The following is a 102,497-nucleotide window of genomic DNA, read 5'->3' on the forward strand; positions in this document are numbered from 1 at the left end:
GAAAGATCGATGATATCTTCAATACTATCGAATTGAAATAGCAGGTTTTCACACCCTTCAACCCTAACCTGCATTTCTACATAGCCATCAAACAATACTTCCTCTTCTTCAATATTTTCGTCAACCGTAATGATCATTATCATTCCTTGTGCCTGTAGGGAAAAAATTTCAACAGCTACAGACCCTTGAATATCAACATCAAATTCCTCGCTTGCCTCTTCTAGCATATCGTGGAAAAGTTGATGCCATTTTATTGAATCTTTCCAAATATCGTCTTTGGAAAGTCCCCTTTCCATTAAATCATCAGAGGTTAAAAAAATTTTTATCTTATTGACTGTTAAGCGTTCTAAGCGCATGCTCTTTTGCCCCCTGCCCTGACATAACTCTTATCCCTAGTGTATGTCAATGGCTTTGGTTGGTGCTTTGTCTAAAATACCATCCGTTCCATTAGCCACATTTCCCATTCATTTATGGATTGTCCAAGAACAAAGGGTGAAAACTGTTCCTTATCAGAGGGCTTCATTGATGTAATTGCTTCACCACAAATACCAACAGAAAAGTCTAGATGATTTTTTGAAAGCAGGTCAACAAGCGAAAGTGCGCCATCTAAGTCTTGCTGTTCCTCACATGAGACGATAAATAAATCAGGATGAATCATTTCTAATGTTTCCAAAATATCCCCTTCAGAATGAAATGCACCTATGTTTATTATTTTAACCCCGTGTTTTCTTAGAAAAAAGCTGAACGTTAGCTGTCCTAGTCCTATATCATCCCCTCTTTGGGAAAATGTAAGACATACAGCTTTGGTAAGATGAACATTACTTGGAAAGCTATGAATAATGGTTGTAATTCGTGCCTGTAAAAATGATACAGAATAATTCCTTTGAGCTTTGGTTATTTTTCCTCCATTAAAAGATTCTTCAATTTTCATAAAGATTTGACTAAAAATCTCTATGACTACTTTTTCCATCGTAAAAATACTAAACAATGAATTGATTATTTCGTTTATCTTTTCCTGTTCAAAGTGGATTAAGGCGTCATATAAACCATCTGTTAAACTGTTTAATGGATTACCAAGAGTAAGGTTTAATGCTTCTGAATCGATTTGCATCTGATTTTGTCCCATTAAAGAAATCGCCTGGCTGATGGTAAATCCCTGATTCACCTTCTTTATTAACCACTTTAAAATTTTTATATGTTCTTCTGTATATAATCGATGTCCTGCTTCATTTCTAACGGGGGCTATCATTTGATAACGCCTTTCCCATGCTCTTAGCGTTCCAGGTTGAATTCCCAGCATTAATGCAGCAGCTTTAATATTATATTTACCTTCTTGTTCACCCATCTAAATTCCCCCGATATTACCTAACCATCCATAAAATGAATATTATTACTCATTCTTAAGAGTAATCAAATGACATTGTGCAGGTGCACCTAATCTTAGTGGTACACCTGTCGTGCCATACCCATTACTAATTAACAACGTAGTGTTTACTAATTTTTCAACTTTACCTTTTTCATATGGGCTGTAACCTAGAATATGTATTTGTCCACCATGGGTGTGACCACTTAACACGAGTCTGATTTTATATTCTGGCATGATTTTGTCTGTAATGTCAGGGTAATGACTTGCCAATATCTTAAAGCTATTATCCTCAGCATCTAATAATGCCAAGTCTATTCTGTCTCTCTCTTGATTTAAGGCATCTACGCCAAGTAAAGATAATTTATCACCTTTTGCGGATTCGAAAATAGCTGCAGTATTATCCAATACTTTTACTCCATAATCCAATAGAATGGCATCTAATTTACGAAAATCCGCTTCATAGTCATTATTCCCCCAAACAAAATACACAGGACCTAATTGTTTTAATTTCTCAAGGTTCTTTTTTACTTTTTCAAAGGGTACCTTTTTCTCCATTAAATCTCCGCCTATTACCACAATATCTGTTTTCCCGGTTACAGCTGTGATAATATCATCGGAAATAAGACGCTTGTGAATATCTGAGATAAAGAAAATCGATACAGATCCAAAAGAACTAGGAAAATCTTCGAAAGTCATCTCATGATGTACGACACGATTTAGGAATGCTTCTTTTACCATAAACAAGATAAGACCTGCTCCCATAATCAGAAGCAAAATGATAATATAACCCATATCTTCCCCTTTTCCCATCTTAATGTACTAATAAAAATCATACCATAAAGGACGCTAAAACCAAACAGGACTAACGGTTGCTCCGTTTCTGCTTCACTTTTTTTAAAGTAAGTTGAAAAAACCATCGAAATAGTTGCAGGCTGATGACTAATCCAAAGAAAAAAGCTAATGAGGCAGCAAAAAACTCCAATGGATAAATAATCGGTCCAACCAAAATATCAGCAAAATGAAATGGGTAAGTAATTGGAAACCATTCAATAAACAAATATCCACACACAAGAATGAAAAATAACCGCCAAATGATTCTAAACAAAGAAATCCCTCCCATACATTGTATGAGACGGATTTCATTTCTTTCCGCAAGAGATTAATTAGTCTTCCTGAATACTTAAGATACGGAAACCTTGCTCTTCCAGCTTCTTAGTAAACCGATCAATATTATCTTTCTTTTCTACCTTCATAACAATTCTCCGAACTAATTTATCAGTCTCATCAAACGTTACGAGCGAAATAATATGTTCATGGAAGTGATGGGCAATTTCAGAAAGTCGAGCAATACGCCCTTCTGTTTCGACTGAAGTAAAAGCAATCCTTACCCCTGGGCGATTTACTCCAAAAGCACTCTGAAAAGTGGAAAGGACATCAGATCGTGTAACAACCCCTAGAAATTTACCATTCGAGTCAACAACAGCTAACAGCGGGAAGTCTTTTAAATCAAGAAGTGTTTTTTCAAAGACTTCTTCACCCTGTAAGTATTTCTCATGATGTGTAGCAATATCTTTAACTTTGACGCTGCTTAAATATTCATCCTTTTGTCTTCCGGACAAAAAGTAGTTTTCATAAATTTTGTATCGTGTAACAACCCCTTGATACTTTTCACCTTGTAAAACTGGCACTCCATCAATTTGATGGGTTTCCAATTGTTCTAAAGCTTCCGCCAACGATGTGTTTTCCTGCACGGTCACACAGGCATGATTGGGAATCATCATATTTTTTACAAACACTTCAATCACCTCTACATAATAATCCTACCTTCCTATTATACTTCAACAAAACATGGATTTATCCTTTTTTTCCAGAATCATGTCATGAACTTTAAAAATTTTCATATTTATTAATGATGTTAATTAAGGGAGGGCTACTATGTTTACTCTATATAAAACCTGGCACCCTATTGCTAGTCCATTTGACCCCTGCAAACCGATTCTTGAAAAAACTTATTCAACTCCCCCAAATATTTATATGGGATTTCAACCACCTAATCTTCCACAATTCTCACCACAGGAAGCACTAAGAGCAGGAACACTTTGGAAACCATTTTATGACCCCTATTTTAACCCATTTGAGAAGGCTAAGGGGGGAATTCCTAGATGAAACAAATCCCGCCTGAATATTATCAAATGATGGAACAGCTTCAAGCTGTTGATTTTGTCTTAGTGGAATTAACACTATACCTAGACACACACCCTGATGACCTTGAAGCGATTAAACAATTCAATCATTATGTAAAAGAAAGAAAAACGATAAAAAAGGCATTTGAAAGTCAATTTGGTCCTCTTCAACAGTTTGGCAACAGCTATTCTGGACACCCATGGAACTGGAACGAGGCGCCTTGGCCTTGGCAAGTGTAAATCAAATTTAAAAATCCGAGGGAGGGCTTTGTTTATATGTGGATATATGAGAAAAAGCTTCAATATCCGGTTCGTGTAAGTACTTGTAACCCCACATTAGCTAAATATTTAGTGGAGCAATATGGCGGTGCTGATGGCGAGCTTTCAGCTGCTTTGAGATATTTAAACCAAAGATATTCTATACCTGATAAAGTAATTGGATTATTAACTGATATTGGGACGGAGGAATTCGCACATCTAGAAATGATTGCCACTATGATTTATAAACTCACCAAAGATGCTACACCTGAAATGATGAAGGCAGCCGGATTAGGTGATCACTATGCCATACATGATAATGCTCTCTATTACGAAAATTCATCTGGGGTACCTTGGACTGCTTCGTATATACAAGCTAAAGGTGACCCCATTGCTGACCTTTACGAAGATATTGCAGCAGAAGAAAAGGCAAGAGCCACTTACCAATGGATCATTAATCTAAGCGATGACCCTGATTTAAATGATGGTTTAAGGTTCCTTCGCGAAAGAGAAATCATTCATTCACAGCGCTTTCGTGAAGCAGTAGAAATATTAAAGGATGAACAAGGAAAGAAAATATTCTTTTAATGTTCGTAAGAAGCAGACCGAGGCTGCTTCTTACTTTTTTTCGTGATACAGATTAATATCATAGGTTTTCTTCATTACATCAAAATCAACATGGCGATTTTTCCAATGTTCTTCCTTTTTCCATAAATCCTTACTGCGATTAACAATTTCACATCTTAATTCCTGATATTCTTTCTCCTTTTTATCTTTCTGCTGCCTCAATACATTCATCGCACCATACAATATGGCTGTAATAGCCATCAAGCTGATATTAATGGCATCACTAACAGAAGCAGAAAACATAGCAAAAAAAGAATAAGAGTATTGTTTAGCAATCATAAAATAGAAATAACTAAAAAATAGGAAAGCAAACAGCAGCATTGAATAAATAGATAAATAGTGCCATCTTTTAGCAGTATCAAACTTAATCTTTCTTTTTCGGACATTCTCTAACATTTGTTTCGTTGCTTCATCCGTATACTCAAGTGAACGAATTGGTTTATCCATACTATCAACACCTCATTACCATAAATATGAACTTGTCCGATAAATTATGAAAAATTCATATTAAAAAAACCGATCAAAAATTGATCGGCTACTTTTTCACTGGGATTTTCAAGACTTGTCCAACCATGATTTCATTACTTTTTAAATTATTTGCTTTTCGGATGATTTCCTCTCCAGCTTTTGAATGGTAATACTTCAAAGAAATCCGATAGAGATTTTCACCTGTTTTTACCGTATGGGTTAAAGTTGTTTCTGTAGAAGCGGCGCTAGTTTTATCCGTGTTTGGTACATTATTATTGCCTTGTTCTGAAACAGGTTCTTCGACTGGAGTTTCTTGAATAACCGGCTGTTGGACTTCTATTACAGCCTCCTCATTCTCAGTCGAATTATCCTCTTTTTTCTCACCATCTTTGGTTTCACTGCTGCTTTCTGTCTCCGACTTTTCAAAGTTAATAACCTCATATCCAGAAGATTCACCAGTGACTTTTTCTGTATTTTTGCCTTTCCCCTCCTCAAGATAGGAGTAAGCACTAAAAATAACGATTGGAAGTAGGATAAAAAATAATACCAATATTCGAATAACTGGATACTTTACTTTCAATTTCGTTTTCTTTCTCTTTTCTCTATGAATCTGTTCTCTTGGGGGTAACTTTTCACGACCTTCGGTTGTTGTTTCTTCATTTATTTTTTCAATACGCCGTTTAAGCCTTTCTGCCTGGGTTCTATACGGTTCTTCATTATTCATGAATCAGTCCCTCCTGTTCATCAATGTCTGTGGAGCATCTATATTTAATATAAATCCCCAATAAAAAATCAATTGTAAAATGCATGACTATCGTAAGAGCTAAATTGTTACTCCATTCATACATGTAACCTATGAAAAAACTAAGAATCACAATATTAGTAAACAAAAACCAATTAAAAAGGTATCGATAATGGATGATAGCAAATATGAGACTTGCTAGAATGAGTCCAACCTTAGTTTGGATAACTCCTCGAAAAAGTAATTCTTCACTGATAGCTACAACTGCAGCAATCCATGCTATGTGGAGGATACTTCTATTTTTAAAAATTCTATTGTTCAAACCACCATCATCATAATAGGATGACGGCAGCCATTTCATTAAAAGAATATCTAAAATGACTACTGCAACCCCTGCGGGAACGCCAATCAAGAATATTTTTTTGTCAGAAAAATCAATAGCCTTCATAAATGAGAATTGATCAAACAATAGAATACCTAAACCTATAGTAATAACAAGGAGTATGATTTGGGTCATATATAAATGAAAGAGTAACTCTCTGTCGGTTAATCCTTTGATTAATTCGTTATATTTATTTTTCATTAACTCAACTCTCTATTTAGTAGAATATTGGCTAGATAATCTTTCCACATGCCTTCATTCATCTGATTCGTCTGTTCTACCTCATGTGCTTGATAGTGTTCTAACTGGAATCCACAAATATCGCAGCAATTCCTAATACTTTCCTTACCAGCACCTTCTTCAAAGTAATCGAGAATTAAATCTCTTCTACATGAATTTGACTTAACCCATTTTTTCAGAAAATAAATACTATCCTTCTTTACTTTTAATCTTTCATTAGCGAATTCGGTAATATTTTGCTTTAACTGATCCAAGGTAGAAGCGCCTTGAGCATTTTTGATTAAGTCAAGAATAATACGCCATTGGACCTCAGAAAAGCCTCCCTGTTCCCTTAAATACTGGTTACCTTCTAAGAAAAGACCATGTGGTATTTCACTTTGTTCTAAACGTGAGAACAGCCAATCAATTTGCAGCTGCGTGGGAAGTTCTCCTTCTGCGAGCTGTATGGGGAGCTGTTCATCACCAGGCGAATATAATAGTATCGCAATGCTCGTTTCACCATCACGTCCAGCTCGACCAATCTCTTGTAGATATGATTCAATTTGCATTGGCATATGGTAATGGATGATAAATCGAATATTTTCCTTATTAACACCCATACCAAAAGCACTTGTTGCACAAATCACATCGAGTTGTCCGTGAATAAATTGTTGTTGTATTAAAATTCTTTGTTCCTGTTCTAAGCCTCCATGATAAGCCATAGTCCTCTTCATACCCTTCTCTATTAATAGAGAAGCCATTTGTTCCGCAACCTTTTTACTGGAAAAATAAATAATTCCAGGCTTTTGTAACTGAAGAACTAATTCTATCAAACGGGACTGCTTATCCTGATAATTAGGTATTTCCTCAACATAAAAAGCAATATTTGGCCGGTCAATCGTCGATTCAATCTTGTTATATTCCTCCAAATCAAGGGATTGGATAATATCCTCTCTAACCTTTTTAGTTGCGGTTGCTGTTAAAGCAAGGGTTAGTGGATTCCCCAGTTTCTTTCGAAAATCTCCAAGCTTTGAATAATCTGGACGAAAATCATAGCCCCATTGTGAAATACAATGTGCCTCATCCACTACAAATAAAGAGATGGTAAGGTCTTGGAGCTTTTTCATAATAGCTGGCAGCCCTAACATTTCAGGCGAAACAAAAATATATTTATATTTTGTTAAGTTGCGTAATACGTATCCTCGCTTATCAGAATCAAGAAAAGAGTTTAAAGCAATTACCCGTTTTTCTCCAAATTTCATTAATTGCTCTACCTGATCCTGCATAAGGGATAATAAAGGGGAAATGATTAATATCTGCCCATCAAGACAGTACCCTGGAAGTTGGTAACATAAAGATTTACCTGTCCCTGTAGGAAGCATCGCAATCGTGTGGTTTCCTTCGAGTAAGGATGAAATCACTTCTTTTTGCCCTGTTTTAAATGTCTGATATCCAAAATACTTATATAAAAGTTTTTCTAACTCCATTGTCTATCACCATTCTTTGCGAGAACGAGTCTTATTTGAAAGTAGGAAGTTTCTTTTAAGATGTTCCTAATTACTTTAAGCTGCCTTGTTGCTTCTTGCTGTGAAATTTCTAAGATCTTCTGTTGGGTTTCTACATCAACATAGGAATTGATAGAAAAATCCTTTATATTTAAAGCGAATTCTACAATATGATCTTCAATTGTGCTTATTTTCAAATGACGAATACCTGAGATCCCCTCCAGAGAAAAACCTTGGTTTAAAAGTTCCCAGGTTTTACGAGAAGAAAGAGTTAAGGAATTTTTTTGTTCAACATTTGTAAGCAGGGATGATAGCATCTGATAACGAGCTGGATTATCTTCAATGAATTGGATTAGGCAATGCAGGCTATCGGTAAATGCAAGATGATATTGCAGGGAATCCATATTCAGCATTTTCGCTGTTTGCATAGAGGTCAATCCAATCTGATGATATCCTGTTAATCTAAAAACCAATAATGAAGGATTCATATCCTGTGCCTGTTCAAAAATATCCACTAATTCCGAATAGACAATCTCCCCTAGCTTTTGCTTCGGTATCGAGGTAGATTTTAAAAAGTCCTTGAGCCAGTTATGAACCTCGGTATTTTTTTGAATGGGGATGTATTTCGTTTCTTGAAATGTAATATTGGAAGCTACTTGAACGAGCAGGGACAGTCTTTCCCAAACTAACAATGTATTGTGTTGATATTTCCACCCATTTATATAGGATGGCTGTGGATGTTGTAATAAGTATTCTTGTCCTCTTAAGGTAAGTATAAATCTTTGATTTCCAACAGCTTCCACCAATTTTCTTTCAAGTAAGTTGGTGAAAATTTCATCAAAGGATTGGCGCGTTAAAGGTTCAAGAATTCGAAAGTACCTCTTAAGTGAAAATAAATGTGCATCCTGAAGTGTTTGTGATGATTTTTTTCCATTTAAAAGGTGGAAGATGGAGTAGATCGTTCTTTCACCGTTCAATTGTTTCAAACAATATAATAAAATGTTTTCTATTTCACACATTCCATTCCACCACTTTTTACTCATAATCGACAAAATCACCTATTTTTCTATCCCTATTCTATCATGAAAGTGATATTCGTGTTGCTATAAAATGTGGAAGATTAGGGAATCCAAATCCTATAGAGTATTTTTCTATTGAAAAGTTAGTCATTCAGTTTTACAATAGGAATGAGTAATGCGTTTCCATTTCATTTGGAATGAGTAAGTTATTTTATTGGGAGGTTTTTTTTTCATGGCAAAGTACACGATTGTTGACAAAGAAACTTGCATTGCATGCGGAGCATGTGGAGCAGCAGCACCAGACATTTATGATTATGATGACGAGGGTATTGCATTTGTAACTCTTGACGATAATGAGGGTATTGTTGAAATCCCTGATGTATTAATTGATGACATGATGGATGCTTTTGAAGGCTGTCCAACTGATTCAATTAAAGTTGCTGACGAAGCATTTGACGGCAATCCAACTAAATTCGAATAATATTTTGTCATTAAAATATTGTTAAGCTGCTACCCTCGTCAACTTATGGCGGGGGTTTATTTTTTTACAGGAAAATAAAGAAATCCAGGCAAGAAGCCTGGATTCTTTGCTTTTAAGCACTTTTTACAATTGTAAATTTATTAATCCATGCCTGCATTCTGATGAATAGCAGCATAAATATAGAAGACATGATAATGCCTTTTATGATATTAAATGGTAAAATCGCTGGTACTACTAAATTTCGCATGTCAGGAAACTTTAACAGCGATGTATAGGCCGGTAAAATAAATAAGTAATTTAAAATGCTCATCATTACCGCCATTATTAGAGTCCCTGCAATCAGTGCGATTGTCATTCCTTTTCGGGTTCTCATTTTGTTGTATACATAGTAGGTTGGTAAAACGAATAGAATTCCCGCAAGGAAATTAGCAATATGGCCAACTGGAATTCCAGTTGCACTGCCAGTAGCAATATAATTGAGTGCGTTTTTGAAAAACTCAACTAAAATTCCTGCAACAGGTCCGAAAATTAAAGCTGCGATTAATGCTGGGATATCGCTAAAATCAATAAACAAGAAATTTGGAAATGGCGGAAGCGGGAAGTTAATCAGCATTAAAAGATATGCGATACTGCTCAGCATTCCAATTGAAACAATTGCCTTGACACTCATTTTTTTCTTCATTCTTTTCCTCTCTCCTTTTTGATCCATCAAGTTAGGAAGAGAGGTTCAGCAGCTTTTAAGGTGACCTAGGAAAAATAAAAAACCTCAAGAAAATAGTCTTGAGGGAGTTTACAAAGGCACTCTTAATAAACGTTCAGTATATCAACATTTTTTTGAACGTCGCAGAACCTCCATCTTCTCCCATCCAGACTATACTGTCGGCTTTGGAATCACACCAAATCCTGCCATAAAGGCTCGCGGGCTCAAGAGTTTAACTCTAATACCGCCGATCGGGAATTTCACCCTGCCCCGAAGATAGATCGATATTTAATTACTCTTTTATTATACTGGTAAGTATTCGTTTTGAAAAGAAAAAAACACTAACCTAATGTGACGGTTAGTGGAATATTCATTTATTTTTGGATTACTAAAACTTGTTCAGGCAGGATAAGGTCCGACTTTAGCTGATTGACTTCTTTTAGCTCTACAACTGATAAATTGCTTTTCTGTGCAATGGAGCTTAGTGTATCACCGGCTTGTACAATATAATGTGCCTTATCGCCCTTTACATACGTACTTGCTGCAAGACTATCCGTATTACTTGCCATACCACCTTTTACTGCCACACCCACCTCAGTATGACCCAGCAGTGTTTCTGGATCAATGGCGTTTTTCTTATCAAATGTCCACTCTACCTGATGACTCTCAAAGTGGAGATGAACACCCGTCGATTCGCCTGTTCTTCCCATCATCCCAATTCTATCACCTTGTTTAATCTCTTGCCCTGTATTTACAAGCCGCTTATTTAAGTGGGCATAAACAGTAACATAATTATTGGGGTGTGTAAGAAATATTACATTCCCGTATGTATTTGAGTAATAGGATTTGCCCACAACCCCGTCCTCCACAGCGATAACAGGAGAATTTAACCTGCCAGCTATATCGATTCCCTTATGTGTTCCATGCCTTGTCCCATATGTATCAGATATGACACCATCTGCGGGCCATATCCATCCAGCTTTTATTTCCTTTGATTCCTGCATACTCGCTTCGGTCTGCTTCCCGCCTAAGAATAATAAGCTGACACAAAGCGCCATAATTGCGGCAATTAAAAGCCGCCTTATGTAGTCTCGCATTTGATTGTTTTCCTCCTTAATCATATCCTCTCCTCCACACACCATATGTTTACCTACTGTTTTTTAGAACATATAGTTGGGAGAGAGCGGTTAAGCATACTTGTTATAATTTGGAGAGAAATGGTTTTTTATTCATAAAAAAAAGATTAACCTTTTAACGGTCAATCTTTTTTATCTTCTATTATTCGATTGGGCGGTGGTTAGGTGCCAATGGAACCTTTGTTTCCTTTGATAAATCGAATGGCCCTAAAAGCTTGATAGGAGCGTTTACAACCATTATCGTTTCAACCCCAAATTCTTTGGCGGTTAATAAAATAGCTTCAAAGGAACGAAGTGTTTCAAGGTTATTCTCCATTGGTGTGTTTTCATCGATATGAATGATTAATTTGTTATCTTGAATGGAAACTTCTTTGATTTGAAAGAATGGACCTATTGAGGCCACTAAACCACCTTCTGCTTGGTTTGTTTTCATCGCTTCAAAAGCGGCATTTATATCTTGAAATGTATCAGTCGAAGGAACGTGATAGGTTGTATCCATACCATCCGGTGTATAAAGGAAATATCCATGTTTACCTTCTGGATTAACTTCTAATTCATCCATGACACCATAATTACCAAATTCTATTCCAGGCTGTCCATTTGTTTTGAGTATTATTTTATTTACTTGACTATTTGAGGCTATTGTTTTCTGCAATATATCTAAAAAAATCTTTTCACCTGTAGAACCTTGCCCATATTTATGGTCACTTGGAACATCGACAATCACGGTATTATTTGTTTCATCTAATTCAAACGAAGCGTCAAGAGGATAATAATCCGTCAATCCCCATTCCTCTTCCTTTAATAGTCCCATTGATTCAGTAAAAAGTGTCAGCCAATTCTTGTTACCCACCTGAGGGACAATAAGTGAAATAGGGACTATTATTTGTGCCTGGGAATCAGGGACCCAATAAGTGATTACTTTTCCGTTCTCTACTTCATCATCATATATTGCAGTTTTATTCATTTCGGTCATTCGCATTTTAGGTTCTGCACCTGATAAACCATCTTCTTCATTTTTATTCAAAATTGATGATTTATCGTCCGCAAGGCTTATCTTTTCCTCACTTCGGACATCTTCCTGTTTTGCGCTATTAAAAGATTGTGTTCCTTCTAATAACCTTGGTGCTAATATGAAAAATAGGAGTAAAGCTGCTGCAGCTGCAAAACTAGGAATTAGCCAAGCTGTTCTTTTTCTCTTTTTTATAGAAAGATTTTGGTATATGTCACGAGGATTGCGATGGTCTTCTATTTTGGGCATTTGCCTAAGTAATTCTTCGAGCTGCTTATCGCTCCACTCTGACTTCTTCACTCTCTAATCCCTCCTTATCACGAAACATTTCCATATGCTTTTTTAATACTTTCAATGCACGATGTTGTGTAGTTTTCACTTTACTTTCCGTCCAATCAAGAGCTTGTGCCGTTTCAGTAATAGACAAATCATTTAAAAAACGCAATATAACAACCGAACGTTGATCCACAGTACAATGGTCCAAGCATTGATAAATCCATTTAATTTCTTCCTTTTGAATCGTAATTTCTTCTGGAATCGGATAATCATCCTTTATCTGACTTTGAGACCAATCAAATTTTTCAAGCAGTCGACCCTTCCAACCCTTTTGTTTACGAAACGAATCAATGGCAACATTTCTTGCGATAGAAAATAGCCATGTTTTTTCACTGCTTTTACCTTCAAAGCGATGATAAGATTTAAACACCCTTATATATACTTCTTGTACTAAATCCTCTGCCTGTTCCTTGTTTCTTACCATATAAAATAAAAATTGAAAAACGTCATGATGATATTTTTGATATAGCTCTTCGAAAACGGAGTCCATCCATTCCCCTCCCCGTTCATAGAATTAGTCGATACATATGTACAAAAAGTTTCACATTTTAAATATAGACTTTTTATTATTAAAAGTGAAGACAAAACAAAAAACCCACCCTTTGGATGAGTTTTAGTATCAATATAATTGTTTCCCGTGAATCAAGAGAAATCGCCATTTTCTTCTCATTTTCGTGGAAGTGAAAAGGCAAATGTCGTTCCTTGTCCTATTTTACTTTGTACAGATATATGACCATGATGTGCGTCAATAATATTTTTTGCGATAGCTAGTCCTAATCCTGTACCAGCTCTTCCTCTAGTTCTTGCTTTATCGGCTTTATAGAAACGTTCAAATACGAATGGCAGATCTTCTTCTGGAATACCTGAACCTGAATCAGAGACTTCCACCTTTATACCGAAATCATCATTTCTTACATGTAACTTAACTGAACCACCTTGTGGTGTATGTCTAATGGCATTATCAATCAGGTTCGTTAATACTTGTTCAATCCGATCTGGATCAAATAAGATGTTTGGAATATCATTCTCCAGGTCAGCACTTAAATGTATCTCATTGTCTCTTGCCAGCCCTTGGAACTTATGAACGATTCTATTCATAAATGCAGGTAGATTCACTTCATCCATCGTTAATTGAATATGCCCGGCTTCCATTCTCGCTAAATCCAGCAACTCATTAACAAGTCGCCCCATTCTCAATGATTCATCGTAGATTACTTTTGCCATTTCCTTTTTCTCTTCCTGCGATTCAGCAATATCATCTACAATGGCTTCACTGTAGCCTTGTAACATGGAAATAGGTGTTCTTAGCTCATGAGAAACGTTTGCAATAAAATCTTTCCTCATTTTTTCTAATACCCGTTCTTCTGTCATATCTCTTAGTACCGCAACGGCTCCACGAATAAATCGGTTACTGTATAGCGGACTAACCAGAATAACCCAATGACGGCCTTGAAGAGAAATTTCCCCCGCCTGCTCTGTCTCTGTATCAACAGACTGTTGAAACAGCTCCATTACTTGTGTGGGAATTTCTTCAGAAGGAGATCCTGCTCCTCCCTTTTCATAATACCAATATTGTAAAAACCGGTCAGCAGGCGGATTGGAAATTAGGATTGTTCCATCCCGGTTAAAAGTTATAACTCCATCCGCCATACTGCTCAAGATGCTCGCAAGCTGTTCTTTTTCCTGACTTAAGGCATTCATATTAAACTTTAACTGCCTGCCCATCTGGTTAAAGGCTGTGGCAAGTTCACCAATTTCATCATGAGTCAGGATTGGAACTTTTGTATCAAATTTCCCTCTTGCCACTTCGAAAGCAGCTTCCCTCATTTTTATTAAAGGAGCCGTAATCCTGCTAGATAAAAAGAAGGCAAAAATGGTAGTCAGAATAATAGCAACACCCGCAACAAGTAAGATAAAATTCGTGGTTGAATGTGTAGTTTCTTGAATGATTTCTAAGGACTGATAGATAAACACTGCACCATTTTGCTCATCATCCATGTGCAGCGGTACACCAATAATCGAATATTTAGCAGTATCTCTTCCAGAATCTTTCGATGAAAGCTTTGCCACTTTCTCTACAGTTATGTCCTCTTCAAAGACTTTTGATATCTCGACATCATTGCGTATGTCTTGTAACGATAATTTCACTGACTTTTCAGAGTTAGGAGAGTAGTAGACCTCTTGGTTATTTTTTATAATAACTACCTTTGTGAATTCATCAATAATTTCCCATGAGATTTCTAAACCTAAGGGAAATTGCTCATTCGGATGATTTTCCAGCACGTTGGCTATTTTCTCTGCCTGATGGGTTAAATTATTTTTTGTTGCTGTAATATTGTTATTCTCAAAAAACTCTAGGAGCATTACAGTTAAGATGAAAAGGATGAAGGCAACCAAAAATATGATGGTTAGCCACAGCTTTCCAACTACACTTCGTAAAAAGGTCATTCATTAACAACCTCAAATTTGTAGCCTACTCCCCAAACGGTTACAATCATTCTTGCTGCCTGTTCAGAGACTTTATTTAACTTTTCACGAAGGCGCTTAACATGTGTGTCTACCGTACGCAAATCTCCAAAAAATTCATAATGCCATACTTCTTTTAGTAATTGCTCACGATCAAAAACCTTGTCTGGTGCTTTTGCAAGGAAATACAGTAATTCATATTCTTTTGGAGTTAAACTTACTTCCTTACCATCAGCCAAAACTCGATGTGCGTCATTGTCGATTGTTAAATGTGGGAACACAATAACATCCTTGGTTGTTGTATCTGTTTGGAGATAAGTAGTTTGAGATGACCGTCTTAATAAAGCCTTTACCCTTAATACTACTTCTCTTGGACTGAATGGTTTTACAATATAGTCGTCTGTACCCACTTCAAATCCTTGTACACGGTTAACCTCTTCACCTTTAGCAGTTAACATAATTACAGGTGTAGCCTTCTTTTCTCTTAATTCACGGCAAACCTCTAACCCGTCCTTACCAGGCATCATTAAGTCTAAAAGAATGACATCATAATCATTTGCAAATGCCTTTGTTAACGCTTCATTACCATCTTCTGCTTCATCAATTGTATATTCCTCACGCTCTAAATACATCTTTAATAAACGGCGAATTCTTTCCTCATCGTCCACCACTAAAATCTTTACTTCTTTATCCATTAATAATCCCCCCATGCTGTTATTTTACAAAATGTGATAGTGATAATCTATAATTTAAGGTAATTGTCTTTACAAAAAGTGTCAGATTTTTGACAAACATCCTTTTTTCTAACTAAACATTTGAAAAATAGCCTTTACTTGGAAAAAGTAAAGGCTATAGACCAACAAATTATCATCCAGCGTAGGAATGAAGTCCTGCAATAACTAGGTTTACAGCGACCAAATTAAACATAATTATGACAAAACCAATAACTGCTAGCCAAGCCGATTTCTCACCATGCCATCCCTTGGAAAGACGAAGGTGTAAAAAGGCTGCATAGAATAACCACGTTACCAGTGCCCAAACCTCTTTAGGATCCCAACCCCAAAATCTTGTCCAGGCAATTTGCGCCCATATCATCGCAAAAATCAAAGCACCTAAGGTAAACACAGGGAATCCGATTAATACAGATCGGTAGCTTATTTCATCCACAAAATCCAATTTGATGTTTTTAACTAAGGGCTGCAATGCGGCCGAGATACGTTTTCTCAAGATTAATCTTAAAAGTCCATAAAGGATAATTCCACCAATAAACGACCAAATAACAGAATTCATTTTCTTCGCATTTATCATTGCAGGCATTTCTACAAGTGGTTCAAATTTTCCACTGGTAAGCAGTTCTCCTTCATGGGGACCAGTAATCGCTGGCATCGTATATTCCATATTTGCCTCAATGTCATTCTTATCAATCCAATTAAATTCTGCTTTATAATCCATAGCAGAGAATAAACTGGATACAAGAACAAATCCTAATGTTGTTACCAACCCAAACATTACAGTTTCAAGCCAAAAGGTTCTCTTTGATGCTTTAGATTGATCAATTACCTTTACAAGATAAATCAATCCCGCAGCAAAGCTGATTGCTAAAATGGCTTCACCTAATGCTGCAGTCGTGACATGAATATGAAGCCAGTCACTTTGCAATGCTGGTATTAACGGTGATATATCCCTAGGAAACATGCTCGCATAGGCAATAACTAGAATTGCAACAGGCATGGTAAACAATCCGAGAAGAGGTGTCCGATAAATAAAATAAATAACGATGAATGCACCTACAAGACACATTCCAAAAAAGGTTGTAAACTCAAATAAATTACTAACAGGGGCATGCCCTGCTGCAATCCACCTTGTAATAAAGTAGCCAACCTGAGAGACAAATCCAACTATTGTCACTACTACGGCAATTTTCCCCCAGCGATTCGTACTTTTCTTTTCTCCGGTATTATTCTTGGCCTTAATGGCCCCGCCAAAGAAGAGAGTCGCTACTAAATATAGAATAAATGCAATATAAAGTAAATTACTACTTAATGCTGCCAACTAGACACCCTCCTTATCATTTCTTTCCTTTTGCATTTGATCATCAGGAATAATTAATTTCGTTTCTAAAATAGTCGATTCAATTTCTTTTTTTAATCCATACCAGTTCTTATTGGTATGTGCTGCGATCCAAACTTCGCCATTTTTGTTTTGCACCCATATTCTGCGATGATTCCAATATGCGCCTTGGATTACACCAATCATAAACAAGATACCACCTATAATAATAATCCATATCGTTAAATCTTTACGAACGGTTAAGGCAGTTACATTTTTTGTTTCAATTCCTTTGAAGGCCATTTTATATTGGTTATCCCCTAATGGCTCAATGGTTTGCTGTATCGCAACAAAACTCGTTTCCCCTTTTGGGACTTCTGGTGAAATCATCTTGAAAACAAAAGCAGGATTATTCGGTATCCTGGATTTTGTTGTCGGTTCCCCATTTTCAGAAAATTCAAAATCAGGGAAGAAACTCAAAACTTCAACAGCATAACCGTTTCCAAGGTCATATTTTGGCTTTGGGTCATATAGATTTACTTTTATATCACCAAACGCTTTACCAGATTCTTTGTTTGTTAAAGAGAAGGACATTGTATTTAATTCATCTAGCTTGTAGTCTACTTGATATAATGCAAAACTTTCAAACTTCAAAGGCTGATTGACTCGAATTTTGTGTTCTTTCACTTTTTCTAATTCAGGCTGTTCCCCTGGAATAGCAGGACCGACTCTTTTATACAGTACAGCATTTGTCTGATAATTTTTAACAACCATCCCAGCACGGTCAATTGCTGCTTCAAAGGTTTTATCCTTATCTTTATCGTAATTTTCGAGAATAAACTTCTCGTTTGCAACATAATATTGTCCATCCGTTTCAGGCACAACCTTTGTTTCACCTTCACGCAGCCATAGGACTTTATCAATATACATCCCAGGAACAAACCGGAGCATGCCGCCAATTAAGAAGATAATTAATCCAACATGGTTCACATATGGACCCCAGCGTGAAAATCGATTTTTTTCCGCGAGCAAATCACCATTTTCTTCCCGTACATGATACCGTTTAGCCTGTAATCGTTGCTTAACCACGGCTAAGTCATCATGATCCCCATTCTCACTTATCCCAAATAGACGCTGACGTTTTAAAAATCCTTCATGTCTTGTTACTCTTTGAGCCTTTAACGCCTTATACAACGGGACAACCCTGTCGAGACTACAAATAACAAGGGAAATTCCTATCATTGCAATTAATATTAAATACCACCATGAACTATACAAATTATTAAAGTCTAGCTCATAGTATAACTTCCCAAACCAGCCATACTGGTCCTCGTAATATTCTTCTGCTGGCATTGTAGGGGGTATGTACATTTCCTGTGGAAGAATCGTCCCAGCTGCAGAAGCAACTAGTGTAATGACGATTAGCCATACACCAACCTTGACGGAAGAAAAAAAGTTCCATATTTTATCAACGATGGTCTTATTATATGTTTGTGAGCGGCGGGCACTGCCTTCATACCGCATATCCAGCAGTGATTTATCTGGTGATTCTTCAACTAGAACCTTTCCGCATGCCTCACACAATACGGTCCCATGTGGATTAACATGTCCGCATTCACATTTAACATCTTTCATTGCAAAAAACTCCCTACAACCCCTTAAGGTTTAATTTTCTCCATAAACTCCCTAACCATTGCTTCCGTTAGCGTTCCTGTATGATATTTAACTACTTTCCCATCCTTATCAATTAAGAATGTTGCCGGAAGCGGATTAATACCATATGCAGCTTGTACCTGTCCGTCTGTATCAATAACAGTAGGAAAATCAAGCTTCTTCCGTTCTATAAAATGATTAACGGCTAATTCTGATTCGCTAACATTAACGGCAAGCACTTGTACACCTTTATCTTTATAATGATTATATTGATTATTAATATATGGCATTTCTGCTTCACAAGGCTTACACCAAGTCCCCCAAAAGTTTAAAAATACTCCCTGTCCTTTATAGTCAGAAAGCTTATGCTTTTCCCCTTCCATATCAACCAACACAAAATCAGGAGCTTGTTTTCCAACTTCAACCTTCATTCTATTGTCTTTTGTCAGGTTGGCATAAAGCGTGTAGGCAACGGCAGCAGCTAAAATGAATAAAATTAACGTTCTCATTATTAATCGCCGTTTTTTCATAATTCTCCCTCCCTGAAAATCACAAGTACGAGACACAGTTTGTCTAGATTATATCATTTTCCACTGTGTCTATAGTAAATTCTCCCTACTGCATTTGTGACATCTTTATGAATTTTTCTTAGTAGACTCTAAAGATAGTCCTCTTAATAACTTCACTTCATGGTGTGTCAACTCTCTAGCATCCCCTGCAGATAATCCATGTAAAGTTAAGAAGCCATAGCGTTCACGTTTTAATTTTAAAACGTCATGTCCAATTGCTTCAAACATTCTTCGAACCTGACGATTACGCCCTTCATGAATGATTATTTCAATGATAGAAGTTTGCTTCTGCTTATCGACTGAAAGCATTTTGACTTTTGCCGGTGCTGTTTTTCCATCTTCAAGATGAATTCCTTTTTCTAACTTTCGAAGATTCTCTTTAGAAGGAATACCTTTCGTTTTAACGACATATGCTTTTTCAATCTCATTCCGAGGATGCATAAGTAAATTGGCAAACTCCCCATCATTTGTTAGCAGTAATAATCCGGATGTATCATAATCAAGACGTCCAACCGGAAAAATTCTCTCATGTTGGTATGGAAAAAAGTCCGTTACCACCTTTCTTCCTTTATCATCACTCACACTCGAAATAACGCCACGTGGTTTATATAATAGAAAATAAACCGGTTCTTCTTTCTCAATCTGAATTCCATTGACTTCAACCTTGTCTGATGGCGTAACTTTCACACCTAGCTCTGTCACTACTTTTCCATTGACCTTTACTCTTCCTTCTTTAATTAATTCTTCGGATTTTCTTCTTGAAGCTATCCCTGCTCGAGCTATTACCTTTTGCAATCTTTCCAATATGATCCACCTCAGCTGTTTACCTTTATTTTGAATACTGGGCGCTTTGCACCACAGTTTAGTAGGAAACAAATTTGTTATTCTTCCCTAATGAATTATGACACAAAATTGCCCTTTTTCAAAGTAACGGCTTTTTTAATGTATGAAATACAAAAAAGCAGGCTCCTATTAATGTTTAACACGCTTAGGAACCTGCTTCTTTTTTTATGACATTGCTCTTTTTCCAACATTTCACTGTGCACCGAATACAAGTACTACAACAACAATTGCTGCAATAATTCCGACTACATCTGCCAGAAGGCCAACCTTAAGGGCATCACCCATTTTTTTGATTCCAACAGCTCCGAAATATACGGTTAACACGTAAAAAGTAGTATCAGTACTTCCCTGCAGAACAGAAGCTAGTCTTCCAATAAAAGAATCTGGACCGTAAACAGCAATCAGGTCACTCGTCATTCCAAGCGCGGCTGTTCCAGAAATCGGCCGTATTATGATAAGAGGAATAATTTCTGCAGGGACACCGATAGCTTCCATTACTGGTCTAATCCAATTCATTAATGCTTCTAGAGCACCTGAGGCTCGGAAGACAGTAATCGCTACGAGCATGCCTACAAGGAACGGAATAATGGAGACGGCAATTTTGATTCCTTCTTTTCCTCCTTCAACAAAACTTTCATAGGTTGGAATTTGTTTTATGGTTCCATAAAGGAGGATAAAACCTATTAAGACAGGAATAAAACCTAGGGAAATAAGTGAAAGAAATTCCATGCGGCATTCATCCTTTACGACTTCGTCGATTATAAAAATAACGATCTATCATAACTGCTCCGAGCATTGAGATGATGGTGGCAATTAAGGTTGGCACCACAATTTCAGTCGGGGAGGCAGAATTGTAATTCATCCTTATTGCAATCACTGTTGTTGGAATGATGGTAATGCTTGCTGTATTTATTGCTAAAAAGGTGACCATCGACCTGCTGGCTGAATTTTTTCCGCCATTTAATTGTTTTAATTCCTCCATCGCTTTGATTCCAAGCGGGGTCGCAGCATTACCTAAGCCAAACATATTCGCAATCATATTAGACAATATATATCCCATGGCAGGATGATTGGTTGGAACTTCAGGAAATATTCTTTTAACAAATGGACGAAATAACTTAGACAATAAATCTAGTAACCCCGATTCTTGTGCAATCCGCATCATTCCTAACCAAAACACAAGAATGCTGATTAACCCAATACAAAGTGTCACCGCTTCCTTTGCCCCATCAAAGATTGCCTTATTTACTTCTTCCATTGTTCCGTTTATCATGGCAAATACGAAGCCAACAATTGTCATAAATACCCAAATATAATTAACCATTTAATCTCACGCCAATGGCTGATAAAAATAAGTCTTTTAGAGAATCAAACAGCCCCTTTTTCTTCTCAGGGCCACCCTGATAATAAATCGGTGTTTCTTTCACTACTTTACCATCAAGAAAAACTTGTGCTTTACCAACTACTTCTCCATTATGATTTGATTCGTCCCAATCTTCACCCGGCTTATTTAATTTGTACCTTATCGAGAACATGTCCATTTCCTCATTTGTCGCAGGATAAACAATTGTCTTGTTTACATATAAATGTTTTTGATAATATTTATTCGTTTTAACATCGACTTTTCCTTTTGCTAACACTTCCGCCATATCATAGGTTTTAAAGCTATTTTCATACATGGCTATGTGATCATTCCAATCATCTGAAGCGTTCAAGGTAACTGCAATTAAGCTCATATCCCCTTTAGTTGCCGTTGAAACCAAAGTTCTTTTTGCACGTTTTGTATAACCCGTTTTTCCACCTGTCGTGTATTTATACTTTGTTAGTAAGCGGTTTTTATTTTTCCACTCACGATCCCACTTTTCTGTAGGATTTGGTGCTTTGTAATTCTTTGTCCCAGCTATTTTTTGGTATGTTTTGTTATGTATTGCATACCGCGTTAGTAGCGCCATGTCATAAGCAGTTGAAAAGTGGTCTTCATGATCATCTAAACCATGTGGATTGGAAAAGTGAGTATTCAACATACCAATTTCTTTGGCTTTTTGATTCATCAAATAAACAAACCCATCTAAGCTTCCTCCGACATGCTCAGCAATAGCGACCGCAGTGTCATTGCCAGACCTAAGCATTAGACCATATACTAAATGCTCAAGCTTAATCTTTTCTCCGGGCTTTAAGTACACAGACGACCCCTCGGCTCGGGTAGCTTGTTCACTTACTTTCACTAATTCATTCATTTTTCCCGATTCGATAGCAAGAATCGCCGTCATAATTTTCGTAATACTAGCGATTCTCCTTTTTGTGTGGGCATCTTTCTCAAATAGGACACGCCCAGATTCTTGCTCCATTAGTACTGCACCTTGTGCACTTACGGAAACGGAAGCATCCACCTTTTGAGGAATGTTTGTAATGAATAGTGAGACCATGAGGGAAAAAATGACTAGCTTCCAAATCATTCTCATAAGTTTACCTCGTCCCCTTCGTTAACATTTCTAGCATTAATACTAGCTTTCTAAAATTTTATGCAGGACAAGGTCTGATATGACAATTTGTCCTGAAAAATGAAAAAGGCAATCGACTATTCGCCGATTGCCTTCCAATTAAAAAGCTGGCCATTTTATTTCAGAGGCTTTATCAAACCTCATTTCAACATCATTCCAGTTTACTAGATTCCACCAATTGTCAACGTATTCAGCGCGATTGTTCTTATACTGCAAGTAATAAGCATGCTCCCAAACATCTAGAGCGAGCAGTGGAATGGTGTCCCATTGCGTTAGCAGCATATGTCGTTCTGATTGTAAAATCTCAAGATGCCTTGCCCGTGGTGACCATACAAGTATAGCCCATCCCACACCTTCCACCTGTTTTGCTGCTTCAGAGAACTGTTTTTTAAATTTATCAAAACTGCCAAAATAATTTTCTATTTCTCTCTTGAGTAGACCTTGAGGACTCCCCCCTCCTTTAGGTATCATGTTCTTCCAGAAAATCGTATGCAGATAATGCCCAGAGCCATGAAAAGCTAATTCCCTAGACCAATGTTTGATTAAGGAAAAATCATTGTTATCTCTAGCTTTCTTTAAATTTATCTCCGCTTTGTTTAAGCCCTCTACATAAGATCGATGGTGCTTATCATGGTGCAATCTCATGATTTCTTCCGAGATAAAGGGTTCGAGGGCATTGTAGGCGTAAGGGAGATCTGGAAGTGTGTGTCCTCCAGGCGGGACAGTTTTTTTCTCAACCCAGATACTCCCTACTCCCTGTTTACGAGAAAAATAATCTTCCATTTGTTCATGAATTTCCTCTGCTTTAGCCTGTAGACTGAGCATTTCATTATCTGATAATGATTGACCAGTGTTTTCAATTAACTCTGTGAAATGCTCCAGCTGCTCCCATAACTCTAAATTATCTTCCACATCTTCTGTTTCTAAGAAACTCTTCATTTCTTCGTTCCATTCAAATATTTCACGAACATATTGACTAAATCGATTCATTTTATCCCACCCTTATATTTCGAATCTACCTAAAAGGTATGAAATTTATTTGTGATTATGAACAATTATGCAAATGAGACGAACCTATAACACAGAAAAAAAACTGCCCTAACTAAAAGGGCAGTTTCAGAAACCATTTATTTTGATTGAATCATTTTCGTACGGTAATCTGTTTCATAATATTCAAGTTCTTCTCTGACTCTTTGAAATTCTCCTTCGAGTCCTTTCACCAACTCTTGTACACTTTCAGGTACACTTTTATAAAATTTGATTGAATTTCGTCCTGTATATGCGGAACGACTATCCTCAAACCAAGCATCATTTTTAGGAGAGAAAAACTCTTCAATGCACTGATGAAAAATTCGATAAAGGGTTTTTTCTGCCGTTGCTTTCTGGAACGGTTCACTTAGCAAAATAACTGAGCACGCATCCAAACCTTCTTCACAATAAACAAGCAATTTTCTCAAGTTTGACAGGACTATTTTATAATAATCCAAATCTCCGGATAATTGTTGATTCATCCGCGAAAGGGTCGTTTCATTTAAATAATTTTCTAGAGTACTGATTGTAGTAGTTAAAAACCCTCCTACATCTTTAAGCTGCGATTTTACCAATGAATTCCCCATTCAAACACCCCTTTGAATTCTTTATTAACCAATTAACTGTGCTGCTTAATGTAATCAAGCGGAGAACGCAGCTCGAACTTATTCGTTTGCTTTACAGCAAGTACTATTTCAGGTAACTTTTCAAAGTCAATATCTTTAAAATAAGAAGCAAATTCCTGTTTAGAATTAATGTATAAGCGTTTCCGATTGCGCAATCCTGGATTTTTGATTAAACACACTAAGGCAACAATGTCCTTGAAGGTTACTTCAATATTGTCTTTTGTAAAAATTGGGTTTTGCTGATAAGGAGTGAACTCTGGGAGAAATTCATCAAAGTATCTGACGTACAATACATGCAGGGTCTTTTCCTCAGAATTTTCAACAAATGTAACTTCACTTCTATTAAAAAAGTCTTCTGAAGTATTTGATTTTTCCTTTTCCAATTCGTGCCCGATGCAGTTTTTAATTAACAATTAAATCAATCCCCTTTGGCAATTAACAATAAGTTGAATCTTCGGAATTTCTTTGAAATCGTATTTCTATTTTAACACATCTAAAATGAATTGTTTTGTTTTTAAGTATTAATACTCTCTTGAAATCTTTCGAAGAATAGGTCGGCTTCTTCTTGGACAAATTCTTCTTCGACTCGGTCGGGCAGTTTGGGGAGTTCCTGAATGTTTTTTAAACCGAAATAATCGAGAAATTCTTTAGTGGTCCCGTATAAGTAGGCTCTCCCTGTTCCCTCGGCTCTTCCAACTTCCTTGATGAGTGCTTTTGTCATCAGGGTATGAAGTGGCCGCTCCGTTTTCACTCCGCGTATTTCTTCAATTTCAACACGAGTGATTGGCTGTTTATACGCAATAATCGCTAATGTTTCCAAAGCTGCCTGTGATAGGGCAGCTGTATTAGGTGAGTCTACAAGCCTTTTTAAGTAGCTTGCGTTTTCTTTTTTTGTGGCAAGCTGATACGTACCTGCAAGCTGAACAATCATTATGCCACGGTTTGAGTCTTTTTCGTAAACCTGAATTAATTCTTCTATAATTTCACCAGCCTTCAGTTCCTCTACATCTAGAACCTCAGCTACATGCTTTAAAGTAAGTCCCTCATCCCCTGCAGCAAATAAAAGACTCTCTAAAATACTTTGCCAGTTAATTATCTCCAAACGCTTTACTCTCCTTCTTGAATTGCATGAACAAAAATATCCCCGAAGTTTTCATTTTGTTCTACGTCAATTTCTTTTCTTTTGATTAACTCCAAAACTGCCAAAAATGTCACAACAATATGTTCCTTTGCTGGAATTGGGAATAAATCGTTGAAGTTTTTCCGTCCCTTTAATTTTTTTAACTCACTCATTATTTCAGTCATTCTGGTTTCAATGGATATTTCTTGCCTAGCAATCTTTGTTGCTAATGGGCGTTGCAGCTTTTTTCTTCTTAAAAGTTTCTGAAAAGCAGCCAACATATCATATAGGGTGACATTTTTTTCTGTCTTTTCTGGTTGCTTTTCCTTTGCAAGATCAGAAAGGTCACTTGGAGGTTTCGTATACATAAGTCCGCGTTCTTCCTCCAATGACTTTAAATCATGTGCAGCTTCTTTATATTTTCGATATTCAATTAACCTTTCAACAAGTTCATCTCTAGGGTCTTCTTCATATGCCATTTCTGAATTGAACTCATCCAATTCCTCTTCGTGCTTCGGTAAAAGCATTTTACTTTTTATTGCTAATAAAGTTGCTGCCATCACTAAAAACTCGCTTGCAATATCCAATTTAAGTTCGTTCATTGTTTTAATATAGATTAAATATTGCTCTGTTATTTGGGCAACAGGAATATCGTATATATCAATTTCTAAAGTATTAATTAAATGGAGAAGTAAATCCAATGGTCCTTCAAATGCGTCAATTTTGACATTATAGTGTATCATCTTTCACCAGAATCCTTGATGTAATGTTCATAAAAATCATGACTATTCTTAGTATAGAGGATTCAAATACGTTATCCAATAGAAAAATCATTACGATTGTAAAATTCGAAAATAGGATGTTGACCTATAACACTGGACAAACACCCTACATATGATGAGAATGAAAAGAATAACAAAACAATATAGGAGGTATTTGAAAATGTCTGAAGGTTACGGTTTTGGAGGCGGCTTCGCTTTAATCGTGGTTCTATTCATTCTATTAATAATTGTTGGTGCTTCCTGGTTTTAATTAGAACACCAAAGTAAGCTAGCAAGAAAGCCCGCCTTTTGGGTGGGCTTTTTCTTTTGGAGATACTTCTGAAGAAACAATGATTATATGCTACACTGTACATAACTTAACTTTTTAGGGGTGATTTTTTGTACCCAGAGCAGTATGTTCAATTTTTAGTTCATTTTAATGGAAATCGTGATTATTTTGAATGCCACGAAATCCTAGAAGAGTATTGGAAGGAATCTAACGATAAACAAAAGGATTCAGTCTGGGTAGGCTTCATCCTATTAGCGGTGTCAAGGTACCATCATCGAAGAGGAAATTTTAAAGGGGCTGAAAGAACGCTGAAAAAAGCTATTACTATCTTGTCCTTAAAGGTAAATTCTTTATCCATAAAGGGTTTAGATGGTAATGTTTTTTTTCCTTCACTTACAAAACTTCTTGATGAAATCCAAAACGAGGAATGCTATCAAAGCATTAATCTTCCAGTAATCGATCCTATTCTTATAGAAGCATGTACGAAGGTGTGTGAAGAAAAAGGTTTTAAATGGGGAGAGAAGAGTAACTTAGAGAATGTATCCATCGTTCATAGGCATAAATTACGTGATAGAACAATGGTCATTGAAGAACGTTTAGAAGCACTTCGGAATAGAAAAGGCAACGAATAAAAGCCTCGTTGCCTTTCAATGTTTTAGTTAGCAAAAATCACACTTCTCAACAAATGGTGCTGTGTTGTCATTTGCGGTTATTTGCTTGTCAGGATACATATCCTTCAGAGCTTTAACCATTCTTTTTCCAACCCCTTGATAACGATGTGAGGGATTGACAGAAATATGTTGAATCATTAACACAGAATCATCATTGTTCATTTGAACCCCAATCAGACCAATAATGTCTTCTTCCTTCCATAGAAAGAGCTGTAAGTTCTCTTCTGTTTCATACTCCTTAATGGTGAATTGGAGTTTCTTCAAGTCCTTTTCCGTAGGCATAAAGGACAACAAGCCCATGGCTATCTTTTCAAATGTTTTCTTATAACGAATTAACATAATAGCTCCCTCATTATATTAAATAAACCCAGTTAGGGATAATATATTTTTTCCAACAAACTTATAAATAAACAGTTTTCTTTATAATATGTAGTCAATTTCGTAAAGTGTTTCATTATTGTCAATCATACATAATAAAGGTTTGCCTATCAATCCCAAGTATCATTATTTCGGTACAATAAAAACCCAATAGATAATCCCCCAAATAAGTGCTAGTCCTAATAGAATACCAAAGACTTTCCAATTACTACTCTTCACAAGTTAACCTCCAAATATGATTTGAAGATAGCGTACATGTTGTCATTCTACACTATATACAAAAAATAATCCATTCTATAAATAAAAAGCGGAAGCGCCTTGCACAGGGGCGACAGGCATATGCCAATCCGACAAGAAGGTTGGTCTTTACCTTCTTGTCGGATTGGCATATGACCCCGAGCCCCTAGGCGCTGCAGCTGGATTAGAAAACAAATAAACTGCCGCTATGGACGGCAGCTTGTTTATTTTAATGGCAAATCTAATCGAAGTAAATCTTCGTAAGTTTCTCTTTTCACAACAAGCGTTGCCTTTCCATTTTCAACAAAGACCACTGCTGGACGTGGAATACGATTATAATTATTTGCCATTGAATAACCATAGGCACCTGTACAAAAAACAGCTAGCAGATCATCTTCTTTTGTTTCCGGAAGTGGTAAATCCCAAATCAGCATATCACCAGATTCACAGCATTTACCAGCAATGGAAACCTTATTCGTGCTTTTTGCTAAAGGCCTATTAGCAAGAACCGCTTCATACTTCGCCTGATAGAGAGCAGGTCTTATATTATCACTCATCCCGCCATCAACTGCTAAATATTTTCTCACACCAGGAACTTCTTTAGATGAACCAATTTGATAGAGTGTTGTACCTGCATCACCAACAAGAGACCTTCCAGGTTCTATCCATATTTCCGGCATTGTCATTGAGTTTTCCTGAATTAATCGCTTTACCTCTTTAATAATTTCACTAACATATTGTGAAGGTTGCAGTGGTTCATCTTCGCTAGTATAGCGAATCCCAAAGCCTCCGCCTAGATTAAGGACTTTTGCTTCAAAGTTAAGTGTATTTTTCCATTGATTCATTTTGCCAACAATTTTTTCGGCAGCGAGCAAGAAGCCGGTTGTCTCAAATATTTGGGATCCAATATGACAATGCAATCCTAAAACTTCAAAGTGATTACAACGAAGAGCCGTCACTAAAGCTTCCTCCGCTTGTCCATTTTGTAAGTCAAAACCAAATTTCGAATCTTCCTGACCTGTTAAGATATAATCATGTGTATGTGCTTCAATTCCAGGAGTAACCCGAAGTAATATACTTACGGATGAATCTCTTTCGATGCAGATTGTCTTTAAAAGTTCTAATTCATAAAAATTATCAACAACGATACAGCCAATTTGGTTGTCTAATGCCATAACTAATTCTTCTCTGCTTTTATTGTTTCCATGAAAGTGGATTCTTTCAACCGGAAATCCCGCAGCAATAGCAGTATATAATTCTCCTCCTGAAACTACATCAAGAGATAGTCCTTCTTCCTCTGCAAGCTGTAGCATCGCAATCGTTGAAAAGGCCTTACTGGCATATGCTACCTGTGCTGTTACATTTTGCTCTTCAAAGGTCTTCTTAAATCCTCTTGCTCTTTCCCTCATTAATGATACGTCATATACATAGAGAGGAGTTCCAAATTGCTCGGCCAACTCTACTGCATCTACTCCGCCTATTTCCAAATTACCCTTGCCGTTTACGCCTGTTGTCCCGTAAAAATACATACCCTTCCCTCTCTTTCGTAAAGACTTTACTCTTTATTAGTGTACGGTACGTGCTTAAAAAAGTAATAAATAAATAGACAGAATCCACAAAGGATACTGCCTATTTTTAGCTTTTTATCCTTTTATATAATTAAAAATACTTTAGCATAACACAATCTTTTCCGCAATAATTTATTCTCCATCCGGCGGCTGGCGATAGCGATTCCTCGGATGAACAATGCTTGGACGAAGGATTGATCCAGGTATTGCCCGTCGGAAAATAATTTGCAAGAATCCCTTTGGTTCAAAAGGGAGAAATGGCCAAAAATACGGAGTATTAAGAGTCCTTGTTGTGACTAAATGGATAAATAGTAAAGTAGATCCAATTACGAAACCAGGCGTATGGAAAATAGCAACAAGGATTAATAGGGCTATTCTTCCTATTTTATTTGCAACACTTAACTCGTAACTCGGTGTAGTGAACGTACCAATACCTGCAACCGCAACGTATAGGATAACTTCTGGGACAAACAAACCAACTTCGATAGCAATTTGACCTATTAACACTGCCGCAATTAATCCCATGGCTGTCGATAGCGGAGTTGGTGTATGTATGGCTGCTATTTTTAAAAACTCTAGCCCAAAGTCAGCTAATAAAATCTGCATGACGATTGGAATATTCGTTTGTTCATTTGGACCAATGAAAGAAAGCCTTTCAGGCAGCAAAGACGGTTCTAACACAAACAATAGCCATAATGGCAGTAGGAATATAGATGTCAATATACCTAAAAACCGAGACCAACGGACAAAGGTACCCATTATGGGGGCTTCCCGAAACTCCTCGGCATGCTGGACATGATGGAAATACGTGGTTGGGGCAATAATGACACTTGGTGACGTATCCACATAAATAACTACATGACCTTCTAATAGATGAGCAGCCGCTACATCGGCACGTTCTGTATATCTTACCAATGGATAAGGATTAAAACCTTGTTTTAGAATAAATTCTTCTATTGTTTTATCGGCCATCGGAATCCCATCGATTTTAATGGACTTAAGTTCTTTACGAAGAATATTCACTAAGTCTGGGTCTGCAATATCATTGATGTAGCCAATGGCTATGTCTGTTTTTGAACGTTCACCCACTTTAAGAATCTCAAAGCGGAGACGTTCATCACGTATTCTTCTTCTGGTTAATGCAGTATTGATAACAATATTTTCAACAAACCCGTCACGTGAACCTCTAACTACTTTTTCTGTATCCGGCTCCTGAGGTGAACGACCGGGATAGCTTCTGACGTCAACTGCAAGAGCAGTATTTGCTCCTTCTACTACCACAACAATTAATCCTGATAAAACCTGTGTAACCATTTCATCAAGTGTTTTAATGGGACTAACTGATTGATTAACGAGTCTGTTTTCAACTATTTTAAATAAATCAGCCGACAATTTCTCATGATCATTTATGCGTACTAATTCTTCTACGGTTTCAATAATAAATTGAGTATCACATAAACCAGTTATCCAGTAAAAATGGACATCTTTTTTTAATATTTTTAACTTCCGGACACCAAAGTCAAAACTTACACCCAGCCCAACCCGCTGTTTCATGTAATGTTCAATTTCTTGCAGTGATTCAGGTATCGGCCATGCTTGTTCGTTTTCTCTCGTCACGAAATCCACTCCTTTCGAGGATTAGTTCTACCGCTTTTTTCGTAATGGGGGCACCGCGTTCATAATGGTCCCGCCTTGCCATTTTTCCTACATCTCCGATTCCAACAATGATTGGAACATCTAATTCATCAAGGCAGTATACGGTGTCTCCATTTAATCTTCCAATCTCTAGCTCTGGTATACCGTGTTTGTCAACACCATAAGGAGTTAGTTCACCTTCCCGATCAATACTTACATCGATTCTAGTCCACTCCGCCTGATGTGTCTTTGCAGCAACAGCTATAATACCCAAGACTTCAATGTCCTTATGCGTGGCGACATATCTTAACGCTCTTTCTCCTGCACCTTCACCAACAAGTCCACTGTCATCAAACATTACTAATACTGGGTCATTTGCAGCCTTTTTAATTAATTTCACAAGTTCCGATCCTGTTAGCAGGGAAGGATTCCCTTGAGACATAGAGATACAACGACCGCCTACTTCTTTGGCGACACTCTCTACTGCTCTCTTTGCGTACTCATCACCATCAGTAATTAATATAACCCGCCTGCGAATACTCATTCTAGGATGTCCTTTCATTCCTTACTTTAATGATGAACAAAATAGACCCATTGAAAAATTGACCCAACAATTTTCCCTAAAACAATCGCCATGATTAAGATAATTATTTTCCCATCAATCCCAAGTCTTTTTGCAAGAACAGGAAATACGTTCAATACTTCTGTAAGTCCTGCTGCTAACATCCCTACAAAGACCCCTCCAGCAAGTCCAAGAGGCAGCATAAAATATGGGGATAGGCCCAATATAGGATCTCTTAAGCTCCCTGCACAACCTGATAGCGCTCCTATTACAACAGCCCATTCATAGTGCCGAATCATCTTCATTGTCTTCGATAATTGTGTCAGCCTAGGGATAATTCCTAGTACTGTAAGAAAGGCAACAAAACCTGAACCAACTGCTAATCCACCTGCAAGCCCGATAAACATTACTATTATGACTTTAATCGTCATTTGTACGTTTAATACTTTCCTTATTTTCATGAATGATTACATAGTTATCTAAATCCATTTGATAGTTAAACATCTCGACTTCCAGGGGACTTGGTTCTTCGTTGATTCTTTTTTGGAATACATGGTTGAAGAATAATATCATGCCAAGACCTAAACCGATTGAATAAGGGATTTGAAAAATCCATGGCTTAGAATCTTCGACACCTGTTATTATCTTGTATAACTTTTCTTGAACACTCCGCATACTGACATCGTCATGAAAATTCATAATGGCCATTGCTGAACCGAAAAATAATAAAAACCATATCAAGATAAAAAGAGGAGTCGACATTTGTTTTTTCTTTAGCATTACTTCTATAATTGTTTGTGAGGGTCCAATCGTTTGGACCTCGACATCCTCCATCAGATTCGAAATCATTTGAATTACTTTCATGACATCGATGATGATAATATTTTTATCTTTTATGGATACTTGGTAAACCATCAGATTTTTCAATTCTGGTATTACAGTTTCTGGAGCAATAATCTGGGCAATATCCAATAAATAAACTTTTTCATCCGGTTTTACGAGAACTCGATTCCGCATGCGGATGTAGACTGTTTTTTCCAAAACATTCACTCCCCACACATTGATTTCCTTGTATAACTAGTATGGGCAAAATTTCTTACTTTACTAAAAAAAAAGACCGTATGGATTAGAGATCCATACGGTCTTTCATTTGCTGCAATATCTTTTTCTCAAGTCTTGACACTTGCACCTGAGAAATTCCCAGTCTCACTGCTACTTCCGATTGGGTTTGATCCTTATAATAGCGTAAATAAACAATCAGCCGCTCACGTTCGTCCAATTCTCGAATCGCTTCTTTTAAGGCAATTTTATCAAACCATTTCCCTTCATTTCCATCATCAATCTGATCTAATAATGTAATAGGGTCTCCATCATTTTCATAAACTGTTTCGTGAATCGAAGAGGGAGTCCGACTAGCCTCTTGGGCCAGAATAACATCCTCTGGTGACAGCTGAAGATGTTCTGAAATTTCATTAACCGTTGGAATTCTTCCATACGTTTTCGATAATTCATCCTTCGCTTTTCTAATTCGGTTGCCCATTTCCTTTAATGAACGGCTAACCTTTACCGTCCCATCATCGCGAATAAACCTTTGTATTTCACCAATAATCATTGGAACCGCATAGGTAGAAAATTTCACATCATAGGAAAGATCAAACTTATCTACAGATTTCAGCAGTCCGATACATCCAATTTGAAAAAGATCATCTGGATCATATCCCCTATTTAGAAACCGCTGGACAACGGACCAAACAAGACGCATATTTTTTTCAGCAATAAGGTCTCTTGCTGCTTGGTCGCCGTCTTGGCTTTTCTTAATAAGTTCCTTAACTTCATGGTCCTTTAAATACGTTTGCGCTTTATCTTTTTTGACCTCCACATCCATTGGCAAGTCTCCTTAATTGCATAGCATTTTGCTTGTGTGTAAATGCTTTTTTAGTCTTACTTCGGTTCCTTTACCTGGCTGTGTGAGAACCTCAACCTCATCCATGAAATTTTCCATGATAGTGAATCCCATACCAGATCTTTCTAGATCTGGTTTCGTTGTAAATAATGGCTGTCGAGCTTCCTCCACATCTACAATACCTAGTCCGACATCTTTAATCGAGATATCCACTAAATTATCTTCAATGGTTACCTGGATATAAACAATCCCATCCGGGTCATTTTCATAACCATGTATAATGGAGTTGGTTACCGCTTCAGAAACAACAGTTTTAATTTCAGTCAGTTCGTCCATTGTAGGGTCAAGCTGTGCAATAAAAGCAGCAACCGTGACACGGGCAAATGATTCATTTTGACTTAAAGCACTGAATTGAAGATTCATTGAATTCTTCACTCAGGCCACCCCCAATCTTTGCAATGCAAACTCTTCTGTCGGCTCTAGCTTAATAATTTTAAAAATCCCCGACATATCGAATAATCGTTGTATTGCAGGGGAAATCGCACAAACGACCATTTCACCATGCACCTGCTTGATTTGCTTATATCGCCCTAAAATGACACCTAACCCAGAGCTATCCATAAAAGAAAGCTGTTCTAGATTTAAAACTATATGACGAATATCATTTTTTTCAATTGCATTGGCAGCTTTTTCTCGTAATTCGTCCGCTGTATGATGATCGAGTTCGCCACTTAAACGCAAGCATAAAACATCATGTTTTATTTCCATTTCAATGTTAAGACTCACTATCCCTAGCCTCCTTCATCTGGTATAGTGAGTCAATTCGTTACCGTTAGAACAATCTCCTTCTATCAAGACAAAACTAGTTGTAATTTGCTAAAAAAAGTTGATATTCGACAAAATGATGTTGCTACTTACCTGCTTTTGTGAACATTCCGAATGAACGTTTATACAGCGTCCACCAAGTTGCTTCTTTTACTTCGTTCTTCGCAACTAACTCACTTTCAAGGACTACTTTTCCTTCTTTCACAAATTGAATGGTTCCAACCTTATCTCCTTTTTTAATTGGAGCGTTTAGGTTTTTATCAAGTGTGACTTTTCGTTTAACATCTTCTGTCTTTTCACCTTTTTTGGTAAGTAATGAAAGAGGTTCGCTTGTTACTGCCTCTACTTTCTTGTCTTTCCCTTTGTTAACATGAGCATTGCCAATCACTTCATTACGCTTGAACATTGGGTGTGTTTGGTATTGAGCGAACGCATAATTAAGCATCTTTGTCACTTGGGCATTTCTTTCTTTTGAAGTCGGTGCACCAAATACAACTGCAATGACACGCATGCCATCCTTTTGTGCGGTTGCTGTTAAACAATACTTTGCTTCAGCAGTGAATCCTGTTTTTAATCCATCTACCCCTGGGTAAAAGCGGACTAATTTATTGGTGTTAACAAGCCAGAATTTTTTATCTGTATCCTCACGTAGGTATGCTTCATACATTCCAGTAAACTTTGTTATGTCTTCATATTTTAATAGCTCTTTAGCCATAACCGCCATATCGTGTGCGGAACTATAATGACCGCTACCAGGAAGACCTGTAGTATTTTTAAAAGTAGTATTCTTTAAACCAAGTTCCTTTACTTTGTTATTCATCATGTCAACAAATGCTTCTTCCGATCCTGCAATTTTCTCAGCCATGGCTACGGATGCGTCATTTCCAGAGCCAATCGCAATACCTTGGAGCATTTGCTTCACCGTCATTTCTTCCCCAGGCTCAAGGAAGATTTGAGACCCCCCCATTGAAGCAGCATATTCACTGGTACGGACACTTTCATCCCATTTGAGTTTTCCTTGATCAATTGCTTCCATAATAAGAAGCATGGTCATAATTTTTGTCATGCTTGCAGGCGGGAGCTCCTCATTACTATTTTTCTCATATAGAATTTGACCAGTATCACGCTCAATTAAAATCGCGGATCTTACATTATCTGTTATATCCGTATTCGGTTTTTCTTCTGCTGATGCAGATGGAATCCATAGACTTGTAAGTAACAAGGCTATTACCAGTAAAGAAATATATCGTTTCATTCGCATAACCCTCCATTCTTTATATAGATTCCATTTTTTCCAAATCCAACAACTTTATACAATATTTTCCTGACAATAAAATAAAAAAAGTCCAGGATCTTTTCCTGGACTTTCACTTATAGATTCTATTCTGTTATTTCTTCATGAATTAGAATTGGTGCTTCTACTTTTTCAGAAGAAACGATGATATTTTCATAAAGCATTGCTTTTACTTCACTTACATCTTCAAAATTACTATAAATCGTTACTAAAGAATCACCTTTTTTCACTTGATCGCCGATTTTCTTTCTTAAAACAAGTCCTACAGCTAAATCAATGACAGACTCTTTGGTCGCTCTTCCTGCTCCTAATTTCATCGCAGCCGTTCCTACTTCATCCGCAACAATTTCAGAAACATAACCATCTTCTTTCGCTTCTAGCTCGAATGTAAATTGAGCTTGAGGCATCTTTGAAGGATCATCAACAATCGATGCGTCTCCACCTTGTGAGCTTAGGAAGACCTTAAACTTTTCAAGTGCCGAGCCATCTTTAATGACACCTTCTAGCATTGTGCGTGCTTCGGCTAAGGAACCTGCCTTTTCTGCTAAGTAAACCATGTGACTGCCAAGTGTTAAACAAAGCTCAGTTAAGTCCTCTGGCCCTTCACCCTTTAGGGTATCAATCGCTTCCTTCACTTCAAGTGCATTTCCGATTGCAAACCCAAGCGGTTGACTCATGTCAGAAATAACTGCCATCGTTCGTCTACCAACATTGTTTCCGATACCTACCATTGCTTTCGCCAGTTCTCTTGAGTCTTCAATTGTTTTCATGAAAGCACCAGCGCCCGTTTTTACATCTAGAACAATGGCATCAGCACCCGCTGCGATTTTTTTGCTCATGATGGAGCCTGCAATTAATGGGATACTATTTACGGTTGCTGTTACATCTCTTAACGCATACAACTTTTTATCAGCAGGTGTTAAGTTCCCACTTTGCCCAATGACTGCTATCTTGTTTTTATTAACTAACTCAATGAATTCCTCGTTCTCGATTTCAACATGGAAACCTTTTACTGCTTCTAATTTGTCAATCGTACCGCCGGTGTGTCCTAAACCGCGACCTGACATTTTTGCAACCGGAACATCTAGTGCTGCTACGAGAGGGCCAAGTACTAGTGTTGTTGTATCCCCTACCCCACCAGTTGAATGCTTATCTACTTTAATTCCTTCGATTTGTGATAAATCAATTTGATCGCCAGATTCAACCATTGCCATCGTTAAATCCGCTCTTTCTTTTTCTGTCATCCCTTGAAAAAAGATTGCCATGGTTAGGGCACTAACCTGATAATCTGGTATGGAACCATCTGTGTAACCATTGATAATATACTTTATTTCTTGTGTAGTTAGTTCCTGGCCATCTCTTTTTTTCTCAATTAAATCAACCATTCTCATTATTAATCACCACTTCTTTTAAGATAATTTCAATTTCACTTTGCTATGCTTTTAACAATCTCTTTTATATATAATAGAAAGTTTGCCTTCACTCTTTCCGTTGTTTCCATTACTTCATCATGTGTTAATGGCTGATCTAGTATGCCAGCTGCCATATTAGAAATGCAGGAAATACCTAGTACCTTCATGCCGCTATGACGGGCAACAATAACCTCGGGTACCGTAGACATACCAACAGCATCCCCGCCAAGTGTTCTTACCATTCTAACTTCTGCAGGAGTTTCATAAACTGGTCCTGGATTTCCGAAGTATACGCCTTCTTTTACATTTAAGTTAATCTGTGAAGCAATCTCTTTCGCTATAGCCCTTAATTCTTTTGAGTAAGCCTCTGACATATCAGGGAAACGAGCACCTAGCTTTGAATCATTCGGTCCGATTAATGGATTGGTACCCATAAAATTAATATGATCGGTAATAATCATTAAATCTCCTGCTTCAAAGCTTTCATTTACCCCGCCTGCGGCATTTGTCACAATTAGCATCCCTACACCAAGTTCCTTCATAACACGAACTGGGAAGGTTACTTTATCCATTCCATAGCCCTCATAGAAATGGAAACGTCCTTGCATCGCTACTACTTCCACTCCATTTAATATGCCAAAAACTAGCTGTCCCGCATGACCTTCCACCGTTGAAACAGGAAAATCTGGGATTTCATTATATGGTATTTTGACAGGGTTCTCAATTTCATCCGCTAAAACCCCAAGTCCGGATCCTAAGATAAGACCAACCTTTGGTGTGTTTGAATACTTTTCTTTTAAAAATCCTACGGCATTTTGAATTTTCTCTACGTTCATGTTCATTCCCCTTTAATTTAGTTCTTGTAAGAAGCTTTTTCCGAAATTAGGCATTTTCACTTTAAAGTTTTCTGCAACTGTTGCCCCAATATCAGCAAATGTTTCGCGAATAGGAAGCTCTTTGCCTTCTGCCATCTTTCTTGAATAAACAATTAATGGTACATATTCACGTGTATGATCCGTTCCTGGTGCTACTGGATCATTTCCGTGATCTGCTGTAATGATTAATAAATCATCCTCTTTTAATTTGGCAAACACTTCTGATAAGCGAGCATCATATTCTTCAAGAGCTTTTCCATAGCCTTCTGGATCGCGGCGATGTCCAAATAGTGCATCAAAATCAACTAAGTTTAAGAAGCTCATACCAGTAAAATCCATATCCAGTGTTTGCACTAGCTTATCCATACCATCCATATTAGAAATCGTTCTCAGAGACTGTGTAACCCCTTCACCATCATAGATATCAGAGATTTTTCCAATCGCAATGACATCTAATCCAGCGTCTTTCATCTCACTCATAACGGTTCTATCAAATGGTTTTAATGCATAGTCATGACGATTAGCAGTTCTCTTAAAGTTACCTGGTTCACCCAAGAATGGACGAGCAATCACACGGCCGACCATGTATTTTTCATCGAGGGTTAATTCGCGGGCGATTTTACATATTTTATATAGTTCTTCAATAGGAACAATTTCTTCATGTGCTGCAATTTGAAGGACAGAATCTGCAGAAGTATAGACGATCAATGCTCCTGTATTCATATGTTCTTCGCCAAGTTCATCGAGGATCTCTGTTCCGCTGGCAGGTTTATTGCCAATAATTTTTCTACCCGTACGTTCTTCTAGCTCCGAAAGAAGCTCATCTGGGAATCCATCTGGGAATACTCGGAAAGGTGTTTGGATATTCAACCCCATAATCTCCCAGTGACCAGTCATGGTGTCCTTTCCGTTCGATGCTTCCATCATTTTAGTATAGTACGCCAATGGTCTTTCAGCTTTTTCAATCCCCTTAATTTCACGAATATTACTTAAGCCTAATTTCCCCATATTTGGCATAGTTAGACCGTTCATTCTTTCAGCAATATGTCCAAGGGTATCTGCCCCTTTATCACCAAACTTTTCTGCATCTGGTGATTCACCGATTCCAACAGAGTCCATCACAATTAGAAATATTCGCTTATATGTATTTAATGCCATTCTAGTCTTCCTCCTTTTTCTAAAAAACTTTGACTATTAATAAAAATAGATTACCCTCATTAAAATAGGATTATTAACACTTTTTAAAATCAATTGTCAGAAGTCTGACCTCTATATTTTACTAAACTCTAGTAAAATTACAAGAAAAAGCTATCCATAAATATGGCAGCTTTTCGAATTTTTTTTATTTGTTATTAAATTAGTATCCTATTAAGCTCTAGGATGGAATTTACTATAGACATCCATTAACCTTGTTTTCGATAACTGCGTATAAATTTGCGTAGTAGATATATCAGCATGTCCAAGCATTTCTTGGACTGCCCTTAAATCTGCCCCATTTTGTAATAGATGTGTTGCAAATGAATGTCGAAGTGTGTGCGGCGTTAACTCATCCTTAATACCAGCTTCATTTGCTAGTTTTTTCAAAATCTTCCAAAACCCCTGACGCGATAGCCGCTTTCCATGATGGTTTAGGAATAATGAATCCTCCGTTCGATTCTCCAATAAAAAATTTGGTCTTCCATGCTCCAGATAACGTTTTAAGCTTTCCGCTGCCGGTCCTCCAACTGGAATAATTCGCTCTTTATTACTTTTTCCGATAACAGTAACGAAGCCCATTGTTAAATTAACATGTTCTACATCAATTTGAATAAGTTCACTGACACGGATACCAGTAGCATAAAGGATTTCTAGCATTGCCTTGTCCCTTAATGCAAAATGCCCTTGTCCGTATGCTATATCTAAAAGTCTTTCTACTTCCTCTAAACTTAAAATTTTAGGTATTGACCTTTCTGACTTAGGAATCTCGATAAGAATTGATGGGTCCTGATTGGCAGTATGATTTCGTAATAAAAATTGATGGAAAGCACGGATGGAAGCAACATGCCTAGCCAATGTCTTCGGAGATTTCCCTTGCTCCTTTAAAAAGTTTAGGAAATGGACTATATGAGCCTTCTGTACATGATTTAAAGTTTCAACTGCCTCTACGTTTTTTAAGTAGCGAAGATAGTTTTTCAAATCCCGTTCGTATGATAGCAGCGTATTCTTTGCCACCCTTTTTTCTACCAATAAAAACTGCATAAAATTTTTCAAATCTTCATCCATTGAATACTACTCCCCATTTAAGTAAAACAAAATCAGCCGATCCAGCCAGACAGGATTTTCATCCTTATTTATTGTGGAAACCTTTAAAGCAGAGCCTTCTGGTGAATCATAGCGGTGGTAATTTTGATACTCCTCATTTACCCACATAATACCATAATAAAAGAGTATCGTGCACCCGGTGAATATGATAAAAACCTTGATGGTTTGTAATACTACTTTAATAAAAGAGAACATTTACCTTCCCCCAAATAATCATCCTAGTAAAAGATATGCCAATTTGTCCACCTTTTATACCTATAGGCAGTATTCTGGCCAATAAATTTTATGAGGAATGGGAAAAAGAAATGAAAAAAAGCCCCTTTTAACTAAAAAGGACTTTTGTTTATTATTCGGCTTGTTCTTCTACTTTTCCTTTATCTAGGCACCGATAGCAAATGCCATGAAATGTGAGACGATGGTCTTTTATCTTAAAGTTCCATCTGCGTTCCACCACAGCCTCCACATCTTCAAGAAGATCTTCTTGAATTTCATCAACTGCTCCACATTCAATACAAACAAGATGATGATGAAAATGTGCTGCCCCTTCTTGGCGAAGGTCATAACGGGAAACTCCATCACCGAAGTTAATTTTATCTACAATTTTCAATTCAGTTAATAGCTCAAGTGTACGATAAACAGTAGCCAATCCAATTTCAGGCGACTTTTCTTTAACGAGGAGGTATACATCTTCTGCACTTAAATGATCCTCTTCATGTTCTAACAATACCCGAACGGTTGCTTCACGTTGAGGTGTTAGCTTATAACTTGACGAATGCAAATGCTTTTTTATTCTTTCAATTCTAGTTTCCATCCCGAAGTCCCTCCCTCGCCGCTGCTATTCTCATTATAACAGATGAGAAAGAGGTGTCAAAATAAAATTATTATAAACAACAAATTATATTTAGTATTAAATAGTAATAATTATAAATCAAGTGTTCCCATCATTGTTTTCATTAGCCATGGCGATACATAAGACTCTATCCCTGAAGCAGCAGAAATAAGAACTATCGCAACTATGAAGGTGAGAATATAGTTTTTAAAGAACGGTAAAATCGGTTGTCCATAAGTTTTAAAGAATTGTTTTTTAATCATTCTCAATGAGAATACCACCGATAAAGCAGCCATCAGAATGAAAACGGGAATGATAATCAGATTTTGTGGGAGAATGGATACAAATGCAAGTAAAAATCCCTTCAATCCCAATTGACTAACAAGAAATCCTACCGTAAAACCTACCACCAATCCTTTTATAAATAAAAGAATGAGAATGACCGGCAGCCCAATAATTGAAATTCCTAGTATCCAAATGAGCCCAATAAACTTGATGTTATGGAGAAAACTTTGAGCAAATAGTTCACTATTTTCTGCAACTTTCCCATTCAGAATTTGACCAAAAAATTGTGATAAATAATAAAATAAGTCTTCCTTTTGGGTGATGCTCATGCTATTCACAACAATTGCCCCAAAGATTACACCCATTAAAAATAATATGACAATAAATAAAAAAATTGAGGAATGCTCACGGAAATAACTAGCGGCATCGTTCTGGTACAATCGTTTCTTCATCTGCAGTCCCTCCTATTTCTCCTAATCAGTTATTACATTTTATGCCTTTCTAGTAGTTCTATGACGATAAATTAATAGATTTTCATTTTAAAAGAGAGAATAGCATGTCATCTCAGATATACTTCAATATAAAATCAAAAACCTGGCAGATAAGTGACTCTGCCAGGCTTTTAATAGAAATATCTATTTAGTCTGCAATTTTCCGTATTTTCCTCCGCCGCCTGCCGCTAAAGTAACTTTTCCTTCTCTCGCTTTCATGATTAGATCAGCAATCTTTGCTGGAACCACTTCGGTTAATGCCTGATAGGGAACTTCATGCAATATGGCCATTTCAGAACCAAAATGATTGACAAGTTTTTCGAGTAATTTTGGTCCTAATCCCGGAATAAAATCTAGCGGGACTTGATGGATATAGGGTGGACGCCCTTCTGGACTCTTATCAGCAGTTTTTAACTCAAGAATTCGGTCGGCTACACCTTTAATGATTTTTTTATTCCCACATTGAGTACAAATTTGGTCTTCCTCACTAGCCGGATGTAAACATTCTGCACAGACAGTTTTGTGATATTTACCAAGGAGTGGATCCAATCCGTAATTCGCAAGGATATGTCGTCCTTTCTCCTTCTTCAATGCCATTTCTAATTCTTTAAATGATGGTTCCTTCATCGATATCACCTGATATTCACGGGCAATTTTCGCTAAAGAGTGAGCATCTGAATTGGTCACAAAGGTATAGTTGTGTAATTCATTAATCTGATCGGCCATCATCGTATTTGAACTCAAACCAAGCTCAATTCCATCGATCATGTCTGGATCGAATACTTCTGTTAAAGATGATTTGACACCTTTCCCATATAGACTTTTAAAAGGTGTAAACACATGTGCTGGAATAAAGATTCCGCCTAATTCTTTAACTTTTTTTTGCAAATCTAGACCTGACGCGTAAATTCGCTGCGAACTCAATTGAACATTTTTCAAATGACCCGATAGCCAATTAGAAAACTCTCTCATTATCACGATAGTAGGAAAATAACAAAGTACATGAATCGGTCCATTGCATTGTTCATCATAGATTTCTAACTCGGAACCAAGGATTACCGTTAAGTCACCGAATGCTAAACCTCCATCTGGGTGTTCAACGACGTCTCCGCTCGAAACAAGGCTTTCCATTTCAAGGATTACTTCTGGTGAGTGGCTATCGATAATTCCAATCATATTTAGACCTTTTTCATGCCTTGCATGCTCAATGATATTCGTAAATGTTAACGATTTTGCGCCTGTTATTTTTACTGGCTTACCTGTCCAGGTTCTTCCGATGTGAATATGTAAGTCTACATAATAGCGATTCATCTTTTTACTAATGCCTCTTGCAGCTGTAAGTATTGAACGGCATAGGCCGTTTTAGCATCATAAATTTTTTGTTCTTTTATATATTGGATGGCTTCATCCAGTGTTAATTCCACAATGTTCACAAATTCATCTTCATCAAGTGCTGCACTATTTTCTTTCTTTGTTAATCCTTTGGCCACAAATAAATGAACAATCTCATCTGCAAATCCAGGTGATGTATAGAATGAGACAAGCAGCTCCAGACTTTCACATTCATACCCTGTTTCTTCTTCTAATTCCCGACGGGCACATAGAGCAGGTTCTTCATCTTTTTCTAACTTTCCTGCTGGTATTTCAACAATCGTCCGCTCAAGTGCTTTACGAAATTGTTCAACCATTACAATTTTTTTATCTTCGGTGATGGCCAATATAGCAACTGCACCTGGGTGTTTAATTATCTCCCTTTTTGACTGCTTTCCATTTGGAAGCTCAACATCTTGAAGGTGAAGGCTGATGACTTTACCTGAAAAAATTTCTTCGCTATGTATTGTCTTTTCAATAAGATTATTCAACTAGGTCAGCTCCTGTTCTATTTCAGTACTTGCTGCTCATACATTTTACCATACATTATTTGGAGGGGTATGGGATGAAGGTATACGTGCATGAGAAAGGAATAATTCTTGTAGGTAAGGGATGGGAAATTATCCAAAAGCTTAAAGAATACAATAAGGAATATTCCACCGTTGCCGAATGGGTTGATAAAGTCGCTCCAAAATGATTTCTTAATTTGTAGTCTTCCCCTGAATTTCGTAAAATTATAGAAAAGGACGGGGTGAAAATTTTTGAAAAAGAGAAAACTGGGAAACTCAGATTTATGGGTAACAGAGTTAAGTTTAGGCTGCATGTCAATTGGCACAGAGGAGAAAGCTGCAAGAGAGATTATCGAGACTGCATTAGATGAGGGAATCAATTATTTTGATACCGCAGATTTATATGATTTTGGTGAAAATGAAAAAATCGTTGGTACAGCTTTAAAGGAAGTCCGAGATAAGGTAGTTATTGCAACAAAAGTCGGAAACCGTTGGAAGTCCGATAAATCCGGCTGGTCTTGGGACCCATCCAAATCGTACATAAAAGAAGCAGTCAAACAAAGTTTAAAACGACTTGGCACCGATTATATTGACCTTTACCAGCTCCACGGTGGTACTATTGAGGACCCTGTTGATGATGTGATAGAGGCTTTTGAAGAATTAAAGGCGGAGGGCTTTATACACTATTATGGAATTTCATCGATTCGCCCAAATGTTATTCGAGAGTTTGTAAAGAAGTCTCATCTTGTTTCTGTTATGATGCAATATAGCATTTTAGACAGACGTCCAGAAGAAGAGGCATTACCTTTGCTGCATGAGCATGGAATTAGTGTAGTGACCCGAGGTCCGCTCGCAAAGGGCTTATTAAGTGATAAAATGTTGGAAAAAGTGTCTCACAAAGGATATCAAGACTATAGTGAACAAGAGTTGCTTGAGGTATTACCAACGCTAGCGGACAGGCTGGCATCGGATCGCTCCTTTACCGAAATAGCCCTACAATATAATTTGGCACATCCTGCTGTTGCTTCTGTCATTGCAGGAGCTAGCAGTCCGGAACAAGTTAGAATCAATGCTAAGTCAATTAGAAGCCAGCCCTTAACACAACAAGAAGTTACCATTATTAAAGAGATTTCAAAGGCTGGGAGGTATAAAGAACATCGGTAAAATAGGAGAGCCATTTGGCCTCCTATTTAAATTCCTTCCAGTTCATGCCGCTCTCGTTGAGTAAATCCTCGAAAGATTTATTTTTCTCTTTTAAACGGCGTTCTTCACGTTTCCGTTGCTCTTCTGCTTCTTTTTTCAGTTCCTCTGCTGCCTTGAGCTGGTCCTGCTGTTCCTTTAGCTGCTTGATTAATTCAGGATTAATCATATCTTTAAGCGTTACCGCTGCTTCTTCTTTTTTTGGTTTAGATTGATTTTTTTGTTTTGTTTTCTTTTTCATCCTAAACTCCCCCATAATCATCATTTCATACTTTATAATTATAGCATTTTTAATAGAAAAAGCAGGCTGTTAGGATAACAGCCTGCTGGATATTCTTAATAGGCTTCGAGGACCACGTTTTCGTCTACTGTTAATGAAGCTTCTGTTGAGTTTATAACATCCTCGACTGTATACCCTGAGGCTACCTCAACCAGTCTTAATCCTGATTGTGTTACATCCATTACTGCCCGCTCGGTGATAATTCGATGAACGACACCTTTTCCGGTTAACGGAAGTGTACATTCTTTTAATATTTTTGATTCACCGCGCTTGTTGACATGCTCCATAATGACAATAATTTTCTGAGCCCCATGGACAAGGTCCATGGCTCCACCCATCCCCTTAATCATTTTACCCGGAATCATCCAGTTAGCAAGGTCTCCTGTTTCAGAAACCTCCATACCTCCAAGAATGGCTATATTAATGTGTCCGCCACGAATCATTGCAAACGATTCAGCACTATCAAAATAGGAAGCACCACTAATGGCAGTTACCGTCTCTTTTCCAGCGTTTATTAAATCAGGGTCTACCTCTTCCTCAGTTGGATAAGGACCAATTCCAAGTAATCCATTCTCTGATTGCAGAACAACCTGCTTATTTCCGGATATAAAATTAGCTACCAGTGTCGGCATTCCAATTCCTAAGTTCACATAAAAACCGTCTTCGATTTCTTTTTCTGCCCTTATTGCTATTCTCTCTCTAACTGAGACCATTGGTACTTTCTCCTTCCGGCAATCTATTTTGTAACTGTCAATCTCTCGATTCTTTTTTCCTGCTTGCCTTCTATAATCATCTGAACGTAAACACTCGGCGTATGAATAAAGTTCGGATCGAGTTCTCCGATTTCACAGAGTGTTTCCACTTCAGCAATCGTTACTTTTCCGGCAGCGGCAATCATCGGATTAAAGTTTCTGGCTGTTTTGTGATAGACAAGATTCCCCATCTTGTCGCCCTTCCAAGCCCTAACAAGGCTAAAATCAGCAGTCAAAGCCTCTTCTAGCAGGTACTCTCTACCATTAAAAATCTTGGTTTCCTTGCCATCGGCAATTGGTGTTCCTACCCCAGCAGGAGTATAAAACGCTGGAATTCCCGCACCGCCAGCTCTTATTTTTTCCGCTAACGTGCCTTGTGGTGTCAGTTCTACTTCAAGCTCACCTGCTAAAACCTGTCTTTCAAACTCTTTATTTTCTCCCACATAGGAGCCTACCATTTTCTTAATCTGTTTATTTTTCAAAAGCGGCCCAAGACCCCAATCATCGATTCCACAGTTATTGGAAATGACCGTTAAATCCTTTACCCCTTTTTCTACCAACGCTAAGATTAGATTTTCAGGAATGCCGCACAAACCGAAACCGCCGACCATCAACGTAGCTCCATCTTGAATATCTGCGACTGCTTCCTGGAAGGATGTACTAATTTTCTTCATTGTGCTATTTTCTCCCCTCTTTTAAGGCTTACGCCAACTCAACGATCGTTGCTACCCCTTGACCGCCGCCAATACAAAGTGTTGCCAATCCCTTTTTGGCACTTCTTCTTTTCATTTCATGAATCAAAGTGACCAGTATTCTTGCTCCGCTTGCGCCGATTGGGTGACCAAGTGCAATAGCACCGCCATTAACATTTAAAATTTCTTTATTAAAATGAAGTTCACGGTCAACTGCCAGTGATTGGGCAGCAAATGCCTCATTTGCTTCGATTAACTCGAGCTCTTCCATAGAGATTGACGTTTTTTCCAGAACCTTTTTCACCGCTGGAACCGGGCCGATTCCCATAATGCTTGGATCAACACCAGCACTTGCATTTCCTTTAATTACTACTAATGGCTTAATCCCTAGTTCGTCAGCTTTCTTCCTGCTCATAACCACCAAAACGGCTGCGCCATCATTGATTCCGGATGCATTTCCAGCGGTTACACTGCCTTCTTTTTTGAAGGCTGGACGTAATCCTGCAAGTTTTTCAGCTGTGGTCCCCTTTTTCGGATACTCATCCGTATCAAAAACAATTGGATCCCCTTTGCGCTGTGGAATTACAACAGGAATAATTTCATCCTTAAATTTACCTGCTTCAATCGCATTGACAGCCTTCTCCTGACTTAGTGCTGAAAACTGGTCCTGCTCTTCCCTTGTAATTGAATATTTATCAGCTAAGTTTTCAGCTGTTAGTCCCATATGATATTTGTTAAAAACACATGTCAGTCCATCACTCGTCAAAGTATCAATTATTTTTTGATCACCCATTTTAAAACCTTCACGGGCATTTTTTATTAGGTAAGGAGCTTGGCTCATATTCTCCATTCCACCAGCGACAACAATCTCAGCATCTCCTGCTAGAATTGCCTGTGTTGCTAGGTGAACAGCTTTTAAACCCGAGCCGCAAACTTTATTTATTGTCATTGAGGAAACACTTTCAGGGATTCCTGCACCAATTGCAGCCTGTCTAGCTGGATTTTGACCAAGACCTGCTTGCAGTACGTTTCCTAAGATGACCTCGTCAACTTGGTCAGGTTTCAGACCAGCTTGTTCGAGTGCACCTTTAATAACTGTTGCTCCTAATTCTGGAGCTGATACATTTTTTAAACTTCCGTTAAAATTACCTAGTGCAGTACGAACAGCACTTACAATTACTACTTCTGTTTGGCTCATTTTTTACATCTCCTTTTATGTACTATTACCTTATACTAATTCGAGTCTGAGCACAGAAAATCCTCTTATTTTGTCAAAATTTCATTTATTCTTGTTTTTTTGAATCAACACCTCGATTGATGAAATCATTCATTTTCATCTAGTCGCTAAGATGAATAATCAAGCTGCCATATAAGCACCTTATTAAATGAAACCACTTCGAAGGGAGTCTTACGATTATGAGCCAAAAACGGGATAAGGGTAACAGCCAAAGAGGTAAGGATTACGCAGAATCAGCAGGTGGTGGAAAGCGAATGATTTCTGCCGAGGAAATAGAAAAAGCCATTCATCCTACAAAGAGACAAAATGCTGAACAATAATTGATATTTACGAGGCCGCTAAATGGAGTTAGCGGCTTTTCCTATGTTAAAATAAAAGCCAACGTTACCAAATTATTACTTTTAGAGACCTTTTGGAGGTGTACTTGTGAGAAAAGCTTTGCGAGTTCTTTTACTTTCATTCTTATTTACATTTTCTTTAGGTTTTTATTTCACAAATCGGCTAATGTATATGAAGAAAAAGGATGAGCAATTTATTGTACAGCGTGAAAAAGAGGCGGGAAGATTTAATCCAGAACATTTTGATTCACTTCCTAAACGTGAGGTTATCATTGATTCACCCTTCGGCTATCCGATTAAAGCTCTGCTGGTTGAGCCGCACGAGTCCAATCAGTACGTGATTATTTCCCATGGTGTGACAGAAACAAAGATTAACTCAATAAAATATATGAATCTTTTTTTAGAGCGAGGGTTTAATGCCGTCATTTACGACCATCGGCGTCACGGAGAGTCCGGTGGAAAAACAACCAGCTTTGGTCACTATGAAAAGTTCGATTTAAAGGCTGTTATTGATTGGATAAAGAAAGAGAGGGGACCGACTCTTACTCTCGGTATTCATGGTGAATCAATGGGAGCAGCTACGATGCTGTTGTATGCTGGAATGCTTGAGGATGGGGCTGATTTCTATATTGCCGACTGTCCATTCTCTGACTTAAAAGAGCAGCTTTCCTATCAGCTTAAAAAAGAATACAAGATGATTCCATCGCTGTTAATTCCGATTTCTGATTTTATTTTACGCTTTCGTGAAAAATATTCCATCCAGCACGTTTCACCTGTTTCCGTTATTGATCATATCAAAAATCCCATTTTATTCATTCACAGTGAAAACGATGATTTTATTCTTCCAGCCATGACGAGGGAATTATATGAAAAAAAACAGGGTCCAAAAATGCTATATCTCGCTACAAATGGTCGCCATGCTCAATCTTTTAACGAAAATCCAGATGATTATCGCAGAGTCATAGATAAATTTCTGTCAAAATACGTTGAGAATGCATAAACAACATATGACGTTCTTTAAAAAACAGACTGCCCAAGTTGGGCCAAGGGTTCCGTATTGAGGTGCTTTTCTTAGAATACGTACCGAAATGAAAGTGGTATTGGAATCGTTATTGGTATATAAAATAGTAAAATAGGCGGAGATTTTCCGGTTAGATGCAGAATGGAGCTCGTTTCGGGGTATATAAGGGGAGGTTTTCCGGTTATTCAAAGCAATAGCCCCCATTATCATATATTTCGAGTCCATAGGCGGAATCTCTCCGCCTATGGAAGCTAATTTCGAAGCTATTTACGATATAAGCGGAATTTTTCCGTCTATTTACCAGATCCTTTACCAAGTGTGTCAGTTTGCTTTTTCCGTCACAACAAAACTCATATAGCCGTTTAAGATTTGCTGCGGACTTTTTAGTTGAAAGGTGTTACTTGCATTTGAAAAATCAATCGTCATCTTTTCATCAAAGAAAACCGTTTTTGACTTTTCTATATAAACGTTTTGTTCGTTTGTCTCAATCGTGATATCGTCTGTATCTAGTTCCGGTACAAACCACAAGGCAATCACACCGTTTACCGCACATCCGCAATCTTCTGTATCGTATTTTAGCTTTATATAGCCTTCCCGGCCATTTATTCGCCCATTAAGTTTCTCAGCTGCTGCCGCTGTTATCATAATCTCCATGTTTAAATCTCCCCCTAGTTGACATACGCTGATTGTAACATAATTTTGTTACAGCTATTGTTTTTGCTCGCTTGTAATTTCCTACTATTCAATATATTCTAAAAAAGAGTACTTTTAAAAGGAGTGTCAGAAGATGTCGAAGGTTCAAATTAAAGTAAATGATAATGGTTCATTGCGGATTACTGGAGAGGTGGAATTGCTGGATGGAGCTGGAAATGTAATGGAAACAAAGCCTGCCTTTTCTCTTTGCCGTTGTGGGCTTTCCAACAATAAACCTTTTTGCGATGGTTCTCATAAAGGAAAATTTGACTCTCACGTGCGAGTTGTAAAAGAGGATTAATGCCAACAGAAAAGGACTTCCTTTGCAGGAGTCCTTTTTCGAAGTACTATATTTTTTCTACTTACTGAACTTTTTCTAAATGACGTACGAGTTGCCCATAATGACCCGATACATGCTTAACGATTAAATGGTCGACTAAAAAGGATAATGGTTTTCCGTCAAAGTTTGGATTATAACTTGGAGCTGTTCTTACTAAATCCTCTTCTTCCACTTTTTCAAGTGCTGCCTCTACTTTCGGGACTAAGCTTTGTAGAGCAGTTATCGCATCCTCTTTCTTAATGCGAGCTACAACGTTTTCATCTACTGCCGCTAATCGGCGTACATGTTCATGATTACGTCCCCATTTTGCTCCTGGAACCACTAGCAGCGCCCCCAGATCTTCAACCCAGAAATGTACAGCTTCTAAAATATGAGAAACAATTTGCATGGCGGACCATTCTGTTTCAGAAGGTTTCACATAAAGTGCACCCTCATCTGTATTTTCCAAAACCGCTGTAATATCATCTATACTCTTTTTAAATCCTTCTATTTTTTCATTCAGTACTGCTTGTGTCATCCGTTAACTTCCCCCTTCAATTTCATTTTAAATTAGCAATCTACACGTTGGTAATTTTTCTTGAAATAGCCATATAGGAAATCAACAACATTGTAATCACTTGGTTTGTGGTTTTCGAAAATAAAGTTGCGTAGTGCAAGGGCAGTTGGATCCTCTGCATGAATAATTTCACCCCACCTGCGTGCTGACCCTTGAACCATTGCAGAACGTGGAATTCGAATTTCTTGGTATGCTTTAAATGCTTCCTCGTAGGATTTATGTTCTCTTAATTTCTCACCTAATACAAACGCATCTTCGAGTGCTTGAACGCCACCTTGAGCTAAATATTGAAGCATGGCATGACCTGAATCTCCTAATAGCGTAATGTTGCCATTTGTCCAATTATCGATTGGTTCACGGTCATACATCTGCCAACGGAATTGACGGTTAATGTAAGTTAAGGCGTTTTCAACTTTTGGATGACAATTTTCAAAACGACGTGCCATTTCTTCTGGAGTTCCCCAGTCTTCTACAGTAGCATCGTATGATTTAAATACTACTACTTGGTTGTAAAGCTCACCGCGGCGAACTGGGTATTGCACCATGTGCAGGTTTGGTCCAATCCACATGATAACATCATCTAAGTCTAAGTTTGCAGTAGTAGCCACTTCTTCGATTGGAATCGTTCCACGGTAAGCTACATATGCAGAGTTTACTGGGTTATCATCAACTAGCTGCTTACGCATGTTTGATTTTACCCCATCCGCACCAATAACTGCTTCTGCACTAAACGTTTCACCATTTTGGTTAACAATTGTTACAGTATCACCATTTTGTTCGGCCGTTTGAATCATTTGGTTTGTAAAGAATTTGATATTACTGCTTTTTTGACATGCTTCATAAAGAACTCTGTGCAAGTCAGAGCGATGCAATACAATATAGGGCTGGCCGAATTCTTTTTGGAAACCTTCCCCTAAATCAAGAGTTGCTAATTCTTTTGCTGTATATACATCTTTTAATACCAGACGTTTTGGTACTACCGCATGCTTTAAGATTTCTTCCTTTACACCTAAACGGTCTAAAACTTCTAACGCATTTGGTGCTAACTGGATCCCTGCACCTACTTCACCAAATTCAGGTGCTTGCTCAAAAACTGCTACTGATTTACCTGTTTCTTGAATTGATAATGCTGCTGCTAAACCGCCAATTCCTCCGCCTACTATAATGATGTCGCTTACATTAGTCATTTGACATTTCCCCCTCAATCGAGTTATCATCTTCCACAAATAGAGAACATTGTTATCTGATAAGAAAACTTTATATCATTTTTCACTATTTCGTCAACAACAAAATTTGTTTTTTTCAGAAAACAAATAATATTGACAATTGTTTTGAATTCTTCTAATATTTTTTATAAATAGTGAACTAATTTCATAATTAGTGAAAAAACAAGGAGGATAATCATGAAACTTATTAATTATACTGTCGCTGGGCATACACGTGCAGGGGCAATCGTTGATAACAAAGTAATCGACGTAAACTATGCTTACCAAGCACAGTTAAAAGCAGATGGAAAATACCGATACGAGGCAATCGCAAAAGCATATGTACCAGAAAATACAGATGAGTTATACCAAGGTGGGAAAGAATCGCTGCACCTCGCACAAAATGCAATCGATTTCATACTCGCTAATCCTGAAAGCTTTGATAAAAAAGTGATTTACACTATCGAGGAAGTTAAGGTGGAAGCACCTGTCGTGCGTCCTGGCAAAATTATTTGTGTTGGACACAACTACCGTGAGCACATCTTAGAAATGGGCCGCGCGCTCCCAACTCACCCAGTTATTTTCGCAAAATTTGCTAACACCATTTTAGGGCCAGAGGATGATATTCCACACTATCCTATTTCTGATCAGCTTGACTATGAAGCAGAGTTTACCTTTGTTGTAGGCAAGCAAGCTCGCAATGTTTCTGAAGAAGATGCATTAGATTATGTAGCAGGCTACACCATTACAAATGACGTTACCTATCGTGACATTCAACGACGCACTCTTCAGTGGTTACAAGGAAAAACAGTAGACGGCAGTGCACCAATGGGACCCTATTTAGTAACTTCAGATGAATTACAAAATCCATCCGGCTTAGACGTTGTACTAAAAGTAAATGGTGAAGTGCGTCAAAAAACGAATACTGCTAATCTAGTATTCTCTGTTCAAAAATTAGTATCTTTCTTATCAAATCTAATGACGCTTGAGCCAGGAGATGTTGTATTAACAGGAACTCCTGGGGGTGTTGGGGTTGCGATGAATCCTCAGCAATTTTTAAAAGATGGGGACGTCGTTCGAATTGAGATTGACAAAATTGGTGCGCTTGAAAACAAAGTAAAGGCAACAGAGGTCTTAGCGACTGTTTAATTAGGATTTGCAAGGGGTCAAGCAGTATACGCTTTTCCCCTTTTCTCTATAAAATTAGAATTATAAAGGAGAATGTGAAATGGCTGAAGTAAATCCAGAAGTTCAAGAGTTTATGAAAAGCTCACTTGTAACCGATTACACAAAAGATATTCAACAATACAACTTAGGACCTCTTTGGGAAGCAATTCCTACCATTATGCATAAAACCCCGAAGCCTCAAGCTCAAGCTTATCTTTGGAGCGATGAATTAATTAAAAAGAAAATGGCTGAAGCAGCTCAAATCTTCACACCAGAACGTGGCGGTGAACGTCGTGCTATCTATTTCCAAAATCCTGGCTTAACTTATCGTGAACCTTGGGGATGGGGATCTACTACTCAAACGATCTATGCAGCTGTTCAAATGTTATTGCCCGGTGAAAAAGCGCCATCTCACCGACACTCACAAAGTGCATTACGCTTCATTTCTGAAGGTTCGGGTGCATACACAATCGTACAGGGTGAGCGTATTTTCATGGAGGAAGGTGACTTTTTAATTACTCCAAAGAATTTATGGCATGGGCACGCACATCTAGGTACAGAGCCTATGTATTGGATGGATGCCTTAGATATACCTACTATTTACGCAATCGGCGGTACGTTCTTTGAACCTTATGAAGATGGTTTACAACAGCCAGATATTCCAGATGATTTTTCAGAGAGACGTTATCGCGGCGGTATGGTTCGTCCTGTTGGTGATGATAAATTCACCGTTGCACCACTTGCTAATTATAAATGGGACCGTACGATAGAAGGAATTCAAGGGTTGATGGAATTCGATCCAGATCCACATCATGGATATGCTGTAGAGTATATTAACCCATCTACAGGTAAATCCGCTAACCCAACGCTCGGCACAAGAATGCAGCATTTACCACATGGTTTCAAAACAAAAGCATTACGCCATACACACTCAACTGTTTACCAGGTACACAAAGGTTCAGGTCATACAGTCATTAATGGAATGCGCTTCGATTGGAAAATAGGCGATTACTTCGTCGTTCCGAACTGGGCTTGGTATGAACACTCTGCATCAGAAGACTCTTACCTATTCTCAGTCAACGATTTACCAATTATGAACCGATTCGACCTAGAACAAGAGCAATCATTTGAAGAAAATAGCGGCCATCAAAAAATTACGGGTGAATTTAAAGCAGACTTCCGTTAATACACTATCCAAACAAGAGCGGATCCGATATGGAGCCGCTCTTTTGATAGGTTTACACATCCATTATCCTGATATCTGCAATCGCTTTAATCGGAATGCGGTGTACTTCTTCAAAGTGATCGACGATATGAAGCCTCCCTGTTATTTCGTCCCAATAATGAATTTTTCCAATGACGATTTCATAATTTCTATTTCGATAATGAGTAATGGTTATGCATTGGTCGAATTCGATTGCTTCAGACAAGGTAGCATTCATGAGTTCGAGCTGCTGCTCATCCATTTCTTTCTGCTCTTCGTACTGATCTTCCTTTACCCAATCCCTAAGCAATTTAATATGTTCAGGAAGCATCATTGACACCCATTTGATTCTTCCGCGGTCGCGAATCATCACATTTCTCCTCCTTACTTCTTACTATCTCTTATGTCCTCCAACAAGTGTAGCTCGGTGCTTTGCCGTTCCGGCAGCGGTATAAGAAACTGCACGTAGCAGGGAACCTGAGCCAAATCGTCTGCGGACAGAATCCACCACATAGCCAAGCTCCCGCCGCTTATATGCACCCATGTCAAAAAGATCAAGTTGAAACTCGCGGTCATCCACGATATTTCCGATACTAATGGCAATTTGCCTTACTGTCTTTCCTGTGTAATGTTCGTGGAATAATTCGAGACAGACACGGTAGAGATCCATTGTTACATTTGTCGGCTGCTTGATTGTTCTTGAGCGATGAAAGCCGCCGCCGAGTTCGTCTTGACTATAGCCAATGCTCAGGCTGACCGTCCTCCCGGCTTTGCGGCGAGATCTTGCTCTTCGGGCTACTTCTTCACACATTTCTAAAATCACATGCTTTATTTCTTCTTCCTCTTTATAATCTCTTAAAAGAATTTGACTTTTTCCAAAGCTGATTTGCCCCTCGATTAGAGGGGATCCCAAGTCTGAAAGGTCTACTCCCCAGGCATGATGATAAAGCTGATTGCCCATGATTCCGAACTTCTTTTCGAGTGCTTCTAAATCATATCGGGCCAGCTGTCCCACCGTGAAAATGCCCATCCCATTTAATGTTTTTTCAACACGCCTGCCGATTCCCCACATTTCTCTTAGCGGCGAAACCTTCCAAAGCTTGTTCTGGACATCCTCATACTTCCATTCGGCAATTCCATGCTTCTTTGCTTCAAGATCAAGGCAAAGCTTCGACAGTAACATATTAGGACCAATTCCAACCGCACAGGGAAGTTGGAATTCACGTTCAATATCATCCTTTATTTTGGCTGCAACCGTAAAGGCGTCCCCCCACAAATGCAGTACACCATCCACTTTGATAAAACTTTCATCAACGCTATACGTATGGATGGCTTCCTTTGGTACATAACGATTAAATAAACGGGTAATTTCAGTAGAAATACGTAAATAAGTTGCCATTTTCGGTTCGACTATTTGAATTCGCGGATCATCGGGAATCTCAAATAACCTAGAACCTGTTTTAATTCCAAATTCTTTCTTCATACGAGGGGAAGCAGCAAGTACAACACTTCCATTCCGCTCTTTGTTACCGGCCACAGCTAAATAGCAAGTCAAGGGATTAAGGCCAAGCATGACAGCGGAACAGCTTGCATAAAAGCTCTTCATGTCTACACATAAAATTTGATTGTGCGGTAACGTGCTGTAATCAACCATGACTTTTCCTCCATACTTAAATATCGAACATTCGTTCCTTATATTATATACACATCTTAAACGAATATACGTTCGTATTCAATGGGAATTTTTTGACATGTTTCTTGGATATGGTTATTTTTCTGCAGGTAAAAACGGTATAATGGTGTGTGAGGTGCACGTAAATGGAGAAAAAATTTATAATCAAGATGATAAAAAATTGCTTTAAACAATATTATTCCGAAGTGGAATCACTGCCGATGAACAGTGAAGATTTAGAGGAGCTTGTAGATCGAATCATTCAAATAAAGGTTGAACAGCCTGCTGTCGATTTATACGAAGCTGTGAATGATACAGTGTACGAATTTTTAACAGGGTGAACAATTTACGCAAAAAAACAAAAAAAACCGCTGTTGCGGTTTTACTTTTTGTTAAACGCCTTTTTACCAATTTTTTCGAAAAGTCTTGGGAAGAGAACATAAACAACGCTGCCCATGTTCATCCAGCGCGGCAGATTGATTTCTCTTGTTTTCGTTAACATGCTGTCAACAACTTTCCCTGCAACATATTCAGGCTGCAGCATAAACTTTTGAACATTTTTAACATACGTACCTTTTTCATCGGCAATGTTAAAAAAGTTTGTTGCAATCGGTCCTGGATTCACTGATGTGACCAGAACATTGTAATCACTAAGCTCCATTCTAAGCGAATTGGTATAGCCAAGAACGGCATGCTTAGTAGCCGAATAAACACTTGATTTTGGCGTAGCGATTTTCCCCGCTTGAGAGGCAATATTAATAATATGGCCGAAACGGCGTTCGCGCATTTTTGGAAGCACCATACTTGTACAGGCCATAAGCCCGACAACATTGACTTCAAACATCCCTTTAATTTCATCCATCGTAGCTTCATGAGCCTCACGGAAAACACCGAAACCTGCATTGTTCACCAGAATATCAATATAATCAATTTTCGCAATAATTTCGCTGAAAACTTCCCTCACTTTGTCGGTATCAGAAACATCTACCTGATAGATATCCACCCTTACTTGGTGCTTTTGCTGCAATTCCGTTTGCAGCTGCTTTAACTTTTCTATGCTTCTTGCAAGTAAGATAAGGTTGGCACCACTTGCTCCACAAAGCTTAGCAATTTCAGCACCTATCCCCCCGGATGCACCGGTAATAACAATATTTTTACCCTTAAGTTGTTCTCTAGCCATACTCACACCTCATCTAGCTTGATACAGGACAGGTTGATGATCCTTACTACTAATCTCGCCGATAGAGGCTAAATAGTCAAGTTGTCCCACTGTTTCCGATAAGGTCAACATCAATTCACGCTTGTAAGCAGTCGGAAAAAGAGATTTGCAAAGTTCAAATACGGTTTGCTGCTTTTCTTTTAGCCAATTATTGACCTTCATTGCCCGTTCATGTTGATGGAATAGTCTTTTTTCAATTAGTTCCCTTAATTGGAAGACTTCCTCCCCATGTCCTGTGTAGACGCACTGAATCGGATAACTCAACAGCTTTTTCATCGAATCATTATGCTGCAGCTGCGGCCTTGGTCTTTCTTTTTCGCCTGGTGCTGGTGCCTCTAAGATAGGATTGGGTGAAATATGCGATAGAATCAAATCACCACCAATAAGAATCCCATCACCTTCCCGAAATAGTGCAATTTGACTCTGGGCGTGGCCAGGGGTCTCAATGACACTCCATTCCGTTAACCCCGGCGGGACCATTCCTTCAACCAATTCACCAGCCAATGAGCGGTTACAAGAATACTTGAATGCCTGTCTTAACGATGAAAGGGATGGAAGATATTCTTGTGGTAACCCAAATTCAAGAAATAGCCCACGAAAGAAATCCTCTTGTTCTTGAAAAAAGTCCTCCGTTGGTTTAATCCATCGTTCATTCAACGGATGACCGTAAACCTCTGCCTTATCCGATAAAAAATCAAGCATCCCAACGTGATCTGCATGATGATGGGTAATAATTACCTGTTCAATGTCATCCGTATTTACATGTAAATCTGCCAGCTGTGCTTTGAAGGAATTCCAGGATGCCTTCGTTTTAATGCCCGCATCAACCAGTGTCAGACAATCTCCTTTTATTAAATAAGCATTAACATCCCCGACCTTGAAGGGAGTCGGCATAGTCAATTTCGCAATTCCATCCTTCCATTCTGCCATTCAAAAAACTCCTATCGTTATTTTCAAATAGAATGTGAACATTTTTTAACAATTATATATAATGTAAAGTGTAGCGATTTTCCTAGTAAATGTCATTATTTTTACATACTAAATTTAAAATAAATAAAAAATTCAGAAATTTATTTCTTGACAGACTGGATGTTATCTTGCATAATCACTAGTAAAATTTGATTCATAAATTGCGATGACTAAGACTAGTAAATGAAAAATGGCAACAGAGAGTGAAGTTCACCGGCTGAAAGACTTCACAGCCCTCTTTATCATTGAACCTACCTTATGAGCACTTAGGAAAACCTAACGTAAATCCGACGTTATCGGAGTTGAGTGAACCCTTATCACGTTTTTAGAGGGGGTAAATGAAGGTGGTACCACGGAAGCTAGACCTTTCGTCCTTTTTGGATGAAGGGTCTTTTTGTTTTAATACAGAATTTTGAGGAGGCAATATCTATGAAAAAGTTAGCAATTATCGGTGCCGGATCGATGGCCGAGGCATTTATTTCAGGCATTCTTGAAAATAGCTTGATTGATAGAAAGAATGTCTGGGTTACGAACAATTCGAATGCGCAGAAGCTAAAGAAACTAGGTGATACGTATGGGATATGTACGACCTACGATTTAAACGAATTGTTTGCAGGAGCTGACATCGTGATATTATCGATGAAGCCTAAGGATGCCGCAACGGCCATTCAATCTATACGTGAATATCTGACTGAACAAATGCTGGTGGTTTCAGTTTTAGCTGGAGTCTCAATGAGTACGATTGAAACATTGGCAAGATTACCAATTGCCATCGTTCGAGCAATGCCAAATACATCCGCAGCCGTTGGTAAATCAGCTACTGCAGTTGCTGTAAATGAACGGGTTACCCCTCATCAAATTGAATTAATGAAAAATCTTTTTGGAACGGTCGGCTTAACTACTTTTGTTGAAGAAGAACAGCTAGACGCTGTAACAGGACTTTCTGGCAGCGGTCCTGCTTATATTTATTACCTGATTGAAGCGATGGAAAAAAGTGCCGTAGAGGTTGGACTCGATAAGGAAATGGCGAGTGAATTAATCGTACAAACGCTAATTGGAGCGGCAGAGATGGTGAAAAATTCGACAAAATCATCAGAGCAGTTACGAAGGGATGTAACAAGTCCAGGCGGTACCACAGAGGCCGGGGTTAAGGTGCTTGAAGAACATCAAGTTCAGCAAGCGTTTATTTCTTGTATTAAGGCTGCAACGGCGCAATCAAAAAAAATGGGCGCTGCATTACGTGAACAGCTAGAAGTTACCGAACCAACTTCCTAATTTATCTCCATTGATTTAAACTAGGGTAAAAAGGCTAGGAAGTGTTGCAAGATGCTAACAATATTATTTTCAATGGGTATCCTGGTCTGGACAATTTTTCTCATCGACGGATTAATAGGTTTACGTAAAATAGAGGCGTTAGAAGCAGAAAAAAGCTTGGAGAATGGACCTTTATTGTCGGTGATTGTTGCGGCCCGCAATGAAGCCGGGCAAATAAAATCTAGTATCCTCAGTCAATTAGAGCAAACTTACAAAAACGTTGAGTGGATACTCGTCGATGATCGGTCAACAGATTCCACAGGACTTTTAATGGATGAGCTGCAGCAGGAAGATCCGCGGATTACGGTTATTCATATAGAAGAATTGCCGGAGGGCTGGCTTGGAAAAAACAATGCCCTATATAGAGGGTTCCTTCAGGCCTCCGGAAAATGGCTATTGTTTACTGATGCAGACGTGAAATTTGAAAAAGAGGCATTTGCAAAGGCATTGCATTATTTTGAACGGCATGGGCTGGATCATTTAACGGCTGCACCCAACTTAAGTGCGAAGAAGTTTTGGCTAAAATCATTTGTCGCCTTTTTCCTATTTGGATTTTCCTATTTTAAACGACCTTGGGCTGCAAATAATCCAAAGTCCAAAATTGGAACTGGAATTGGTGCTTTTAACCTAATTTCGAAGAAAGCTTATGAAAGCTTTGGTACACATGAGAGAGTGAAAATGCGTCCAGATGATGATTTACAGCTTGGTATGAGGATGAAGCAGGCTGGATACCGTCAAAGGATTGTCACCGCACTTAAGCTGATTGAAGTAGAATGGTACGGTAGTTTGCGGGAAGCTTTTATTGGACTCGAAAAAAATACATTTGCCGGATTACATTACCGGATAAGCATGGTGCTATTTGCGATATTCGGAGTCTTTATTACCAATGTTCTTCCATTTATCACGCTATTTTCTTCCGATAAAATCGTCGCCTTATTAAGTTTAGGAAATATTGTATTAAGTGGGATTCATTATGTGCTGGTGATCAAAAAAATGACGGTATTTTCACCTGTTATGTTTCTTGTCCTGCCAGTGACTGCTTTACTCTTTATCTATTCAATCATCCGTGCCAGCTGGCTCACCTATAAACGCGGCGGTATCATGTGGAGAGGTACTATATATAAATTAAGTGAGTTAAGGGAGAAGGAGTAAAGCACAATTATTAATAAATGAGAATTCGTTTGATATACTAGAATTGACTTTAGTATAGTGACCGAAAGTTTCCGAAGATATGTTTTGGGTCACTCTAGGGCATCCAGAGTGGCCCAAAGCTCTTTTTTAGAACAGGTCTCGGTCACTCTAAATAAAGTCTATACATATAAAATTACTTTCAATAGGAGGTTCATAATGTCAGCAAAATTATATTCCCCTTATACAATTAAAGATGTTACTTTTAAAAATCGAATTGTTATGGCGCCGATGTGTATGTATTCAAGTCATAACGAAGATGGCCATATTCAGAACTGGCACCGCACGCACTATACAAGCCGAGCTGTTGGTCAAGTTGGATTAATAATCGTTGAAGCCACTGCGGTCACCCCACAGGGCAGGATTTCACCTAGGGATTTAGGAATTTGGAGTGACGACCACATAACAGGCTTTACAGAACTCATCGGCTTGATGAAGGAACATGGAGCTAAAACGGGAATCCAGCTTGCTCATGCGGGTAGAAAGGCAAACCTAGAAGGTGAAATCCTCGCCCCTTCTGCCTTAGCTTTTAATGAAAAGATGAAAACTCCTAAAGAAATGACCAAAGAAGATATAGCTGAAACCATCGTAGCATTTAAAAAGGCTGCTGAACGGGCAGCTAAAGCTGGTTTCGATGTTATTGAAATACATGGTGCGCACGGCTATTTGATTAATGAGTTCCTCTCCCCGCTATCAAACAAAAGAACCGATGAATACGGCGGATCTGCAGAAAATCGTTATCGATTCCTTCGTGAAATTATTGATGCGATCAAGACCGTCTGGAACGGTGTGCTGTTTGTGCGTGTTTCTGCTCATGAATATCATGAAGAGGGATTAACACCGCTAGATTACGTATTTTTCAGTCAATGGATGAAGGAACAAGGCGTAGATTTAATTGATGTCAGTTCAGGGGGAATTGTACCTGCACCACCGTTTAATATCTATCCTGGGTACCAAGTTCCATTCTCAGAAACCATTAGAAATGGTGCCGAGATTTCTACAGGAGCGGTGGGCTTAATTACAACAGGTATTCAAGCAGAGGAAATTCTTCAAAATGAGCGTGCTGATTTAGTATTTTTGGCTCGAGAATTATTACGTGATCCGTACTGGCCAAGAACAGCAGCTAAGGAGCTCGGTGTAACTATAGAAGGACCTATACAATATGAGCGTGGATGGGAATAGCAAGTAAAAAAGACGGCGATTTGAAATCGCCGTCTTTTTTTGCTGGAATTATAACCTTTGATGATATATTGATGTAAAGCTGATGATTTTTATTGATTTGGAATGTTTATCTCTTTAAAGTCTTCGGCAATGTCTGTATTTGCAAAAATCTCTTGGGCTTCCACAACTAGTTCTTGCCAGGCTTGCCGGTCGTAACGTGAACTGATATGTGTCAAACACAGCTGTTTACTGCCAGCGAGTTTTGCCACTTCCGCAGCCTGATGAGTAGTTGAGTGGAAATAATCGAAGGCAAGTTTTTCTTCCCCTTTTGAAAAGGTTGCTTCATGAATTAATAAATCCGCATCCCTTGCTAATCCAATAGCACTTTCGCAGAATCTTGTATCGCCAAGAATGGTAACAATACGTCCCTTTTGATCCGGACCTAGAAAATCAGAAGGGACGATGACTGTTCCATCATCAAGCATAACCGTTTCTCCTTCTTTAATTTTCCTAAAAACAGGTCCGGGCTGTACTCCGGCCTCGACAAGCTTATCCGCTAAAAGTGTTCCTGGCCTGTCCTTCTCAACAATCCGATACCCGTATGAAGGAATGCCATGATCTAAAAGTCGTGCATCCACGATAAACTGGTCATCTTCAAAAATAACCCCTTCATCTATTTCTACAATCTTTAGTGGGTATTTTAAATAAGTTTGGCTGACTGAAAGGCTTGTCGTTATATATTCTTTCAGTCCTTTTGGTCCATAAACAATCACTTCTGATTCTCCGCCTTGAAAAGACCGGCTCGCTAACAACCCAGGAAGACCATAGATATGGTCGCCATGAAGGTGGGTAATAAAGATTTTTTCTATTCTGCGTGGTTTTATCGATGTATGTAAGATTTGATGCTGTGTCGCTTCACCCGCATCGAACAGCCAAATCGATCCTCGTTCTTCGAGTAATTTTAAGGCAATAGAAGTAACATTTCGAAGCTTGGCCGGTATACCGGCACCCGTTCCTAAAAAAAATATGTCCAATATTACCGCTCCTTGTCGAATAAAGTTATAAATACTATAGCATATCACTTGCACAAATGCCCTATCTCCGTGTTATTCTCTTTAAAAGGGATTTAGATTTTAATACATGCTTCAGAGGTTTTTTGCTAAATCTAAGTTGAATACATATAAGGAGAGGTAATTACAGTGGAACAATCTAGAAATATGACTTCATTAATCATGATATTTGGTGCAACAGGAGATTTAGCTATTCGAAAGCTCTTTCCCTCCCTTTACCGCTTGTTTCAAAAAGGAAAGCTAGATAAATTTGCGGTCATTGGCGTGGCCAGGAGACCATTGTCTACTGAAGATTTTCAAAATTCTGTGAAGGATTCTGTTTTAACCGCTCTAGGAAAAAAGGATAATATCGATGAGTTTGCGTCTCATTTTTATTATCAGTCACATGATGTATCAGATTCAAGCTCCTATTTAGCTCTAAATAGTTTAGCAGAGCAAATTGATGAGAAATACGAGTTAGAAGGAAATCGGATTTTCTATCTTGCGATGGCGCCTGAATTTTTTGGTCCAATCGCCTTACATTTAAAATCGGATGGATTGACCGATGTAAAAGGCTACAAAAGACTTGTCATTGAGAAACCGTTTGGGCATGATTTAGAATCAGCAAAATTGTTAAACAAACAGATTCGTAATGCTTTTTCAGAAAGTGAAGTATACCGAATTGATCACTATTTAGGAAAAGAAATGGTAAGAAATATTGAAGTGATTCGTTTTGCCAATGCCATTTTTGAGCCTTTATGGAATAACCGTTATATCTCTAATATTCAAATTACCTCAAGCGAGGTCCTAGGTGTAGAAGAACGAGGCCGTTATTATGAGACAAGTGGAGCACTCAGAGATATGGTTCAAAACCATATTATGCAGATGGTGGCACTGCTTGCTATGGAACCCCCGATTAAATTGACAACAGATGAGGTTCGTTCTGAGAAGGTACGAGTGTTCCGTTCATTAAGAATGATCAAAGAGGAAAAAATTAATAAATATTTTGTTCGCGGACAATATGGGGCAGGTTTGGTCGAAGATCAGCAGGTTCCTGAATACCGTGCAGAAACAATGGTGGACAAGGAGTCCAACACTGAAACCTTCGTGGCCGGGAAGATTATGATTGATAATTTCCGATGGGCAGGTGTACCTTTTTACATCCGAACTGGAAAAAGAATGACAACCAAATCAACCAAGATCGTTGTTCAATTTAAAGACATTCCGATGAACCTCTATTATCAGCCAGAGAAACTTTTGAACCCGAATCTGCTAGTCATTCATATCCAGCCTGAGGAAGGAATTACCCTGCATCTCAACGCTAAAAAAGCGGGTGGACATCTAGATGCCCAGGAGGTCAAACTAAGTTTTGCTAATACAGGCATTCATGCAATGAACACTCCTGAAGGGTATGAAAAACTCCTTTATGATTGCATGCGCGGTGATGCAACCAACTTTACACACTGGGATGAAGTCGCCTACTCTTGGGCCTTTGTCGATAATATTTCTGAAGTATGGGAAAAAACGAAAGCAGAAGACTATCCAAATTATGAATCTGGTTCGATGGGGCCGAAAGCTGCTGACGAGTTGTTAGAAAAAGACGGATTTTTCTGGTGGCCAGTAACAGATTTAGATGTAGATATTTGCAAGTAATACAAAAAGCTCCGCATTGTTTAAAAATACAATGGCGGAGCTTTTACTCTTCTTCCTTCCTTTTTTGAGGGAAAGAACGAAGAAAATCTTTATTAAAGCTTGTTCCAGTTCCAACATTATGTGCATTGTTGATTTTTCGTGCTCCGGCATTTTCAATGATATTTTTCCCATATTTATCACGTAACGTGGAAAGTGTTTTAAGTAACGGCTCTTTTTTTGCGTCCTTTTCAAATGAAAATAAATCGAGTTGTTTGAAGGCAAGGTCTTGTTCGACTAAATCGTAACTTGTTATCCCTAATAACCGGACAGCATTTCCATTCCAATGCTTGAGGAAAAGCTGCTTTGCAATCGATGCAATCTCTTCTTTTTGATGAATGGGATTGGAAAGTTTTTTACTTCGAGTGATTGTTTTTCTATCTTTGAAACGAATAGTAATCCCGATGGTCGTTGCAAATACATTTTTACGTTTTAATCTTACGGAAACGGTTTCAGCCAACAATTCCAATACACGAAATAACTCTTGTTGGTTACTCGTATCTTTAGGCAGCGTCGTTGAGTTCCCCATACTTTTGAAATCAGAAACCGCTTCAGGATCTACTGCTCTATTATCGATGCCATTTGCCCTTTCCTTTATGCGGATACCATTAATGCCAAGCAGTGATTTCAACTGTATTTCATTGCCAGCAGCTAACTCCCCTATGGTATGAATGCCAATGGTCGTTAACTTTTCGGCAGTCTTTTTACCAACACCATGCATCTCGCCTGTATTTAACGGCCACAAAACAGAAGGGATATCACGCTTGCGAAGAATGGTTATGCCCATTGGTTTTTTCATATCAGAAGCTGTCTTTGCCAAAAATTTATTAGGGGCAATTCCAATGCTGCAGGGTAAATCCAGCTGTTCAAGAACTCTTTTTTGAATATTTTTGGCGATTTCAATTGGGCTGCCGAGATCAAAGGAATCCGTTATATCTAGATACCCCTCATCAATGGAAACGGGTTCGACCAGATCGGTATAATTCCTAAGAATCTCAAACATGGCGATAGACGCCGTCCGGTAACGGTCAAAATTAGGCTTTCTTATAATTAACTGAGGACAGAGCTTCTTTGCTTCCCATAGTGGCATGGTCGTCTTGACCCCAAATTTTCTAGCTTCATAGCTGCAGGTAATAATGATTCCCCGGCGTTCCTCTACATTTCCGGCAATCGCAACGGGCTTACCCTTTAGTTCAGGGTCATAGGCCATCTCCACCGATGCATAAAAACTATTCATATCAACATGTAGTATGACTCTACCCTTTTTCGGATACATTTCCTTCATCACGGCAGACACTTCTCCCTAAACTTTGCTAGCTCCAGTATAGCAAAAGGAGAACCAGTAGGCTCTCCTCGTAATATGATTATTGATTAGAAACTTCTTCGATAATCGCAATCGTCATTTCTGCCAGCTTGTATAATTCTTCAATCGGCATACGTTCATTCGTGGTATGAATATCTTCATAACCTACTGCAAGATTAACTGTTGGAATGTTAAATCCCGCAATGACGTTGGCATCGCTTCCGCCGCCACTATGCTGTAATTCACAGCTGCGGCCAATTTTCGCTGCCGCTTTCCGAGCGATTTCAACTACTTGGTCGCCTGCACCAAATTTAAATCCTGGATACATAACCTCAACGTTAACTTCTGCTCTTCCACCCATTTCAGCAGCTACGGTTTCAAAAGCTTCTTTCATTTTTGCAGCTTGTGCTTCCATTTTTTCAGCAATGAGTGAACGGGCTTCTGCTAGAATGTCCACACGGTCACAAACGATATTCGTTTGTGTGCCCCCTTCAAATCGACCGATGTTTGCTGTGGTTTCAGAGTCAATTCTGCCTAATGGCATTCTTGAAATCGATTTCGCAGCAATCGTAATCGCAGAAACTCCTTTTTCTGGAGCAACACCCGCATGTGCAGTTTTTCCGTAAATAACTGCTTTTATTTTAGCTTGAGTCGGAGCTGCAACCACGATATTTCCTACTAAACCATCACTGTCTAATGCATAGCCATATTTTGCCTTTAAAAGAGAGGAATCTAGCGCTTTCGCACCTACAAGTCCAGATTCTTCACCAACAGTAATGACAAATTGGATTTGTCCATGAGGAATATTTTGTTCCTTTAAGACTCGAATGGTTTCAAGCATAACGGAAAGGCCAGTTTTATCATCTGCCCCTAAAATCGTTGTTCCATCCGTAACCACATAGCCGTCTTTAATGGATGGCTTAACTCCTCGTGCCGGAACGACTGTATCCATGTGAGAAGTGAAATAAATAGGGTCTACGCCGTCTTTAGTCGCGGCAAGGGTACAAACCAAGTTCCCCGCTCCGTGACCTGTTACGGCCGTTGTATCGTCTTCAAACACATCAAGTCCTAAATCGCTAAACTTTTGTTTAAGCACTTTCGCAATTTCTGTTTCGAATTTTGTTTCTGAATCAATTTGGACAAGCTCTAAAAATTCATTCAAAAGACGTTCTTGATTAATCATCTAAAAAACCCTCCGTTTTATGTACTCACTTCTAGAGTATACTCCTTCATAAATCGGTCTTCAAATGATTGCTTTAAAGTGGAATATTTCCGTGTTTCTTGAAAGGTCTAGATTCTTTTTTATTTCGAAGCATTTCTAATGCTTGGATAATTTTAATTCTCGTTTCCCTAGGGTCAATGACATCATCGACCATCCCTCTGCTGGCCGCAACATATGGATTTGCAAACTTTTCACGGTATTCTTCAATCTTTTGCTGCCTTACTAGTTCGGGATTATCACTATTTTGGATTTCTTTCGCAAAAATGATATTGGCAGCACCCTGTGGACCCATTACCGCAATTTCAGCATTTGGCCAGGCATAGACTAAATCTGCTCCAATCGACTTACTATTAAGTGCTACATACGCCCCTCCGTAAGCTTTTCTTAAAATAACCGTCAGTTTTGGAACCGTTGCCTCTGAATAGGCATATAGGATTTTCGCACCATGGCGAATAATCCCACCATGCTCCTGCTTAACTCCTGGAAAGAAACCTGTTACATCCTCAAATGTAATAATCGGGATATTAAACGAATCACAGGTACGAATAAATCTTGCAGCTTTATCGGATGAATTAATATCAAGTCCGCCCGCCATTACTTTTGGCTGGTTGCAAACAAGCCCTACGGTCTCACCTTTAATTCGAGCAAAACCAACGACAATATTTTTCGCAAAGTTTTTTTGAATTTCCATAAAGGAGTCTGAATCACATACCTGTTCAATTACCTTGCGGACATCATATGGTCGGATAGCGTCGAATGGAATAACGTCTGTTAAGTCTGGTCGATAATCATTTTCCTCTTCAACTTCTAGTCTTGGTGGTTTTTCTTCATTATTTTGCGGCAGATAGCTTAGAAGGTTACGAACCTCTTCTAAAACTTCCTGCTCAGAAGGAGATTCAAAATGAGCATTTCCACTAATACTATTGTGAACATGTGCTCCTCCAAGGTCCTCTGCAGAAATTTTCTCCCCCGTTACCGTTTCAATTACTTTTGGACCTGTAATAAACATTTGACTTGTTTTTTCAACCATAAAAACAAAGTCGGTAATAGCAGGTGAATAGACAGCTCCACCGGCACAAGGACCCATTATAACGGATATTTGCGGAATGACCCCTGAATAAATCGCATTTCGATAAAAAATATGTCCGTAACCATCCAGTGAAACAACACCTTCTTGGATTCGTGCACCACCAGAGTCATTTAACCCGACAAACGGAGTACCATTTTTAGCAGCTAAATCCATAACATTTGCTATTTTTTTGGCATGCATTTCCCCAAGTGCACCGCCAAATACAGTAAAATCTTGTGAAAATAAGTAGATGGGCCGGCCATTTACTTTCCCATAACCCGTAACAACACCGTCACCAGGTCCTTTTTGCTCATCCAAACCAAAGTCATTGGTTCTGTGCTCGATAAATGGACTTAATTCTACGAAAGACCCTTTATCTACTAAAAGCTCTATTCTTTCTCTTGCGGTTAATTTCCCCTTTTCATGTTGTTTATCAATTCTCTCATCACCGCCGCCAAGCTCTACTTCCCGGCGTTTATCATACAATTCATTAATTTTTTCATAGATGTCTATCATATACCCTCATCCCTTCTTTTCGCATAGCTCGACTAAAACACCTGATGTTGACTTTGGATGCATAAAAGCAATGTGAGCCCCTCCTGCACCGATTCTTGGCTCCTTATCAATCATCCTAATTCCTTTTTCATTCATTTCTTTAATTCTTTTTTCAATTGAATCAACGCCAAGGGCTACATGGTGTATCCCCTCACCGCGATTTTCAATAAATTTGGCAATGGTGCTTTCTTCTGAAGTAGGCTCAAGAAGCTCAAGTTTGGTTTCTCCGGCCTTTAGAAACGCAACTCTAACCTTTTGGCTCTCTACTTCTTCAATCCCTAGTAATGGCAAATTAAGTACATCTGTGTAAAAAGGAAGTGTAGTCTCGAGCGTTCGAACAGCAATTCCAATATGGTCCACTTTTTTAATCATTTATACCCCTCTATTTTCCAATATTATAATAGTTTCGACAATTACCTTATTCGCTAAAAAATTCATAATTCCTTCCCAAATTGAGATGTTGTTCCATTGTTCAAATGGGATTTTCCCTGTAAAATAGTAATAAAGGTATTTAATATAAAGGGGGCACCCACTTTGTCAAAGAAAAGAACAAGAAAAATCGTTGTTTACTTAATGTTAATCGCTATGTTAGCCTCAACTCTTCTAATCGGAATTGCTCAATTTATTTAATAAAAAAACATAGATAAGGGACTGTTCGCAAAGAACAGTCCCTTTTACTATTTATCTATGGCTCCATTTTCTATTGCTAGCTGTGTAAATGTCTTATTCGTTGAAGTGACTAAGATTTTCGTTCCTAATGGAATTAAAGGATACAAGGAGGAAATGACTTCATTCTGTGTACGAATGCATCCTTGTGAAACATACCTGCCGATGGAGGCAGGCTGATTGGTTCCATGAATTCCGTAAATCCGCCCATCTGTACCTTGCGCATCAAAGCCAATCCATCTAGAACCAAGGGGATTGTTAGGATCTCCACCGGGGATATCCTTCCGGCGATAATAAGGGTCTTGTGCTTTTATGGTTATCGTAAATAGTCCTTCTGGAGTTAAATCCTTGGTTTTTCCAGTTCCAACGCTCACAACGGTTTGGACCCTATTATCATCAATGAAAGCCAATTCATTCGTTGTTTTATTGACAATAACAAAAGGATCTCCAGGGAGTGGATTTGGACCCAGCGGCCAAAGAGGAGAAATAAAAAAAGCAAACAGGATTGGCGATAGTATCTTTATCATAAAAATCCACCTGCCATTTTTTCATTAGTTTGCTTCCAGTTTCCTCGATTTATTCAATTTTGATGTCTTAAAGGAACTTTTAATGATTAAGTATTCATTCATTTCTTTCACTAACTGCAAGAGTGCAGCACGTACTTCAAATTCTTCTCTTGTTTTTGGGAGCGCCATTTCTTCAAATTCCTTTTTCATCACTTTTAATTTTTCAAGATAAATATGAGCAGTATTTCCTGGCTGTATATTATTGGACAGTTCTTCCAAAAATTCAGCAATCATTTTCCCTTGGGGCACGGTAACTGTTAGGGAAGTAACAATCGGTAAAACCCGTTCAATAATTTCAAATTGCTTTTCTCTCATTTTAAAATAATGAAAATAGTCATTTTCATCCCTTAAAAAGTGGTTTTCCACATCTCGAAAGGCAAATGATTTTGCTTCTTCAAGTAATTTAGCTGTTCCCGTAATTTCTTGTCCTGACCAATCACTTTCCCCTGTTCTTAAAAATTTGACCATTTCAGAAAAAATGACTTTAAAATTATCCTCTAATTTCAACTGATAGTGTTTTAATCTATTATCTGCACTAGGCATATAAAGATTAATAATGAGTGCTACTCCAATTCCAATAATAATGACAGCAAGCTCATTAATAAAAAGATTTACAGATAAATTGTTAGCCATATAGATATGTAAAATAATGACACTACTCGTAACAATTCCATCGTTTGCTTTGAACATGACAACAGTGGGGATAAAGAATAATAGCATAATTCCAATTACGATTGGATGGTATCCTATAACCTCAAAAAATAGACTTGAAAATGCCATTGCTAACACACAAGCTAAAAATCGATCCCAAGAAGCACGTACTGATTTTCTTTTCGTTACCTTAATGCACAAAATAGTTAAGATTCCCGCTGAGGCAAAGTTATCTAAGCCCAACTGCTGAGCAAGTAAAATAGAGATAGCTGTTCCTAATGCCGTTTTTATTGTCCGATATCCAATACGAAATTTCATACTATGTCTCCTCAAAGAAAAAAAGATGATCCATATAGACCATCTTTAGCTTATCCTTATTAGAGCATTTTTTGCAAGAAATCTTGTGCACGCTTGCTCTTTGGATTTGTAAAAAATTCCTGCGGTTTTGCATCTTCGACTAATACTCCACCGTCTAGGAAAAGGACTCGATCCGCCACTTCACGGGCAAAACCCATTTCATGGGTTACAATCGCCATTGTCATTCCAGTATGAGCAAGGGATTTCATTACATCAAGAACTTCTTTTACCATTTCTGGGTCAAGCGCTGAGGTCGGTTCATCAAAAAGCATAACGTCCGGCTCCATGGCTAATGCTCTTGCAATCGCAACACGCTGCTTTTGGCCCCCAGATAATCTTGTTGGATATTCATTTGCTTTTTCCTTTAATCCTACTCTATCTAACAAATCAAAGGCTATTTTATCTGCTTCAGCCTTTGCTAACCCTTTTACCTTAATCGGCGCATACGTTAGATTCTGCAAAACAGTCTTGTGTGGGAATAAATGAAAATGTTGAAAAACCATTCCAACGTTTTGTCGTACCTTCATAATATTAGTCTTTTTATCCGTAACATCCTGGCCGCCGACAAATATTTTACCACTTGTTGGGTTTTCAAGTAGATTCATACAGCGAAGGAAGGTAGACTTTCCTGAACCGGATGGTCCAATAATGGCAACCACTTCTCCTGCCTCAATTGTAGTGGTTATTCCCTTTAGAACTTCGAGCTTTCCATAATTTTTATGCAAATCTTCAACCTTAATCACTGCGTCTCATTCTCCTTTCAACCACTTTTCCAAGGAATGTCAAGGTCACGACCATTAAGTAATAAATAAGTCCAGCTATTAAAAGTGGTTCGAAAAATGAATAATTTTCGGCCCCAACTTGATAGGAACGGCGCATGATATCCATTACACCAATTGTAGTAACAATCGCTGATTCCTTCGTTAATGTAATAAATTCATTCATTAATGCAGGCAGAATATTTTTAAGAGCCTGCGGGAGAATGATATCCCACATCATTTTCGAGTATGGAACACCAAGAGCCATTGCGGCTTCCTGCTGACCTTTATCAATTGCCTGAATTCCTGCTCTAATAATCTCAGATATATAAGCACCTGAATTAAGAGCAAAGGATAGTATCGCAGCTGTATAAGGTTCAATTTGATAGCCAATTAATTGTGGCGAACCATAATAAATCAACATCAGCTGTAGTACGAGCGGAGTCCCTCGGAAAATCGAGGTGTAGGCGTCAGCAAACCAGCCTAGAAATTTATATTTGCTAATTTTAAATAAAGAAAGGATAATGCCTAAAATAAAGCCTATTATCCCTGCCAGAATGACAATTTTAAGGGTAACAAATATTCCCTTTAAAATGTATGGCATTGAAGGAATGAATTGTGCGAAATCTAAGTTCATTCATCTGCCGTCCTCTCTATGTAATGAAATTAGTAAGACGTTCAGAAGACTTTCTGAACGTCTTGGTTGTAAAATTAGTTTTCCCCACCAAACCACTTAACAATCAATTCTTGCAGCTCGCCATTATCTTTCATTTCTTGAAGCTCTTTGTTAAATTCTTTCGTTAAAGCACTGTCCTTTGGAAATGCAATCGCAGATCCTGCTTCCTCTGGGTCATCGCTGATTGTGTAGCTAGTTAAATCCGCTTCTTTATCAAGGTATCCTTTAGCCACTGTGTCTTCAATAATAATTGCGTCAAAACGGCCAGCTTTCAATTCTTGAATAAGTTCTGGGATACGGTTACGATTCTCAACTTTTATTGCAACAGTTTCATTAATTTCGTCTGCTTTACCCTCTTGAATAGAACCTAACTGAACACCAACTGTTTTACCTTCTAAATCTTCTACTGTTGAAATACCACTGTCTTTTTTAGAGATAACCATGTGTTGTGCTGTATAGTAGATATCACTGAAATCAACGTTTTTCTTTCTTTTTTCGGTTGGAGTCATTCCCGCTAGTACAAAGTCAGCTTGTCCAGATTTAAGTGACTGGATTAAACCGCCGAAATCCATATCTTTTACTTCAACTTCATAACCAAGTTTGCCAGCAATTGCTTTCGCTAAATCAACATCAAAACCAATAATTTCGTCACTTTTATCTGACTCAATATACTCAAACGGTGCATAATCAGCAGAGGTTGCCATCACCAATGTCTTTTTGTCACCTGCTTTAGAATCTTTATCTTCTCCACAGCCTGCCAGTACACCAACAGCTAAAATCATTATTAAGAATAAACCAATTACCTTTTTCATTTGTTTTCCTCCTATAATTTTCTGAATACTAAAATTAAAATTTTAAACTACTTTTACTAACTTTATAGAGTTAAGGTTTAATATTTATGCAACGTAATGAATTTTAACACATGATAAAATCATTATGCAAGTATATTTATAAAAATTTATTATTACTTTTATAATATAAAAAAAAAGAACTAACTCCCGGTTAAGGAATTAGCCCTTCATATTGCAATTTATAGTTCTTCGCAGTTTTCTTCGAATTCTTTTTGTAGTCTTGCTACTACTGTTGCTGGATCGTAGCCTTCAATTTGGTGTCTCTCAACCATTGAAACAATTTCTCCATCTTTTAATAGAGCAAATGATGGAGAGGATGGTGGGTAGCCTGTAAAATAACTGCGTGCTTTTTCTGTTGCTTCTTTATCCTGACCTGCAAATACAGTAACAAGATTGTCTGGACGTTTATCATAATGAAGGGCATGAGCTGCTGCTGGACGTGCAATACCGCCTGCACAGCCACATACAGAATTAATCATTACTAAGGTAGTACCTTTTTGTTCAAGAGCTTCTTCAACCTCTTCAGGTGTCTTAAGTTCTTTATAACCAGCTGCGGTGATCTCTTGACGTGCTTGAGTCACAACATCATTCATGAAAAAATTGAAATCCATGCTCATACTTTTCACTCCTAATTTATGTCGATATAACTATATGATAACAGTAAAAATGTGTTTTTTCCAAACGAAAGAGTTTATTTTTCTAAAAAGATAACTGTCAACAATTAACAGTCATTACATTTTTTTGATAAGAATGCATGGAATAGAAGTTCTACTGCAGTTGCAGCTGTTTTTTCTCCAGCCATTACTTCATTTTCAAGCTGAGGTAATTTGAGTTTAACTTCGGGATGGTGAAAGAAGCTATAATGCAGTTGATCGGATATCAATGAATAAATCCAATCACGCTGTTGTCCTTTTCGCCTTTCTGCAAACACTCCCCGCGACTTTCCCTTCTCCTCAAAATCCTTTATGACTTCCCAAACCTCTTTAATCCCTTCACCGGTAAATGAAGAGCAGGTATATGCCTTAGACGCCCATCCCTTGGTAGCTGGCTGAAGAAAATGCAGGATACGGCTATACTCATTTCTCGTCTGCTCCGCTTTTTCTTTATTCGCTCCGTCTGCTTTATGAACAAGGACAGCATCTGCTAACTCCATAATCCCTTTCTTCATTCCTTGCAATTCATCACCAGCACCTGTCAGGACAAGGAGCATGAAAAAATCAACCATGTCGCGTATGATTACTTCACTTTGACCCACACCGACGGTTTCAATTAAAATCACATCAAAACCTGCTGCTTCGCAAATCAGCATCGCTTCTCTGGTTTTCCGATGTACCCCGCCCAATTTTCCTGCTGTTGGCGAGGGCCGAATAAACGCCCTAGGATTCCGCGATAACTGCTCCATTCTTGTTTTATCACCAAGAATACTCCCGCCTGAAAGACTAGAGCTGGGGTCAATCGCCAGTACAGCGACCCTTAAACCAAGGTCACAAAGGTAAGTGCCAAAATTCTCAATAAACGTACTCTTCCCAGCACCAGGGACACCAGTAATTCCTATTCGGATTGACTCCCCACTGTGAGACAGGAGCCTTTGCAAAAGCTCCTGTGCCTTATAAAAATGCTGCTCTGCATTACTTTCAATCAGAGTTATCGCCCGAGCCAGCTGCCCTCTATTCCCTGACAGTACACCTTCAACTAACTCTTCAACCGAAGGGTCGTTTGATTGACGTTTACGATAGACGATGTTTTTTTCGATGGCAACGGACTGACCATCTACCTCTTGTCCCTTTTTGATTACGGTTGAGAATTTTTCCGGTTCATTCGGATTGGTCCATTCCGGTTTCATATCCTCAGACATTTATTGTGACACTTCCTCATAACCAAGCTGTTTATAAATTTCCTTGATTACCTTTTGTGCAGCAACTGGGATTATGGTCCCTGGACCGAAGATGGCACAAGCTCCATTATCATATAAAAATTGATAATCCTGAGCTGGGATAACCCCGCCGATTACAAGTAGAATATCCTCACGTCCAAGCTTTTTTAACTCCTGTGCAAGCTGCGGCAATAACGTCTTGTGACCTGCAGCCAGTGAACTCATTCCAATGACATGCACATCATTTTCAACCGCCTGAATGGCCGTTTCTTCTGGAGTTTGGAATAATGGACCAATATCCACATCAAATCCTAAGTCTGCAAAGGCAGTTGCTATAATTTTCGCACCACGGTCATGACCGTCCTGCCCCATTTTGGCAATGAGAATTCTCGGTCTTCTGCCTTCATTCTCAAGGAAGTCGTCCGTCATCTGTTTTACTTCAGATATCTCTTCTTCGTTCGTATATGCTTTACTATATACGCCGCTAATAGAACGAATAACCGCTTTATGTCTACTGGAGACTTTCTCAATCGCATCGGAAATTTCACCTAAGGTTGCCCGAACTCTTGCTGCTTGAACTGCTAGCTCCAACAGGTTGCTTTCACCTGTTTCGGCTCCCTTTGTTAAAGAGGCTAAAGCTTCTGCTACCCTTGATTCATCACGGCCTGACTTTAAGTTCGCTAATTTCTCAATTTGCTTTAAACGAACTGCTGTATTATCAATATCCAATATATCAATTGCTTCTTCTTTTTTCAGTCGGTAGCGATTAACGCCGATTATGGTTTCTTTCCCGGAATCAATTTGTGCTTGCCTTCTTGCTGCCGCTTCTTCAATTCTCATTTTTGGAAGACCAGTTTCGATTGCCTTTGCCATACCGCCGAGATTTTCTATTTCTTCAATATGTGTCCAAGCTCTTTTTACTAATTCATCTGTAAGCTTTTCAACATAATAGGAACCTGCCCATGGATCAATAACTTTGGTAATACTTGTTTCTTCTTGTAAAAATAATTGTGTATTTCGGGCAATACGAGCTGAGAAATCTGTTGGCAGTGCGATTGCTTCATCCAAAGCATTAGTATGGAGTGATTGTGTATGCCCCATAGCGGCAGCATGTGCTTCAAGCAAGGTCCGCATTACATTATTAAAAGGGTCTTGCTCCGTTAAACTCCATCCTGATGTTTGGGAATGTGTTCTGAGGGCCATAGATTTCTCGTTTTTAGGTTCGAATGATTTCATCATTTTTGCCCAGATTAAACGAGCACCCCGCATTTTCGCTACTTCCATAAAATAATTCATGCCCACCGCCCAGAAAAAGGACAACCGTGGTGCAAATTTATCAACATCAATTCCAGCCTTGAGCCCTGTGCGTACATACTCCAATCCATCTGCCAGCGTGTAAGCTAATTCCAAATCAGCAGGAGCACCCGCCTCCTGCATATGATAGCCAGAAATACTAATACTATTAAACTTCGGCATATATTTAGAAGTATACTCGAAGATATCAGCAATGATTTTCATCGACATCTCAGGCGGATAGATATATGTGTTTCGGACCATATATTCTTTTAAAATATCATTTTGAATCGTTCCAGACAGCTTGTCCTGTGTGACTCCTTGTTCCTCCGCCGTAACGATGAAAAAGGCTAGGATTGGCAGAACAGCACCGTTCATCGTCATGGAAACTGACATCTGATCTAACGGAATACCATCAAAAAGGGTCTTCATATCCAATACAGAATCAATAGCAACCCCAGCTTTACCAACATCGCCAACGACGCGCGGATGGTCGGAATCATAGCCGCGGTGTGTAGCTAAATCAAAGGCAACGGACAAGCCCTTTTGACCCATGGCTAGATTTCTTCGATAGAATGCATTACTCTCCTCGGCAGTTGAAAACCCAGCGTATTGCCTTACTGTCCATGGCCGATTTACATACATCGTCGGGTATGGCCCGCGAGTAAATGGAGGTATTCCAGGGAGGTCATCTAAATGCTGCACTCCTTCACGGTCTTCCGTGGTATAGAGTGGTTTTAGTTGAATTTGCTCATTTGTTTCAAACAGTAAATCATCAATAGAAGTATCTATTTGTTTATCAACCTGTTCCTTCCACTGCTCTTCTGTCATAAAGTCTTGCTCTTCAAACAGAGAAATACTTTGAAAATCAGGCTTTTGTGTACTCATCTAAGCCCACCTCCATTTCTGAAAGAATGGTTGAAAGAAGCTCAAAACAATTACTTTTTATATGGATAAACTGCCTTATGCCTTCATTCTTCCATTGTGATTGCAAGTCCTTTTCAGGCAATCCCGCTAAATAAAAAATTCGATTTGGGAATTCAATACGCAGTACTTTAATCATTTCAAATCCTAGGGAACCGTATAGATCATTGCTGCTGCATAAACAGAAATACTTAGTTTCTTGACTTGAGATAAATAGTTTGACAGTTTCCAATGAAGTAACCGGACCGCTGTCGACAGCTTTTAATCCGCCTGCTGCGAGGAAACCCCGCATAAAATCTAACCTAGGTTTGTATTGTTTTAACTCCCCGAGACAAATCAAGCCAACCTGCGGCGAAGAGCCTGTCTTTCTTTCAATATATTTACTTTTATTACGTAATTCCTCATATGGCTCTGATAATCTGTTGTTCTTAATTGCCTTTATCTTAATTGCACTAGAATCAATCTGAGCAAAATACGAATCCTTGACATCTTCTTTAACAGGAACTGCTTCTTCCGCTAGATTTGAATAAACATTCGTACCGATAATGCTTTGTTTTCTTGTAAAAATATCCTGATTTCTTTGTGTAAGAACGGAAGAAATTTCTTCTTGTAACCAGCCTGATTTTAATACTTCCAGCATACCGCCATTTGCTTCAATCTGCTGGAAATACTTCCACGCTTTTTCGGCTAGCTCTGTGGTCAATGTTTCAACATACCAAGAGCCTCCAGCAGGATCAACGACAGTTCGAAGATGAGCTTCTTCCTTCAGAATATTTTGGGTGTTTCTCGCAATTCGTTCAGATTGTTGAGAACTTCCCGTAATATCATCAAATGGTGTTACATGCAGATATTGTACTCCGCCTACAACTGCTGCAAATGCTTCATTTCCTGCACGAAGAATGTTTACATGGCGATCATAAACCGTCTTGGTAAACGTAGATGTTTCGGCAGAAATCTGCATTCCCCGGTCCTCAGCTTTGGCTCCATATACTTTGGTTATTTTATCCCAGAGAATTCGAGCTGCTCTCAGCTTGGCCATTTCCATAAAGAAATTGCTGCCAATTGAGAATTGAAATATCATTTTCGAAAGAATATCCTCTAGCTTCATTCCGCCTTCAAGCAGCTTCTGAAGATAGAATGTACCCGTTGAAGCAGCAATCCCAAGCTCCTGAACTGCATTTGCTCCACCTTGGTGGTAGGTTGAGGTATTTACTAATATTGTCCGTAAATTTGGTAGATTTAGATTTGCGAGCTTGATATCTCCCATCCAGCCCTTGAAAAAGTCCTCTTCAATGAAGCCTTCCTCTGCAAATAAAGACAATGGGTCGCTGCTAACATAGCCTTTGACAACATTAGCACTTTCCTCTCCTTCTGCTAATAATGCCAGCAATGCTGATTGCATTCCCCTCCCATTAACAGCTAATGGGAATGTAGAAGGTAAATCCCCAAGTACATCCTTTAAAGGTTCTTTGGTTTCAAAAAGTGTCTCCGAGACTTCAAATGAAAGAGCTGTTTGTCCTTTTTCAACGCCGCCAAGGAGCTTTTCCTTTAATTCGTCAACCGAATGATAAGAAATTCGCTGTGCTACCTTCCAATCATTTGTTACATATCCTAATGGGTAAATGCCTCTACGAAAATCTGAACCACCAGGATAGTCTGGTGCTTTCCGATCATCTAACTGGGAATAAAGCGGTTCCAAAATTATGTTTTCATATGTATTGCTTTTTAATGTTTCAATACTTTTCCCCTTTAAAGATTCCTCTGCTTTTGCTTCCCAATCTTCTTTCGTCTTTAATGAAAAAGATTGATTTCGAAAGTTATCCAAACACAACATCCCCCTTCCTAAAGCTCGTAAATTAAACCAATATTCAATATATTACACTTAGTTTTATTTTAAGATAGATGGACAAAGCAAGCAATAAAAATAACCGCCACCATATCGGCGGCGGTTATTTAACTAATAGATTGATGTTGTTGATTTTGATGTATTTTCAAGAATTTCTTTCACTCGCTGTAAGAATCGTCCGCAAACGAGTCCGTCTAATACTCTGTGGTCGAGTGACATACATAGGTTTACCATGTCCCTGACAGCAATCATATTGTTGTTCATAACCACCGGGCGCTTGACGATGGATTCCACTTGTAGAATTGCTGCCTGCGGGTAGTTGATAATTCCTGCTGATTGAACGGAGCCGAACGAGCCAGTATTGTTGACAGTAAAGGTTCCACCCTGCATATCTTCTGAACGAAGTTTATTCGTTCTTACTTTTACAGCAAGTTCAGAAATCTCACGGGCAATCCCTTTAATTGTTTTTTCATCTGCTTGCTTAATAACAGGTACGTATAAAGCATCATCGGTTGCGACAGCAATGGATATATTGATGTCTTTCTTCTGGATAATCTTATCTCCAGCCCACATAGAGTTGATTTGTGGGAATTCCTTTAATGCCTGCGCTACTGCTTTTACGAAAAAGGCAAAGAAAGTGAGATTGAAGCCTTCTTTCCTTTTGAACTCATCCTTTAAAGAATTGCGGTATTCCACAAGATTTGTTGCATCGACTTCAATCATGGTCCATGCATGTGGTGCTTCATGCTTACTTCGGAGCATATTGGCAGCAATTGCTTTTCGGATGCCAGTTACGGGTATTTCGATATCGCCTGCTGCAACTGGAATACTTGGAGCAGGTGCCGCTTGCTTTGGAGCAGCAACCGCAGGTACCGTTTCTTGGGCTGCAGCTGGCTGCTTCGGTTCTTCTACTTTTGCACCTGTCACAGGGATATTACCTGATTCAATCAGTTTCAAAAGATCTTTTCTCGTAATTCTGCCGCCCGCACCGGTGCCTGTCAACTGTGTTAAATCAATTCCGTTCTCTTGAGAAATTTTTAAAACTGCAGGAGAATAACGGGCTTTGTTTCCTTGATCAGTCTGCTCGGAAACAGGAGCACTTTCAACTGCTTCTGTACTTTGCTCACTTACTTCCGTTTTTACATCATTAGCGCCCTCAATTTCAATGGTACAAATGATTTCACCAACAGCCAGTGTGTCTCCATCTTCCGCAACTAGCTCTTTAATTGTACCTGTGAAAGAAGAAGGAACTTCTGCATTTACCTTATCTGTCATTACTTCAGCTAATGGGTCGTATTTGTTAACTTTATCTCCGACAGAAACAAGCCACTTTGAGATTGTTCCTTCGGTTACACTTTCCCCTAACTGAGGCATTTTAATCTGTTCAATAACCAAGATTCCAACCTCCTATTAGTATTCCGCAAGCTCACGCATTGCTTTTTCGACTTTTTCTGGATTGACCATAAAGAACTTCTCCATGGTTGGTGCATATGGCATTGCTGGGACATCCGGACCAGCTAAACGCATAATTGGAGCATCTAAATCAAACAAACAATTTTCAGCAATGATTGCAGATACTTCACTAATAATGCTGCCTTCTTTATTATCTTCAGTCACAAGTAAAACCTTACCCGTCTTAGACGCCGCTTCAATGATAGCTTCTTTATCCAATGGATATACAGTTCTTAGATCAAGGATATGTGCAGAAATTCCATCCTTGGCTAATTTTTCAGCTGCTTGCAGGGCAAAATGAACACATAGGCCATAAGTAATAACGGTAATGTCATCACCTTTACGCTTCACATCCGCTTTTCCAATTGGCAAGGTGTAATCATCTGTCGGTACTTCACCTTTGATTAAACGGTAAGCACGCTTATGCTCGAAGAATAACACTGGATCATTATCACGGATAGCTGCTTTCAGTAGTCCCTTTACATCATAAGGAGTGGACGGCATAACAATTTTCAAGCCAGGTGTATTCGCAAACACCGCTTCAACGGATTGAGAATGATAAAGTGCCCCGTGAACACCTCCGCCGTATGGTGCACGAATAACCATTGGACAGCTCCAGTCGTTATTAGAGCGATAACGAATCTTTGCCGCTTCTGAAATAATTTGATTCACTGCAGGCATAATAAAATCAGCAAATTGCATTTCAGCGATTGGTCTCATTCCGTACATCGCTGCACCAATACCTACCCCGGCAATAGCAGATTCAGCAAGTGGTGTATCAATCACACGCTCTTCGCCAAATTGTTCGTATAAGCCTTGTGTGGCTTTAAAAACTCCGCCTTTTACCCCAACATCTTCACCAAGAACAAAAACCTTTGGATCCCGTTCCATTTCTTCCCGAATGGCCATTGTGACCGCATCTATATAAGAAATTACTGCCATGTTACATCCCCCTTACTTATCCGCATAAACGTATTTCAGCGCGTGTTCAGGTGCTGCATACGGTGCATTTTCAGCATAATCAGTGGCTTCATTCACTTGCTTCATCACTCGATCATTGATTTCTTTTTCCAACTCATCATTCATCACGCCTATTTCTTTTAAATAGGCACCAAAGGTAATGATTGGATCCTTCGTTTTCGCTTTAGCCACTTCATCAGGAGCGCGGTACGAACGGTCATCGTCATCTGAAGAGTGTGGTGTCAGTCTGTATGAGATTGTTTCTATTAATGAAGGCCCCTCTCCACGGCGGCCGCGGTCTACTGCTTCCTTCACCACTTTATACACTTCTAATGGATCGTTTCCATCAACAGTAAATCCTGGCATACCATAACCGATTGCACGATCAGAAACTTTCTCACATCCCAATTGTTTCTCAATTGGGACAGAAATCGCATATTTATTATTTTCACACATGAATATAACTGGTAATTTATGAACTCCGGCAAAGTTAGCTCCTTCATGGAAATCACCTTGGTTTGAAGAACCCTCACCAAAGGTTACGAAGGTCACCAAATCCTTCCTTTCCATTTTCCCTGCTAATGCTACACCGACAGCATGTGGAACTTGGGTTGTTACTGGAGAAGAACCAGTTACGATACGATTTCTCTTTTGACCAAAGTGACCAGGCATTTGTCTGCCGCCTGAGTTTGGATCCTCTGCTTTTGCAAATCCTGATAACATTAGTTCTTTTGGTGTCATCCCAAATGTTAAGACTACGCCCATATCACGGTAATATGGCAGCACATAATCTTTTTCCTTATCTAAAGCAAATGCCGCACCCACCTGTGCTGCTTCTTGTCCTTGACAGGAAATTACAAATGGTATTTTACCCGCACGATTTAATAACCACATCCGTTCGTCGATTCGGCGGGCCAGCAGCATAGTTTCATACATTTCCAAAACCTTTTCATCACTTAAACCTAATGAATGATGACGATTTTCAGCCATTTTTTAAACCTCCCGTTTGTCGCAATAAATATACTTATGAATGGATTGCTCTTCCATCAACCGCTAATGCAGCTTCTCCAATCGCTTCTGAAAGTGTTGGATGTGGATGAATCGTATGAGCAATTTCCCATGGAGTTGCATCCAATACCATTGCCAAACCTGCTTCTGTAATCATGTCTGTTACATGTGGACCAATCATATGCACCCCAAGAATATCATTGGTCTCTTCATCAGCAACAATCTTGACAAAACCATCGGACTCTCCAAATACAAGGGCCTTTCCAATTGCTCGGAATGAAAATTTACCCACTTTTACTTTATGACCCTTTTCTTTTGCCTGTTCTTCGGTAATCCCAACGCTAGACACCTCCGGATTACTATATATACATCTAGAAACTAGATTGTAATTAAGCTCTGAAGGATCCTTCCGAGCAATATGCTCTACTGCAATAATTCCTTCATGGGATGCAACATGCGCAAGCTGCAAGCCGCCAATTACATCTCCAATTGCGTAAATATGAGATTCTTTTGTTTGATAGAATTGGTTTGTAACAATAAATCCTTTTTCTACCTGAATCTCTGTATTTCCTAATCCAATTCCTTCGACATTTGCTTGGCGTCCCACAGAAACAAGGAGTTTTTCAGCTTTAAATTCTTTCACACCAGCTTTTACTTCTGCTGAAATGGTAACGCCATCACCTTTAATAAGCGTTTCTGGAAGAACCTTCGCTCCTGTTACAAGCTTTATCCCCTTTTTCTTCATCAGGCGCTGCATTTCTTTAGAGATTTCCTTATCTTCAGTTGGAATAATTCGGTCCGCATACTCGATAACCGTTACGTCAACACCGAAATCAGAAAGCATTGATGCCCACTCAATTCCGATTACTCCTCCGCCAACAATAATGATGGACGCAGGTAATGTCTCAAGCTCTAATGCCTCATCAGATGTAATAACAAATTCACTATCAATTTCTAATCCTGGAAGTGTTCTAGGTCTTGAACCAGTTGCAATAACAACGTTTTTTGGAATGAGCATTTCATTTTCTTCACCATTATTCATTTCAACCGAAATCGTTCCCGGCATGGGTGAAAAAATAGAAGGTCCTAAAATCCTGCCAAGTCCTTCATAAACATCAATTTTCCCTTGCTTCATGAGATGTTGTACGCCCTTATGGAGTTGGTCGATTATTTTGTTTTTTCTTTCCTGAACTTTCCCAAAGTTATAGGAAACCTCACTTGTGATAACGCCAAAATCTTCACTATGCTTTGCTGTTGCGTAAACCTCAGCACTTCTTAGAAGAGCTTTACTAGGGATGCAGCCTTTATGAAGACATGTTCCTCCAAGCTTCCCTTTTTCAACTATTGCTGTTTTTAAGCCAAGCTGAGAGGCACGAATGGCAGCTACATAACCGCCAGTTCCACCACCAAGAATGACTAAATCGTATTCTTGTGACACTGTATTTCCTCCCCGAGTCTAGATTTTTGCTGTTTTAAACCTACCTGGATATTCTTTAACGGCTTCTTCACCACGCAAAATTCTTAATGCTCCTTCAGCTAATGCTTGAAGTTCATTTTCACCTGGATGGACAATCGTATCTGCAATCCAATTAATTCTATCGGTAATGTATTTCACAAATCCTTTACTATACGCAAGACCGCCAGTCAGCACTATTGCATCTACTTTTCCAGCTAACACCGCACTTGCTGCACCTATTTCCTTTGCAACCTGGTAACCCATTGCTTCGTATACGAGAGCGGCCCGGTCGTCTCCGCTTTCAATCCTTTTTTCGACTTCTACGGCGTCATTCGTTCCAAGGTATCCAACTAATCCACCTTGGCCAACAAGCTTCTTCATTATTTCTTCGCGGTAATATTGCCCAGAATAACAAAGCGAAACTAAATCCCCAACTGGAACAGTTCCAGCCCGTTCTGGACTGAAGGGACCATCTCCATGAAGACCATTGTTTACATCAATGACTCTCCCTTGCTTATGTACCCCAACTGTAATCCCTCCGCCCATGTGGGTAACGATTAGGTTTAAATCCAAATAATTCTTCCCTAGCTCTTTTGCGACTCTGCGTGCTACTGCTTTTTGGTTTAGTGCGTGGAAAATACTTACTCTTTCAATTAAAGAAAAGCCAGATACTCTTGCAATCGGATCTAGTTCATCCACAACGACAGGATCAACAATATAGGAAGGTATATTTAACCCAGAAGCAATTTCATAAGCAATAATACCTCCAAGATTTGACGCATGCTGTCCTGCAAAACCAGTCCGTAAATCTTCAAGCATGATTTCATTGACAGCATAGGTCCCGCCTTCAATCGGTCTCAGCAGTCCGCCTCGCCCACAAACCGCACTAAGCTTGGATATATTAATTCCTTCATTATCGAGTGCTTCCAAGATGGTATTCTTTCTAAATTCATATTGATCGATAATATTGGCAAATGAATTAATCAATTTCGAATCATGACGGATTGTACTTTCTAAAATAGAAATTTCATTATCGAAGACCCCAATCTTAGTTGAAGTGGAACCTGGGTTGATGACGAGTATTCGATACTTCTTATCAGGCAACGTATTTGACCTCCATTTTTATACACATTTCACACCTATTAAAGGGAAAAGACGCTGAATTACACATTCAGCGCTCTGCCTCATATATTTTTATTATCTAGCGACGGCTTAAAATATGATGACCATTTTGCAGGAATTGACTGCGGGAGTTACGCATTTTTTCAATTCTTTCTTCAGCCATTCTGTCCGCTGCAACATATGTTGGAATACCATCACGCTTTGAAATAGCAATTACCTTTTCGATACTTGCATAGATTTGATCAACCTTTTTCATTGCCCGTTCATGGTTATATCCGTAAAGTTCATCTGCCACATTAATTACACCGCCAGCGTTTATTACATAATCCGGTGCATAAACGATACCCATTTCATGGATAATATCACCGTGACGAGTATCTTTTAATTGGTTATTTGCAGAACCAGCAATAACCTTCGCCTTTAATTGTGGAATCGTATCATCATTAATGGTAGCTCCTAGTGCACAAGGCGCATAAATATCACATTCAACGCCGTAAATTTCATTTGGATCAACCGCACGGGCACCGAAATCCTCAACTGCACGCCCAACAGCTTCCTTGTTAATATCCGTAACGATTAATTGCGCACCCTCTTTATGCAAGTATTGACAAAGAGTATAAGCAACATTCCCTACACCTTGAATCGCAATTACTTTTCCTTCTAGTGAATCAGAACCGAATGCTTCTTTTGCTGCAGCTTTCATTCCAACGTAAACACCATATGCCGTTACAGGTGAAGGGTTACCAGATGAGCCAAATGCTGGTGAAATACCTGTAACATAGTCTGTTTCCTCATGTATTAGGTCCATATCCGCAACAGTTGTACCTACATCCTCAGCAGTAATATATCTTCCATTTAACCCTTGAATGTAACGGCCAAAAGCACGGAACAATTCTTCACTTTTATCCTTACGCGGGTCACCAATAATAACTGTTTTACCACCGCCAAGATTTAGTCCAGCTGCAGCGTTTTTATAAGTCATTCCTTTTGCTAATCGTAACGCATCAATGATTGCAGCTTCTTCTGATTCGTATGTCCACATACGAGTACCACCTAATGCAGGTCCTAAAGTTGTATCATGTATGGCAATAATTGCTTTTAATCCAGATTGTTTATCTTGACAAAATACAACTTGCTCGTAATCATACTGTTCTAAGTACTTGAAAATTTCCATGTTAACATCCTCCTCAAATTTGAAAACTACACTCTATTCTATTTGGTTACAGAGCAGATGGCGAGTGCAAGTGAATATAGCTTACTTTCCGCCGAATCCGCTCTAGAAGTTAATACGATGGGAGCCTTTGCGCCTGCAATAACAGCTCCTACTTTTGCTTTTGCAAAATAAATTAATGACTTATATAAGACGTTTCCAACCTCAATAGTGGGAACTAATAAGATATCAGCCCTGCCAGCTACTTCACTATGAATTCCTTTGTGTTCAGCAGCTAAAGCGGAAACGGCATTATCTAAAGCTAATGGACCATCTACAATACAGCCAGTGATTTGCCCTCGTTTATTCATCATACTTAATACAGCGGCGTCAATCGTCGCTTGCATGGCAGGATTCACTACTTCAACAGCAGCTATTGGAGCAACCTTTGGATATTCTATTCCAATTGCTCTAGCCAAGGCTGCAGCATTTTTAATTATTTGAGCTTTTTGTTCTAATTCAGGGGCAATATTCATCCCTGCATCTGTAACGATGGTAAACCGATTGTAATCTGGAACCTCAAATACAGCCACGTGAGATAGAACATTTCCCGTCCTAAGACCGTACTCTTTATTTAGAACTGCTCTTAAAAGAGCGCTTGTGGGGATATTCCCTTTCATTAACACGTTTGCTTCCTTCGTTGATACTGCTCTGACTGCCAGCTCTGCAGCCAGCTCGTTTGTGTCTGCATGAACAATAGTAAGCTTTTTGTTACTTTTTTTCTGGTCTTTGTTCTTAACGGTTAGTATCATATTAATTTTTTCTTTATCACCAAATAATATAAAATTGGCGAGATTCCGATTTAGTGCTTCAATAACTGCTTCGATGACTTCTTCATCTTCTGCCACTGCAACAGCTACCGTGTTACCATCTAGCTGGGTTGCTTTGTATATCAGTGAATCAAGCAACAAGTTGTCATCAACCCTTTCTCATCAACTGCAACTCCATTATTCTATTATGCAAAATCCGTGCCAAGTTGAAATTATTGAAAACGCTTTAGTCCCTGACATAATAAGCGCAATTTTCTTCACACTATGAAATTTATTGCATGCTATTATTTTCAAGTTTATATTTTTCTAGCTTATAATACAGATTCCTCACTGATAACCCTAGTGCCTTAGCAGTTGCCGTCTTATTGCCATTAAAACGGTTAAGCATCTGCTGGATAATTTCTGCTTCATAATCTTCTACCATAGCATTTAATGAACGACCCTGCTGGATTGATTCACTATGATCTGTTACTAGCTGTTCACTCCCCGTTTTTTTAGGTCTCAGTTCTGGAAGGTGATGTACATTAATGAATGTTTCATAGTAATTCATAAAAATTATCGCCCTGCCCAGAATATTTTCTAGTTCCCGTACATTCCCCGGCCAATCATAATTCACTAATTTTAAGAGGGCAGCTTGAGTAACACCCTCGACATTTCTGCCGTAATCCAAATTAATTTTTTCGATAAGCCTTTCACATAGGACAGGAACCTCTTCTTTCCGATTTCGGAGTGGAGGGATATGTATTGGCATACGATTTAAACGATAGTATAAGTCTTCCCTAAAAGAGCCCTTTGCAATTCCTTTTTCAAGATTCACGTGGGTCGCCGCAATAATTCTAACATTTATCGGAACTGACTTTGTACCACCTACACGTGTGATTTCATTTTCTTGCAGTACCCTGAGTAATTTCGCCTGAGTATTGGCAGATAGTTCACCTATTTCATCGAGAAAAATACTTCCGTTATTAGCCTCTTCAAAATAGCCCCTTTTCCCTCCCCTTTTTGCCCCTGAAAAAGCTCCTTCTTCATAACCAAATAATTCACTCTCCAGAAGGGACTCAGAAATCGCTGCACAATTAACGCGAATAAATTTGTTATACTTTCGATCACTTGCATTATGTATGGCATGGGCAAACAATTCTTTCCCTGTACCGGATTCACCCCGTAACAGAACTGTTGCAGGCGTTTTTGCCCCAAGCTTTGCCTGCTCAATTGCGAGAGTCATTTCTTCAGAACTACCGATAATATCCTCGAAGGTATACTTCGCTTCAAGCGTGCGAATGATTTGGCGGGCACGGTTCAATTCCCTGTTTAACGTTTTAATTTCTGACATATCATGAATAACCCCGACACTGCCTTTTAGTTTTCCTTTAACAATAATGGGGGCCACATTTACAATGACTTCCCGTTTATTTGGACCTACTCGCATCGGAACCCCACGGACCGCTCTTCTTGTTTGGAGGACCTTCATATGCATACTTTCACCTTCAGATATATCAGCAGTTGCTGGTTGTCCAATAACCTGTTCTTGTGTAAGACCAGTAAGGCGCGTATAGGCCGGATTAATAAGCAGACCCCTGCCGTTTTCATCAACTACAGAAATAGCATCATCACTAGAATGGATGATTGCCTGTAGCATAGTTTGGATTTCTTTTAAATCGGTAATTTCCTCTGCAAGATTCACTACTTCTGTGATATCTTTAAAAACGGCAAATGCGCCAATTAATGTCCCATTCTCTTCGATGATTGGAATACGGGTTGTTATAATTTTCCTTCCATTTCCCAATACCATTTCTTGATTCGTCTCTGTTCTTCTCGTTGCAAGGATTATAGGCAGTCTGCTTTCCGGAATTACTTCAACCACGTATTTCCCAATTGCATGGTCCCGTTTTACACCTGTCATCTCTTCTGCACGTCGATTAAATAAAATCACGACCCCCGTTGCATCGATCACTAACATTCCATCATTTGTGGCATTAAAAATGAGCTCCTGCTGGTAGGAGGCATTTTGGTGTTTAACGATTAATTCTTCTTTCTCTTCAAGAAGTCTTGCAAGAAGAAATGCAACGCTGCCAGGAATCAAAACGGTTTTCTTGTCCTTGGCACTCCTTAACTCTTGAAACACATGTTCATTTCCTGTTACTTCAATAATAATGTCGATATCCTCACTTAAAAACGGCTTCCAATCAGTACCGGTTTGAATACCAACACTTTGCGCTAAATAGATTCCCTGCGCATCTAAGTTCCTGTCAATGACAGCCTTAACCTGAAGGACTTCTGTTTCATTGAGCAGTTTAAGGACCGCTGTACCACCCTTACCGGCACCAACAATCAAAACATTTTGCATTTTTTAAGCCCCTTAATTATTATTGAAAAAGAAGATCTTTTCAGACAAGATAAACGAAAAACATGCAATATTTTTCACTATCTATTCTATATTTTTTTAGTTATCTTGACAAATTTTATCTTTGTACTAATATTTCCTTGAGGGTATAATTCTTATGACTTATTAAACAATTGGAAGGATTTAATTATGAAGCGGATTATTGCTTTACTTATATTAGTTATTCCAGGCTTTCTAGCTGGTTTTGGGATTAAATTAATGCGCGATATGACATTCGGGATTCTTCAAAGCCCAATCCCATTCTTATGGCTGCAATTTCTATTAGGTCTCATTCTATTTATTGGTGGTTTAGCTTTTGTCGCAGGATTCATATTTCACCGTGACAGAAAAAGTAATAAGGTACAGGATCGATTTAAAAAATAAAAAGAGGCCATTATGGTCTCTTTTCATATTGTTTCCTAATTTTCAGAGCCTTTACTGGGTCATCTGTAATAATCGAAGTACAGTTTAGTTTATATAACCTATGCATATCAGCATCTTTATTTACGGTATAAGGTCTGACTGCTACTCCATTTTCGATTGCACCTATGATAATGTCATCCGTAATCGTCGCTAACTTCGGATGAATACCTTGCGCACGAATGGATTGTGCATAAACCCACGGCATATAGATTCGCTCATCAAATAGTGGTGCTGTCTCGATTTCAGGTGCTAACCGATAACTTAAGACTATACTATAATGATTAAAAGATGAAATGATTATTCGGTTACTCAAATTATATTTTCGAACAAGCTGAATGACTTTTTCTTCCATCCCTTCATACGGAATTAGATTGTTTTTCAACTCTATGTTACATACAAGTTGATTGGTCTGCATCCATTCAAGAACCTCAATCAGTGAGGGGATTGGTTCTTTATTCGCACCTTTTTTATTCGCATTAAATTTTCTTATTTCATTAAATGGTAAATTTTTCACGTAGCCCTTACCAGTTGTGGTTCGGTCAAGTTTCTCATCATGTATGACAACCACTTCACCGTCCTTCGTTAATTGGACATCCAATTCTAAACCGTTGGCTCCTGCCTTTTCGGCAGCAATAAATGCACTCATTGTATTTTCAGCAAAAGCTGCAGAATAACCTCGATGCGCAAAAATCTGTGTCATTTTTTCACTTCCTAACTAAATAAATGGAGGATTACAATGAAACCTTTACAATTATCACCTGAAACAGCCATAAAGCTTGCGGAAAAATTAAATGTTCCGTTAGAACAGCTGATGCATATGCCTCAGCATATACTTATTCAAAAATTAATGGAATTAGAAAAAGAAAAATAATATTTAATACTTAAGCGGAAGCGCCTTGTACAGGAAAAAAAGCAGTTCATTTTCCTAAGCGCTGCAGCTAGACAAAAAAAGCCTTCATTTTGATAATGAAGGCTTGGAATCCCACCCGTTATATATTACGACATATGCTCAGCCGCACTGACTGACTCCATTTTTCCGGAAAAACTATTCTTTATTATTCCCAAAAATTTTTCTAACCTATTTAACCCTTCTACTAGATTTTCCATTGAGCTGGCATAAGAAATTCGAATATATCCCTCTCCATAGGTTGAGAAGGCACTGCCAGGTATGACCGCTACTTTTGCCTGTTCAATTAATTTTTCATTAAATTCCTCAGAACTCATCCCTGTATTTTTTATTGAAGGAAATAAGTAGAAGGCTCCATCGGGCCAACTTACATCAAGACCCATTGATTTCACTCGGTCAAATACGTAATCTCTTCGTTTTTGATATTCTTCCTTCATCTGCTCTACTTCTATTAAGTCTGCCGATAATGCTTCTAAGGCAGCATATTGGCTGGTGGAGGTTGCACAAACGGTATTGTACACATGGATTTTCAGCATTTCTTCTATTAGATATGTCGGTGCCAGTGCAAACCCAATCCTCCAACCTGTCATCGCATGGGATTTCGAAAGGCCATTAATCACAATGCTCTTTTCTTTCATTTCTGGAAAAGAGGCAATCGAATGATGTCTCGTTCCATAGGTTAATTCACTGTAAATTTCATCGGAGATAATAAAAATTTCCTTGTCTCTTAAAAGATCAGCAATCTCCTGCAACTCTTCTTTTTCTAAAATACTTCCGCAAGGATTGGATGGATAAGGTAGAAGGACACAACGGGTCTTATCCGTAAGTTTTGTTTTTATCATCTCTGCGTTAAGCTTAAAGCCAGTTTCCCTCGTATCGATAAAAACTGGTATGGCACCGCATAATCTTATCAGTGGTTCGTACGCCGGATAAATCGGTACGGGCAAAATCACTTCACTGCCTTCATCCAGAATGGTACGAAACGCAATGTCAAGAGCTTCACTTGCACCTATTGTCACAAGAATTTCATTCTCCGGCTCATATTTCAACCCATAGCGGCGGTCCACAAAGCCTGCAATCGCTTTTCTCAAGTCAGGTAATCCCGAGTTGGTTGTATAACCGGTCCGTTCTTCCTCCAATGATTTAATTCCGGCTTTAATCACATTTTGAGGAGTCGGAAAATCCGGCTGGCCAACCGTTAAATTAACGATACTTGGATCGTTCAGTACTTTATTAAAGACTTTTCGAATACCAGATAATTCTATTTGTTTGACATTCTTGTTGACTAGATGAAGCATCTGCAACCATCTCCCCTGGTTATCATTTTTATGCATACAGACTAAAAAGCTAAGAGTATGTTTTACTGTCTAGTTAGAAGAAATTTTATTCATCCTTTTCCAGCATGCTGTCCCATAATGGATCCAATCGACGCAAGAACACATCGGCTCCTAAAACTTTTAAGTCTTGGAGATTTTGTTCATCTAATTCCTTTGCCTCTTTTCCAATTTCTAAGTAAGTGGCAATCTCATCCTTAGGCACGACTAGAAGCCCATCATTACTTCCAACAATCACATCACCCGGCTGAATGACACAGCCAGAAATCGAAACCGGAACATTAATATCGCCGCCGATGCCGTAGAATTTGGTCGTCAAAGGCGACACAGAATGCGAATACACCTTAAACCCTAAATCTCTTATTGCAATCGTATCTGTAACAGCTCCATTAATAATGGCGGCCGCAGCCCCTTTTTCCATCGCAATTCTCGTTGTCACTTCGCCCCAGCAGGCATATCGGTCCTCTTCGGAGGCATCAATGACGACAATGTCGCCAGGCTGGACATAATCCATTGCCTTACATGTTGATAAAACATCGTTTGGCGGGATTCGAACCGTTACCGCCGGTCCTGCAAAAGGGGTCTCAATTGGGAATAACGGTTTCATTTTGCTTGCGGTAATGAATTGAAAATTCAGCTTATGTCCATAATCACTTGGAGTAATCTCCCCCAATTGTCTTACCAATTCAGGGTCTGGTCTTTTAATTGAAGCATTTATAGTAATCATTTTCATATTTCCCCTTCCAATTTTAATAAAACTAAACGTCCAGCGGTTCCTTCAACCCATCTAAAATCTTTCGGTAGCCAGACGCCATGATCATACGGTCTGTGCTAAAATGAATGAACCGGGCTCCCCGATTTTTCCAAGACTCAGCGATTTCATATGGAGTTTTTGCGCCTTCCCCATCCGGCACCTCTGAAAAAACGACGAGATCCACGCCCTTCTTAACTGCAAGGTCGCTTACGCAGTCTAAGGCTTCTACGACTTCAGGATGTGTCGATTCTCCCTCGTGCCCCATGGCCATCGATAAATCGTAAGGTCCAGGCATAATGCCGGTGATTCCTGAAGCGAGAATGTCTTCAATATTGGCTAGCGCCTCTTCATTCTCAATAATTGCCCAGATTAAGGTGTTACTGTCGCTCCACTTTCGATACTCCTTATTGCTCTCAAAACCATCCATTGCCCGGATACTTGGACTAAATCCTCTTTTGCCGGCAGGTCCGTATTTTACCGCCTGCACAATCCTTCTTGCCTCTTCCCCGGTGCTGACGCTCGAAATCAGTACACCAACTGCACCAGCATCCAAGATTTTGGTAATGCCGGAATGCTCGCTGGAAGGAAGCCGGACAATGGCAGCTATGCCGCCAGCCGCAGCGGCACGAATCATTTCAACCGCGCCCTCAAAGGCAAAGGTACTGTGCTCAGCGTCAAGCAGGACAAAATCGAACCCAGCATGACCAGCAAATTCGACTATATCTGGACTGTTAAAGGAAATAAACGTTCCAACCGCTATCCCCCTTGTTTCTAATGCATGATCAATTCTTTTCGTATGGCTCATAAACCCACTTCCTTTCCCACTTTAATGCAAGCAACACTGTGCCCCTCTTCGGTCTCCACAAGCGGCGGTTCTACTTCACTGCATTCCTTGGTAGCCATCGGACAACGGTTAATAAAGGCGCAGCCATTTGGACGGTTCATCACGCTTGGGATTTCCCCTTCCAGCATCACATGATCCCGGGTTTCCTCTACGAACGGGTCTGGTATAGGTACTGCCGCAAGTAGTCCCTTTGTATAAGGATGCAATGGGTTTTCATACAGCGACTTCCAATCCGCTACCTCGACAATCTTACCTAGATACATGACCACAACCCGGTCGCTGATATGGCGGACAACGGATAAATCGTGGGCCACAAATAAATAGGTAAGGCCCAGCTTTTTCTGTAAATCTTCTAATAGATTAATAATTTGTGCCTGGATAGACACATCCAGTGCGGAAATGGCCTCGTCACACACGATAAACGATGGGTTACTGGCCAATGCCCGGGCGATTCCTATCCGCTGCCGCTGCCCTCCGCTGAATTCGTGAGGAACTCTATTTTTCCAGGCAGGGTTTAGGCCCACTAGTTCAAATAATTCATTGACTCGATTTTCATATTCCTGTTTCGTCTTCGTTAATTGATGAATAATCAAAGGCTCTCCGACAATACTACCCGCACTTTGACGGGGGTCAAGTGAACTAAATGGATCCTGGAATACCAGGGATATGTTTTTGCGTATCGGACGAAGTTTGCTCTTTGGCATTTTCGCAATGTTTTGTCCGTCAAAAATTACTTCACCCGAAGTAGGTTCATACATTCGTAAGATACTGCGGATTATTGTTGTTTTTCCGCATCCGCTTTCCCCAACTAAACCAAGAGTTTCCCCTTTTTTAATGAAGAAGCTCACGTCATCCACGGCTTTGACATCCGCTACTTTCCGCTTCATAATCCCTTTTGTGACGGGGAAATACATTTTTAAGTTTTTAACCTCTAAAAGGTTTTCGTTATCCAATTGCCGATGATGAAATATTTCAGTAGAAGAATTCTCCACAGCGGCTCTAGCGGCTGCCACCTCTAGAATTGCTTCCGCTTTTATATCTTCATGACAGGCTGTATAATGGTTGCCGCCAACAGATTCAAGCTTTGGCGCCGGCTTGAAGGAGCAGGCTGCCGTCCGGTGCAGACATCTTGGCAAAAAGGCACAAATGTCCCGCTTGTTAATCAAGGATGGAGGAATACCGTCAATTGGAATCAGCTGTCGGCCTTTTGGATCATCTAATCTAGGGATGGCGTTCAACAAGGAAATCGTGTAGGGGTGCTTTGGACTCGAGAAAATTTCCTTTGTGGTGCCTGATTCAACAATTTCACCGGCATACATGACATAAATACGGTCTGCATAGCGGGCCACAATCCCTAAGTTATGGGTCACTAATACAATAGAAGTTTTTGTTTCTTTTACAATATCTTTTAGCATCTCCAAGATTTGTGCCTGTGTGGTAACATCAAGTGCTGTCGTTGCTTCATCCGCAATCAGAATTTTCGGATTGCAGGCCCTCGCCATCGCAATGCACACTCTCTGCCGCATGCCGCCGCTGAATTGGTGCGGATAATAGTCAATCCGTTCTTCCGCATCTGGAATCCCCACACTTTTCAGCAATTCAATCGCATGTTTGCGGGCATCCTTCTTATTAATCTTTAGATGGAGGATAATCGTCTCGATTATTTGATAACCTATCGTTAATACAGGGTTTAGCGATGTCATCGGTTCCTGGAACACGACACCGATTTCCCCGCCGCGTACCTGCCGCAGTTCCTCCCCGCTTAACTGCAGCAAGTTTTTACCATTAAACAGGACTTCCCCGCCGACAATTTTTCCTGGGGGCGTTGGGATTAGCTGGATGCCAGAATACTGGGTAACGGATTTCCCGCTGCCGCTTTCACCGACGACTGCCACAACTTCTCCCTCATCTACGTAGTAGGAAACGCCATCAACTGCTTTTACGACATTGCGGTCGACTGTGAAGTGTGTTTGTAAATTTTTAACCTCGAGCAAATGGCTCATTTATGTACACCTCCCATTTATTTTTTACAAGGTTCCTTTAAGACGTGGATCAAGGGCATCCCTTAATGCATCTCCGACAATATTGAAGGCCACCACTACGAGAACAACGGCCATTCCGGGGGCAAAGGAGAGAATTGGATTCGATAATAAATATTTATAGCCGTCATTGATCATGGAACCCCAGGCAGCTTTAGGCGGTACAATACCAAGCCCTAAAAAGCTGAGTCCCGCTTCAGCCAAAATTGCCACACCAAAATTTAAAGTAATTAAGACGATTAGTGGAGAAATACAGTTTGGCAGTACATGCTTAATCATATTTCGTAAATTCGTTGAGCCCATGAGCTCCTGAGCCACAATAAAATCCGATTCTCTTATCGCAAGTACCTGGCCCCGCATTAACCGTGCGTAAGTCGGTACAAGCGAAAGGCCTAACGTAATGATGACGTTTGTTAAACCGCCGCCAAAGGCTGCCACGAAAACCACCGCCAATATAATAGGAGGAATCGCCATGAGGGCATCCATTGCTCTCATAATAATGGCATCAATTAACCCGCCAACATAGCCGGAGAATAATCCTAGGATGATCCCAATCACGCTTGCAATGGCGACGGACACAATACCAACTAGTAGCGCTGCCTGGCTTCCGTAAATAATCCGGCTCAAGACATCCCGTCCAACAAGGTCTGTTCCAAATGGATGGGCTAGTGATGGTTCCGAAAGTATCTGCGAATAGTCTTGTTTATATGGATCAAATGGAGCAATTAACGGGGCGAAAATAGCACAAATAATCATAATAAGTATAATGGCTAAACTTGCTACCACTGTTTTTCGGGCAAGGAATACACGAAAAAAGCGCAGTGTATTACTTGTTTTTTTAACCTCCTGTTCCACGACTCTTTCAGAAGCAATGATTTCTGTAGTCATCTTTTTCCCTCCTTATTTAATCCGAATCCGTGGGTCTGCATAGCCATATGAAATATCAATCAATAGATTGGTAAGGGCAACGATAATGGCAATGACGAGCACACAGCCCTGAACGACAACAAAGTCTTGATTAAAGATACTTTGAACGACAAGTCGCCCCATACCCGGAATATTGAAAACCTGCTCAATAAATATGGTACTGCCTACGATGTTTCGCACCTGCAGCCCCACTAAGGTGATAACAGGAATAATCGCATTTTTCAACGTATGTTTGATGATAATGGTGCCTTCCTTTAATCCTTTGGAACGCGCCGTTCTGGTAAAATCCTGCATGATCACTTCTAGCATGGCCGACCTGGTCTGACGGGCAAAGGAAGCTAGAGCCGCAAAGGCAAGGCAGATAACAGGCATAATAACCTGCTGTGTACTTAACCAGAAATCTTCAAATGGGGAGGTATATCCTTGCACCGGAAACCATCCCAGTTTAAGACTGAATAAATAAATACATAAAACTGCGAGCCAAAAGGCAGGTACCGCCATTCCAAAGTTTGCGATGACGGAAATGAGGGAATCAATTTTTCCTCCCCTTTTAATAGCTGCAATAATCCCGGCCGGCACCCCAATAATGATGGCTAATACCATCGAGAGAATACTGATATAAATGGTTTTCGGTAAGTGTTCGCCTATAATTCCCGTTACATCTTCTCTAAAGGCAATCGACTTTCCTAGATCCCCTTTAATGGCATTTCCGACCCAGGTAAAATATTGGACTGGCAACGAGCGGTTCAGCCCTAATTCTTCACGAATTTGTTCTACTTGTTCCGGCGAGGCTTCGGGTCCTAACAAAGTCCGTGCGGGATCTCCCGGCAGAACCTGCAGAATGGAAAATACGATGAGGCTCACCATAAACAAAACAATGACGGTCTGCAATAGCCTACGGATTATAAACGCAATCATAACAGCTCTCCTTTTCTGTTAGTTTAGAGGGGGAAGATGAAAAGCATCATCCCCCCTCAAACTTTTTCTTTATTTTAAAAGCCAGGTCTTTTCTGGAGAATACACATTGCCATATGTTTCATTAAATCCGCTGTCTTGTATATTCGGATACATGACAATCGGCAGGGTTGTTACCGCTAATGGGAAGAACATATGGCTTTCCTCGAAGACTGCCTTCTGTAATTCAAGGTTTGCCTTCTTCTTTGTTTCCGGATCGGTTGCAGCTTTACCTTTTTTAATGAGCTCTTCCACTTTTTCCGGATGGTCAATGTTTACGTATAATTTGGCTTTTTTGCTTAGGTAACGTTCCATGTAAAGCGGCAAATCTGGGTCGGTCAAAACGTCAAAGTACATCAGCCCGTCCCACTCAGTGCCAATTAGGTCATACATTCTGGCAGTATCAACAGGCACGACTTCCGCATCAATTCCAACTTCCTTTAAATAGCTCTGATAAACAGGAGGCAGTGATTCATGCTGAAGACCCGGCCAAGAGATGAGCTTCGTTTTGAAACCGTTTGGATATCCTGCTTCCGCCAGCAATTTCTTCGCTTTTTCAGGATTAAATTCAAATTTCTTCACATCTGGGTTGTAAGAGGTCCCCGTCACAGGTCCCCACTGGTCTGTTACTTGATAGCCGCCTTTTAGAACCTTTTCGACGATTGTCTTTGCATCAATTGCATAGGCTAATGCTTCTCTTACCTTTACATTGGCCCATGGGGAATCCGGATTTCCGCTATTTGGGATAAGACCGTTTTCTCTGTTGCCAAGGCCTGTTGTAAGTGTGACGACTTTGTATTGATCGTTCTTTTCTAATTCTAGGACCCTATCAACCGGTAAATAGAATGAGGCATCCACTTCTCTTTGCTGGAAGGCAGCAGAGGCCGTCATGGCATCTGGAATGATTTTGTATTCGACGCCGTCAAGATATGGAAGTCCTTCTTGCCAGTAGTTATCATTTTTCTTGTATTTAATCGCAACGCCGCGCTCCCAGCTATCATACGCGAATGCACCTGTGCCCACTGGATGGCTAAATGCCCAGTCTTTTCCATTCTTTTCATACGCAGTCGGCGAAATCATTTGAATCCAGAAACAAAGCGCGTTGTTCAAGCTGCTGTTCCATTCGGTTAGATTAATCTTGACTGTGCTTTCATCTACTACATCAATCGAACTAATCCCGTCTACTTCCCCGCGTTTGGCTTGCCGGAATAATTCAATATTCCATTTCACAGCCTCTGCATTGAAGTCAGTACCATCGTGGAATTTAATGCTTTTTTTCAAAAAGTAAGTGATGGTTTTTGCATGTGGATCCAATTCCCACCTTTCTGCCAATAGAGGCTGCATAACACCCTTATTATCAAATTTCCCGAGTGTTTCAAGAACCGGTGCCATCATGTGTACGAAACCGCTTCCAGGTTGCTCCGGCGGAACTCCTAAATTGGCAGGTTCAATAGGTGAGGAAATTTTTAACGTTCCACCATATTGAGGTTTTCCCGGATCCACTTGCTTTTGTGGAGATGTCGATGTTTCTGAGGAATTTGATTTTGAACCCGAACAACCGGAAAGTATCAGCGCGACGATTAAACCAATCATTATGTTTAGGTATAAAAATTTGGACTTTTTTTTCAACATATAAGAACCCTCCCTTAACCTCTTTTAAACTAGTAGTTTTATAAACAAAGGTACTTTTCCCTATCTACCACCTTCCTTATTGATAAAACCAAACACATACTTTATCATTTAGATACCAGAGTATGTAATTTGTATTTTTATCTTACTATACATTTTTGAATTTTTCAATAATTTAGAAAATAAAAATTACTATTGAATACTTTCTAATTTTGCAAGATTTCATTCTGTGCTATGATTTACGTAAGTATTACACCATATGGAAAAAAGACTTTTTAAGCAAAGGAGTGTTGTCAAAATGGCTCGAAAAAACAGGGAAGAAGCGAAAAAAACGCGCAATACGCTGAACAAAATCAGTATGGAGCTCTTTATCAAAAAAGGCTATCATAATACGACTATTGACGACATTTGCAGAAAAGCCGGGGTCACCAAAGGGGCTTTTTATAATCATTTTAAAAATAAAGGAGAAATCATCCTCAGTTCCTGGTTCGATCTTGACGAGGAAGTGGTCACTGTAGTATCATCACAAACCTATCAAACTAATAAAGAAGAATTAATCGCCCTATGTAAGGGAATGTATGATTATGTAAACGAAAGCCGCAGAGAATGGACGAAGGCCATTTATACTTTACAAATCAATGACGAACAGCCTTCCTACATGATTTCGCCGGAACGGCGAATGTTTATTCATTTTAAAGGGATTATTCAAAAGGCACAGGAGCAAAATGAATTCCGCAGGGATATGGATGCTGAGTTTATCGCTCACATGATTCTCGTTTATACCAGGGGCATTCTCTTGGACTGGCTGCTCCATTCTACAGAAAAATTAGGACACGAACATTTGAGTCTGCTTGTTCCGTTTTTTGATACTTTTGATCCGAAACTGGAGTGCTGAAAAAATAAGGGCTGCTTAATGACCAAAACACGCAGAAGATTCTTTTGGTATCAGCTTGTCCTGGTGGCTGAATTTTTCATAGCTGAACTAATTATTTGAATTAGTTCAGCTTAATAGTAGCCCATATGATTTATAAATATGCAAAAATCATGCCAACTTTAAAATACAGATAAATCAGTACTTTCAAAAAATTGATATTGAATTTATAATTCAATTCTACCTTATTGATTCTAAATAGATTCAATTCGTGTCAAAAATGAATAACAACGGTTTATAATATGATATAATTTTTTACATAAGGTTTATAATGAGTCGGTTACGAATCACAAATACTGAAGTTTAAAACCTTTCTGGCATGTGGAAATTACTTATTGATGGGGGAAAACACTTTGACAGCAAAGGTCTTACAACAATTTGATAGCCAATTACTTTTAAAAATCATTAATACATTAAAAGATCCTATTTGGATTATCGAAAAAAACGGAAATGTATTGTGGGTGAATCAAGCAGCTGATGATTTTTTTTCATTCAGTGAACTTATTGGCCAAAACGTTTTTAAAATGGAAAAACAAGGCTTATTTGCACCTTCTATTGCAAGGCTTGTTATTGAAAAAAAGGGGTTTATAAGCACTACTCAGATCACTCAAACTAATGTTCACTTGCTTGTCTCTGGTGACTATATTCCAGATGAGAACGGGGATATCCAATATATCGTTACGCATGCAAGACAATTATCCCAAGCGATTAATCAATCGAGTGAATTAGAAAAAGTCGAATCTATTTTACAACTATATAAACAGCAAATTCGCCAACTAATCTTGGAGAAAAATCAGCAGGAAGAAGATTTCTATGTAGGAAAAAGTAAAGCTATGCAAAACATTTCTGCATGGTCTCAAAAGATTTCTGATATTGATACAACGATTCTATTAACTGGAGAAACAGGTGTTGGGAAAACAGCCATTGCCTATCGAATTCATCAGCTGAGTAGTCGTAATAATAAACCATTTATTCATTTAGACTGCGGTGCAATTCCAGAAACCCTCATTGAATCAGAATTATTTGGGTACAAAAAAGGGGCATTTACAGGGGCCAATGTGAATGGAAAACTCGGTTTAATTACAGCGGCTGATCAGGGGATTTTGTTTTTAGACGAAATCGGTGAATTTCCTCTTCATCTCCAATCAAAGCTTCTGCAATTTTTACAAAACAAGACATATAGGATGATTGGGGATAACCTAGCACAACAAGCGGATGTGCGCATTATTGCAGCAACCAATGTAAATTTAATGGAACGCATCAAAGAAGGAACATTTCGTAAGGACTTATTTTATCGTTTAAATATCCTTCCAATGGAAATTCCACCTTTGCGCGAAAGAAAAGAAGATATTATTCCACTTTTGAATTTTTATTTAAGTAAATTTAACCAAAAGTATGGCCGTCAACATACTTTATCCAAAAACTTAATGGATACCTTATACAATTACACTTGGGATGGAAATATTCGTGAGCTTGAAAATTTAATAGAACGATTAGTGATTACATCTGCTGGACCCAAAATTGATATAGATGATTTACCAAGCGACTTTCCCCTAAGGCAGTCGCAACAAATGCTCCTTCAAAACGTAGAAGAAGTGAGTTTACCATTCTATTTAGAACAGATTGAAATAAGCATTTTAATTAAAACCTATAATGAAACGAATAGCACATGGAAAACGGCAAAAAAACTCGGTGTATCCCAATCATATATAATTCGTCGGTTAAAAAAATTCAATTTAAGAATAAGTGGGAAGGAATTGGTTAAGATGTAGTTTTTTGGAAACACAACGTGGATAAAATAATAAAATTAATACACTGTACCAGATTAGTTTGGAGTTTTTTCTAAAGAAACGCTATAATAATATCACAAAAAAGCAAGAGTAGAAAAACGGTTCGTTTCTCTACTCTTGCTTTTTTTAAAGGAACGACAATAGTAATGGTGAAAATCCTTGATAAAATTAATTGGCGGGACTGTATGGGAACTAACCCAATAGACCACACTTTTTAAGACTCTCAGACTTAATTTAATAAGACCTAAATACTAAGAAGGTATTACATTATTGTGGATATACAATTTTTGAATGCATACAGGCAACGCCAAATCTCTTGGCATGAGCCGACAGAACCTCCAGTACCGTGTGAAAAAGCACAAAATAGGCAAAGACTAACACGATATAAAATAGAGTAGGCGCATGAAATAACTCATGCGCCTCTCACAGTTCCGTACGTGAGTCTGTCTAACAATTGTCACTTTTCCCAACTTGTCCGATAGGAAAACACATACTATTGTCGAATTTATAGTATAAGGAGATGATTGTATGCCATATATTCTTGGTGAGGATAGAAATCAGT

At 38.9% G+C, this 102,497-nt stretch carries 111 protein-coding genes, 1 riboswitch and 1 other annotated feature (1 of these 113 only partly in view); of the genes, 23 read left to right on the top strand and 88 right to left on the bottom strand.

Annotation, left to right across the window (positions count from 1 at the left end):
- The 5 genes from M3189_RS16425 to M3189_RS16445 form a co-directional block, all read right to left on the bottom strand.
- Positions 1 to 356 carry the 5' portion of a genetic competence negative regulator gene (locus tag M3189_RS16425; RefSeq protein WP_251635324.1) on the bottom strand. Its footprint begins 226 nt before the window's first position, so 356 of the gene's 582 nt are visible here — the first part of the coding sequence; its start codon is at positions 354 to 356; its stop codon lies beyond the left edge, outside the window.
- 71 nt (positions 357 to 427) lie between these two features.
- A complete protein-coding gene (locus M3189_RS16430) occupies positions 428 to 1,345 on the bottom strand; it encodes a MerR family transcriptional regulator (RefSeq protein ID WP_251635326.1) in 918 nt (305 codons plus the stop codon).
- A 45-nt stretch (positions 1,346 to 1,390) separates the two neighbouring features.
- On the bottom strand, positions 1,391 to 2,158 hold the full coding sequence (locus M3189_RS16435) for a metallophosphoesterase (protein WP_251635329.1): 768 nt from the start codon (positions 2,156 to 2,158) through the stop codon (positions 1,391 to 1,393).
- A gap of 70 nt (positions 2,159 to 2,228) precedes the next feature.
- On the bottom strand, positions 2,229 to 2,471 hold the full coding sequence (locus tag M3189_RS16440) for a hypothetical protein (protein ID WP_251635331.1): 243 nt from the start codon (positions 2,469 to 2,471) through the stop codon (positions 2,229 to 2,231).
- A gap of 58 nt (positions 2,472 to 2,529) precedes the next feature.
- Complete coding sequence (locus tag M3189_RS16445; protein ID WP_251635334.1) at positions 2,530 to 3,162, bottom strand: CBS domain-containing protein; 633 nt, start codon at positions 3,160 to 3,162, stop codon at positions 2,530 to 2,532.
- Positions 3,163 to 3,301: 139 nt separating this feature from the next.
- On the opposite strand from M3189_RS16445, the gene M3189_RS16450 reads away from it, so the two are divergent.
- From M3189_RS16450 to M3189_RS16460, 3 genes are read left to right on the top strand one after another with little or no spacing between them, the layout of a single operon-like run.
- A complete protein-coding gene (locus M3189_RS16450; RefSeq protein WP_179156961.1) occupies positions 3,302 to 3,532 on the top strand; it encodes a spore coat associated protein CotJA in 231 nt (76 codons plus the stop codon).
- Positions 3,529 to 3,789, top strand: a complete 261-nt coding sequence (locus M3189_RS16455; protein ID WP_251635336.1) for a spore coat protein CotJB — start codon at positions 3,529 to 3,531, stop codon at positions 3,787 to 3,789. The genes M3189_RS16450 and M3189_RS16455 overlap by 4 nt, the downstream gene beginning before the upstream one ends.
- 36 nt (positions 3,790 to 3,825) lie before the next feature.
- The gene (locus M3189_RS16460; protein ID WP_251635339.1) at positions 3,826 to 4,395 is read left to right on the top strand and encodes a manganese catalase family protein; all 570 of its coding nucleotides are present in this window, start codon (positions 3,826 to 3,828) and stop codon (positions 4,393 to 4,395) included.
- A gap of 30 nt (positions 4,396 to 4,425) precedes the next feature.
- On the opposite strand, the gene M3189_RS16465 is transcribed toward M3189_RS16460, so the two are convergent.
- The 5 genes from M3189_RS16465 to M3189_RS16485 all read right to left on the bottom strand — a co-directional run bounded on the left by M3189_RS16465 (position 4,426) and on the right by M3189_RS16485 (position 8,793).
- A complete protein-coding gene (locus M3189_RS16465; protein WP_251635340.1) occupies positions 4,426 to 4,881 on the bottom strand; it encodes a DUF2663 family protein in 456 nt (151 codons plus the stop codon).
- Between the two features lie 88 nt (positions 4,882 to 4,969).
- On the bottom strand, positions 4,970 to 5,626 hold the full coding sequence (locus M3189_RS16470; protein ID WP_251635342.1) for a LysM peptidoglycan-binding domain-containing protein: 657 nt from the start codon (positions 5,624 to 5,626) through the stop codon (positions 4,970 to 4,972).
- On the bottom strand, positions 5,619 to 6,227 hold the full coding sequence (locus M3189_RS16475) for a CPBP family intramembrane glutamic endopeptidase (RefSeq protein WP_251635344.1): 609 nt from the start codon (positions 6,225 to 6,227) through the stop codon (positions 5,619 to 5,621). Before M3189_RS16475 ends, M3189_RS16470 begins: the two co-directional genes overlap by 8 nt.
- On the bottom strand, positions 6,227 to 7,732 hold the full coding sequence (locus M3189_RS16480; protein WP_251635346.1) for a RecQ family ATP-dependent DNA helicase: 1,506 nt from the start codon (positions 7,730 to 7,732) through the stop codon (positions 6,227 to 6,229). The genes M3189_RS16475 and M3189_RS16480 overlap by 1 nt, the downstream gene beginning before the upstream one ends.
- On the bottom strand, positions 7,723 to 8,793 hold the full coding sequence (locus M3189_RS16485; protein WP_251635348.1) for a helix-turn-helix domain-containing protein: 1,071 nt from the start codon (positions 8,791 to 8,793) through the stop codon (positions 7,723 to 7,725). The genes M3189_RS16480 and M3189_RS16485 overlap by 10 nt, the downstream gene beginning before the upstream one ends.
- A 208-nt stretch (positions 8,794 to 9,001) precedes the next feature.
- Here M3189_RS16485 and M3189_RS16490 point away from each other — a divergent pair, with 208 nt between their 5' ends.
- Complete coding sequence (locus M3189_RS16490) at positions 9,002 to 9,250, top strand: ferredoxin (protein WP_024030326.1); 249 nt, start codon at positions 9,002 to 9,004, stop codon at positions 9,248 to 9,250.
- Positions 9,251 to 9,362: 112 nt separating this feature from the next.
- Here M3189_RS16490 and M3189_RS16495 read toward each other — a convergent pair whose 3' ends face one another.
- From M3189_RS16495 to M3189_RS16580, 18 genes are all read right to left on the bottom strand, one after another.
- Positions 9,363 to 9,932: an ECF transporter S component gene (locus tag M3189_RS16495; RefSeq protein ID WP_285889698.1), complete on the bottom strand. Its 570-nt coding sequence runs from the start codon at positions 9,930 to 9,932 to the stop codon at positions 9,363 to 9,365.
- A 168-nt stretch (positions 9,933 to 10,100) separates the two neighbouring features.
- Positions 10,101 to 10,232, bottom strand: a riboswitch (FMN riboswitch).
- 92 nt (positions 10,233 to 10,324) lie between these two features.
- The gene (locus M3189_RS16500; RefSeq protein WP_251635350.1) at positions 10,325 to 11,071 is read right to left on the bottom strand and encodes a peptidoglycan DD-metalloendopeptidase family protein; all 747 of its coding nucleotides are present in this window, start codon (positions 11,069 to 11,071) and stop codon (positions 10,325 to 10,327) included.
- Positions 11,072 to 11,228: 157 nt separating this feature from the next.
- The gene (locus tag M3189_RS16505; RefSeq protein ID WP_251635352.1) at positions 11,229 to 12,398 is read right to left on the bottom strand and encodes a hypothetical protein; all 1,170 of its coding nucleotides are present in this window, start codon (positions 12,396 to 12,398) and stop codon (positions 11,229 to 11,231) included.
- A complete protein-coding gene (gene sigX / locus M3189_RS16510) occupies positions 12,373 to 12,924 on the bottom strand; it encodes an RNA polymerase sigma factor SigX (RefSeq protein WP_251635354.1) in 552 nt (183 codons plus the stop codon). The genes M3189_RS16505 and sigX overlap by 26 nt, the downstream gene beginning before the upstream one ends.
- Before the next feature lie 176 nt (positions 12,925 to 13,100).
- A complete protein-coding gene (locus M3189_RS16515; protein WP_251635356.1) occupies positions 13,101 to 14,882 on the bottom strand; it encodes an ATP-binding protein in 1,782 nt (593 codons plus the stop codon).
- The gene (locus M3189_RS16520; protein ID WP_251635357.1) at positions 14,879 to 15,595 is read right to left on the bottom strand and encodes a response regulator transcription factor; all 717 of its coding nucleotides are present in this window, start codon (positions 15,593 to 15,595) and stop codon (positions 14,879 to 14,881) included. Before M3189_RS16520 ends, M3189_RS16515 begins: the two co-directional genes overlap by 4 nt.
- Positions 15,596 to 15,767: 172 nt before the next feature.
- Entirely contained in the window at positions 15,768 to 16,952 is a 1,185-nt protein-coding gene (ccsB, locus tag M3189_RS16525) for a c-type cytochrome biogenesis protein CcsB (RefSeq protein ID WP_251635364.1), read from the bottom strand.
- Positions 16,953 to 18,584 (bottom strand): cytochrome c biogenesis protein ResB, encoded by a 1,632-nt coding sequence (gene resB / locus M3189_RS16530; protein ID WP_251635366.1) that lies wholly within the window; start codon positions 18,582 to 18,584, stop codon positions 16,953 to 16,955. It lies immediately after the preceding gene.
- Between the two features lie 23 nt (positions 18,585 to 18,607).
- A complete protein-coding gene (gene resA, locus M3189_RS16535; RefSeq protein WP_251635368.1) occupies positions 18,608 to 19,132 on the bottom strand; it encodes a thiol-disulfide oxidoreductase ResA in 525 nt (174 codons plus the stop codon).
- A gap of 105 nt (positions 19,133 to 19,237) precedes the next feature.
- Complete coding sequence (gene rluB, locus M3189_RS16540; RefSeq protein WP_251635370.1) at positions 19,238 to 19,975, bottom strand: 23S rRNA pseudouridine(2605) synthase RluB; 738 nt, start codon at positions 19,973 to 19,975, stop codon at positions 19,238 to 19,240.
- A 231-nt stretch (positions 19,976 to 20,206) separates the two neighbouring features.
- On the bottom strand, positions 20,207 to 20,743 hold the full coding sequence (locus tag M3189_RS16545; protein ID WP_251635372.1) for a spore maturation protein: 537 nt from the start codon (positions 20,741 to 20,743) through the stop codon (positions 20,207 to 20,209).
- A gap of 7 nt (positions 20,744 to 20,750) precedes the next feature.
- Entirely contained in the window at positions 20,751 to 21,338 is a 588-nt protein-coding gene (locus M3189_RS16550; RefSeq protein ID WP_251635374.1) for a nucleoside recognition domain-containing protein, read from the bottom strand.
- A complete protein-coding gene (locus M3189_RS16555) occupies positions 21,331 to 22,476 on the bottom strand; it encodes a D-alanyl-D-alanine carboxypeptidase family protein (RefSeq protein ID WP_251635377.1) in 1,146 nt (381 codons plus the stop codon). Before M3189_RS16555 ends, M3189_RS16550 begins: the two co-directional genes overlap by 8 nt.
- Positions 22,477 to 22,614: 138 nt before the next feature.
- Positions 22,615 to 23,505, bottom strand: coding sequence for a superoxide dismutase (locus tag M3189_RS16560; RefSeq protein WP_251635385.1), 891 nt, complete (start codon positions 23,503 to 23,505; stop codon positions 22,615 to 22,617).
- Between the two features lie 137 nt (positions 23,506 to 23,642).
- Positions 23,643 to 24,131 (bottom strand): YpuI family protein, encoded by a 489-nt coding sequence (locus M3189_RS16565; RefSeq protein ID WP_251635387.1) that lies wholly within the window; start codon positions 24,129 to 24,131, stop codon positions 23,643 to 23,645.
- Between the two features lie 32 nt (positions 24,132 to 24,163).
- Entirely contained in the window at positions 24,164 to 24,583 is a 420-nt protein-coding gene (locus tag M3189_RS16570) for a hypothetical protein (RefSeq protein ID WP_251635389.1), read from the bottom strand.
- Between the two features lie 101 nt (positions 24,584 to 24,684).
- On the bottom strand, positions 24,685 to 25,272 hold the full coding sequence (gene scpB / locus M3189_RS16575) for an SMC-Scp complex subunit ScpB (RefSeq protein WP_251635397.1): 588 nt from the start codon (positions 25,270 to 25,272) through the stop codon (positions 24,685 to 24,687).
- 5 nt (positions 25,273 to 25,277) lie between these two features.
- Positions 25,278 to 26,030 carry a segregation/condensation protein A gene (locus tag M3189_RS16580; protein ID WP_353057430.1) on the bottom strand — a complete coding sequence of 251 codons (753 nt, stop codon included), beginning with the start codon at positions 26,028 to 26,030 and terminating at the stop codon, positions 25,278 to 25,280.
- A 202-nt stretch (positions 26,031 to 26,232) separates the two neighbouring features.
- Here M3189_RS16580 and M3189_RS16585 point away from each other — a divergent pair, with 202 nt between their 5' ends.
- Both M3189_RS16585 and M3189_RS16590 read left to right on the top strand, forming a co-directional pair.
- On the top strand, positions 26,233 to 26,322 hold the full coding sequence (locus tag M3189_RS16585) for a YjcZ family sporulation protein (protein WP_251635401.1): 90 nt from the start codon (positions 26,233 to 26,235) through the stop codon (positions 26,320 to 26,322).
- A gap of 128 nt (positions 26,323 to 26,450) precedes the next feature.
- Entirely contained in the window at positions 26,451 to 26,972 is a 522-nt protein-coding gene (locus M3189_RS16590; protein WP_251635403.1) for a DUF309 domain-containing protein, read from the top strand.
- Between the two features lie 27 nt (positions 26,973 to 26,999).
- Here the strand turns inward: M3189_RS16590 and M3189_RS16595 are convergent, their stop codons facing one another.
- The 19 genes from M3189_RS16595 to M3189_RS16685 all read right to left on the bottom strand — a co-directional run bounded on the left by M3189_RS16595 (position 27,000) and on the right by M3189_RS16685 (position 43,468).
- Complete coding sequence (locus tag M3189_RS16595; protein ID WP_251635405.1) at positions 27,000 to 27,350, bottom strand: GNAT family N-acetyltransferase; 351 nt, start codon at positions 27,348 to 27,350, stop codon at positions 27,000 to 27,002.
- A 500-nt stretch (positions 27,351 to 27,850) separates the two neighbouring features.
- Positions 27,851 to 29,155, bottom strand: a complete 1,305-nt coding sequence (lysA, locus tag M3189_RS16600) for a diaminopimelate decarboxylase (protein WP_251635407.1) — start codon at positions 29,153 to 29,155, stop codon at positions 27,851 to 27,853.
- Positions 29,156 to 29,326: 171 nt separating this feature from the next.
- Positions 29,327 to 30,811: a spore germination protein gene (locus M3189_RS16605; protein WP_251635408.1), complete on the bottom strand. Its 1,485-nt coding sequence runs from the start codon at positions 30,809 to 30,811 to the stop codon at positions 29,327 to 29,329.
- Positions 30,774 to 31,373 (bottom strand): stage V sporulation protein AE, encoded by a 600-nt coding sequence (locus tag M3189_RS16610; protein ID WP_251635410.1) that lies wholly within the window; start codon positions 31,371 to 31,373, stop codon positions 30,774 to 30,776. Before M3189_RS16610 ends, M3189_RS16605 begins: the two co-directional genes overlap by 38 nt.
- Positions 31,374 to 31,399: 26 nt before the next feature.
- A complete protein-coding gene (locus tag M3189_RS16615) occupies positions 31,400 to 31,822 on the bottom strand; it encodes a stage V sporulation protein AB (protein ID WP_251635412.1) in 423 nt (140 codons plus the stop codon).
- Entirely contained in the window at positions 31,812 to 32,432 is a 621-nt protein-coding gene (locus M3189_RS16620) for a stage V sporulation protein AA (protein ID WP_251635414.1), read from the bottom strand. Before M3189_RS16620 ends, M3189_RS16615 begins: the two co-directional genes overlap by 11 nt.
- 85 nt (positions 32,433 to 32,517) lie before the next feature.
- On the bottom strand, positions 32,518 to 33,276 hold the full coding sequence (gene sigF / locus M3189_RS16625; protein WP_034677308.1) for an RNA polymerase sporulation sigma factor SigF: 759 nt from the start codon (positions 33,274 to 33,276) through the stop codon (positions 32,518 to 32,520).
- A 12-nt stretch (positions 33,277 to 33,288) separates the two neighbouring features.
- Complete coding sequence (gene spoIIAB, locus M3189_RS16630) at positions 33,289 to 33,729, bottom strand: anti-sigma F factor (RefSeq protein WP_251635423.1); 441 nt, start codon at positions 33,727 to 33,729, stop codon at positions 33,289 to 33,291.
- Positions 33,730 to 34,080: an anti-sigma F factor antagonist gene (gene spoIIAA / locus M3189_RS16635; protein WP_251635425.1), complete on the bottom strand. Its 351-nt coding sequence runs from the start codon at positions 34,078 to 34,080 to the stop codon at positions 33,730 to 33,732.
- A gap of 124 nt (positions 34,081 to 34,204) precedes the next feature.
- A complete protein-coding gene (locus M3189_RS16640) occupies positions 34,205 to 35,374 on the bottom strand; it encodes a D-alanyl-D-alanine carboxypeptidase family protein (RefSeq protein WP_251635427.1) in 1,170 nt (389 codons plus the stop codon).
- A 125-nt stretch (positions 35,375 to 35,499) separates the two neighbouring features.
- Positions 35,500 to 36,804: a pyrimidine-nucleoside phosphorylase gene (locus tag M3189_RS16645; protein ID WP_251635429.1), complete on the bottom strand. Its 1,305-nt coding sequence runs from the start codon at positions 36,802 to 36,804 to the stop codon at positions 35,500 to 35,502.
- 35 nt (positions 36,805 to 36,839) lie between these two features.
- On the bottom strand, positions 36,840 to 37,661 hold the full coding sequence (locus tag M3189_RS16650; protein WP_251635430.1) for a purine-nucleoside phosphorylase: 822 nt from the start codon (positions 37,659 to 37,661) through the stop codon (positions 36,840 to 36,842).
- A 12-nt stretch (positions 37,662 to 37,673) separates the two neighbouring features.
- On the bottom strand, positions 37,674 to 38,858 hold the full coding sequence (gene deoB, locus M3189_RS16655) for a phosphopentomutase (RefSeq protein WP_251635432.1): 1,185 nt from the start codon (positions 38,856 to 38,858) through the stop codon (positions 37,674 to 37,676).
- A gap of 210 nt (positions 38,859 to 39,068) precedes the next feature.
- Positions 39,069 to 39,962 carry a site-specific tyrosine recombinase XerD gene (gene xerD, locus M3189_RS16660; RefSeq protein ID WP_251635434.1) on the bottom strand — a complete coding sequence of 298 codons (894 nt, stop codon included), beginning with the start codon at positions 39,960 to 39,962 and terminating at the stop codon, positions 39,069 to 39,071.
- Positions 39,963 to 39,968: 6 nt separating this feature from the next.
- Positions 39,969 to 40,196: a YqzK family protein gene (locus tag M3189_RS16665; RefSeq protein ID WP_251635436.1), complete on the bottom strand. Its 228-nt coding sequence runs from the start codon at positions 40,194 to 40,196 to the stop codon at positions 39,969 to 39,971.
- A gap of 151 nt (positions 40,197 to 40,347) precedes the next feature.
- Complete coding sequence (locus M3189_RS16670) at positions 40,348 to 40,812, bottom strand: Fur family transcriptional regulator (protein WP_251635438.1); 465 nt, start codon at positions 40,810 to 40,812, stop codon at positions 40,348 to 40,350.
- A gap of 110 nt (positions 40,813 to 40,922) precedes the next feature.
- Positions 40,923 to 41,567 (bottom strand): stage II sporulation protein M, encoded by a 645-nt coding sequence (gene spoIIM / locus M3189_RS16675; protein ID WP_251635440.1) that lies wholly within the window; start codon positions 41,565 to 41,567, stop codon positions 40,923 to 40,925.
- A 183-nt stretch (positions 41,568 to 41,750) separates the two neighbouring features.
- Complete coding sequence (locus M3189_RS16680; RefSeq protein WP_251635442.1) at positions 41,751 to 42,917, bottom strand: endonuclease Q family protein; 1,167 nt, start codon at positions 42,915 to 42,917, stop codon at positions 41,751 to 41,753.
- A complete protein-coding gene (locus M3189_RS16685) occupies positions 42,914 to 43,468 on the bottom strand; it encodes an NUDIX hydrolase (RefSeq protein WP_251635444.1) in 555 nt (184 codons plus the stop codon). The genes M3189_RS16680 and M3189_RS16685 overlap by 4 nt, the downstream gene beginning before the upstream one ends.
- A 74-nt stretch (positions 43,469 to 43,542) precedes the next feature.
- Here M3189_RS16685 and mciZ point away from each other — a divergent pair, with 74 nt between their 5' ends.
- Both mciZ and M3189_RS16695 read left to right on the top strand, forming a co-directional pair.
- Positions 43,543 to 43,674, top strand: coding sequence for a Z-ring formation inhibitor MciZ (gene mciZ, locus M3189_RS16690; RefSeq protein ID WP_251635446.1), 132 nt, complete (start codon positions 43,543 to 43,545; stop codon positions 43,672 to 43,674).
- A gap of 64 nt (positions 43,675 to 43,738) precedes the next feature.
- Positions 43,739 to 44,650, top strand: a complete 912-nt coding sequence (locus tag M3189_RS16695) for an aldo/keto reductase (RefSeq protein WP_251635448.1) — start codon at positions 43,739 to 43,741, stop codon at positions 44,648 to 44,650.
- Between the two features lie 22 nt (positions 44,651 to 44,672).
- Here M3189_RS16695 and M3189_RS16700 read toward each other — a convergent pair whose 3' ends face one another.
- From M3189_RS16700 to M3189_RS16715, 4 genes are all read right to left on the bottom strand, one after another.
- Entirely contained in the window at positions 44,673 to 44,927 is a 255-nt protein-coding gene (locus tag M3189_RS16700) for a YqkE family protein (RefSeq protein WP_251635450.1), read from the bottom strand.
- A gap of 95 nt (positions 44,928 to 45,022) precedes the next feature.
- The gene (locus M3189_RS16705) at positions 45,023 to 45,679 is read right to left on the bottom strand and encodes a 3-oxoacid CoA-transferase subunit B (RefSeq protein ID WP_251635451.1); all 657 of its coding nucleotides are present in this window, start codon (positions 45,677 to 45,679) and stop codon (positions 45,023 to 45,025) included.
- A gap of 23 nt (positions 45,680 to 45,702) precedes the next feature.
- Positions 45,703 to 46,392: a CoA transferase subunit A gene (locus M3189_RS16710; RefSeq protein WP_251635453.1), complete on the bottom strand. Its 690-nt coding sequence runs from the start codon at positions 46,390 to 46,392 to the stop codon at positions 45,703 to 45,705.
- A gap of 28 nt (positions 46,393 to 46,420) precedes the next feature.
- Positions 46,421 to 47,608 carry an acetyl-CoA C-acetyltransferase gene (locus tag M3189_RS16715; protein ID WP_251635455.1) on the bottom strand — a complete coding sequence of 396 codons (1,188 nt, stop codon included), beginning with the start codon at positions 47,606 to 47,608 and terminating at the stop codon, positions 46,421 to 46,423.
- Positions 47,609 to 47,826: 218 nt separating this feature from the next.
- On the opposite strand from M3189_RS16715, the gene M3189_RS16720 reads away from it, so the two are divergent.
- The gene (locus M3189_RS16720) at positions 47,827 to 47,967 is read left to right on the top strand and encodes a hypothetical protein (RefSeq protein ID WP_251635457.1); all 141 of its coding nucleotides are present in this window, start codon (positions 47,827 to 47,829) and stop codon (positions 47,965 to 47,967) included.
- Between the two features lie 106 nt (positions 47,968 to 48,073).
- Complete coding sequence (locus M3189_RS16725) at positions 48,074 to 48,985, top strand: alpha/beta hydrolase (protein ID WP_251635459.1); 912 nt, start codon at positions 48,074 to 48,076, stop codon at positions 48,983 to 48,985.
- 342 nt (positions 48,986 to 49,327) lie between these two features.
- Here M3189_RS16725 and M3189_RS16730 read toward each other — a convergent pair whose 3' ends face one another.
- On the bottom strand, positions 49,328 to 49,660 hold the full coding sequence (locus M3189_RS16730) for an iron-sulfur cluster biosynthesis family protein (RefSeq protein WP_251635462.1): 333 nt from the start codon (positions 49,658 to 49,660) through the stop codon (positions 49,328 to 49,330).
- Between the two features lie 133 nt (positions 49,661 to 49,793).
- Between M3189_RS16730 and M3189_RS16735 the strand changes: the two genes are divergently transcribed.
- Positions 49,794 to 50,000: a CDGSH iron-sulfur domain-containing protein gene (locus M3189_RS16735; RefSeq protein WP_251635464.1), complete on the top strand. Its 207-nt coding sequence runs from the start codon at positions 49,794 to 49,796 to the stop codon at positions 49,998 to 50,000.
- 61 nt (positions 50,001 to 50,061) lie between these two features.
- Here the strand turns inward: M3189_RS16735 and M3189_RS16740 are convergent, their stop codons facing one another.
- Together M3189_RS16740 and M3189_RS16745 are read right to left on the bottom strand one after the other, a co-directional pair.
- Entirely contained in the window at positions 50,062 to 50,556 is a 495-nt protein-coding gene (locus M3189_RS16740) for a DinB family protein (RefSeq protein ID WP_251635465.1), read from the bottom strand.
- 32 nt (positions 50,557 to 50,588) lie between these two features.
- Positions 50,589 to 51,782 (bottom strand): FAD-dependent monooxygenase, encoded by a 1,194-nt coding sequence (locus tag M3189_RS16745; RefSeq protein ID WP_251635468.1) that lies wholly within the window; start codon positions 51,780 to 51,782, stop codon positions 50,589 to 50,591.
- A gap of 216 nt (positions 51,783 to 51,998) precedes the next feature.
- On the opposite strand from M3189_RS16745, the gene M3189_RS16750 reads away from it, so the two are divergent.
- Together M3189_RS16750 and M3189_RS16755 are read left to right on the top strand one after the other, a co-directional pair.
- A complete protein-coding gene (locus tag M3189_RS16750) occupies positions 51,999 to 52,949 on the top strand; it encodes a fumarylacetoacetate hydrolase family protein (RefSeq protein ID WP_251635469.1) in 951 nt (316 codons plus the stop codon).
- A 79-nt stretch (positions 52,950 to 53,028) separates the two neighbouring features.
- Entirely contained in the window at positions 53,029 to 54,153 is a 1,125-nt protein-coding gene (locus M3189_RS16755; protein ID WP_251635471.1) for a cupin domain-containing protein, read from the top strand.
- A 52-nt stretch (positions 54,154 to 54,205) separates the two neighbouring features.
- Here M3189_RS16755 and M3189_RS16760 read toward each other — a convergent pair whose 3' ends face one another.
- Together M3189_RS16760 and M3189_RS16765 are read right to left on the bottom strand one after the other, a co-directional pair.
- Entirely contained in the window at positions 54,206 to 54,541 is a 336-nt protein-coding gene (locus M3189_RS16760; protein ID WP_251635473.1) for a YolD-like family protein, read from the bottom strand.
- A gap of 24 nt (positions 54,542 to 54,565) precedes the next feature.
- Entirely contained in the window at positions 54,566 to 55,825 is a 1,260-nt protein-coding gene (locus M3189_RS16765) for a DinB/UmuC family translesion DNA polymerase (RefSeq protein ID WP_251635475.1), read from the bottom strand.
- A gap of 164 nt (positions 55,826 to 55,989) precedes the next feature.
- Here M3189_RS16765 and M3189_RS16770 point away from each other — a divergent pair, with 164 nt between their 5' ends.
- The gene (locus M3189_RS16770; RefSeq protein WP_285889699.1) at positions 55,990 to 56,184 is read left to right on the top strand and encodes a YqzH family protein; all 195 of its coding nucleotides are present in this window, start codon (positions 55,990 to 55,992) and stop codon (positions 56,182 to 56,184) included.
- Positions 56,185 to 56,225: 41 nt separating this feature from the next.
- On the opposite strand, the gene M3189_RS16775 is transcribed toward M3189_RS16770, so the two are convergent.
- Together M3189_RS16775 and M3189_RS16780 are read right to left on the bottom strand one after the other, a co-directional pair.
- On the bottom strand, positions 56,226 to 57,023 hold the full coding sequence (locus M3189_RS16775) for an SDR family NAD(P)-dependent oxidoreductase (RefSeq protein WP_251635478.1): 798 nt from the start codon (positions 57,021 to 57,023) through the stop codon (positions 56,226 to 56,228).
- 9 nt (positions 57,024 to 57,032) lie between these two features.
- A complete protein-coding gene (locus M3189_RS16780) occupies positions 57,033 to 57,992 on the bottom strand; it encodes an MBL fold metallo-hydrolase (protein WP_251635480.1) in 960 nt (319 codons plus the stop codon).
- Positions 57,993 to 58,188: 196 nt separating this feature from the next.
- Positions 58,189 to 58,410: a binding site (T-box leader), on the top strand.
- A 50-nt stretch (positions 58,411 to 58,460) separates the two neighbouring features.
- Between M3189_RS16780 and proC the strand changes: the two genes are divergently transcribed.
- The 3 genes from proC (at position 58,461) to namA (ending at position 61,715) form a co-directional block, all read left to right on the top strand.
- Entirely contained in the window at positions 58,461 to 59,306 is an 846-nt protein-coding gene (proC, locus tag M3189_RS16785) for a pyrroline-5-carboxylate reductase (protein ID WP_251635482.1), read from the top strand.
- A 51-nt stretch (positions 59,307 to 59,357) separates the two neighbouring features.
- Complete coding sequence (locus M3189_RS16790) at positions 59,358 to 60,497, top strand: glycosyltransferase (RefSeq protein ID WP_251635484.1); 1,140 nt, start codon at positions 59,358 to 59,360, stop codon at positions 60,495 to 60,497.
- Positions 60,498 to 60,692: 195 nt separating this feature from the next.
- Positions 60,693 to 61,715 (top strand): NADPH dehydrogenase NamA, encoded by a 1,023-nt coding sequence (namA, locus tag M3189_RS16795; RefSeq protein WP_251635487.1) that lies wholly within the window; start codon positions 60,693 to 60,695, stop codon positions 61,713 to 61,715.
- 89 nt (positions 61,716 to 61,804) lie between these two features.
- Here the strand turns inward: namA and rnz are convergent, their stop codons facing one another.
- Positions 61,805 to 62,728 (bottom strand): ribonuclease Z, encoded by a 924-nt coding sequence (rnz, locus tag M3189_RS16800; RefSeq protein WP_251635489.1) that lies wholly within the window; start codon positions 62,726 to 62,728, stop codon positions 61,805 to 61,807.
- Between the two features lie 198 nt (positions 62,729 to 62,926).
- Here rnz and zwf point away from each other — a divergent pair, with 198 nt between their 5' ends.
- Entirely contained in the window at positions 62,927 to 64,396 is a 1,470-nt protein-coding gene (gene zwf, locus M3189_RS16805) for a glucose-6-phosphate dehydrogenase (RefSeq protein WP_251635605.1), read from the top strand.
- Positions 64,397 to 64,439: 43 nt separating this feature from the next.
- Here the strand turns inward: zwf and M3189_RS16810 are convergent, their stop codons facing one another.
- The 4 genes from M3189_RS16810 to mce all read right to left on the bottom strand — a co-directional run bounded on the left by M3189_RS16810 (position 64,440) and on the right by mce (position 68,953).
- On the bottom strand, positions 64,440 to 65,717 hold the full coding sequence (locus tag M3189_RS16810; protein ID WP_251635607.1) for a DNA polymerase IV: 1,278 nt from the start codon (positions 65,715 to 65,717) through the stop codon (positions 64,440 to 64,442).
- Between the two features lie 79 nt (positions 65,718 to 65,796).
- The gene (locus M3189_RS16815) at positions 65,797 to 66,918 is read right to left on the bottom strand and encodes a tripeptidase T (RefSeq protein ID WP_251635490.1); all 1,122 of its coding nucleotides are present in this window, start codon (positions 66,916 to 66,918) and stop codon (positions 65,797 to 65,799) included.
- Between the two features lie 73 nt (positions 66,919 to 66,991).
- Complete coding sequence (locus tag M3189_RS16820) at positions 66,992 to 68,542, bottom strand: acyl-CoA carboxylase subunit beta (RefSeq protein ID WP_251635492.1); 1,551 nt, start codon at positions 68,540 to 68,542, stop codon at positions 66,992 to 66,994.
- Between the two features lie 6 nt (positions 68,543 to 68,548).
- Positions 68,549 to 68,953, bottom strand: a complete 405-nt coding sequence (gene mce, locus M3189_RS16825) for a methylmalonyl-CoA epimerase (protein ID WP_251635494.1) — start codon at positions 68,951 to 68,953, stop codon at positions 68,549 to 68,551.
- A gap of 162 nt (positions 68,954 to 69,115) precedes the next feature.
- Here mce and prli42 point away from each other — a divergent pair, with 162 nt between their 5' ends.
- Positions 69,116 to 69,211, top strand: a complete 96-nt coding sequence (prli42, locus tag M3189_RS16830; protein WP_179292532.1) for a stressosome-associated protein Prli42 — start codon at positions 69,116 to 69,118, stop codon at positions 69,209 to 69,211.
- A 47-nt stretch (positions 69,212 to 69,258) separates the two neighbouring features.
- Here the strand turns inward: prli42 and M3189_RS16835 are convergent, their stop codons facing one another.
- From M3189_RS16835 to M3189_RS16915, 17 genes are all read right to left on the bottom strand, one after another.
- Entirely contained in the window at positions 69,259 to 69,774 is a 516-nt protein-coding gene (locus M3189_RS16835) for a L,D-transpeptidase (protein WP_251635496.1), read from the bottom strand.
- 24 nt (positions 69,775 to 69,798) lie between these two features.
- A complete protein-coding gene (locus tag M3189_RS16840; protein WP_251635498.1) occupies positions 69,799 to 70,782 on the bottom strand; it encodes an aromatic acid exporter family protein in 984 nt (327 codons plus the stop codon).
- Between the two features lie 59 nt (positions 70,783 to 70,841).
- On the bottom strand, positions 70,842 to 71,564 hold the full coding sequence (locus tag M3189_RS16845) for an amino acid ABC transporter ATP-binding protein (RefSeq protein ID WP_251635500.1): 723 nt from the start codon (positions 71,562 to 71,564) through the stop codon (positions 70,842 to 70,844).
- On the bottom strand, positions 71,557 to 72,216 hold the full coding sequence (locus tag M3189_RS16850; RefSeq protein ID WP_251635502.1) for an amino acid ABC transporter permease: 660 nt from the start codon (positions 72,214 to 72,216) through the stop codon (positions 71,557 to 71,559). The genes M3189_RS16845 and M3189_RS16850 overlap by 8 nt, the downstream gene beginning before the upstream one ends.
- 74 nt (positions 72,217 to 72,290) lie before the next feature.
- On the bottom strand, positions 72,291 to 73,067 hold the full coding sequence (locus M3189_RS16855) for a transporter substrate-binding domain-containing protein (RefSeq protein ID WP_251635504.1): 777 nt from the start codon (positions 73,065 to 73,067) through the stop codon (positions 72,291 to 72,293).
- Positions 73,068 to 73,285: 218 nt separating this feature from the next.
- Complete coding sequence (locus M3189_RS16860) at positions 73,286 to 73,723, bottom strand: BrxA/BrxB family bacilliredoxin (RefSeq protein ID WP_251635506.1); 438 nt, start codon at positions 73,721 to 73,723, stop codon at positions 73,286 to 73,288.
- A gap of 104 nt (positions 73,724 to 73,827) precedes the next feature.
- The gene (gene meaB, locus M3189_RS16865) at positions 73,828 to 74,961 is read right to left on the bottom strand and encodes a methylmalonyl Co-A mutase-associated GTPase MeaB (RefSeq protein WP_251635507.1); all 1,134 of its coding nucleotides are present in this window, start codon (positions 74,959 to 74,961) and stop codon (positions 73,828 to 73,830) included.
- Positions 74,962 to 77,103, bottom strand: a complete 2,142-nt coding sequence (gene scpA / locus M3189_RS16870) for a methylmalonyl-CoA mutase (RefSeq protein WP_435368095.1) — start codon at positions 77,101 to 77,103, stop codon at positions 74,962 to 74,964.
- Positions 77,104 to 77,140: 37 nt separating this feature from the next.
- Entirely contained in the window at positions 77,141 to 79,021 is a 1,881-nt protein-coding gene (locus M3189_RS16875; protein ID WP_251635518.1) for a methylmalonyl-CoA mutase subunit beta, read from the bottom strand.
- A gap of 132 nt (positions 79,022 to 79,153) precedes the next feature.
- On the bottom strand, positions 79,154 to 80,437 hold the full coding sequence (locus tag M3189_RS16880) for a dihydrolipoamide acetyltransferase family protein (RefSeq protein WP_251635520.1): 1,284 nt from the start codon (positions 80,435 to 80,437) through the stop codon (positions 79,154 to 79,156).
- 15 nt (positions 80,438 to 80,452) lie between these two features.
- On the bottom strand, positions 80,453 to 81,436 hold the full coding sequence (locus M3189_RS16885; protein WP_251635522.1) for an alpha-ketoacid dehydrogenase subunit beta: 984 nt from the start codon (positions 81,434 to 81,436) through the stop codon (positions 80,453 to 80,455).
- 12 nt (positions 81,437 to 81,448) lie between these two features.
- The gene (locus M3189_RS16890; protein ID WP_251635524.1) at positions 81,449 to 82,444 is read right to left on the bottom strand and encodes a thiamine pyrophosphate-dependent dehydrogenase E1 component subunit alpha; all 996 of its coding nucleotides are present in this window, start codon (positions 82,442 to 82,444) and stop codon (positions 81,449 to 81,451) included.
- Positions 82,445 to 82,478: 34 nt separating this feature from the next.
- Positions 82,479 to 83,900, bottom strand: a complete 1,422-nt coding sequence (gene lpdA / locus M3189_RS16895) for a dihydrolipoyl dehydrogenase (RefSeq protein ID WP_251635526.1) — start codon at positions 83,898 to 83,900, stop codon at positions 82,479 to 82,481.
- A gap of 18 nt (positions 83,901 to 83,918) precedes the next feature.
- Positions 83,919 to 85,022, bottom strand: a complete 1,104-nt coding sequence (gene buk, locus M3189_RS16900; protein ID WP_251635529.1) for a butyrate kinase — start codon at positions 85,020 to 85,022, stop codon at positions 83,919 to 83,921.
- A 97-nt stretch (positions 85,023 to 85,119) separates the two neighbouring features.
- The gene (bcd, locus tag M3189_RS16905; protein WP_251635531.1) at positions 85,120 to 86,214 is read right to left on the bottom strand and encodes a branched-chain amino acid dehydrogenase; all 1,095 of its coding nucleotides are present in this window, start codon (positions 86,212 to 86,214) and stop codon (positions 85,120 to 85,122) included.
- Positions 86,215 to 86,252: 38 nt separating this feature from the next.
- The gene (gene yqiS, locus M3189_RS16910) at positions 86,253 to 87,161 is read right to left on the bottom strand and encodes a phosphate butyryltransferase (RefSeq protein ID WP_251635532.1); all 909 of its coding nucleotides are present in this window, start codon (positions 87,159 to 87,161) and stop codon (positions 86,253 to 86,255) included.
- A gap of 130 nt (positions 87,162 to 87,291) precedes the next feature.
- Positions 87,292 to 89,367, bottom strand: coding sequence for a sigma 54-interacting transcriptional regulator (locus M3189_RS16915; RefSeq protein WP_251635534.1), 2,076 nt, complete (start codon positions 89,365 to 89,367; stop codon positions 87,292 to 87,294).
- A gap of 186 nt (positions 89,368 to 89,553) precedes the next feature.
- Between M3189_RS16915 and M3189_RS16920 the strand changes: the two genes are divergently transcribed.
- Complete coding sequence (locus M3189_RS16920) at positions 89,554 to 89,787, top strand: DUF2627 domain-containing protein (protein WP_095247172.1); 234 nt, start codon at positions 89,554 to 89,556, stop codon at positions 89,785 to 89,787.
- 10 nt (positions 89,788 to 89,797) lie between these two features.
- Here M3189_RS16920 and M3189_RS16925 read toward each other — a convergent pair whose 3' ends face one another.
- A complete protein-coding gene (locus M3189_RS16925) occupies positions 89,798 to 90,526 on the bottom strand; it encodes a glycerophosphodiester phosphodiesterase (RefSeq protein WP_251635536.1) in 729 nt (242 codons plus the stop codon).
- Between the two features lie 36 nt (positions 90,527 to 90,562).
- Here M3189_RS16925 and M3189_RS16930 point away from each other — a divergent pair, with 36 nt between their 5' ends.
- Positions 90,563 to 90,697, top strand: a complete 135-nt coding sequence (locus tag M3189_RS16930; protein WP_090758317.1) for a YycC family protein — start codon at positions 90,563 to 90,565, stop codon at positions 90,695 to 90,697.
- A gap of 125 nt (positions 90,698 to 90,822) precedes the next feature.
- Here the strand turns inward: M3189_RS16930 and M3189_RS16935 are convergent, their stop codons facing one another.
- From M3189_RS16935 to M3189_RS16970, 7 genes are all read right to left on the bottom strand, one after another.
- Positions 90,823 to 92,031 carry an aminotransferase A gene (locus tag M3189_RS16935; RefSeq protein ID WP_251635538.1) on the bottom strand — a complete coding sequence of 403 codons (1,209 nt, stop codon included), beginning with the start codon at positions 92,029 to 92,031 and terminating at the stop codon, positions 90,823 to 90,825.
- 85 nt (positions 92,032 to 92,116) lie between these two features.
- A complete protein-coding gene (locus M3189_RS16940; protein ID WP_251635539.1) occupies positions 92,117 to 92,794 on the bottom strand; it encodes an RraA family protein in 678 nt (225 codons plus the stop codon).
- A gap of 31 nt (positions 92,795 to 92,825) precedes the next feature.
- Entirely contained in the window at positions 92,826 to 93,626 is an 801-nt protein-coding gene (locus M3189_RS16945) for an HpcH/HpaI aldolase family protein (RefSeq protein ID WP_251635541.1), read from the bottom strand.
- A complete protein-coding gene (locus tag M3189_RS26975) occupies positions 93,623 to 95,668 on the bottom strand; it encodes an ABC transporter ATP-binding protein (protein ID WP_285889700.1) in 2,046 nt (681 codons plus the stop codon). Before M3189_RS26975 ends, M3189_RS16945 begins: the two co-directional genes overlap by 4 nt.
- A gap of 24 nt (positions 95,669 to 95,692) precedes the next feature.
- Positions 95,693 to 96,592, bottom strand: a complete 900-nt coding sequence (locus M3189_RS16960; RefSeq protein ID WP_251635543.1) for an ABC transporter permease — start codon at positions 96,590 to 96,592, stop codon at positions 95,693 to 95,695.
- 12 nt (positions 96,593 to 96,604) lie between these two features.
- On the bottom strand, positions 96,605 to 97,549 hold the full coding sequence (locus M3189_RS16965) for an ABC transporter permease (RefSeq protein ID WP_251635545.1): 945 nt from the start codon (positions 97,547 to 97,549) through the stop codon (positions 96,605 to 96,607).
- A 69-nt stretch (positions 97,550 to 97,618) separates the two neighbouring features.
- The gene (locus M3189_RS16970; RefSeq protein ID WP_251635547.1) at positions 97,619 to 99,217 is read right to left on the bottom strand and encodes an ABC transporter substrate-binding protein; all 1,599 of its coding nucleotides are present in this window, start codon (positions 99,215 to 99,217) and stop codon (positions 97,619 to 97,621) included.
- A 295-nt stretch (positions 99,218 to 99,512) separates the two neighbouring features.
- On the opposite strand from M3189_RS16970, the gene M3189_RS16975 reads away from it, so the two are divergent.
- The gene (locus M3189_RS16975; RefSeq protein WP_251635549.1) at positions 99,513 to 100,109 is read left to right on the top strand and encodes a TetR/AcrR family transcriptional regulator; all 597 of its coding nucleotides are present in this window, start codon (positions 99,513 to 99,515) and stop codon (positions 100,107 to 100,109) included.
- Positions 100,110 to 100,498: 389 nt separating this feature from the next.
- A complete protein-coding gene (locus M3189_RS16980; protein WP_251635551.1) occupies positions 100,499 to 101,917 on the top strand; it encodes a sigma-54 interaction domain-containing protein in 1,419 nt (472 codons plus the stop codon).
- Positions 101,918 to 102,497 lie beyond the last annotated feature (580 nt).

The sequence above is a fragment of the Neobacillus niacini genome, assembly GCF_023715415.1.
GTDB classification, from domain to species: domain Bacteria; phylum Bacillota; class Bacilli; order Bacillales; family Cytobacillaceae; genus Neobacillus; species Neobacillus niacini_C.

Excerpts from the sequence above, each read along its gene's own strand:
- M3189_RS16790 (WP_251635484.1), top strand. The coding sequence starts at position 59,358 with ATGCTAACAATATTATTTTCAATGGGTATCCTGGTCTGGACAATTTTT.
- M3189_RS16520 (WP_251635357.1), bottom strand. The coding sequence starts at position 15,595 with ATGGATAAAGAAGTAAAGATTTTAGTGGTGGACGATGAGGAAAGAATT.
- M3189_RS16930 (WP_090758317.1), top strand. The coding sequence starts at position 90,563 with ATGAAACCTTTACAATTATCACCTGAAACAGCCATAAAGCTTGCGGAA.
- M3189_RS16885 (WP_251635522.1), bottom strand. The coding sequence starts at position 81,436 with ATGGCAGTAATTTCTTATATAGATGCGGTCACAATGGCCATTCGGGAA.
- M3189_RS16965 (WP_251635545.1), bottom strand. The coding sequence starts at position 97,549 with ATGATTGCGTTTATAATCCGTAGGCTATTGCAGACCGTCATTGTTTTG.
- M3189_RS16860 (WP_251635506.1), bottom strand. The coding sequence starts at position 73,723 with ATGAGCATGGATTTCAATTTTTTCATGAATGATGTTGTGACTCAAGCA.
- M3189_RS16760 (WP_251635473.1), bottom strand. The coding sequence starts at position 54,541 with ATGATTCGCGACCGCGGAAGAATCAAATGGGTGTCAATGATGCTTCCT.
- mciZ (WP_251635446.1), top strand. The coding sequence starts at position 43,543 with ATGAAGGTATACGTGCATGAGAAAGGAATAATTCTTGTAGGTAAGGGA.
- M3189_RS16890 (WP_251635524.1), bottom strand. The coding sequence starts at position 82,444 with ATGGCTGAAAATCGTCATCATTCATTAGGTTTAAGTGATGAAAAGGTT.
- M3189_RS16610 (WP_251635410.1), bottom strand. The coding sequence starts at position 31,373 with ATGAGTATTCGCAGGCGGGTTATATTAATTACTGATGGTGATGAGTAC.
- spoIIM (WP_251635440.1), bottom strand. The coding sequence starts at position 41,567 with ATGAAGAAACGATTGTACCAGAACGATGCCGCTAGTTATTTCCGTGAG.
- M3189_RS16850 (WP_251635502.1), bottom strand. The coding sequence starts at position 72,216 with ATGAACTTAGATTTCGCACAATTCATTCCTTCAATGCCATACATTTTA.
- M3189_RS16665 (WP_251635436.1), bottom strand. The coding sequence starts at position 40,196 with ATGTTCTCTTTTATTAAAGTAGTATTACAAACCATCAAGGTTTTTATC.
- M3189_RS16815 (WP_251635490.1), bottom strand. The coding sequence starts at position 66,918 with ATGATTAATCAAGAACGTCTTTTGAATGAATTTTTAGAGCTTGTCCAA.
- M3189_RS16720 (WP_251635457.1), top strand. The coding sequence starts at position 47,827 with ATGAGCCAAAAACGGGATAAGGGTAACAGCCAAAGAGGTAAGGATTAC.
- M3189_RS16650 (WP_251635430.1), bottom strand. The coding sequence starts at position 37,661 with ATGAACGTAGAGAAAATTCAAAATGCCGTAGGATTTTTAAAAGAAAAG.
- sigX (WP_251635354.1), bottom strand. The coding sequence starts at position 12,924 with ATGGACTCCGTTTTCGAAGAGCTATATCAAAAATATCATCATGACGTT.
- M3189_RS16970 (WP_251635547.1), bottom strand. The coding sequence starts at position 99,217 with ATGTTGAAAAAAAAGTCCAAATTTTTATACCTAAACATAATGATTGGT.
- M3189_RS16710 (WP_251635453.1), bottom strand. The coding sequence starts at position 46,392 with ATGAAGAAAATTAGTACATCCTTCCAGGAAGCAGTCGCAGATATTCAA.
- M3189_RS16835 (WP_251635496.1), bottom strand. The coding sequence starts at position 69,774 with ATGATAAAGATACTATCGCCAATCCTGTTTGCTTTTTTTATTTCTCCT.
- M3189_RS16465 (WP_251635340.1), bottom strand. The coding sequence starts at position 4,881 with ATGGATAAACCAATTCGTTCACTTGAGTATACGGATGAAGCAACGAAA.
- M3189_RS16700 (WP_251635450.1), bottom strand. The coding sequence starts at position 44,927 with ATGAAAAAGAAAACAAAACAAAAAAATCAATCTAAACCAAAAAAAGAA.
- M3189_RS16485 (WP_251635348.1), bottom strand. The coding sequence starts at position 8,793 with ATGAGTAAAAAGTGGTGGAATGGAATGTGTGAAATAGAAAACATTTTA.
- M3189_RS16480 (WP_251635346.1), bottom strand. The coding sequence starts at position 7,732 with ATGGAGTTAGAAAAACTTTTATATAAGTATTTTGGATATCAGACATTT.
- M3189_RS16960 (WP_251635543.1), bottom strand. The coding sequence starts at position 96,592 with ATGACTACAGAAATCATTGCTTCTGAAAGAGTCGTGGAACAGGAGGTT.
- namA (WP_251635487.1), top strand. The coding sequence starts at position 60,693 with ATGTCAGCAAAATTATATTCCCCTTATACAATTAAAGATGTTACTTTT.
- M3189_RS16680 (WP_251635442.1), bottom strand. The coding sequence starts at position 42,917 with ATGAATCGCTATTATGTAGACTTACATATTCACATCGGAAGAACCTGG.
- M3189_RS16770 (WP_285889699.1), top strand. The coding sequence starts at position 55,990 with ATGGAGAAAAAATTTATAATCAAGATGATAAAAAATTGCTTTAAACAA.
- M3189_RS16740 (WP_251635465.1), bottom strand. The coding sequence starts at position 50,556 with ATGACACAAGCAGTACTGAATGAAAAAATAGAAGGATTTAAAAAGAGT.
- M3189_RS16585 (WP_251635401.1), top strand. The coding sequence starts at position 26,233 with ATGTCTGAAGGTTACGGTTTTGGAGGCGGCTTCGCTTTAATCGTGGTT.
- M3189_RS16715 (WP_251635455.1), bottom strand. The coding sequence starts at position 47,608 with ATGAGCCAAACAGAAGTAGTAATTGTAAGTGCTGTTCGTACTGCACTA.
- M3189_RS16840 (WP_251635498.1), bottom strand. The coding sequence starts at position 70,782 with ATGAAATTTCGTATTGGATATCGGACAATAAAAACGGCATTAGGAACA.
- M3189_RS16645 (WP_251635429.1), bottom strand. The coding sequence starts at position 36,804 with ATGAGAATGGTTGATTTAATTGAGAAAAAAAGAGATGGCCAGGAACTA.
- M3189_RS16765 (WP_251635475.1), bottom strand. The coding sequence starts at position 55,825 with ATGGTTGATTACAGCACGTTACCGCACAATCAAATTTTATGTGTAGAC.
- M3189_RS16670 (WP_251635438.1), bottom strand. The coding sequence starts at position 40,812 with ATGGAAACTAGAATTGAAAGAATAAAAAAGCATTTGCATTCGTCAAGT.
- M3189_RS16455 (WP_251635336.1), top strand. The coding sequence starts at position 3,529 with ATGAAACAAATCCCGCCTGAATATTATCAAATGATGGAACAGCTTCAA.
- M3189_RS16450 (WP_179156961.1), top strand. The coding sequence starts at position 3,302 with ATGTTTACTCTATATAAAACCTGGCACCCTATTGCTAGTCCATTTGAC.
- M3189_RS16495 (WP_285889698.1), bottom strand. The coding sequence starts at position 9,932 with ATGAAGAAAAAAATGAGTGTCAAGGCAATTGTTTCAATTGGAATGCTG.
- xerD (WP_251635434.1), bottom strand. The coding sequence starts at position 39,962 with ATGGATGAAGATTTGAAAAATTTTATGCAGTTTTTATTGGTAGAAAAA.
- M3189_RS16545 (WP_251635372.1), bottom strand. The coding sequence starts at position 20,743 with ATGGAATTTCTTTCACTTATTTCCCTAGGTTTTATTCCTGTCTTAATA.
- meaB (WP_251635507.1), bottom strand. The coding sequence starts at position 74,961 with ATGTCTGAGGATATGAAACCGGAATGGACCAATCCGAATGAACCGGAA.
- M3189_RS16470 (WP_251635342.1), bottom strand. The coding sequence starts at position 5,626 with ATGAATAATGAAGAACCGTATAGAACCCAGGCAGAAAGGCTTAAACGG.
- resA (WP_251635368.1), bottom strand. The coding sequence starts at position 19,132 with ATGAAAAAACGGCGATTAATAATGAGAACGTTAATTTTATTCATTTTA.
- lysA (WP_251635407.1), bottom strand. The coding sequence starts at position 29,155 with ATGTATTTTTACGGGACAACAGGCGTAAACGGCAAGGGTAATTTGGAA.
- M3189_RS16745 (WP_251635468.1), bottom strand. The coding sequence starts at position 51,782 with ATGACTAATGTAAGCGACATCATTATAGTAGGCGGAGGAATTGGCGGT.
- M3189_RS16920 (WP_095247172.1), top strand. The coding sequence starts at position 89,554 with ATGAAGCGGATTATTGCTTTACTTATATTAGTTATTCCAGGCTTTCTA.
- M3189_RS16515 (WP_251635356.1), bottom strand. The coding sequence starts at position 14,882 with ATGACCTTTTTACGAAGTGTAGTTGGAAAGCTGTGGCTAACCATCATA.
- M3189_RS26975 (WP_285889700.1), bottom strand. The coding sequence starts at position 95,668 with ATGAGCCATTTGCTCGAGGTTAAAAATTTACAAACACACTTCACAGTC.
- M3189_RS16550 (WP_251635374.1), bottom strand. The coding sequence starts at position 21,338 with ATGGTTAATTATATTTGGGTATTTATGACAATTGTTGGCTTCGTATTT.
- M3189_RS16615 (WP_251635412.1), bottom strand. The coding sequence starts at position 31,822 with ATGACGATTAAAGTCATAATAGTAATGTTTATCGGGCTTGCAGGTGGA.
- M3189_RS16555 (WP_251635377.1), bottom strand. The coding sequence starts at position 22,476 with ATGAGAATGATTTGGAAGCTAGTCATTTTTTCCCTCATGGTCTCACTA.
- deoB (WP_251635432.1), bottom strand. The coding sequence starts at position 38,858 with ATGGCATTAAATACATATAAGCGAATATTTCTAATTGTGATGGACTCT.
- proC (WP_251635482.1), top strand. The coding sequence starts at position 58,461 with ATGAAAAAGTTAGCAATTATCGGTGCCGGATCGATGGCCGAGGCATTT.
- M3189_RS16565 (WP_251635387.1), bottom strand. The coding sequence starts at position 24,131 with ATGGGGAATTCATTGGTAAAATCGCAGCTTAAAGATGTAGGAGGGTTT.
- M3189_RS16490 (WP_024030326.1), top strand. The coding sequence starts at position 9,002 with ATGGCAAAGTACACGATTGTTGACAAAGAAACTTGCATTGCATGCGGA.
- M3189_RS16755 (WP_251635471.1), top strand. The coding sequence starts at position 53,029 with ATGGCTGAAGTAAATCCAGAAGTTCAAGAGTTTATGAAAAGCTCACTT.
- M3189_RS16780 (WP_251635480.1), bottom strand. The coding sequence starts at position 57,992 with ATGGCAGAATGGAAGGATGGAATTGCGAAATTGACTATGCCGACTCCC.
- M3189_RS16460 (WP_251635339.1), top strand. The coding sequence starts at position 3,826 with ATGTGGATATATGAGAAAAAGCTTCAATATCCGGTTCGTGTAAGTACT.
- zwf (WP_251635605.1), top strand. The coding sequence starts at position 62,927 with ATGATATTTGGTGCAACAGGAGATTTAGCTATTCGAAAGCTCTTTCCC.
- resB (WP_251635366.1), bottom strand. The coding sequence starts at position 18,584 with ATGAAAGATGTTAAATGTGAATGCGGACATGTTAATCCACATGGGACC.
- M3189_RS16925 (WP_251635536.1), bottom strand. The coding sequence starts at position 90,526 with ATGACACAGATTTTTGCGCATCGAGGTTATTCTGCAGCTTTTGCTGAA.
- M3189_RS16855 (WP_251635504.1), bottom strand. The coding sequence starts at position 73,067 with ATGAAAAAGGTAATTGGTTTATTCTTAATAATGATTTTAGCTGTTGGT.
- M3189_RS16475 (WP_251635344.1), bottom strand. The coding sequence starts at position 6,227 with ATGAAAAATAAATATAACGAATTAATCAAAGGATTAACCGACAGAGAG.
- M3189_RS16820 (WP_251635492.1), bottom strand. The coding sequence starts at position 68,542 with ATGATAGACATCTATGAAAAAATTAATGAATTGTATGATAAACGCCGG.
- M3189_RS16435 (WP_251635329.1), bottom strand. The coding sequence starts at position 2,158 with ATGGGTTATATTATCATTTTGCTTCTGATTATGGGAGCAGGTCTTATC.
- M3189_RS16975 (WP_251635549.1), top strand. The coding sequence starts at position 99,513 with ATGGCTCGAAAAAACAGGGAAGAAGCGAAAAAAACGCGCAATACGCTG.
- M3189_RS16595 (WP_251635405.1), bottom strand. The coding sequence starts at position 27,350 with ATGTTAATTCGTTATAAGAAAACATTTGAAAAGATAGCCATGGGCTTG.
- M3189_RS16500 (WP_251635350.1), bottom strand. The coding sequence starts at position 11,071 with ATGATTAAGGAGGAAAACAATCAAATGCGAGACTACATAAGGCGGCTT.
- M3189_RS16705 (WP_251635451.1), bottom strand. The coding sequence starts at position 45,679 with ATGGTCTCAGTTAGAGAGAGAATAGCAATAAGGGCAGAAAAAGAAATC.
- M3189_RS16730 (WP_251635462.1), bottom strand. The coding sequence starts at position 49,660 with ATGGAGATTATGATAACAGCGGCAGCAGCTGAGAAACTTAATGGGCGA.
- M3189_RS16935 (WP_251635538.1), bottom strand. The coding sequence starts at position 92,031 with ATGCTTCATCTAGTCAACAAGAATGTCAAACAAATAGAATTATCTGGT.
- M3189_RS16560 (WP_251635385.1), bottom strand. The coding sequence starts at position 23,505 with ATGAATCGATTTAGTCAATATGTTCGTGAAATATTTGAATGGAACGAA.
- M3189_RS16775 (WP_251635478.1), bottom strand. The coding sequence starts at position 57,023 with ATGGCTAGAGAACAACTTAAGGGTAAAAATATTGTTATTACCGGTGCA.
- M3189_RS16735 (WP_251635464.1), top strand. The coding sequence starts at position 49,794 with ATGTCGAAGGTTCAAATTAAAGTAAATGATAATGGTTCATTGCGGATT.
- bcd (WP_251635531.1), bottom strand. The coding sequence starts at position 86,214 with ATGGAAATTTTCAAGTACTTAGAACAGTATGATTACGAGCAAGTTGTA.
- M3189_RS16750 (WP_251635469.1), top strand. The coding sequence starts at position 51,999 with ATGAAACTTATTAATTATACTGTCGCTGGGCATACACGTGCAGGGGCA.
- M3189_RS16640 (WP_251635427.1), bottom strand. The coding sequence starts at position 35,374 with ATGAAACGATATATTTCTTTACTGGTAATAGCCTTGTTACTTACAAGT.
- sigF (WP_034677308.1), bottom strand. The coding sequence starts at position 33,276 with ATGGATGTGGAGGTCAAAAAAGATAAAGCGCAAACGTATTTAAAGGAC.
- mce (WP_251635494.1), bottom strand. The coding sequence starts at position 68,953 with ATGATTAAAAAAGTGGACCATATTGGAATTGCTGTTCGAACGCTCGAG.
- M3189_RS16430 (WP_251635326.1), bottom strand. The coding sequence starts at position 1,345 with ATGGGTGAACAAGAAGGTAAATATAATATTAAAGCTGCTGCATTAATG.
- scpA (WP_435368095.1), bottom strand. The coding sequence starts at position 77,103 with ATGACAGAAGAGCAGTGGAAGGAACAGGTTGATAAACAAATAGATACT.
- M3189_RS16940 (WP_251635539.1), bottom strand. The coding sequence starts at position 92,794 with ATGATTACTATAAATGCTTCAATTAAAAGACCAGACCCTGAATTGGTA.
- M3189_RS16945 (WP_251635541.1), bottom strand. The coding sequence starts at position 93,626 with ATGAGCCATACGAAAAGAATTGATCATGCATTAGAAACAAGGGGGATA.
- M3189_RS16915 (WP_251635534.1), bottom strand. The coding sequence starts at position 89,367 with ATGCAAAATGTTTTGATTGTTGGTGCCGGTAAGGGTGGTACAGCGGTC.
- M3189_RS16810 (WP_251635607.1), bottom strand. The coding sequence starts at position 65,717 with ATGAAGGAAATGTATCCGAAAAAGGGTAGAGTCATACTACATGTTGAT.